107 protein-coding genes, 2 tRNA genes and 3 pseudogenes are annotated in these 115,343 nt (G+C 64.4%); 77 read left to right on the forward strand and 35 right to left on the reverse strand.

Annotated elements, in window-relative coordinates:
* The 3 genes from BMW72_RS07935 to BMW72_RS07945 form a co-directional block, all read left to right on the forward strand.
* Positions 1-619: HNH endonuclease signature motif containing protein (locus BMW72_RS07935; protein WP_139175907.1), on the forward strand; the 619-nt coding region annotated here is incomplete at its 5' end.
* Between the two features lie 126 nt (positions 620-745).
* Positions 746-1,000, forward strand: coding sequence for an AbrB/MazE/SpoVT family DNA-binding domain-containing protein (locus BMW72_RS07940; protein WP_092109173.1), 255 nt, complete (start codon positions 746-748; stop codon positions 998-1,000).
* Positions 997-1,392 carry a PIN domain-containing protein gene (locus BMW72_RS07945; protein ID WP_092109176.1) on the forward strand — a complete coding sequence of 132 codons (396 nt, stop codon included), beginning with the start codon at positions 997-999 and terminating at the stop codon, positions 1,390-1,392. The genes BMW72_RS07940 and BMW72_RS07945 overlap by 4 nt, the downstream gene beginning before the upstream one ends.
* A 20-nt stretch (positions 1,393-1,412) precedes the next feature.
* On the opposite strand, the gene BMW72_RS07950 is transcribed toward BMW72_RS07945, so the two are convergent.
* The 3 genes from BMW72_RS07950 to BMW72_RS07960 are packed head-to-tail and all read right to left on the reverse strand — an operon-like array spanning position 1,413 to position 4,482.
* Positions 1,413-1,715, reverse strand: coding sequence for an AtuA-related protein (locus BMW72_RS07950; RefSeq protein WP_092109179.1), 303 nt, complete (start codon positions 1,713-1,715; stop codon positions 1,413-1,415).
* Entirely contained in the window at positions 1,712-3,067 is a 1,356-nt protein-coding gene (locus tag BMW72_RS07955; protein ID WP_198416316.1) for an acyclic terpene utilization AtuA family protein, read from the reverse strand. Before BMW72_RS07955 ends, BMW72_RS07950 begins: the two co-directional genes overlap by 4 nt.
* On the reverse strand, positions 3,064-4,482 hold the full coding sequence (locus BMW72_RS07960) for a CitMHS family transporter (RefSeq protein ID WP_241983809.1): 1,419 nt from the start codon (positions 4,480-4,482) through the stop codon (positions 3,064-3,066). The genes BMW72_RS07955 and BMW72_RS07960 overlap by 4 nt, the downstream gene beginning before the upstream one ends.
* Positions 4,483-4,561: 79 nt before the next feature.
* Here BMW72_RS07960 and BMW72_RS07965 point away from each other — a divergent pair, with 79 nt between their 5' ends.
* The 9 genes from BMW72_RS07965 to BMW72_RS07995 all read left to right on the forward strand — a co-directional run bounded on the left by BMW72_RS07965 (position 4,562) and on the right by BMW72_RS07995 (position 14,340).
* Entirely contained in the window at positions 4,562-5,452 is an 891-nt protein-coding gene (locus tag BMW72_RS07965; protein WP_166787672.1) for a LysR family transcriptional regulator, read from the forward strand.
* A 46-nt stretch (positions 5,453-5,498) separates the two neighbouring features.
* Complete coding sequence (locus tag BMW72_RS07970) at positions 5,499-6,071, forward strand: DUF6998 domain-containing protein (RefSeq protein WP_092109191.1); 573 nt, start codon at positions 5,499-5,501, stop codon at positions 6,069-6,071.
* Between the two features lie 112 nt (positions 6,072-6,183).
* On the forward strand, positions 6,184-6,900 hold the full coding sequence (locus BMW72_RS18385; RefSeq protein ID WP_134450318.1) for a hypothetical protein: 717 nt from the start codon (positions 6,184-6,186) through the stop codon (positions 6,898-6,900).
* Positions 6,901-6,951: 51 nt separating this feature from the next.
* Positions 6,952-8,979: a DUF2075 domain-containing protein gene (locus BMW72_RS07975; protein ID WP_198416317.1), complete on the forward strand. Its 2,028-nt coding sequence runs from the start codon at positions 6,952-6,954 to the stop codon at positions 8,977-8,979.
* Positions 8,980-9,185: 206 nt separating this feature from the next.
* On the forward strand, positions 9,186-9,524 hold the full coding sequence (locus tag BMW72_RS07980) for a hypothetical protein (protein ID WP_134450319.1): 339 nt from the start codon (positions 9,186-9,188) through the stop codon (positions 9,522-9,524).
* The gene (locus BMW72_RS07985; protein WP_092109200.1) at positions 9,521-12,304 is read left to right on the forward strand and encodes a UvrD-helicase domain-containing protein; all 2,784 of its coding nucleotides are present in this window, start codon (positions 9,521-9,523) and stop codon (positions 12,302-12,304) included. The genes BMW72_RS07980 and BMW72_RS07985 overlap by 4 nt, the downstream gene beginning before the upstream one ends.
* A 282-nt stretch (positions 12,305-12,586) precedes the next feature.
* Positions 12,587-12,922, forward strand: coding sequence for a hypothetical protein (locus BMW72_RS07990; RefSeq protein WP_092109203.1), 336 nt, complete (start codon positions 12,587-12,589; stop codon positions 12,920-12,922).
* Positions 12,915-13,085, forward strand: a complete 171-nt coding sequence (locus tag BMW72_RS18390; RefSeq protein WP_198416319.1) for a hypothetical protein — start codon at positions 12,915-12,917, stop codon at positions 13,083-13,085. Before BMW72_RS07990 ends, BMW72_RS18390 begins: the two co-directional genes overlap by 8 nt.
* A 190-nt stretch (positions 13,086-13,275) precedes the next feature.
* Positions 13,276-14,340 carry a ThuA domain-containing protein gene (locus BMW72_RS07995; protein ID WP_166787673.1) on the forward strand — a complete coding sequence of 355 codons (1,065 nt, stop codon included), beginning with the start codon at positions 13,276-13,278 and terminating at the stop codon, positions 14,338-14,340.
* Between the two features lie 100 nt (positions 14,341-14,440).
* Here BMW72_RS07995 and BMW72_RS08000 read toward each other — a convergent pair whose 3' ends face one another.
* Positions 14,441-14,815 (reverse strand): YccF domain-containing protein, encoded by a 375-nt coding sequence (locus tag BMW72_RS08000; RefSeq protein WP_092109209.1) that lies wholly within the window; start codon positions 14,813-14,815, stop codon positions 14,441-14,443.
* A 71-nt stretch (positions 14,816-14,886) separates the two neighbouring features.
* Here BMW72_RS08000 and BMW72_RS08005 point away from each other — a divergent pair, with 71 nt between their 5' ends.
* Positions 14,887-15,297, forward strand: a complete 411-nt coding sequence (locus BMW72_RS08005; RefSeq protein ID WP_092109212.1) for a DUF2256 and DUF3253 domain-containing protein — start codon at positions 14,887-14,889, stop codon at positions 15,295-15,297.
* 68 nt (positions 15,298-15,365) lie between these two features.
* On the opposite strand, the gene BMW72_RS08010 is transcribed toward BMW72_RS08005, so the two are convergent.
* Positions 15,366-15,722, reverse strand: a complete 357-nt coding sequence (locus BMW72_RS08010; RefSeq protein ID WP_092109215.1) for a hypothetical protein — start codon at positions 15,720-15,722, stop codon at positions 15,366-15,368.
* A 665-nt stretch (positions 15,723-16,387) separates the two neighbouring features.
* Here BMW72_RS08010 and BMW72_RS08020 point away from each other — a divergent pair.
* The 5 genes from BMW72_RS08020 (at position 16,388) to BMW72_RS19235 (ending at position 19,723) form a co-directional block, all read left to right on the forward strand.
* Entirely contained in the window at positions 16,388-17,827 is a 1,440-nt protein-coding gene (locus tag BMW72_RS08020) for a plasmid pRiA4b ORF-3 family protein (protein ID WP_166787674.1), read from the forward strand.
* A gap of 117 nt (positions 17,828-17,944) precedes the next feature.
* The gene (locus tag BMW72_RS08025; protein ID WP_092109616.1) at positions 17,945-18,211 is read left to right on the forward strand and encodes a type II toxin-antitoxin system Phd/YefM family antitoxin; all 267 of its coding nucleotides are present in this window, start codon (positions 17,945-17,947) and stop codon (positions 18,209-18,211) included.
* A complete protein-coding gene (locus tag BMW72_RS08030) occupies positions 18,198-18,581 on the forward strand; it encodes a type II toxin-antitoxin system VapC family toxin (RefSeq protein WP_166787675.1) in 384 nt (127 codons plus the stop codon). The genes BMW72_RS08025 and BMW72_RS08030 overlap by 14 nt, the downstream gene beginning before the upstream one ends.
* A 37-nt stretch (positions 18,582-18,618) precedes the next feature.
* Positions 18,619-19,206, forward strand: coding sequence for a dihydrofolate reductase family protein (locus tag BMW72_RS08035; protein ID WP_092109227.1), 588 nt, complete (start codon positions 18,619-18,621; stop codon positions 19,204-19,206).
* A gap of 76 nt (positions 19,207-19,282) precedes the next feature.
* Complete coding sequence (locus BMW72_RS19235; RefSeq protein WP_241983810.1) at positions 19,283-19,723, forward strand: hypothetical protein; 441 nt, start codon at positions 19,283-19,285, stop codon at positions 19,721-19,723.
* Positions 19,724-19,789: 66 nt separating this feature from the next.
* On the opposite strand, the gene BMW72_RS08045 is transcribed toward BMW72_RS19235, so the two are convergent.
* Positions 19,790-20,116: a cupin domain-containing protein gene (locus tag BMW72_RS08045; RefSeq protein ID WP_092109230.1), complete on the reverse strand. Its 327-nt coding sequence runs from the start codon at positions 20,114-20,116 to the stop codon at positions 19,790-19,792.
* 170 nt (positions 20,117-20,286) lie between these two features.
* On the opposite strand from BMW72_RS08045, the pseudogene BMW72_RS08050 reads away from it, so the two are divergent.
* The 3 genes and pseudogenes from BMW72_RS08050 (at position 20,287) to BMW72_RS08060 (ending at position 23,188) form a co-directional block, all read left to right on the forward strand.
* Positions 20,287-20,829, forward strand: a pseudogene (locus BMW72_RS08050) (PadR family transcriptional regulator).
* Positions 20,830-20,884: 55 nt separating this feature from the next.
* The gene (locus tag BMW72_RS08055; protein ID WP_092109232.1) at positions 20,885-22,534 is read left to right on the forward strand and encodes an ABC1 kinase family protein; all 1,650 of its coding nucleotides are present in this window, start codon (positions 20,885-20,887) and stop codon (positions 22,532-22,534) included.
* A gap of 252 nt (positions 22,535-22,786) precedes the next feature.
* On the forward strand, positions 22,787-23,188 hold the full coding sequence (locus BMW72_RS08060) for a DUF7715 family protein (protein ID WP_092109234.1): 402 nt from the start codon (positions 22,787-22,789) through the stop codon (positions 23,186-23,188).
* A 121-nt stretch (positions 23,189-23,309) separates the two neighbouring features.
* Here BMW72_RS08060 and BMW72_RS08065 read toward each other — a convergent pair whose 3' ends face one another.
* Positions 23,310-23,606, reverse strand: a complete 297-nt coding sequence (locus BMW72_RS08065; RefSeq protein WP_092109237.1) for a DUF1905 domain-containing protein — start codon at positions 23,604-23,606, stop codon at positions 23,310-23,312.
* A 25-nt stretch (positions 23,607-23,631) separates the two neighbouring features.
* On the opposite strand from BMW72_RS08065, the gene BMW72_RS08070 reads away from it, so the two are divergent.
* From BMW72_RS08070 to BMW72_RS08090, 5 genes are all read left to right on the forward strand, one after another.
* On the forward strand, positions 23,632-23,970 hold the full coding sequence (locus tag BMW72_RS08070) for an HNH endonuclease signature motif containing protein (protein ID WP_092109240.1): 339 nt from the start codon (positions 23,632-23,634) through the stop codon (positions 23,968-23,970).
* Positions 23,971-23,988: 18 nt separating this feature from the next.
* Entirely contained in the window at positions 23,989-24,285 is a 297-nt protein-coding gene (locus BMW72_RS08075) for a Wadjet anti-phage system protein JetD domain-containing protein (protein WP_092109243.1), read from the forward strand.
* 297 nt (positions 24,286-24,582) lie between these two features.
* Positions 24,583-25,482 carry an aggregation-promoting factor C-terminal-like domain-containing protein gene (locus tag BMW72_RS08080; RefSeq protein WP_241983812.1) on the forward strand — a complete coding sequence of 300 codons (900 nt, stop codon included), beginning with the start codon at positions 24,583-24,585 and terminating at the stop codon, positions 25,480-25,482.
* Between the two features lie 220 nt (positions 25,483-25,702).
* Positions 25,703-30,544 (forward strand): NAD-glutamate dehydrogenase, encoded by a 4,842-nt coding sequence (locus BMW72_RS08085; protein WP_092109247.1) that lies wholly within the window; start codon positions 25,703-25,705, stop codon positions 30,542-30,544.
* Between the two features lie 137 nt (positions 30,545-30,681).
* Positions 30,682-31,425, forward strand: a complete 744-nt coding sequence (locus BMW72_RS08090; RefSeq protein ID WP_198410964.1) for a peroxiredoxin — start codon at positions 30,682-30,684, stop codon at positions 31,423-31,425.
* Here BMW72_RS08090 and BMW72_RS08095 read toward each other — a convergent pair.
* The 3 genes from BMW72_RS08095 to BMW72_RS08105 all read right to left on the reverse strand — a co-directional run bounded on the left by BMW72_RS08095 (position 31,422) and on the right by BMW72_RS08105 (position 32,426).
* Positions 31,422-31,745, reverse strand: coding sequence for a hypothetical protein (locus BMW72_RS08095; RefSeq protein WP_092109250.1), 324 nt, complete (start codon positions 31,743-31,745; stop codon positions 31,422-31,424). The two genes, BMW72_RS08090 and BMW72_RS08095, sit on opposite strands and share 4 nt — an antisense overlap.
* Before the next feature lie 62 nt (positions 31,746-31,807).
* Complete coding sequence (locus BMW72_RS08100; RefSeq protein ID WP_092109253.1) at positions 31,808-32,080, reverse strand: glutaredoxin family protein; 273 nt, start codon at positions 32,078-32,080, stop codon at positions 31,808-31,810.
* Between the two features lie 49 nt (positions 32,081-32,129).
* Positions 32,130-32,426, reverse strand: a complete 297-nt coding sequence (locus tag BMW72_RS08105; protein WP_092109256.1) for a hypothetical protein — start codon at positions 32,424-32,426, stop codon at positions 32,130-32,132.
* A 62-nt stretch (positions 32,427-32,488) separates the two neighbouring features.
* On the opposite strand from BMW72_RS08105, the gene BMW72_RS08110 reads away from it, so the two are divergent.
* The gene (locus tag BMW72_RS08110; RefSeq protein WP_092109259.1) at positions 32,489-32,779 is read left to right on the forward strand and encodes a hypothetical protein; all 291 of its coding nucleotides are present in this window, start codon (positions 32,489-32,491) and stop codon (positions 32,777-32,779) included.
* Positions 32,780-32,840: 61 nt separating this feature from the next.
* Here BMW72_RS08110 and BMW72_RS08115 read toward each other — a convergent pair whose 3' ends face one another.
* Positions 32,841-33,617: an ice-binding family protein gene (locus BMW72_RS08115; RefSeq protein WP_092109262.1), complete on the reverse strand. Its 777-nt coding sequence runs from the start codon at positions 33,615-33,617 to the stop codon at positions 32,841-32,843.
* 256 nt (positions 33,618-33,873) lie between these two features.
* The gene (locus BMW72_RS08120; protein ID WP_092109265.1) at positions 33,874-34,473 is read right to left on the reverse strand and encodes a histidine phosphatase family protein; all 600 of its coding nucleotides are present in this window, start codon (positions 34,471-34,473) and stop codon (positions 33,874-33,876) included.
* A gap of 183 nt (positions 34,474-34,656) precedes the next feature.
* Here BMW72_RS08120 and BMW72_RS08125 point away from each other — a divergent pair, with 183 nt between their 5' ends.
* Positions 34,657-35,412 carry an endonuclease/exonuclease/phosphatase family protein gene (locus BMW72_RS08125; RefSeq protein WP_092109267.1) on the forward strand — a complete coding sequence of 252 codons (756 nt, stop codon included), beginning with the start codon at positions 34,657-34,659 and terminating at the stop codon, positions 35,410-35,412.
* A gap of 225 nt (positions 35,413-35,637) precedes the next feature.
* Positions 35,638-36,492 (forward strand): DarT ssDNA thymidine ADP-ribosyltransferase family protein, encoded by an 855-nt coding sequence (locus BMW72_RS08130; protein ID WP_166787676.1) that lies wholly within the window; start codon positions 35,638-35,640, stop codon positions 36,490-36,492.
* Positions 36,493-36,583: 91 nt separating this feature from the next.
* Here BMW72_RS08130 and BMW72_RS08135 read toward each other — a convergent pair whose 3' ends face one another.
* Positions 36,584-37,141 (reverse strand): MOSC domain-containing protein, encoded by a 558-nt coding sequence (locus BMW72_RS08135; protein ID WP_092109273.1) that lies wholly within the window; start codon positions 37,139-37,141, stop codon positions 36,584-36,586.
* 138 nt (positions 37,142-37,279) lie between these two features.
* Here BMW72_RS08135 and BMW72_RS08140 point away from each other — a divergent pair, with 138 nt between their 5' ends.
* The 6 genes from BMW72_RS08140 to mgrA all read left to right on the forward strand — a co-directional run bounded on the left by BMW72_RS08140 (position 37,280) and on the right by mgrA (position 42,483).
* On the forward strand, positions 37,280-37,573 hold the full coding sequence (locus BMW72_RS08140; protein WP_092109276.1) for a hypothetical protein: 294 nt from the start codon (positions 37,280-37,282) through the stop codon (positions 37,571-37,573).
* Between the two features lie 145 nt (positions 37,574-37,718).
* A complete protein-coding gene (locus BMW72_RS08145) occupies positions 37,719-38,198 on the forward strand; it encodes a Dps family protein (protein WP_092109279.1) in 480 nt (159 codons plus the stop codon).
* A gap of 25 nt (positions 38,199-38,223) precedes the next feature.
* Positions 38,224-39,252, forward strand: coding sequence for an acyl-CoA dehydrogenase family protein (locus BMW72_RS08150; RefSeq protein ID WP_134450321.1), 1,029 nt, complete (start codon positions 38,224-38,226; stop codon positions 39,250-39,252).
* Positions 39,246-40,691, forward strand: a complete 1,446-nt coding sequence (locus tag BMW72_RS08155; RefSeq protein ID WP_092109284.1) for a bifunctional PIG-L family deacetylase/class I SAM-dependent methyltransferase — start codon at positions 39,246-39,248, stop codon at positions 40,689-40,691. Before BMW72_RS08150 ends, BMW72_RS08155 begins: the two co-directional genes overlap by 7 nt.
* Positions 40,692-40,699: 8 nt before the next feature.
* Positions 40,700-41,461: a glycosyltransferase family 2 protein gene (locus BMW72_RS08160; RefSeq protein WP_241983813.1), complete on the forward strand. Its 762-nt coding sequence runs from the start codon at positions 40,700-40,702 to the stop codon at positions 41,459-41,461.
* Positions 41,458-42,483 carry an L-glyceraldehyde 3-phosphate reductase gene (mgrA, locus tag BMW72_RS08165; RefSeq protein ID WP_092109287.1) on the forward strand — a complete coding sequence of 342 codons (1,026 nt, stop codon included), beginning with the start codon at positions 41,458-41,460 and terminating at the stop codon, positions 42,481-42,483. Before BMW72_RS08160 ends, mgrA begins: the two co-directional genes overlap by 4 nt.
* A gap of 9 nt (positions 42,484-42,492) precedes the next feature.
* Here mgrA and BMW72_RS08170 read toward each other — a convergent pair whose 3' ends face one another.
* The 7 genes from BMW72_RS08170 to BMW72_RS08200 are packed head-to-tail and all read right to left on the reverse strand — an operon-like array spanning position 42,493 to position 52,888.
* Positions 42,493-45,183: a DEAD/DEAH box helicase gene (locus BMW72_RS08170; RefSeq protein ID WP_092109290.1), complete on the reverse strand. Its 2,691-nt coding sequence runs from the start codon at positions 45,181-45,183 to the stop codon at positions 42,493-42,495.
* Between the two features lie 5 nt (positions 45,184-45,188).
* A complete protein-coding gene (locus tag BMW72_RS08175) occupies positions 45,189-47,330 on the reverse strand; it encodes a S9 family peptidase (protein ID WP_092109293.1) in 2,142 nt (713 codons plus the stop codon).
* A gap of 25 nt (positions 47,331-47,355) precedes the next feature.
* A complete protein-coding gene (locus BMW72_RS08180; RefSeq protein WP_166787677.1) occupies positions 47,356-47,910 on the reverse strand; it encodes a HutD/Ves family protein in 555 nt (184 codons plus the stop codon).
* Positions 47,900-49,060: an imidazolonepropionase gene (gene hutI, locus BMW72_RS08185; protein ID WP_092109299.1), complete on the reverse strand. Its 1,161-nt coding sequence runs from the start codon at positions 49,058-49,060 to the stop codon at positions 47,900-47,902. Before hutI ends, BMW72_RS08180 begins: the two co-directional genes overlap by 11 nt.
* Positions 49,057-50,382: a formimidoylglutamate deiminase gene (locus BMW72_RS08190; RefSeq protein ID WP_244151240.1), complete on the reverse strand. Its 1,326-nt coding sequence runs from the start codon at positions 50,380-50,382 to the stop codon at positions 49,057-49,059. The genes hutI and BMW72_RS08190 overlap by 4 nt, the downstream gene beginning before the upstream one ends.
* Before the next feature lies 1 nt (position 50,383).
* Positions 50,384-52,066 (reverse strand): urocanate hydratase, encoded by a 1,683-nt coding sequence (hutU, locus tag BMW72_RS08195; protein WP_174843159.1) that lies wholly within the window; start codon positions 52,064-52,066, stop codon positions 50,384-50,386.
* Between the two features lie 15 nt (positions 52,067-52,081).
* Entirely contained in the window at positions 52,082-52,888 is an 807-nt protein-coding gene (locus BMW72_RS08200) for a putative protein N(5)-glutamine methyltransferase (protein WP_092109305.1), read from the reverse strand.
* 81 nt (positions 52,889-52,969) lie between these two features.
* On the opposite strand from BMW72_RS08200, the gene BMW72_RS08205 reads away from it, so the two are divergent.
* Positions 52,970-53,242 (forward strand): DUF2277 domain-containing protein, encoded by a 273-nt coding sequence (locus BMW72_RS08205; RefSeq protein WP_092109308.1) that lies wholly within the window; start codon positions 52,970-52,972, stop codon positions 53,240-53,242.
* Here BMW72_RS08205 and BMW72_RS08210 read toward each other — a convergent pair.
* Positions 53,239-53,676, reverse strand: a complete 438-nt coding sequence (locus tag BMW72_RS08210; RefSeq protein ID WP_092109311.1) for a hypothetical protein — start codon at positions 53,674-53,676, stop codon at positions 53,239-53,241. The two genes, BMW72_RS08205 and BMW72_RS08210, sit on opposite strands and share 4 nt — an antisense overlap.
* A 205-nt stretch (positions 53,677-53,881) precedes the next feature.
* The gene (locus BMW72_RS08215; RefSeq protein WP_134360755.1) at positions 53,882-54,169 is read right to left on the reverse strand and encodes a hypothetical protein; all 288 of its coding nucleotides are present in this window, start codon (positions 54,167-54,169) and stop codon (positions 53,882-53,884) included.
* Between the two features lie 217 nt (positions 54,170-54,386).
* On the opposite strand from BMW72_RS08215, the gene BMW72_RS08220 reads away from it, so the two are divergent.
* The 6 genes from BMW72_RS08220 (at position 54,387) to BMW72_RS08245 (ending at position 61,423) form a co-directional block, all read left to right on the forward strand.
* Complete coding sequence (locus tag BMW72_RS08220) at positions 54,387-56,129, forward strand: Ig-like domain-containing domain (RefSeq protein WP_092109317.1); 1,743 nt, start codon at positions 54,387-54,389, stop codon at positions 56,127-56,129.
* A 9-nt stretch (positions 56,130-56,138) separates the two neighbouring features.
* A complete protein-coding gene (locus BMW72_RS08225) occupies positions 56,139-57,311 on the forward strand; it encodes a threonine synthase (RefSeq protein ID WP_092109320.1) in 1,173 nt (390 codons plus the stop codon).
* Positions 57,308-57,490 carry a zf-TFIIB domain-containing protein gene (locus BMW72_RS08230; protein ID WP_092109323.1) on the forward strand — a complete coding sequence of 61 codons (183 nt, stop codon included), beginning with the start codon at positions 57,308-57,310 and terminating at the stop codon, positions 57,488-57,490. The genes BMW72_RS08225 and BMW72_RS08230 overlap by 4 nt, the downstream gene beginning before the upstream one ends.
* A gap of 50 nt (positions 57,491-57,540) precedes the next feature.
* Positions 57,541-58,170 carry an acetate uptake transporter gene (locus BMW72_RS08235; protein WP_092109325.1) on the forward strand — a complete coding sequence of 210 codons (630 nt, stop codon included), beginning with the start codon at positions 57,541-57,543 and terminating at the stop codon, positions 58,168-58,170.
* Positions 58,171-58,389: 219 nt separating this feature from the next.
* Positions 58,390-60,006, forward strand: coding sequence for an isocitrate lyase (locus tag BMW72_RS08240; protein ID WP_092109327.1), 1,617 nt, complete (start codon positions 58,390-58,392; stop codon positions 60,004-60,006).
* Between the two features lie 91 nt (positions 60,007-60,097).
* A complete protein-coding gene (locus BMW72_RS08245) occupies positions 60,098-61,423 on the forward strand; it encodes a flavin monoamine oxidase family protein (RefSeq protein ID WP_092109330.1) in 1,326 nt (441 codons plus the stop codon).
* 281 nt (positions 61,424-61,704) lie between these two features.
* On the opposite strand, the gene BMW72_RS08250 is transcribed toward BMW72_RS08245, so the two are convergent.
* A complete protein-coding gene (locus BMW72_RS08250) occupies positions 61,705-63,225 on the reverse strand; it encodes a SulP family inorganic anion transporter (RefSeq protein ID WP_092109333.1) in 1,521 nt (506 codons plus the stop codon).
* Between the two features lie 246 nt (positions 63,226-63,471).
* Between BMW72_RS08250 and BMW72_RS08255 the strand changes: the two genes are divergently transcribed.
* From BMW72_RS08255 to BMW72_RS08265, 3 genes are all read left to right on the forward strand, one after another.
* A complete protein-coding gene (locus tag BMW72_RS08255) occupies positions 63,472-63,840 on the forward strand; it encodes a MerR family transcriptional regulator (protein WP_092109336.1) in 369 nt (122 codons plus the stop codon).
* Between the two features lie 98 nt (positions 63,841-63,938).
* On the forward strand, positions 63,939-64,397 hold the full coding sequence (locus tag BMW72_RS08260; protein WP_092109339.1) for a prevent-host-death protein: 459 nt from the start codon (positions 63,939-63,941) through the stop codon (positions 64,395-64,397).
* 2 nt (positions 64,398-64,399) lie between these two features.
* The gene (locus BMW72_RS08265) at positions 64,400-64,741 is read left to right on the forward strand and encodes a hypothetical protein (RefSeq protein WP_092109342.1); all 342 of its coding nucleotides are present in this window, start codon (positions 64,400-64,402) and stop codon (positions 64,739-64,741) included.
* 117 nt (positions 64,742-64,858) lie between these two features.
* On the opposite strand, the gene BMW72_RS18705 is transcribed toward BMW72_RS08265, so the two are convergent.
* The 4 genes and pseudogenes from BMW72_RS18705 to BMW72_RS19500 all read right to left on the reverse strand — a co-directional run bounded on the left by BMW72_RS18705 (position 64,859) and on the right by BMW72_RS19500 (position 69,912).
* Positions 64,859-64,927: transfer RNA gene (locus BMW72_RS18705), tRNA-Arg, on the reverse strand.
* 479 nt (positions 64,928-65,406) lie between these two features.
* Positions 65,407-65,670, reverse strand: a pseudogene (locus tag BMW72_RS08270) (integrase core domain-containing protein); the annotation flags it as partial.
* A 3-nt stretch (positions 65,671-65,673) separates the two neighbouring features.
* Positions 65,674-66,547, reverse strand: a pseudogene (locus BMW72_RS08275) (IS3 family transposase); the annotation flags it as partial.
* Positions 66,548-66,846: 299 nt separating this feature from the next.
* Positions 66,847-69,912 carry an RHS repeat-associated core domain-containing protein gene (locus BMW72_RS19500; protein WP_166787678.1) on the reverse strand — a complete coding sequence of 1,022 codons (3,066 nt, stop codon included), beginning with the start codon at positions 69,910-69,912 and terminating at the stop codon, positions 66,847-66,849.
* Positions 69,913-71,236: 1,324 nt separating this feature from the next.
* On the opposite strand from BMW72_RS19500, the gene BMW72_RS08285 reads away from it, so the two are divergent.
* Positions 71,237-72,379 carry a tyrosine-type recombinase/integrase gene (locus BMW72_RS08285; RefSeq protein WP_092109347.1) on the forward strand — a complete coding sequence of 381 codons (1,143 nt, stop codon included), beginning with the start codon at positions 71,237-71,239 and terminating at the stop codon, positions 72,377-72,379.
* 30 nt (positions 72,380-72,409) lie between these two features.
* Here the strand turns inward: BMW72_RS08285 and BMW72_RS08290 are convergent.
* Positions 72,410-72,481, reverse strand: a tRNA-Arg gene (locus BMW72_RS08290).
* An 86-nt stretch (positions 72,482-72,567) separates the two neighbouring features.
* Entirely contained in the window at positions 72,568-73,215 is a 648-nt protein-coding gene (locus tag BMW72_RS08295) for a hypothetical protein (protein ID WP_092109350.1), read from the reverse strand.
* Between the two features lie 42 nt (positions 73,216-73,257).
* Between BMW72_RS08295 and argS the strand changes: the two genes are divergently transcribed.
* The 8 genes from argS (at position 73,258) to prfA (ending at position 84,561) form a co-directional block, all read left to right on the forward strand.
* Entirely contained in the window at positions 73,258-74,934 is a 1,677-nt protein-coding gene (gene argS / locus BMW72_RS08300) for an arginine--tRNA ligase (RefSeq protein ID WP_092109353.1), read from the forward strand.
* A 17-nt stretch (positions 74,935-74,951) separates the two neighbouring features.
* Positions 74,952-75,713 (forward strand): LmeA family phospholipid-binding protein, encoded by a 762-nt coding sequence (locus BMW72_RS08305; protein WP_166787679.1) that lies wholly within the window; start codon positions 74,952-74,954, stop codon positions 75,711-75,713.
* Positions 75,714-75,846: 133 nt separating this feature from the next.
* On the forward strand, positions 75,847-77,256 hold the full coding sequence (gene lysA / locus BMW72_RS08310) for a diaminopimelate decarboxylase (protein WP_092109358.1): 1,410 nt from the start codon (positions 75,847-75,849) through the stop codon (positions 77,254-77,256).
* Positions 77,253-78,590 carry a homoserine dehydrogenase gene (locus BMW72_RS08315; protein ID WP_092109361.1) on the forward strand — a complete coding sequence of 446 codons (1,338 nt, stop codon included), beginning with the start codon at positions 77,253-77,255 and terminating at the stop codon, positions 78,588-78,590. Before lysA ends, BMW72_RS08315 begins: the two co-directional genes overlap by 4 nt.
* The gene (thrC, locus tag BMW72_RS08320; protein WP_092109364.1) at positions 78,590-79,717 is read left to right on the forward strand and encodes a threonine synthase; all 1,128 of its coding nucleotides are present in this window, start codon (positions 78,590-78,592) and stop codon (positions 79,715-79,717) included. The genes BMW72_RS08315 and thrC overlap by 1 nt, the downstream gene beginning before the upstream one ends.
* Positions 79,714-80,673: a homoserine kinase gene (gene thrB, locus BMW72_RS08325; RefSeq protein WP_092109367.1), complete on the forward strand. Its 960-nt coding sequence runs from the start codon at positions 79,714-79,716 to the stop codon at positions 80,671-80,673. Before thrC ends, thrB begins: the two co-directional genes overlap by 4 nt.
* A gap of 340 nt (positions 80,674-81,013) precedes the next feature.
* A complete protein-coding gene (gene rho, locus BMW72_RS08330; protein ID WP_422386297.1) occupies positions 81,014-83,482 on the forward strand; it encodes a transcription termination factor Rho in 2,469 nt (822 codons plus the stop codon).
* The gene (gene prfA, locus BMW72_RS08335; protein WP_092109373.1) at positions 83,482-84,561 is read left to right on the forward strand and encodes a peptide chain release factor 1; all 1,080 of its coding nucleotides are present in this window, start codon (positions 83,482-83,484) and stop codon (positions 84,559-84,561) included. The genes rho and prfA overlap by 1 nt, the downstream gene beginning before the upstream one ends.
* A 91-nt stretch (positions 84,562-84,652) precedes the next feature.
* On the opposite strand, the gene epsC is transcribed toward prfA, so the two are convergent.
* Positions 84,653-85,240: a serine O-acetyltransferase EpsC gene (epsC, locus tag BMW72_RS08340; RefSeq protein WP_092109376.1), complete on the reverse strand. Its 588-nt coding sequence runs from the start codon at positions 85,238-85,240 to the stop codon at positions 84,653-84,655.
* Between the two features lie 35 nt (positions 85,241-85,275).
* Positions 85,276-86,211, reverse strand: coding sequence for a cysteine synthase A (cysK, locus tag BMW72_RS08345; protein WP_174721713.1), 936 nt, complete (start codon positions 86,209-86,211; stop codon positions 85,276-85,278).
* Positions 86,212-86,325: 114 nt separating this feature from the next.
* On the opposite strand from cysK, the gene prmC reads away from it, so the two are divergent.
* The 14 genes from prmC (at position 86,326) to BMW72_RS08415 (ending at position 98,941) form a co-directional block, all read left to right on the forward strand.
* The gene (prmC, locus tag BMW72_RS08350; protein WP_092109381.1) at positions 86,326-87,210 is read left to right on the forward strand and encodes a peptide chain release factor N(5)-glutamine methyltransferase; all 885 of its coding nucleotides are present in this window, start codon (positions 86,326-86,328) and stop codon (positions 87,208-87,210) included.
* 68 nt (positions 87,211-87,278) lie between these two features.
* A complete protein-coding gene (locus BMW72_RS08355) occupies positions 87,279-88,115 on the forward strand; it encodes an L-threonylcarbamoyladenylate synthase (RefSeq protein WP_092109383.1) in 837 nt (278 codons plus the stop codon).
* A gap of 3 nt (positions 88,116-88,118) precedes the next feature.
* Positions 88,119-89,387, forward strand: coding sequence for an MraY family glycosyltransferase (locus BMW72_RS08360; protein ID WP_092109385.1), 1,269 nt, complete (start codon positions 88,119-88,121; stop codon positions 89,385-89,387).
* Entirely contained in the window at positions 89,384-89,857 is a 474-nt protein-coding gene (locus BMW72_RS08365; protein ID WP_092109388.1) for a Cg1360 family ATP-synthase-associated protein, read from the forward strand. The genes BMW72_RS08360 and BMW72_RS08365 overlap by 4 nt, the downstream gene beginning before the upstream one ends.
* A 195-nt stretch (positions 89,858-90,052) precedes the next feature.
* Positions 90,053-90,841 (forward strand): F0F1 ATP synthase subunit A, encoded by a 789-nt coding sequence (atpB, locus tag BMW72_RS08370; RefSeq protein ID WP_241983820.1) that lies wholly within the window; start codon positions 90,053-90,055, stop codon positions 90,839-90,841.
* Positions 90,842-90,894: 53 nt separating this feature from the next.
* On the forward strand, positions 90,895-91,134 hold the full coding sequence (atpE, locus tag BMW72_RS08375; protein ID WP_092109394.1) for an ATP synthase F0 subunit C: 240 nt from the start codon (positions 90,895-90,897) through the stop codon (positions 91,132-91,134).
* 29 nt (positions 91,135-91,163) lie between these two features.
* Positions 91,164-91,724, forward strand: a complete 561-nt coding sequence (locus BMW72_RS08380) for a F0F1 ATP synthase subunit B (protein WP_092109628.1) — start codon at positions 91,164-91,166, stop codon at positions 91,722-91,724.
* A gap of 3 nt (positions 91,725-91,727) precedes the next feature.
* Positions 91,728-92,525: a F0F1 ATP synthase subunit delta gene (locus BMW72_RS08385; RefSeq protein ID WP_092109397.1), complete on the forward strand. Its 798-nt coding sequence runs from the start codon at positions 91,728-91,730 to the stop codon at positions 92,523-92,525.
* A gap of 117 nt (positions 92,526-92,642) precedes the next feature.
* Positions 92,643-94,280 (forward strand): F0F1 ATP synthase subunit alpha, encoded by a 1,638-nt coding sequence (gene atpA / locus BMW72_RS08390; RefSeq protein WP_092109631.1) that lies wholly within the window; start codon positions 92,643-92,645, stop codon positions 94,278-94,280.
* A gap of 66 nt (positions 94,281-94,346) precedes the next feature.
* Positions 94,347-95,249 carry a F0F1 ATP synthase subunit gamma gene (locus tag BMW72_RS08395; RefSeq protein WP_092109399.1) on the forward strand — a complete coding sequence of 301 codons (903 nt, stop codon included), beginning with the start codon at positions 94,347-94,349 and terminating at the stop codon, positions 95,247-95,249.
* A 19-nt stretch (positions 95,250-95,268) separates the two neighbouring features.
* Positions 95,269-96,732 (forward strand): F0F1 ATP synthase subunit beta, encoded by a 1,464-nt coding sequence (atpD, locus tag BMW72_RS08400; RefSeq protein ID WP_092109402.1) that lies wholly within the window; start codon positions 95,269-95,271, stop codon positions 96,730-96,732.
* 2 nt (positions 96,733-96,734) lie between these two features.
* A complete protein-coding gene (locus BMW72_RS08405) occupies positions 96,735-97,004 on the forward strand; it encodes a F0F1 ATP synthase subunit epsilon (RefSeq protein ID WP_092109405.1) in 270 nt (89 codons plus the stop codon).
* A 20-nt stretch (positions 97,005-97,024) separates the two neighbouring features.
* Positions 97,025-97,855: a YaaA family protein gene (locus BMW72_RS08410; protein ID WP_092109408.1), complete on the forward strand. Its 831-nt coding sequence runs from the start codon at positions 97,025-97,027 to the stop codon at positions 97,853-97,855.
* An 87-nt stretch (positions 97,856-97,942) separates the two neighbouring features.
* Positions 97,943-98,941, forward strand: coding sequence for a malate dehydrogenase (locus BMW72_RS08415; RefSeq protein WP_092109634.1), 999 nt, complete (start codon positions 97,943-97,945; stop codon positions 98,939-98,941).
* A gap of 23 nt (positions 98,942-98,964) precedes the next feature.
* Here BMW72_RS08415 and BMW72_RS08420 read toward each other — a convergent pair whose 3' ends face one another.
* Positions 98,965-99,489 (reverse strand): methylated-DNA--[protein]-cysteine S-methyltransferase, encoded by a 525-nt coding sequence (locus tag BMW72_RS08420; RefSeq protein ID WP_092109411.1) that lies wholly within the window; start codon positions 99,487-99,489, stop codon positions 98,965-98,967.
* A 113-nt stretch (positions 99,490-99,602) separates the two neighbouring features.
* On the opposite strand from BMW72_RS08420, the gene BMW72_RS08425 reads away from it, so the two are divergent.
* From BMW72_RS08425 to BMW72_RS08440, 4 genes are all read left to right on the forward strand, one after another.
* Positions 99,603-100,565: an aldo/keto reductase gene (locus BMW72_RS08425; RefSeq protein ID WP_092109414.1), complete on the forward strand. Its 963-nt coding sequence runs from the start codon at positions 99,603-99,605 to the stop codon at positions 100,563-100,565.
* Between the two features lie 21 nt (positions 100,566-100,586).
* The gene (locus BMW72_RS08430; RefSeq protein WP_092109416.1) at positions 100,587-102,320 is read left to right on the forward strand and encodes an ABC transporter ATP-binding protein; all 1,734 of its coding nucleotides are present in this window, start codon (positions 100,587-100,589) and stop codon (positions 102,318-102,320) included.
* A complete protein-coding gene (locus BMW72_RS08435; RefSeq protein ID WP_092109419.1) occupies positions 102,317-104,281 on the forward strand; it encodes an ABC transporter ATP-binding protein in 1,965 nt (654 codons plus the stop codon). The genes BMW72_RS08430 and BMW72_RS08435 overlap by 4 nt, the downstream gene beginning before the upstream one ends.
* A 93-nt stretch (positions 104,282-104,374) precedes the next feature.
* Positions 104,375-105,643, forward strand: a complete 1,269-nt coding sequence (locus tag BMW72_RS08440) for a DUF4192 domain-containing protein (RefSeq protein ID WP_092109422.1) — start codon at positions 104,375-104,377, stop codon at positions 105,641-105,643.
* Here the strand turns inward: BMW72_RS08440 and BMW72_RS08445 are convergent, their stop codons facing one another.
* Both BMW72_RS08445 and BMW72_RS08450 read right to left on the reverse strand, forming a co-directional pair.
* A complete protein-coding gene (locus BMW72_RS08445; RefSeq protein ID WP_092109425.1) occupies positions 105,644-107,074 on the reverse strand; it encodes an aspartate aminotransferase family protein in 1,431 nt (476 codons plus the stop codon).
* 5 nt (positions 107,075-107,079) lie between these two features.
* Positions 107,080-107,562, reverse strand: coding sequence for an Lrp/AsnC family transcriptional regulator (locus tag BMW72_RS08450; RefSeq protein WP_092109428.1), 483 nt, complete (start codon positions 107,560-107,562; stop codon positions 107,080-107,082).
* A gap of 123 nt (positions 107,563-107,685) precedes the next feature.
* Between BMW72_RS08450 and BMW72_RS08455 the strand changes: the two genes are divergently transcribed.
* The 5 genes from BMW72_RS08455 to BMW72_RS08475 all read left to right on the forward strand — a co-directional run bounded on the left by BMW72_RS08455 (position 107,686) and on the right by BMW72_RS08475 (position 114,129).
* Positions 107,686-109,122 (forward strand): gamma-aminobutyraldehyde dehydrogenase, encoded by a 1,437-nt coding sequence (locus BMW72_RS08455; RefSeq protein WP_092109432.1) that lies wholly within the window; start codon positions 107,686-107,688, stop codon positions 109,120-109,122.
* A gap of 105 nt (positions 109,123-109,227) precedes the next feature.
* On the forward strand, positions 109,228-110,031 hold the full coding sequence (locus tag BMW72_RS08460; protein WP_338419438.1) for a PP2C family protein-serine/threonine phosphatase: 804 nt from the start codon (positions 109,228-109,230) through the stop codon (positions 110,029-110,031).
* 34 nt (positions 110,032-110,065) lie between these two features.
* Positions 110,066-110,410, forward strand: coding sequence for a zinc ribbon domain-containing protein YjdM (locus BMW72_RS08465; protein WP_092109435.1), 345 nt, complete (start codon positions 110,066-110,068; stop codon positions 110,408-110,410).
* 12 nt (positions 110,411-110,422) lie between these two features.
* Complete coding sequence (locus BMW72_RS08470) at positions 110,423-111,016, forward strand: FHA domain-containing protein (protein WP_134360777.1); 594 nt, start codon at positions 110,423-110,425, stop codon at positions 111,014-111,016.
* Positions 111,017-111,129: 113 nt separating this feature from the next.
* Positions 111,130-114,129 (forward strand): FtsK/SpoIIIE domain-containing protein, encoded by a 3,000-nt coding sequence (locus BMW72_RS08475; protein WP_092109441.1) that lies wholly within the window; start codon positions 111,130-111,132, stop codon positions 114,127-114,129.
* Positions 114,130-114,131: 2 nt separating this feature from the next.
* On the opposite strand, the gene ald is transcribed toward BMW72_RS08475, so the two are convergent.
* Complete coding sequence (gene ald / locus BMW72_RS08480; protein WP_092109444.1) at positions 114,132-115,247, reverse strand: alanine dehydrogenase; 1,116 nt, start codon at positions 115,245-115,247, stop codon at positions 114,132-114,134.
* Positions 115,248-115,343: the final 96 nt, after the last annotated feature.

Here is a 115,343-nt window from a genome sequence, read left to right on the forward strand (position 1 = left end):
CAGCGGCCTCGGCGCCGGGCTCACCGCGAACGTCAACATCACCGTGCCGGTGCTCACCCTGATGGGTAAGAGTGAAGAGCCCGGCGAACTCGAAGGCTACGGGCCGATCGACCCCGAAACCGCCCGCAAGCTGGCCGGCACCGCAACAAGCTTCCTGCGCGTCCTCACCCACCCGCACACCGGCATCGTCCTCGACGTCAGCGCCGAACCCTTCCGAGTACCCGCCGCACTAAAGAAATACCTCCGCCTGCGCGACGGAAGCTGCCGCTTCCCCGGCTGCAACCGCTCCGCCGGGCACAGCGACCTCGACCACACCATCGACAAACAATTCGGCGGCCCCACCACCGCCACCAACCTGCACTTTCTCTCGCCGGCCCACCACAACCTGAAGCACTTCAGTGAATGGAAGGTTGTCGCCGACCCTGACGGTACCCTGAATTGGACCAGCCCTGCCGGCAAGCACTACGCCACCGACCCCGCCACCCGAATCAGCCCCCTCCTACAACAAACCGCGCCAGCACCACCTCCGCCGACCGCACCGGCACCACCCCCGCCCAACTTGTGGACATCCGTCTGGAACACCGACAATTCCGGAGACCCTGACCCCCAACCGTTCTAGGTCCTTCGCGGCCGCTCGCAAAGGTCGGGCTCGGCGACTGGGCGAGGCAGACTCACGTTGTAAATTTACATCGCAAGCTAATGGCTTACTCTGGCGGCAAACCTTACATCGCGTAAAATGTAAGCCATGAAAGCCATCGTCACCCTGAGCAGCAAAGGGCAGCTCACCCTTCCCGCAGCGGTGCGCAAAGCCCTGCGGCTTGAGCAAGGTGATCGGCTCGAAATCTCGATTGACGAGGCTGACAACACCATAACCATCGCGCCGATCGCGAACATCGAAACGCTCAGCGCGCGCATCTCCAGTTACGTGACCGTCATCGAGCCCGTAATCGACGTTGATGACTATTACCAAGAACATCGAAATGACGAGCGCGCAGATTGAGCGCTTCTCTGGACGCAAACGTCGTTCTGCGATTGCTGCTCAACGATGTGCCCAAACAGCATGACGCCGCTGTGGCCCTGCTTCAGGCGGGCGGCACCTTTGTCGTCTCGGATATCGCACTCGTCGAGACGGTGTTCGTATTGGGCAGAGCCTACGGACTCACTCGCGAGCAGCAGCGAGAAGCCATTCATGGTCTCGTGATTCTGCCTCAAATCGTCGCAAATGCTTCGCTCTTCGATCGAGCACTGGCGCTGTACGTCAAGCATCCCAAATTGTCATTCGAAGATTGCTACCTCGTGACGTCGGCAGACATGACGGCAAATCAACCGCTCTACACCTTCGACCGCAAACTGGCCAGCCAAACGGATGCTCACCTGCTGGTGACCGCCTAGCAACGCGCCGGTCAGACGTGCTATAGGTCCAAACTCAGCAGATGGTAGCTCAGTGTCTTCCCATGTCCGTCAAGGGTCGGCGACCCCGTCACACCACCGCCGAGCACGCCAGGCAGTTCGAACACAAAACCGGGCAACTGGGGCAGGGCGGTTCGACGCACATCGCCGGTCACCAGATCACCGAAGTGGGCTGAGACCACCGCCCCGGTGAGGCGGGGCAACAAATAGCGAAACGCCTCGTCGTCGCGTGGGAACACCGCCAGAATCAGCGTCGACCCCTTATCGCCGGTGCGAACATCCGCCAACAGATCGAGCGTGGTCATACCGTCACCTCCAGCAGGTGCACGTCGGTGGGCACCAGGTGCCGCGGAATCAGGCATGACCGAATCGACAGCACCTCGGTGACCGAGCGACGGGCCCCGCCCCCCGCCGCCGGTCCGTTGGTGTAGAGGGCCTCGACTTCCCAGCCCACGGCATCCGCTGCGTCAAAACTGGCGGCCTGGGCGGTGACGCGTAGGCGCACCTCGTGGGGGTCGCTGCTGGAGTCCAACCCGCGGAATGCGGCGCCGGCGCCGATGAACTCGACGAAGATGTTCTCGGTGGCCAACCCGTGCACCTCGTGCAACCGCTGCCGCACGATGTCACCGGCGAGCTCGGCGCGCTGAAGCGCCCGCGGGCCGGCGTAGCTGATCTGCCCCTCGCCCACCCAGCCGCCACGAAACCCGAGGGTCACTTTCAGTTCGTCGGGGCGGATGCCGCCGGTCGCGCCCTCGACGGCAACCCGGTCTGGCCCCACCTGGGTGAATGACACCCCGGCGAAGTCGGCCGTCACGTCGGGCGTGAGATACGCGGCCGGATCGCCCACTTCGTAGAGCAGCTGTTCCGCGCAGGTGCGAGTGGTTAGCGTTCCGCCCGAGCCGTCGAGTTTACCGAAGACCGCTGAGCCGTCGGCTCGCACATCGGCGAACGGAAACCCCAGGTGGGCCAGGTTCGGCACCGGCTTGGTCACCGGATCCGCGTAGTAGCCGCCCGTCAACTGCCCGGCACATTCGAGCAGATGTCCCACCGCCGTGCCCGCCCCGAGCGTTGCGTAGTCAGAAGCCTGCCAGCCGAACTCGAATGCGAGGGGCGCAAGGTAGAGAGACGGGTCAGCGAGACGCCCGGTGATCACCACGGTGGCACCGAGTTCGAGCGCGGGAATCACCGCGTCGGCACCGATATAGGCGTTTGCCGAGACGAGTTCCTCGGTGTGCTCCGACAGCGGCCGACCGGTTTCCCAGACCACGGGATTGTGGCGACGCACCTGCTCGAGCACGTCGTCGCCGGTGACGGCGGCGACACGCACCGGGCCACCCGCGACCTCGGCGGCGGTGCGAGCCACGAGTTCTGCGGCGGCGAGGGGGTTCGCGGCGCCGGCGTTGGTGACCACGGTCGTGCCGGTGGCCGTCGTGTGTGGCAGTACCGCACGCATCCGCTTGTCGAGGAGCGGGTCGTAGCCGGCGTTCGGGTCGATCAGGCGACGGGCCTGGCCGGTGGCGACTGTGCGCTCGCCGAGGCACTCGAAGATGAGGTAGTCGAGGTCGCCGTGCTCGGCCAGGTCGCGGGCCGGGTCGATGCGGTCACCGGAGAATCCCGCGCCGGCGCCGAGCCGGAGCGTGGTGCGCGCGGTGCTCACGCTGCCCACAGGGGGATAACGCCGGTGGCGATGGCGACCGCGAGCATGCCAAGGCTCACCAGCCAGGCCCAGCCGATCATGTGGCGAATATGTCGGCCGATGTCGACCTGGCCGAGACCCACGAGCAAGTAGAACGCTCCGGTGAGCGGGCTGATGGGGAATCCCATGGTTTCTTCTCCAATGACTGAGGCCTGCGCGAGGTGAAGTGCGCTGATGCCGAACTGGTCTCCGACGCCAACGAGCACCGGCAGAAAACCGAAGTAGTAGGCGTCGGGCCCGAAGACGAGGCTGAGCGGAACACCGATGATGCCCACGATCAGCGGAAGTGCCGGCATGATCGCGTCGGGAATGAGCAACGCCGTACTCGTGGCCATCGCGTCGATCATGCCGCTGCCCTCGAGCACGCCAAGCAGCACGCCGGCGGCGAGTAGGGTGCTCGCCATCAGCATCGCGCCCTTCGCGTGCGCGTCGAAACGCTCGCTCTGAATCTGGAGTCCGGGGTAGTTGATCACCAGGGCGAGGCTTGCGGCGACCATGAAGACCATCGCGGGGGAGGCGACGGCCGTGATGAGCGTGGCCAGCGTGGCCACGAGCAGAATGGTGTTCACCCACATCAGCTTCGGGCGCAGCAGGGTCGACTGCAGTGCTGCCTGGTCGGTCGCCACGCCGCCCGAGGTGGGTTCAGAAGACAGCTCGGTCGCCATTGGCCGAGAGCGGATGCCTGCAGCGTCCCCGCCGCGTGCGCCAGACCACCCGAACCAACGCGGTGCGGGGGAGAAATCGCCGAGTGCGGCACGTTCCAGGCGGTGTGCTTCTCGACGACCAAGCAGGTAAGCCACACCGAGGGACATCAGGATGCCCGCGATCTGCGCCGGGATGAGCGGCACCCAAATCTCGTTGGCGTCCACGTTTATGGTGGCCGCGGCGCGGGCGGTCGGTCCGGCCCAGGGCATCAGGTTCATCACGCCGGCACCGAGCCCTACGCAGGTGGTGAGCACGAGGCGGCTCATGCCGAGGCGTTCATAGAGGGGCAGCATCGCCGGGATTGCGATCAGAAACGTGGTCGCGCCGGCGCCATCGAGATGGGCCACGATGGCCAGGGCGGTGGTGGCCACGGTCACGGTGGCGGGCGCGCTGCCCGCGAGTTTCACAATGCGGTTGATCACCGGGTCGAACAGCCCGGCGTCGCGCATCACGCCGAAGAACAGAATGGCGAATACGAACATGGCGGTGACGCCCACCACTCCGGAGAGCCCGTCCTGAATGAAACCGGCGATTTCGAGCGGCGAGTTGCCGGCCACGAGAGCGGCGAGAATCGGCACCACCGCGAGCGCGATGACAGCGGCCACATATTGCTTGAGCAGCAGCGCCAGAATGATGGCTATGGTGGCATAGCCCAGAATGGAAAGCATCATTGATCCCCTTAGGTTCCCTCTGAGTCTGCGTCACGAATACCTATGCGAGCCAACATCAGTTGGGCATAAACTCATGCGGATGAGCATAAATCTGACGGTCTCGCATCTGCGTGGCGTCGTCGCGCTCGCCGACTGCGGCAGCTTCACGGCCGCGGCACGATCGCTTGGCCTTGCGCAATCTGCCCTCAGTCGCACGATAGCCGATGCGGAACAGCGCCTGAACGTGAGCCTGTTCGTGCGCACGACACGCAGCGTGCACCCCACCGCCGATGGGCGGGAGGTCACCGAACACGCCCGTCGTATTCTGCTCGGATTCGACGCGGGAATGCGCGACATCGAGAGTTTTCTCACTGGCGACCGCGGTTCGGTGTCGATCGCGTGCCTGCCCTCCATCGCCGCGACCTTTCTCCCGCCGCACGTTCTGGCATTTCGGCAGGCGAACCCGGGCGTGCGGGTCTCGATCAAAGACGGTCTGCTCGCGAGCACGCTCGCCGAGGTGCGCGCCGGCACGGTCGACCTAGCGGTGATCGCCACAACCGGTCCGTTGGCCGGTCTGCAGCAGGAACCCATCGGCACGGACTTCTTCTATTGCTCGGTACCGCGCACCCACCGGTTCGCGTTGCGGGCCTCTGTCGGTTGGGAGGAGCTGGCTGGTGAAGACTTCATTGCCTTCGGCCCCGACAGCAGCATTGAGCGCATCGCTCGGCGGGCCCTCGCCGAGGCTGGCGCGCAACTTGGTTCAATAATTCCCGCCGAGAATGTGGGTGCTGTGGCCGGGCTCGTGGCCGCCGGCCTCGGCATCACCGCTGTTCCCGGCATGGTGCTTCCGATGATGCAATTCGCCGACCTCGCTCACATTCCACTCACTCCTACGGTGACCCGCAATATTTCCATCGCTTACCTGCCCGAGCAGCGCCAGACGGCCTGCACCCGGGCGTTCATCGAGGTTCTTCGGGCTGCTCGGGCCTGAGCGTGTGTCTTCAGTCGCAGCCGAGAATGTCTGACAAGATCTCACAATGACCAACTCTGAGCTGCACACCATGAGTGTCGGGGAACTCATCGACACCTATTCCGGCATCCTCGACGAGCTCCGCCAGCGTGGACTTATTCGCACGAAGAACGCTCCGGTCGGTGACCTTGCGGAGTACGCGGCCTCGATCGCCTACGACGGCATCCTGGAGAAAAACTCCGCCAAGTCGTACGATCTGCTCGCCGGTGACGGCCGTCGCGTCCAAGTGAAAGTGCGGAACGTCGTCGCGGATACCAGCCCATCGCAGATCTTCTCCGCGATCAGGTCTGATGGATATGACGTGTGTCTATTCGTGCTCGTCATAGATAACTGGGTGACCCTGGCAAAGGAATGGTCGCTGGCTGATGTCAAAGTGCATGGTCGTTTCCAGGCGCACACGAACTCCGTCACCGTGCGGATTGGGAAGGTGATGGTGATCGGCACCGATGTCACACTGACACTACAGTCGGCGTGGACAGACATGCGGGCAGTCATGGCCACAGCCGACGATGCCTTGTTGGGATGCTTGTGCCAGTCGGCGGCACTTCCCGGCATTGGGGAGGTCGATGGCTCTATCTGAACGTCTCAACATACGACCAGGCTTGCTCGTCCGAAGCATCCGGCCCCGAACTGGGTGCAGAAGCGTGTCGCATTCGCTGTGGGACGAATTTCCACCCTTATAGGGTAAAAATATGCCCGATCAAGAAACTGCCCAAGTGCCTGATGAACTGTTGAAATCAACGGACGGCGATCACGAGAATGTCGAATCTCTGGCTGACCAGCCCGAACTTGAGATGTCCGAAGAACACGTCGATAGCGAGTCCGCCCTTACACGCGTCTGTTCCGCCTGCAGCGTTCAGTCTCAGACCCAGGGGGAATACTGTCCTAATTGTGGCAAGGGCTTTCTCAAAGCCAATGCGTGGAAAAACCGTAGAGTGCGCGTGGCTGCAATCGTCATTGCGGCCGTGGTGTTGCTCGGTGGGGCCGGCGCGGCGATTGCAACGACTGTCGCGCACAACAATGAAGTCGTAGCCGCAGAAGCGTCTGCGAAAGCAGCACGAATTGAGAAAGATAAGGTGGCAGCACGATTGGCCGCAACGGCAAAAGCCCAAGAAGAGGCCGACGACGCCGAGCGTGCAATCCGTCTATCGATGGTGGGTGAAGTCGAAGGTTCGATCACCACTGATGCGCAGAAAAGAGTCAGTGAAGAGACTCTCGAAGGACCGATTTTGCGGTCGTCCTGTACGCCGCTTGGCGGTGGCTCCACGGACGATCTCACGGCGCTCACCACAACATTTTCCTGCATAGCGATTAGCAAGGAAAATGCTGATGGAACAGCTAGCGGTTACAGATTTTCAGCGACAGTGAACTGGAATGACGGGTCATATACGTGGCACCTTGGTGACTAAATAGGGTGTGCAAAGCTAATCACTGTTTGTTGTTGATAAATGGGGGACCGCTTGAGCCGAACAATTGCACGCGCCTACTACTCATCGCCTGTCCATGAGTTTCTTCGCAAGGACTCGAGCGCTATTGTCGGGCGATTGATTGCGAACGCAAGAAATGTTGAGCAAGCGCAGCTTGTGGCCTGGCAGCAGCAGATCGAAATCCTCAAACGAGAGCTCGCTGTGGATCCGCTGGGCGACGTGTATTTTGAGTTCTCAATTCCGCGAGTTGGCCGGCGAGCCGACGTCGTTGTTGTGAAAGACTCGGCAATCTTCGTACTTGAATTCAAAGTCGGGGCGGAGAGCTTTGACGCCGCTGACATACGACAGGCGGAGGGTTATGCCATTGATCTAAAGAATTTCCACAGCACCAGCGAAAATGTGCCTATTATTCCTGTGCTGATTTGCACGCGTGCGCAGGTATGGGAAGTGGAGCTCGTCTTTAATGAAGATAAAGTAGCGGCACCAATTCGCACAAACGGCCACAATCTCGGGTGGATTCTTTCAAGTGTCGTGGGAGAAGCCGACTTTGCGCCCATTGACGCCACGAAATGGGCGGGTGGCACATATAATCCCACGCCGACGATTATTGAAGCGGCACAGTATTTGTATGCGAACCACAGTGTTGAGGAAATAAGCCGGAGTGGAGCGACAGCTGAAAACCTGTCGCTAACAACTGAAACAATTCAAGAAGTAGTGCGAAGCTCTCGCAAATGGGGCAGGAAGAGTATCTGCTTTGTCACTGGGGTGCCGGGATCGGGCAAAACCCTCGCTGGCCTGAATATCGCAACTGTTCTTGACGATGAGGACCAGCTATTTGAACAGGACTTGGCGGTGTTCCTGTCAGGCAACGGGCCCTTAGTGACGGTACTTCGGGAGGCACTGGCCCGCGATACTAAGTTGCGTAACCCTGAGGCATCCATTACCAGTGCGCGGCGAGAAACCGAACGATTCATTCAAAATGTTCACCACTTTCGGGATGAAACGATGCGCGACCCAAAGGCGCCGCGTGAGCGCGTAGTAGTTTTCGATGAAGCGCAAAGGGCCTGGGACAAAGCGCAGACCGTGAAATTCATGTCGCAGAAGAAGGGGATTGTAGACTTCGATATGTCAGAGCCGGAATTCCTGATAGGAGTGATGGATCGGCACGTCGATTGGTGTGTTGTCGTTGCTTTGATTGGGGGTGGACAAGAAATCAACACTGGCGAGGTCGGTCTGCCGGGCTGGTTCGACGCCCTTAAGTTGAAATATCCCGAATGGGATGTGTACTTCTCTTCCCAACTGTCAGACGATGCCTACGATGGTGGGGACCTTGACTTTGCTGAGCTTGCGTCGAACGTAAGAGTCGCAGAATCAAGGCCGGGGCTTCATCTTTCGACGTCGATGCGGTCTTTTCGGGCCGAATACCTTTCACGCATGGTTCACTATTTGATTAACAATGAGCCAGACTTGGCTCAATTTGAATATCGGAAATTCCAGGCGGACTATCCGATATATATTACTCGAGACATTGGCGATGCTCGCGCATGGCTGATTCGCCAGAATCGCGGAACAGAATCGCGCGGCGTTCTCGCCTCCTCGGGCGGAATGCGGTTGCGACCTTATGGAATTCACGCGTCGAATCGCCTGGAACCGGCGCAGTGGTTCCTCAACGAACCATTGGATGTCCGTTCGAGCGATGCTATGGAGCTCGTTGCAACAGAGTTCGACATCCAGGGTTTGGAGCTCGACTGGTCCCTCATCGGTTGGGACGCGGACCTGCGTCATACCGGGGGAGAGTTTGAACACTGGCAGTTCAAGGGAACGGCATGGCAGGCCCGCCGTAGTGCCAGCAGTCAACGATTCTTAGAGAACGCCTATCGCGTACTCCTTACTAGAGCTCGCCAAGGAATGGTCATTTTTGTGCCAAGGGGAGATGCGAGCGACCCTACGCGTGCATTCGAGTTCTACGACGACACCTACAAGTACCTGCGTAAGTGCGGGCTGAAGGGCTTGACTACCCGCGACACGATTCCGGCACTTCCTGTCTGCGACGGCGAATGAGTAAATCCGTATGCGAGTAGGGATGGCGTCGTCCCCGAGATGGGCGCGTCCAATGCATGAGGTCCCCATCCGTGGGCCGCGCCTGAGACCGAAGTGTAGTTATTGTTCGAAGCATGTGTCAAAGCCCGAGGCGGCTAGTTCCGCTTGTTTCAAGAATATGGCCTGACGGAGAAAGCGGACGTGAATATGGTTTTAGGGAGTCGATCATGATTTCATCAATGATTGTGTCGCAAGTTGCTGGTATCGCTGCCGTAATGCTGTGGGCGGGTATCTTGCCATTCGCTGCCTCGTGGATGCTTGACGGCGTCGTGCAGATTTTTCGGGGCAACGGACTCAAGCTATTCTTTATGGGTCTGGGCTTTGCCGTGCTTGTTGCCGGCACGGGCTATTTCGCGCGCCAGTATGGTTTGGATGCCTCCGACGCTCCCGCCAGCTCGATTGAAGGCTTGAATTCCCTCGCCCAGACGATCCTCACATTCACAGTCCCGCTTGCCCTCATCGCGTTCGCTGCGCGCACGATCAAGCTTCTACTCAAGTCTCGATGACCAAACACGCCCTCGAAATATGGCAGCCCTCTGCCTGGGGCAAGGCACTCACCGGTTCGGGTGGCTGGCAACTTTCCCTCCACGACGACATCGTCGCGGTCACCATCGGCGGTGCTGCCGTTGCGACTGCCATCGAGGATATCGACACCGTTGTCGTCAGCCGCGGCATGTTCTGGAGCCAGATCGAGCTGCAGGTGGGGGAGCGGGTGAACCGGCTCCGCGGCATCCGCTCGAAAGATGCCGCTGCGTTTGAGCACGCCTTCACGTCGGCGCGGCAGTCGTTACAGCTTCGGCAGCTCACCGCCGAGTTCGACGCGGCAGCCCGCCAGGCGACACTCTGGCTAAACAGCTTCACTGCTTCGCTCACTGAACACCTGCGCACTATGGGCTGGATCACCAGGGAATTCAGCACCGAATGGGCCGCGCGCAAGTCTGCCGTCGGCTTCAGCCACCTGCTCGACGAGAAGTCCTTGCGACCGCATATAGCAGCCCAGCCGGCCGACATCGCCGACACGATTGCTCACTGGTCAGAAGACATGTTTGCCGTCATCGCGCGTGAAAATCAGAACCATCTCGAGCGGGAAGCGGATGAGTGTCGGGAATTCTTCGACAACGTTGAATCGTCGCCTCTGACCCCAGAGCAGACCCGGGCCGTTGTCTGCTTCGACAACCGGATGCTCGTTGTCGCCTCTGCTGGTTCGGGCAAGACCTCCACGATGGTCGCCAAAGCCGGCTACGCGCTGCACCGCAATCTCATTCCGGCCGACAAGATACTCATGCTCGCCTTCAACTCGGCGGCAGCCAAACAGCTGCAGCAGCGCACCCGGTACCGCCTCACCCCGCTGGGGCTTGACGCCGACAAAGTTGTTGCTCGCACGTTTCACGCCTTCGGCCTCGACATCATCGGTCAGGCAACCGGCAAGAAGCCGTCGTTGGCGCCGTGGCTCGAAGGTGGCAAGGGCATCGAGCAGCTGGGTCGGATCGTTGACCGACTGAGGGCCACCGATGTCATGTTCCGCTCGGAGTGGGACTTCTTTCGCGCCGTGCTGGCCCGCGACTACCCTGACGACAACGGCGAGAAGGTCGACGCAAGTGAGGGTTTTCAGACCTTGCAAGGCGTGCCGGTCCGGAGCCCTGCTGAGCGAATAATCGCGGACTGGCTCTTCTTCAACGGGGTCGACTACATCTACGAGAAGCGGTACGAGATCGAGACCGCCGACGCCGAGCACGGGCAGTATCGGCCAGACTTCTACTTTCCAGATATCAAGACATACCACGAGCATTGGGCGATCGATGCAGATGGATCGTCGCCCTTCGAAGGCTACCTAGACGACGTCGCGTGGAAGCGCAAGGTTCATCGCACCAACGGAACTACGCTTCTCGAGACAACGCGAGGTGAGCTGTACGGCGGCACCGCACTTATCGCGCTCGCGAAACAACTAACCGAACTCGGGATCACACTTCAGCCCGACCCCGATCGGCTCGCCGCCGGCCAGAAGCCGGTCGAGAACGCACTCCTGCTTGGCACATTTCGCACTTTTCTAATCCATGCCAAGAGCAATTGCCTCACCGACGAGCAGCTCAGGGAGAACCTCGCCGTGCTCGCTCACGGCCCCGTGCGGTACCGCGACGCGTCGTTCTTGAGACTGTTCACCGCCATCCGTCGGGAATGGAACGCGCAGCTGGCTGCCGACGACTGCATCGACTTCGAAGACATGCTCACGCTATCGGCGCAACACCTCGAGGCCGGCGACTGGGATAGCCCCTACGATCTCGTGATGGTCGACGAATTTCAGGACGCAAGCTTTGCCCGCGCCCGCCTGGCTCGAGCGCTCGTGGACGCACCCGGACGCTATCTGTTCGCGGTCGGCGACGACTGGCAAAGCATCAACCGCTTCGCCGGCGCCGATGTCTCGGTCATGACTGAGTTCGAGAGCTGGTTCGGCCCGAGTGAGACCATGCGCCTCGAGCGCACCTTTCGATTTCCGCAATCAATAGCGGATGTCTCCAGCGCCTTCGTCATGCAGAACCCCACACAGATCGCGAAGAGCGTCGTTTCGTCAACTGCCGAGTATGCGCCGACGGTAGAGATCATGTCGGTCGAAGCAGAGAGCGCTGTCGCCCTGGCCATCCGTCACCGTTTGACGACACTGCATGGCCGCGTGGCGAGCGGCGCAATCCCCGGCGTACCGGGGCGCAAGGTCTCGGTGCTCGTGCTCGGCCGGTATCGCCACCAGAGCAGTTATTTGGAGGGGTGCAAGCCCCTCACGGATCTGCTCGACATCTCGTTCATGACCATCCACGCCTCGAAGGGTGGAGAGGCCGACTACATCGTGATGCCCGGCCTGGTCTCAGGTAAATGGGGATTCCCGAGCACTATTCCCAACGACCCGGTCTTGCGCCTCGCTATGCCGGCCGCTGAAGAATTTCCGAAGGCGGAGGAGCGGCGCCTCCTCTATGTTGCGCTGACCCGCGCGCGGCGTAGCGTGTTGCTGGTGACAATCGACAAGCGCGAATCTCGCTTCGTCATGGAACTCATCCGCGATCAGGCTGTGCTGCGCACGAATGCGATCGGCGAGGTGCTGCACTCGATTGTCTGCCCGCGCTGCGGCCGCGGATTCATGGTCGAACGCACGAGCAAGAGGGGCCCCTTTCTCGGCTGCCGCCGCTACCCGCGCTGCAAGGCGACACTCTCCATCGACGGCAGCCCGTCGGTGCCGATCGTGAAGCCGGCTACCGGGTACCGCAAACCCTTCACGCCGTACCGCCGCAACCGCTGACGACCCTTCGTCCTTGAACGTTGTGTGAGCGCCAGCCCCGTCCCGCCGTGAGCGGTCTGCGGGCCTCTCGGCGGGGGAGCAAGGCCCTGCGCTCTGAGTCGCCAGAACGTCTCTAAATCGGCCCTGTCCGAGGGCCGCGGGCCGGCTACGTGTTAGCTAAAGTGCGAAGTGCGGGGTGAAGCCCGCCTCGCGCATTCAGGACGCTTGTTGGAATGCACGGCCATTCAGCCGCGCGCCCTGCAACTGGATCGAACGCGTCGAGCTAGCGAGAGGACAGCCAGCATGCCGTCAACTTGGCAGCCATCCGCATGGGGCAAGGTCCTGACCCGCTCCGGTAACTGGAAACTCGCCCTCCACGGCGACAGCGTCACGGTTACCCTGAGTGGCGTCGCTATCGTAACCGCGGTTGAGAACTTCGATGCTGTCGTCGTCACTCGCGGCGTGTTCTGGAGTCAAATCCGGCTCGAGGTGGGGGAGTGGGTGAGTCGGCTTTACGGCATCCGCTCCAAGGATGCTGCCGCGTTTGAACGAGCCTTCGCCGCGACGCTTGAGGCGCTGCAACTTCGGCAGCGCACTGCAGAGATCGATGCGGCAGCCCAACGAGCGAGCCTTGGGTAACCTCGTCGACGTTGCCAACCTGCTCGACACTAAGGTCACGCTGCTCGTGGCCGCCGACCCGGACTCCCTCTCGGGCAAGGCGCGCAAGGCCCGCGACTACGGAATCCCGATCGTGGGGGAGACTGCCATGGCGCGGCTGGCCGGGGCCTTCCCGCCGCGCTGATTCCAGGTAGCGCCGGACGGTGCCGCTGTCGTGGAGATGCTGTGGCGTTGACTTTATCGCCGAATTCCTCATAGGCTATCGACGAAGGCATATGTCGTTGCACGCAACATATTACGCGACGGCGGCGGAAAGCAACCACCTCAGGTTGCACTCAATGAGGAGTACACCGATGCAGATGCATGTGAAACGAATGGCAACCGGGATTGCGGCGGTGGGGCTGATGCTCAGCCTCGGCGCCGTCGCTGCACCGGCAACTGCCGACGATGACGAGTACAAGGTGCTGGTGGTCGGGGAAACCCTCGGGTTTCGACACTCGCACATCGATGACACAACGCTCGCGGTGGCCAAGCTGGGCCAGCAAAACGGTTTCACCGTGGACGTGTGGGATTCGCGTCAGCCAGCACTGACCCTAACGTCCACTCCATTCACCACGGCCAAGGACCTGTCGCAATACGCAACCATCATCTTCGCGTCACCGGTGGACGCTACGAACAACCTCGACCCACTCCGTCCGCGGCTGCTCGACGACGCGGAGTTGTCGGCGTTCCAGGGCTACATCCGAGGCGGCGGCGGCTTTGTCGGTCTGCACGCCGCGACGGATTCAATGCACACCGTGCCCTGGTACAGCGACCTCACCGGGGGCGGCGCCCGCTTCCTCGGCCACCCGGCACAACAGACGGCCACACTGCATGTCGAGAGCCCGAATCATCCGTCGACGTCGATGCTGCCGGCAGCATGGGAGCTCTTCGATGAGTGGTACAACTTCACGTCCAACCCCCGCGACAGCGTGCACGTGTTGATCACCCTCGACGAATCAACGTACAACCCGGGTAGCGGCGCGATGGGCGCCGACCACCCCCTCTCCTGGTGCCAGAACTTCGAGGGCGGACGCTCCTGGTACGAAGGCGCTGGACACGTCGACGCGAACTACTCCGACCCGATGTTCCTCGCCCACATTCTCGGCGGCATCGAATGGACGGCCGGCGTCGTCAGCGGCGGCGGCGACTGCGTCACGTTCGGTGAGGTCGACAAGGTTCTGGCAGGGTTGGATGACGGCTCCCAGAAGTACACGAAGCTCTCCGCTCAGCTGGCGAATTACCTCGACAACGCCGAGATCGCAGCGGATGCTGGCGACCACGCCGGTGCAGCGGCGACGCTCCGCAAGGCCCAGGCCAAGGCGCACGGGCTTCAGGACGACGTGCTGGTCTCTAAGCTCGGTAACCTCGTGACGTGGCAGCGGGGTTTGGGTTCCTAAACCCACGACGCGGCGGTCGTGGTGGTGGATCTCCCCGCGTGTCTTGGAAATACCGGTTTTAGCCGTCCGTCGGCCAGCTTGCTGGGCTCCGATGCAACGACTACGAAATGTCGACGATCTGCTTGCCGAGCGGCATGAGCGCCACGGGGATGAGCTTGAAGTTGGCGATGCCGAACGGGATGCCGATGATCGTCACGCAGAGGGCGATGCCGGAGAGCAGATGTTCGAGGGCGATCCACCAGCCGGCCAGAATCACCCAGATGACATTTCCGAGGAGGGACGCGGCGCCCGCACCCGGCGCCTCAACCACGGTCTTGCCAAACGGCCAGAGCGCGTAGACGCCGATGCGTGCGGCTGCGATTCCCCACGGGATGGTCACGATGAGAATACACATGATGACGGCCGCCAGCATGTAGCCGAGGAACAGCCAGAACCCCGACAGTACGAGCCAGATGATATTGAGAAGAGTCTTCATGGTGGCTTCATTCTCTCAGGTCGGTGCTGCCCAGTACGGCACGATCCCCGGTCTCCGGGCAAGATAGGGCCATGGCCCACCGTCAATCAAAGCCGTCCGATGCCGACCCCGCGACTGACCGGGCGGATAGGACCTGCGCGTCGTGCGGCCGTCGCATCGAGTGGCGCGCGAAGTGGGCCAAGAACTGGGATTCGGTGAAGTACTGCTCGGCCGCGTGCCGGTCACACGGTGTCGATGCCACCGACCTGCAGCTCGAAACGACCATCGTGACGCTGCTCCAGGCGCGGGCGCACGATTCCACGATCTGCCCGTCTGACGCAGCGCGAGCCATCGGTGGCGAGGAATGGCGCGACCTGATGGAGCCGGCCCGCCGAGCCGCCCGCCGCATGGTCGCCCGCGGCGAACTGCAGATCACGCAGCGCGGAGTCGTGGTCGACCCGTCGACGGCGAAGGGCGCCATTCGGTTGCGCACGCCGCGCTAGGTGGTCAGGATCCGGGGCCGGCGGCATCCGCTAAGTAAGGCGTGTCGACGACCTGCTTGGCATCGCGCCTATCGTGGCTTGACATCAGGCGCGGCCTTGCCGGCGGCCGAAAGTACTGCCTGTCGCGCGAAGGCGGAAATCGTCTGGCCGTTCTGGGCCGCTGCGCGGGAGATATAGTCCAGGTCGTCTTCAGCGAGACGAAACTGCACAACCGGGGAGTGCTTGCCGTCGCGGCCCGGAGATTTGCGACCAGGAACGAGATTTCGCCGGCGGGCCTTGGCTAGTGCGTCGGCGGCAATTTCGGCAGCGACTTTGTCGGTTAGCCTGCGACCATCATCAAGGATGAATTCCTCGCGGTCAAGATCGATGTCGGACACGACGGCGTCCTTGCTCACCACAAACTTCGCCGGGTCAAGATTGGTCATGGCATCTTCCTGTATCCAGTCGGCATAGCGTGAATCACCGCGATACCTGAACGTCTATTGTCGGGAACGGCAACGATTCCCAATTCCACGCCCCGATCGTCTAAGCCCACGTAGATCAGGGCATCGCCCTCCTCCGTCGGCAGGCCAGCGTCAGAGAGGGCGGCAAGAATGTGCGCGTTTCCTATTCTGTGTTTGCGTGCGGCTCTCGTGATTCTAACCTGCATTAGCTCTAGTGTGTACGACACATAAGAAAATTGCACGAGGATTTACTTGATCAACAATGTGCGTGGCCATAGAGGCCGTGCGGGGTATTTTGGCAAGACCCTGCGTCACCAGGATGTCGTAGCCGGCTTCAATAATCATGGCTAGACCATAGGTCCGGCCGACGTGACGAACGGTGGCCTGAAGGACTTCTGTGGGTAACTGGCCCCGTGGACAATTGCCGACGGTGGTTTGGCGCACGCCGTGGCAGCGTGCCGATCACATGGTGTCAACGCTAGGGCGGTGAAGAAGTACGTGCAATCCGCGCGCGGTCGACCTTGGGCAAATATCCTGTTGGTATGACGAAGCCGCCAAACCAAGACTCCAAGTCTGACAACGTTTCCGACTTCGCCGAATTCAAGGCACGGCTCGACGCCGCGACACCGGGCTCTGGAGCGCCCTCTGTGAGCGCTGCCATGCGGGACCTCCCAACTTGGGCGTTCCCCGAGCCGCCGCTGAAGCCGCTTACGCTAAAGAAGCCGCCGGCCACTCCGGTACAGTTTCGTCTGCGCGTTGACCTCACCGGTTCGCAGCCGCCAATCTGGCGGCGGCTGACTCTCCCGTCAAATATGACTCTTGACGTTCTGCACGCTGTGCTGCAGACATCTTTCGGCTGGACCGACAGCCATCTGCACCGCTTCGCGCTGACCGGCGACCGCTACGCCCGTCAGACTCAGGGCATCCTGACCCCCTACGACATTGCGGAGGGTGAGGAGGGAGTGTTGGAGAGCGAGCTGCGGCTCGACCAGCTCGTGGCGAAGAAGGGTGATTCTCTGCTCTACACCTACGACTTCGGCGACGACTGGGACCACACGCTAAAAATTGAAGAGGTGCTGCCGGGGACAGATGCCGCGGTGCGCTGCATCGACGGTCGTCGCCAAGGCCCCGCTGAAGACGTGGGTGGAATCCATGGCTGGGAGCGCCTTCTGGCGGTGGCCGCAGGCACCATGGCTCCTGACTACCCGGAGGAACGGGAGATCGCCTTCGAGATGGGCCTGCACGCGTTCGTTGACGAGATCGGCCTCGCTGAGATTAACCGGGGCTTGGAGCGGCTGGCAGGGGCGCAAGCCGCGCTCATTTCGTTGCGTCAACAGTCAAATGCCGGCGACGAGCCATCCCCACTCGTCGTTCTCCTCGCGGGCCTGAGCGAACAGGCGCAGCGGCATCTCGCCGGCTATCTTGCGGCGGCGAAAGTGGAGGAGCCGGTCGAGGTTGGGGAGCCCGAGGCGGCGGCAGCCACCGCAGTGATTCGTGCCTTCCTCGAACATGTGGGCGACGGCATCCGCTTGACCAGCGCCGGGTATCTTCCGCCCGCCCACGTCAAGGTGCTGATGCGAGAGCTCGACATAGACAAGCGCTGGCAGGGCGAGGCGAACCGGGAGGCGCAAACCTACCCGCTACTCATTCTGCGCGAAACGCTGACGCAATTTGGCCTGATACGCAAGTATCGGGGCGAGCTGCGTCTGACAAAGCGTGGTGCGCAACTGCGCAATGCACCCGTGGAACTTTGGCACCACGTTACGGCACGCCTTCCCGTGGAATCCACAGATTACGGCCACGATTGCGCGCTCCTCCTGCTGCTTCTGGTTGCCGCCGGTGAAGCCGGGGAATGGGAGCGCACGCGGCAGTCACTCGACTTGCTCACCTCCATGGTGGGGTGGAGTTTCGGCGGGCGTGGTCGCTACGGAAACGAGTCGGCTCTGAGCGACGCCTCGGATACCCGAAGAGTGCTCGGCTGGGCGGGAACGGGAGGCCTGCTGCCGCCGCTGGGTATGGCGTCGCACGGGCTCGAAGCGGATGCCGCCCGTAGGCTCGCGCGCGCCGCGCTGATCATCTGGGCGTGAGCCCTGCAAGTGAAGTGATGCCGGGTTCTGGATATCTATATCGCCCGACCTGCATGCGCTGGCGGCGATATCCCATCAGATCTAGACTTAGTCAAGTGGACTAAGTACGCTGGCTGCATGACCGAGATCGTGAACATCCACGACGCAAAGACCCAACTATCGCGGCTGCTTCAGCGCGTCGAGGGTGGGGAGCGGGTTGTCATCGCCCGGGCTGGTAAACCCATCGCCGACTTAGTTCCTCATCAAGGCGGCAACGGGCTGCAATTCGGGGCGCTCCAGGGCCAAATTTGGGTGGCCACAGACGCCTTCTCGTGGCCAAACGACGAGATCGATGCCATGTTCTACGGAGCTCCCACACCTCTGCACACTGATGATCCTTCTTGACACCAACGCGCTGCTGTGGGTGCTCGGCGATCCGAAACAGTTCGGGGCGAATTCCCTCCGTCTGTTGGCCGAGGCCGACGAGGTCTACTCGTCTCCAGTTTCGCTCTTCGAGATCTCGATCAAGACAATGCTGGGCAAACTGATCGTTCCGCCGGACTTCGCCGCTGTGGCTCGCGCCAATGGGATCCAAGAATTACCGTTGAACCACCGCCACGCTGAGGCTGTGGGAGTCTTCCCTGAACTCGCCCGACATGACCCGTCCGACCGGCTGATTCTCGCGCAGGCATACGTTCAGGGCATGACCCTCCTCACGTCCGATCGGGCCTTGATCTCGTTGGGGCGACAATTCGTGCGCGACGCCCGGACGTGATCAATCAGAGTGACCACCGAGACGAGGAACGATCGACATGACAGTGACCTGCGACATGATGGTCTCGGAAGACGGCTACGCGGCCGGCGTGAATCAGAGCCTTCAGCATCCGCTCGGAGAAGGCGGCGAACGACTGGCGCGCTGGCGATTCGAGCGGCCCGACGAGAACACCGCTGAGATCGCCGCCATCGCCACCGCGGGCGCCTACATCATGGGGCGCAACATGTTCGGGCCCGGCCGCGGCGAGTGGGACGACGAATGGAGGGGCTGGTGGGGCGATGACCCGCCCTACCACGCACCGGTGTTCGTGCTGACACACTACCCGCGAGCCCCGCTCGTGCTGGCAGGCGGCACGACCTTCACGTTCGTCACCGCCGGCATCGAAGCGGCGCTCGAGCAGGCTCGCGCAGCTGCGGGGGAGCGCGAGGTGGCGATCGCGGGCGGGGCCGCCACTGCGCGGCAATACCTCTCAGCCGGGCTGATCGACGAACTGCGGCTGCACGTGGCGTCGGCGGTGCTGCGCGCCGGCGAGCCGTTGTTGGTGGGTCTCGATGACCTCAAGCTTGAGAAGATCAGCTCGGTGCCGCGGCAACTGGTCACCCACGTCACCTACCGGGTGGTGTAAGACACTGCTAGGGACGCGATGCATCCGCCGGTCGTACTGCTCCAACGCGGTCCCGCCATTCGTGGGAGCATGACGCATGACCAACTTCGTGAGCGAGATCGTCAACCAGACTCCCCAGCAGAGCGACTGGTGGCTCAACGGCGGCGGCTGGTTTGTACTCGCTCTCGTCAATGCGGGCCTCGCCGAACAGAAGAACCGGTCGCGCTGGAACTGGTTCGTGGTCTCGCTGTTTCTGGGGCCCATCGCCACCTTCCTCATCGTGGTGTGGGAGCCAGTGACCCAGCCGTCACTCGAACTTCGAAATCCGATAACCAGTGCCGACGGACGCTATCTCACCCTCGCCCTTCTGACTCTGGTGGTCACGGCTGGCGCGGTGCTCTTCGCCGTGCTCGGGCAGACCTGGTACATGTGGGTGGCCAGCGGTGTTGGTGCTGCGGCTCTCGTGGTCTTTCTCGTGCTGTTTCGGCGTGCACGCGCCAAGCGGATGCTGGCCCGGGCGCACGCTAACCGCGCCTGACAGCGTAGGTAGGGCGGCACCAGGAAGTTTCTGATCCCCGTGTCGAGCATGACGGGCGGGGCGCGACTAACCGATCAGTGTCAGCATCAGGCGTGACTCCTCGAGCGCTTCGACCTCGTGCTCGAGGCCGGCATCGAGCCGCAGTAGGGCGCCAGGCACCAGGTCGGTGACCTGCCCGCCGGCGGTGACGCGCAGGCTGCCATCGAGGGCTTGCATGAGCAGAATCTTGGGTGCCGAGTGCTTCTTGAGCGTGAACCCGGCTTCGAACGTGAGCACGACCACGCGCACGCCGGGGGAGGCGAGAACCGTGCTGTGCCCGAGCCGGCCGGGTTCGACCGCGGCGTCAGCCCGAACGTTCGGGATGTGGGTGAGGGGCAGCGTTGTGTGTTCCATGATTCCACGCTAGACCCGTAGCCGCCGATCTCTCGATCGATGGTAGTGGCTAAAATCGACCTGGCTGGGAGCCAGCCCTGAGCATCCGTTTAAGTGTGTCGTTCGCAAGCATCGCTGGGTATCGTTGAGCTATCGCTGTATATCGTTCGCAGTTCCTAGAGGAGGCAATCATGGGCAATACATTCCCAACAGGCGGGTTCAACGCTGGCAACATCGACGGCATCTGGCAGGCCATGGAACAGTTCCGCTCGCGGTTCGAAAAGCAGACCGGCACCCGCGCCGGCCGTGGTGAAGTGCGCACGGCAGTGCTGGCGCTGCTCGCCGAGCAGTCGATGCACGGCTAGCAGATCATTCACGAAATCGAGGAGCGCAGCAGCGGCAGCTGGAAGCCCAGCGCCGGATCGGTCTACCCCACCCTGCAGCTGCTGGCCGATGAAGGCCTGATCAGCGCCGAAGAGAGCAACGGCCGCAAGATCTACTCGTTGACCGACGAGGGTCGTGCGGCTGTCGCTGACGCCGACACGAGCGCGCCGTGGGAAGCCACGGGCGCGCCGTCGGGTCACGGCCACGCCGCACTGCCGAAGGCCGGCATTGAGCTCGCCCAGGCAGCAGCGCAGGTTGGCCGCACCGGCTCGCCCGAGCAGGTCAAGCAAGCCGTTTCTGTGCTCGACGACGCCCGCCGCAAGCTCTACTCGATCCTCGCCCAGGACTGACGGGGTGCCATCGGCTCGACGAGGTAGCTACGATTCGAATTCGGGCGCGGGAAACATGCGCGCCCGCTACCGCCGCATTCTGCGTTTTGCCAGCTGGTATCTCGCCATAACGTGGTGGTTCGAGTTGTTCCTACCTCGCATCGGGCTGGTGAAAATCGCCGAGCGCACCCGCTCCAAGCGGATGCAGCGCTTCGCCAAGGGTTTTCACGTGCTCGCGGCCGACCTCGGCGGTCTCATGATTAAGGTGGGGCAGTTCATGTCCTCGCGCCTCGACGTGCTGCCGCCCGAGATCACCAAAGAACTCGAGGGGTTGCAGGACGAGGTGGCCCCGGTAGCGTTCGCCGCTATTCGCGCGGCTGTCGAGACGGAGTTCGGCATGCCGCTCGAGCGGGCCTTCACGTTCGTCGATGAGAATCCCGTGGCAGCAGCCTCGCTCGGGCAGGCGCATCGAGCGCGCTTGACCGCCCTGGATGCCGCTGACACCGGACTCGACGAGGTCATCATCAAGGTACAGCGACCGGGAATCGACGAGATCATCGACGTCGACCTCGCCGCCCTGCGCAAGGTGGGCGGCTGGCTCAGCCATGTTCGGCTGGTCTACAACCGGGTCGACATGCCCGCGCTGGTCGAGGAATTCGCGCAGACCAGTCTCGAAGAGATCGACTACCTGCACGAGGCGGCCAGTTCTGAGCGCTTCGCGGCGGCCTTCCCCGACGACGATCGGGTGAGTGTGCCCGGCGTCGTCTGGGAGCGCACCACCCGCCGCGTGCTCACCCTCGAGGACGTGACGGCGATCAAGATCACCGACGTCTTGGCCCTGCGGGCTGCCGGCATCGACCCGGCTGAAGTTGCCCCGGTCTTCGCGGAAGTCATGTTCGACCAGATGTTCACGATGGGCTTCTTTCACGCCGACCCGCACCCCGGCAATATCTTCGTCACCCCGGACGCCGACAGCGAGCGCGGCTGGAAGCTGACGTTCATCGACTTCGGCATGATGGGGGAGGTTCCCACCAGCACCCGCACCGGGCTGCGCAAAATGCTCATCGCTGCCGCCTCGCGTGACGGACGCGGGCTGGTCAACGCCATGAACGATGTCGGCGTGTTGTTGCCCTCGGCTGAGACGACGGAGCTTGAACGCGCGATGACGACCCTGTTCGCCCGGTTCGGCGGCATGGGCTTCGCCGAGCTGCGCGAGGTCGACCCGCGCGAGTTCCGCGACTTCGCGGTGCAGTTCGGCGACGTCGTTCGTTCGCTGCCGTTTCAGCTGCCCGAGAACTTTCTGCTCATCATTCGGGCGATGTCGCTCACCTCCGGCGTGGCCAGCGCTCTGAATCCTTCGTTCAATTTGTGGGATTCCGTCGAGCCGTACGCTGCGCAGCTGCTGCGTGACGAGAGCGGCAACCTGGTACAGGACATCGCCAAACAGGCGATGGAGACTGTCGGTCTCGCCGTTCGCCTGCCGAAGCGACTGGATGAGTTCATCACCCGCGTCGAAGACGGCTCGGTGGGTGTCGCCACCCCGGGCCTGGAAAAACGGGTCGCCCGCCTTGAACGCTCAATGCGCCAGGCGGTTTCGGCTGTGGTGTTCGGCGCCCTGCTCATCGCTGGTGTTCTTCTACGAGCGGATGACACGGTGCTGGGCACCGTAATAATGGTCGCGTCGATCGCCCCCCTGCTGCACGCGCTGTTCGCCGTTCGCCGTTAGGTCGGGCCGGGCCGGCGGTGCGGGCTGTCGGTGCGGCCTGCGTTGCGGAGGCGACGCGGCGCGCATAACTCCTGCAATTCGCCAGCCACGCAATGTGGATGCCCGTAAATCCGGCACGTGTTTCTCCCGTGGCCTGCGAATTGCAGGTGTTAGCGGTTGATGTTCGCGATGCCATCGAGCCATGTCGGAGGCTGCCTCTAACGTCGTCAGTAACTACTCACAAACACTCGTGCCGAGAATGTGGAGAAGACAATGCAGGTGCTGGTGGCTACAAAAGCAACGCAGGGCGCTCGCCGAAGCGATTTCGCGCACTGTATCAATGGCGAACTGGTCTGGGTGCTCGATGCGTGTGCTGCGAGTCGGCGCAACCCCGATGGCAGGTGTCCGTGTGGCCGTTCGTTTCGGGGCTTGAGCTCCGATGAAGAAACGACAACGGCACTGGTCAAAAACTTCGCCGAGCTCACGAGAAACGAATACGCGAAGGCACTGCACGTCAGCCATGATGATTCCTGTGCGGTCTGTCGTGTGCGGCCGTTCAGCCAGGTTGTCGACGAGCTCATTCGTCTCGCTGGTCTCTGGCCGGTCGGTACCGTGGTCGAGCGGCGTGGGTACACGCTCCACGAGCGCTTCCAGCTCTGGCCTGCGGCTGGATGAGTTCATCGCACGCATCGAGGACGGTTTGGCGGGCATCGCCCGGGCGGGCTTGCCCGCTTCGCAGGCACCACGCGGCAGGGGGTCGCATTCGCTTGGAGACGGCGGCGACGTCGGACGGCGGTCAGGGTTCGAGGGAGAGCACGATCGCTGCCGTGTCGCCGACCGCGAGCTCCTGCTGAGTGCGCACGGCCTTTTTGACCGGGAGTACATAGCTATTGCGCTTGCCGTCGGGAAAGATGGACGTGGTCCACGACGTGTCGCCAATAGAAACGGCCACGGGGATCGACCCGAACCCGCGTCGCGGCCGGGTCGATCGCTCACGAATCTCGTCGGTCACGTCCGTCGGCAGGCTGAGGAAGACCCAGGAGCTGGTGGACGTCGCTTCCCAGAGCGTAGCCTGAAACTCAAATGTCACCATCCCCGAATGGTCGCGCTGAGCCTCGGTGACCGCGCGCGTGGGTGAACAACGCGCCGCCATCGCCGCCCGCGACGGCGGCTGCATCATCCCCGGCTGCACCATCCCCGCCCGCTGGACCGAAGTGCACCACATCATCCCCGCCGGCAAGGGCGGACCAACCAACGTCGACAACGGAACAAATTTGTGCTGGTTTCATCACCACACCATCGACACCAACGGCTGGCAGATCCGCATGATCAACGGCCGACCCCAGGTACGCGGCCCACTGCTCTGGGACCCCACCCAAACCTGGCGGCCAGCCCGTGAAGGCTTTCTGCTGATTCCCGCAGAGCTGAATCATCCTTCTGTGGGATCGAACCCATAGGTACCCTTTCGCTCTCAACTGCGCGTCATCTATTGGGGCGACCTGGATTCGGACGGATTCGCGATCCTGCACGCGTTGCCTAGCACCTGTGACGACGTGACGAGTGTTCTCATGGATGAAACCGTGCTGCTGCAGTTTCGCGATCTCTGGGTGTCCGAGCCAAGAGCGGCCGGCGGAACCTATCCAACACTGACCGGGAGTGAACAAGTTGCTCTGATGCGCATTCGTTCGGAGGGTAATGTGCGCCTCGAACAGGAGCGGATCGAGTGGAACTACGCGCTCGGGCGGCTGCTCGAGGTCGCAACGCAGATTTAGTTTCAGCTTTTTTCGGCCCGCTCTGCAGCGTGCAAGCCGGGTGCTTTTACTGAATAATGTGATGTTGATCAGCCTAATCACCAAAACTTGAGCGCTGACGACGCGGTCGAAAGTCGCAAAGTATGCCACGGCAGCACGACCGTGACCGAAAATCAGGGGATTCGGAGAATATCGTGAGGATTCGTCCAAAGACACCGGGCATGCTGGCGACCTTGCCCGCGCCACCCCGAAGTGCCCGGGCCACAACCTTAGCGAACGGGCGTACCTAGCGTCCATCATTCGCGCCAGATGAAGGACATGCGCCCAAAACACACTGAAACGCCCCGTGCCCACCTCGCCCCCCGAAACCTCGGAAAAACACGAAAGCCTCGCAAACCCCGCACCCGCCGGCACGAGATCGCCGCTGCCACCACTGCCGCACTCGTCATCGCCGGCCTGGTTGCCGGCAGCGGATTCGCCGCCCAGTCCGCCGATGCCAGGCAGGACAGCATCGCCGCCACGTCGGTACTGGCCGAAAGCTCGGGCCGGCAGAGCGACCAGCTCGATTTCTATGCTGCGCGCGGTGAGTCGATCACCCGCGACAACGCATCCGCTGCCCTGAGCGCCGCCAACCTGGTCATCGCCGCGAGCGTCAGCAAGGTGGATGCCACGGCCCTCACCTCGGTCGCCAGCTCGCTCGCCAGTTACGATATTCTGCCGATCGATGAGCTCGAAGACCTCACGGCCGAGGCGAAAGCCCAGACCGCGTCGGTTGCTGCCGCTACAGCAGAAGTCGACCGCGCTGCCGCCGAGGCCGCGGCGGAGGCTGCGGCGGCTGCCGCCGCAGCCTCGGCCGCAGAAGCTGCAGCTGAGGCCGCTCGCCTGGAATCTCTCGCCGGGGGCAATGGCATCGATGGCGCACGCGCCACGGCACGCTCAATGGCGGCTTCCCAGTACGGCTGGGGTGAGGACCAGTTCAGCTGCCTCGACCGGCTCTGGCAGAAGGAATCCGGCTGGAATTACGCAGCCAGGAATTCGAGCAGCGGTGCGACCGGAATTCCCCAGGCGCTGCCCGGCAGCAAAATGGCCTCAGCCGGTACCGACTGGGCCACCAACGCGACCACGCAGATCAGTTGGGGCCTCGGCTATATCAAAGCCTCCTCCTATGGAACGCCATGCGCCGCCTGGTCGCATTCCCAGTCCGTCGGCTGGTACTGACCTCGACCTTGACGGCGGTTTATGCCCCGGTCACGACCGAATCGACGAGCGGCGGGCTGTTTCGTCCTGGCTGGCCGCAGGTTCTGCGGCGGCCAGCCGGGGCGGCGGGTGCGGCGGTACGATGGGCGAGCACGGGCTCTGCATGAGTGAGTGAGGCGAGGCACACCGACGTGCCCGTCGCAGGAGCCCTCGCACCTATCCTTAATGGAGGCGTTTTTCGATGTCGTCTGGTTTCATCCGAACGGGTCTGTCCCCGTCAGATCCCACGCTCGAAACGTTCATAGTTGATTACTATGAACATCTAACAGACGAAGATGCGGTGAACTACACCCCGGAGCTGCTCGAAGCCCGGGCGCGCACACACTGGCAGGTCGCGCAGCCGCGGGTTCCGAAGATGGCCACGATCGAGATCCACAATGAATCCGGTCGCAGCGTCGTTTACATCGTCACCGACGACATGCCGTTTCTGGTGGACTCGGTCACAGCCGAAATCGTGCGCCAGCACTCGGCCATCCACCTGGTCGTGCACCCCCTGCTCATCGTGGCCCGTAGCAAGTCCACGAACGAACTGGTCGGCATCAACCGCATTCCGGCCAGCGCCGGCGTCTCCAGTGGAGACACCTCGGCCATGCCCAACATCGCTCACCTCATCGCGACCGGTGATGACGCCTCGCACCTGGAATCCTGGATCGCCATCGAGATCGACACGGCGAGTGAGGAAGTACAGGCCAGCCTCGTCGCCGGGTTGACCGCCGTTCTCGGCGACGTGCGTGCCGCCGTCGCCGACTGGCCCCTCATGCGCACCAAGGCCATGCAGATCGCCGACGCCCTCGATACGATCAACGGTGCCGATCAGATCAAGGACCTCCGCCAGACCCAACAGCTGTTGCACTGGCTCGACGAGGGCAACTTCACCTTTCTCGGTTACCGCGAATACAACCTCGAGACACTCGACGGCGAAGACGTTCTCAGCCTCGTTGAGGGCAGTGGCCTCGGTCTGCTGCGGTCCGCCGACGATCGGCACCAGATCCAGCATCTGACGGATGCCGGCCGGCAGAAGGCGCGCGAGCGCACGGCCCTGGTGATCACCAAAGCCAACTCTCGGTCGACCGTGCACCGCCCCGCCTACTTTGACTACATCGGCATCAAGAGCTTCGATGCTGCCGGTCAGGTCAACGGCGAGCAGCGCTTCATCGGGCTGTTCGCCGCGAGTGCCTACACCAGCTCGGTCACCGCCGTGCCGGTACTGCGCGAAAAAGTCAACGCCGTCATGACCGAGGTCGGTTTTCCGCCCGAGTCGCACAGCGGCAAGGACCTGCTCGGTATCATGGAAACCTACCCCCGTGACGAACTGTTCCAAATCGAGGTGCCCGCCCTCGTCGCCGTATCGCTCGCCATCCAGCGCCTGCAGGAACGTCGCCGAACCCGCCTGTTCCTGCGTCCCGACATCTACGGCCGGTTTATGTCGGCGCTGGTCTACCTGCCGCGTGATCGTTACAACACCGCCGTGCGGCTGCGCATCGAGAAAGAACTTCAGGAGACGTTCAACTCGGAATCGCTCGACTTCGAAGCACGCATGACCGAATCCGCGCTCGCGCGACTGTTCTATCGCATCCGCTTGCCCAAAGAGGTGTCGCCCGACGCCGTCGATGCGGCCGATCTGGAACACCGCCTGGCCATGGCCGTGCGGTCCTGGCCGGAGGGAATCAGCGACGAACTGCGCGAAACCCACTCTGTCGAAGAGGCCGAGCGGTTGTCCGAGGTGTGGGCTGAGGCTTTTCCCGACAGCTACCGGATCGATTACGAAATCACCGACGCCCTCGAAGACATCGGCCGGTTCGAGGCGTGCGCAGCGCAGGTGGGGGCATCCGCGCAACCGCACACCCGCCCGGGGCTGCACGTCTACCTGCCCAAGACCGCCGGCGACCCCGATGAAGACGCTCGCATCAAGCTGTACATGACCGAACCGAAGAGCCTCAGCCAGATTCTGCCCTTTCTGCAGAACCTTGGCATCGAGGTGCTCGACGAGGTGCCCTTCGAAATTCAGACCGCCGACGGGCGCAGTTTCTACCTCTACGACTTCGGACTGCACTATCCGGCCGGAGTGGACCCGGTCGCGACCGGCGCGCTGCTGGCCGACTCCTTTGGTGCGGCCATCAGCGGAGCGATCGAATCCGACAGCCTCGACCGCCTGGTTCTGCAAGACGGCCTGCCCTGGCACCGCGTGGTCATTCTGCGCAGCTACGCCAAGTACCTGCGTCAGATCGGCAATACCAACTCCTACGGTTTCGTCGCCAATGCCCTGCTGGCCAATCCGGCCGTCACGCGCGGCCTCGTGGCCTTGTTCGAGGCCCGGTTCGACCCGGACCTCGCCGACGACGAGCGGATGCTACGCGTCGCCGACGTGCGCGAGCAGCTGCGGGTCGCAATGGAGCAGGTTGCCACCCTCGACGCCGACCGTGTGCTGCGCACGCTGATCACCCTGATCGAAGCGTCGCTGCGCACCAACTTTTTTCAGTACAAGCCGTACCTGAGTATCAAGCTCGACCCGTCTCAGATCGGGCAGATGCCGTCGCCCAAGCCCAAGTATGAGATCTGGGTGTATTCACCGCGGGTGGAGGGCGTGCACCTGCGCTTCGGCAAGGTGGCCCGTGGCGGGCTGCGCTGGTCGGACCGCCGCGAAGATTTTCGCACCGAAGTACTCGGCCTGGTCAAGGCGCAAACGGTCAAGAACGCCGTCATCGTACCCACCGGCGCGAAGGGCGGATTCTTCGCCAAGAAGCTTCCCGACCCCGGCGTCGACCGTGCGGCCTGGATGGCAGAGGGCATCGACAGCTACAAAACCTTCATCCGGGGACTGCTCGACCTCACCGACAACCTGGTCGCCGAAGGCGCCGAAGAGCACGTCGTGGCACCGCACCGCGTGGTGCGCCACGATGATGACGACAGCTACCTGGTCGTAGCCGCCGACAAGGGCACCGCGTCGTTCTCGGACATCGCCAACGGGCTGGCCGCCGAATACGGATTCTGGCTCGGAGACGCTTTCGCCTCCGGTGGCTCGGTCGGCTACGACCACAAGGAGATGGGCATCACCGCGCGGGGTGCGTGGGAGTCGGTCAAACGCCACTTCAGCGAACTCGGCGTAGATACCCAGACCGAAGATTTCACCGTTGTCGGTGTCGGCGATATGTCGGGGGATGTGTTCGGCAACGGCATGCTGCTGTCGGAGCACACCAAGCTCGTCGCAGCCTTCGACCACCGGCACATCTTTCTCGACCCCAACCCCGACCCCGCGCTCTCCTTCGTGGAACGAGGCCGGTTGTTCGAACTGGCGCGTTCCTCGTGGGCCGACTACAGTGCCGACCTGATCAGCACCGGCGGCGGTGTCTTTCCCCGCCAGGCTAAGGTCGTTCCCATCTCGACCGAGGTGCAGGTCGTGCTGGGACTACCGGTGGGCACAACCGAGTTGAGCCCGCCCGAACTGCTGCGCGCCATTCTGCTGGCGCCCGCCGATCTGCTCTACAACGGCGGCATCGGCACCTACGTCAAGGCCAGCAGCGAAACCGCCGCGCAGGTCGGCGACAAGGCCAACGACGGCATCCGGGTTGACGGCAAAGACCTGCGGGTCAAGGTCGTGGGGGAGGGCGGCAACCTTGGCTTCACCCAGCTCGGCCGCATCGAAGCCGCACTTGCCGGCGTTATTCTCAACACCGACGCGATCGACAACTCGGCCGGTGTGGACTGCTCGGACCACGAAGTCAACATCAAGATCTTCGTGGACCGCATGGTCGCCGCCGGCAAGCTCGACCCCGCCGAGCGGGCCGAGTTTCTCGCCGAGATGACCGACGAGGTGGGGCGTCTGGTTCTGGTGGACAACGTCGACCAGAACATCCTGCTGCTCAATGACCGGGTGCTCGTGAACAACTGGAGCCCGAGCTACGAACGCCTCATGAACTGGCTGGAAGAATCGGGAGAACTGCAGCGCGAACTGGAGGCCCTGCCGACCACGGCCACCCTGCGGGAGCGTCTCGATCGAGGCCAGGGTCTGACCAGCCCCGAGTTGAGCGTGCTCGCCGCCTACGCCAAAATCGAGCTGGCCACCGCCCTGCGCGACAGCGATCTGGCCGACGACCCGTGGTTCGGCCGCACCCTGCGCCGGTACTTCCCGACCCTCCTGTCGCAGCGTTTCGATGCCGAGCTCGACACGCATCCGCTGCGCCGGGAGATCATCGCGACCGTCGTCGCGAACGACATGATCAACCTCGGTGGCATCACCTTCGCCTTTCGCACGATGGAAGAGACCTCGGCCAGCCAGGCGACGATCGCACGCGCCTTCGTGGCCCTGCGAGAGATCTTCGACATCGACACTATGGTTGACGAACTCAACGCTCTGCCGTCGTCCTTCCCGACCGAGAAATGGACCGCGATCCACCTCGACATTCGCCGACTGCTCGACCGGGCGGTGCGCTGGCAGGTCAACCACGGCGGCAACATGCCCGTCGGCGCGGTGATTGCCAAGTATCGGCCGCAGATCGCGCTCATGCGCGAGCATCTCGGTGAATACCTGCAGGGCAGTGACCGGGGGCGCCTCGAAACCCAGGAGGCGAAGGCCCGGGAGTGGGGCCTGCCCGACGACCTCGGTCGCCGCTGGTCGGAACTGTTTGAAGCCTACGCGCTGCTCGACGTGGCCAAGGTCGCCGCGCGGGCCAACGTGCCGGTCACCGACGTTGCCGCCATCTACTACGCGGTCTACAACCGCTTCGGTGTCGACAACCTGCTCGAGCGCATTACGAAGCTGCCGCGCAAGGACCGCTGGCAGGCCCTCGCCCGCGCCGCCCTGCGCGACGACCTCTATTCGACGGTCGCCGACATGGCCCGCTCCGTGCTCGACGAAACGGATGCCGGCACCGCCGACGAACGCCTCCTCGCCTGGGAAGCACTCAACGCCGAACAGCTCGGCCGGGCGCGCAGCGTGTTCGAGGAGGTCAACTCCCTCGCGCAGGACGACATGGCATCGCTCTCGGTGGCCGTGCGCCTGCTGCGTTCCATCGTGCGCCGCTAAGGGTAATACCAGGGGCGTCCCGAGTTCGGGGCGCCCTTCTTTTTTCGGCGGACTGAAGGTACCCTGGGGGGTATATTGAGAGCGAGCCCGGATGTGGTGTGTTCAGGCTTTTCCCTAACGAAAAGATAAGAGGAACCATGCCTGAGACCATCGATACCGAGCGCTTCACGATGCCGCGCCTCGGCGATCCGGCGCCGGAATTCACGGCCGTGACCACCCAGGGGGACATCACCTTTCCCGCCGACTACGCCGGCCGGTGGGTCATTCTGTTCAGCCACCCGTCCGACTTCACCCCCGTCTGCACGAGTGAATTCATGACCTTCGCCGTCATGCAGGACGAGTTTGCCCTCTACAACACCGACCTCGTCGGCCTCTCGGTCGACGGCCTGTACAGCCACATCGCGTGGCTCCGCACGATCGAACAGAAGATCACGTACCGCGGTCACAGCAATGTCAAGGTCACCTTTCCGCTCATCGACGACCACACCATGGAGGTGGCGATGAAGTACGGCATGATCATGCCCGGTGAGGGTGGCTCGTCGACCGTTCGGGCCGTGTTCATCATCGACCCGAAGGGCGTCATCCGCACCATCATCTACTACCCACTCAGCACCGGCCGCAACTTTCCTGAACTGCTTCGGGTCATCAAGGCGCTGCAGACCGCCGATGAATTCCAGGTCGCGACTCCCGCCGACTGGATTCCCGGGGAGCCCGTCATCATGCCGCTGCCCGGCTCGTGCGGAACGGCCAAGGAACGCATGGATGGCGCCGCCGAAGAAAAGCTCACCTGCCAGGACTGGTTCTTCTGCACGAAGGAACTCAGTGAAGCCGAGATCGACTCCCGCCTCCAGGTCAAATCAGTGGAAACACTCGTCGGCTAGGGCAGCGAGGCGACCGCGACGGCGATGGCCAGCCAAAGCGGCATCGCAGCGGCCATGAGCGCGAGTCCCACCCACTGCAGTCGAATGTAGGGCTGCTCGGCGCCGCCGCGTTTGCGGGTGCGCACGATGTCAATCACGCACACGATCATTCCCAGGAACATGAGGGGTGACGCGGTCAACAGAGCGCTGAGATAGCGGGCATCGTCGCCCACGGCGAGGCAGACGCTGACGCCCAACACGCTGTACAGCAGAAACAGCGCCACGCTGACCCACAGCGAAATGGGAATGCGCCGCGTCGTCGGCGTGAGTGTTGCGTGCATGATGCGACCCCCGTTGGTATCTGCGATTTCTGACAGTAGCACGGGGGTCGGTTGCGCGATGCTCAGCCGATGCGGCCGAGCTGCGTGAGCTTGGTGCGCACCTCGGCGTCGCTTGGCTCCACCAGGTGGGTGTCGTCGGAAAACACGATGACGGGAATGTTCGTGCGGCCGCTGATGGCGCGGGCGCGATCAGCGCCATCCTCGACCAGCAGCAGGTCGACGTAGTCGTAGTCCACCTCGAGGCGATCGAGCAAGGACTTGGAACGACGGCAATCGCCGCACCACTCCGCCCCATACATCGTGATGCGCGGTGCGGTGGCAGTGGTTTCAGTCATGTCAGCGAGCTTAGGCGGCGCGCCTGTGTGCGGCGGGTGGGCATCCGTTTTAGTCGTGCAGGTGGTCCACCTGCCAGCCGGTGGACTGCTCGAGCAGGTCCAGAATATTCTGAGCGGACGCTCGCGCTGCGGCCTGGCTGCGCGCATCGACCACGTCGATGGTCAGGGGCAGGCTCTCGCCGAACTTCGGAATCTCTACCTCGACCCGGCCGCCGTCCGGCAGGGCGATGAAGGCGTTCGCGCCGGCCTGCTCCTCGACTTTGGTGCTGAGGGCGGTGGCGATAGCCCAGAGGGCATCGGGCTTGGTGCTCTGCACCTGGGCGACGATCGTGGCGGTGAAGGTCATGGTTCTCCGAACGTGAAGGGAAGTGGGCCCGTTCAGTAAAGCAGTACCCGTACCCTGAATCCATGCCCTCTTTTCGCGTCACCATGAGTATCGAATCCCTGCACCCGGGAACCGCGCCGGCCTCGGTCGTGCCGCGCGCCGCCGCCAAGGTCGCCGAATTCACGACCGTTGAGGCCTCCGACCTCACGATTGTCGCCGGCGCGGCCCGCGTCATCGTGCGTTTCACAGCGGATGACGCGGCGTCGGCCCTGGAGATCGGCGGCCACGTCGTAGCCGATCTTCGGGACGTCGCCGAGCTGCGGGCATCGCTGGTGACCGAACGGGTCAAGGGAACCTGGGTTCCGGTGCGCTGACCTCAACGCAACAAGGGCGCGGGTGACCAGAAGTCATCCGCGCCCTCGTGCTGTGCCTGCGTTACTCGACGGGCGCGGTGACCGTGTTGCTCTGCAGGGTGACGGCCGTCTGGGCCAGCAGGCGACCGTTGATGGTCGCTCCGGTCTTCATGGCGATCATCGTGTGGCTGAGAATGGTGCCCTCGAAGTGCGCGGTCGTGCCGATCGCGACGGATCCGGCGACCTGCCAGAACACGTTTTTGGCTTGCACGTCGCCGGCCAGCACGACGTTCTTGGCGGAGGCCTGTTCCAGGTCCTTGGAGATCTGGAAGATGAAGACGTCCTCGGAGGTTCCGGTGAGCGTGACATCGGTGGAGATGTTCACGTCGGTGCCCCACTTGTAGAGGCCCTGGGTGAGGGTCAGGCCACCGATTTCGCCGGCACCGAGGTTGATGTAGTCGGGGGTGGTGCGCCCCGCAGCATCGGTGTACGCGATCTCGAGGTCGCTGACGGCCTCGGTGAGATAGGTTTCGTCGGTGACCTTGCAGGAGGGGCCTTCGGCATCGACGCTGTAGATCGTTCCGTTGCTCACCTCCGGGCAGGTCAGGTGAATTGCGGCGCCGGAGATGGGGCTCGCACCGACGTTGCCGCTGACCGACGACGCGTAGACATCCGTGATGCCTGACTTGGACAGGATGGCGAACGTGCCGGCCTCGCCGAGATCGACGACGGCGCGCGGTGTGGACTCGACGGCGACGGCTCCGCCGACTCCGATGCTGCCGACGCCCATGATGCTCACGGCGAGCAGGGCGCCGAGAAGTCGCTTGCGCGACGGTGAAAGCTGTGTACTCGTGCTCATGTTATTTCTTCCCTCTCCAAGGACCCGCACGATGCGGGTCGGGGCAGGGCCACGCGCGAGCATGGCCACCGATGCTGCACATCGGGTTTCTTCCGTTGACCGGGCTCGCAGGGATGTGACGCCCCCAAGCCCCAGCTGCCGTGTCCTCCGGGTGCCGCCCGCACATGCGTTCGTACGCTCCCACGACAAAAGTTTCCAACGAATAGAATCTGTCTAACCCCAGACTAGGGGTAATGCGGGGGGTTTGGGAGACGGCCTAGACGACCGGGTCCATGGAGCTCAGATGGCAGGCATCGTTCCACATTTGCAGCACGCGGTTCTCGCGCTCCCAGCCGAGGGTCGAGACGGTGGCGGTGCCCAGGCTGAGGCTTTTGCCGGCGACTGCGGGCAACCCCATCCAACGGGCAGTCATGATGCGCAGAAAGTGTCCGTGGGCGAAGACGGCCACGCGGCCCTCGGCCGCGAGGCACGTCTCAATGGCGAGGTCGGCGCGTGCGCCCACCTCCTCGACGGATTCGCCCCCCGGAATCGGGTTTCCCCACACCGTCCATCCGGCAATTTCTGAGCGGATGTCCTCGGTGCGGCGCCCCTCGTAGACCCCGTAATCCCACTCCAGCACGTCGTCGCTCGCCACGCCCTGAGCGCCGTAGCCGGCTCGTTCCATGGTCTCCCAAGCCCGCACGAGCGGGCTCGCATAGACCCGATCGAAGTGTTCGCCGTCGAGCATCTCGCCGAGGGCATCCGCTTGTTGGCGACCGAAGTCGGTCAGTGGAACGTCGGTGCGGCCGGTGTGCTGGCCGGAGATGCTCCACTCCGTCTGGCCGTGGCGGATAAGAACGATGTCGTTCTGGGTCATGCAGCTCCCTCAAATGTGCCGAAGACGGGCTTCGGCGCATCAAGTCTACGTTTCACCCACCCACCAGCTCTTCGGGAGGCTGGATGCCACCTGCGCATGTTCCAACTGGCCCCTGATGTTCAATTTCGCCCTGCGGCAGAGTCGTAGGCTGGAGGCATAGCCATCAAGTCTGAGACGGGTGCCATGAGGGTCATAAGTTACAACCTCCGCAAGAATCGTGCCAGCGGCGAACTCGTCGCCCTGGCCGAGCGTTACACTCCCAACATCCTGTGCCTGCAGGAATGCAACACCGTCGACCTGCCGGCCGAGGTCGGCAACCTGCACCTGGCCGATGCCACCCGGCGAAACCGGCTCGGCCTCGCCATCTACTACAACAAGGACCGCTACACCGCGATCAAGACCCAGACCTTCGCTCTCAAAAAGTCCCTGCACGATCGTCTCGCCGCCCCCGCCCACGAGCGACTGATCGCCACCCGCCTCATCGACAATGTCGCGCAACGGGAGCTCGTCGTCGCTTCCTTTCACGCCGCGCCGCTGACCGCCCTCAACTCCCTGCGCCGAAACCAAATCCGCACCGCCCACGAAGAGCTGAGCCTGCTGGGACCGGGCCTGCCCACCCTCATGGTCGGCGACTACAACTACCCCATCTTTCAGGGCAAGCTCGGCAACAAGGTAAATCAGTCCGGCTACGACCTCACGCTCAGCGACACGCGCACCTACACCCGCTACAAGTTCTTTCGCGGGCACTTCGACCTTGCGACCTCGATGGGGCTAGCCATCACCAACGTCGAAACCCTGCCGCAGGGTACCTCCGACCACATGCCCATTCTCGTGACGGCCACCTACCCCGACGAGCAAATGATGCAAACGGATGCCGCGCACCACCTTTCACATCCCGCCGAGTCGGTGTCGGTCGAGGGCGTTGACTTCAGCATCTGAAGCCCGTCTGAATCGCGCGAGGAACCGAGCTGATGATCGTGGATTGGCCGAAAAGCTAAGGAACGGTCATCGCCACCACCCAAATGAACGTAACGTTGATAGGCGGTATGCACGTTCGGCTTTTCCGGGTGACGCGAGCCGCAAAACGAAAGGTTTTCCCTCTTGGACGACGAATGCATCCACGGACTCGAGGGCCAATTGTGCGCCCTGTGCTATCCCAAAGTTGTGACTGAGCCGGCGACGCCGGTGAAGAAGACCCGCGCCCCGAAGTTGTCCTCCCTGCGCGACCCGTTGCCGACCGCTGCCACGCCGGCCGCCCGCGCAGCTCGCCCGGTTCGCGTCGCCGGCGCCCCCCGCCCCGTACGTGCCGAGAAAGCGTCGACGGACAACGTCGACGAGCAGCGCGTGTATCACCTCACCCACATCAGCAACCTCGCCTCGATTCTTCACGACGGCCACCTGTCGGCCAACGCGGCACTCACCACCCGCCCGGCAGTGGACATCTCGGCGGCAGCGACGCGCGAAACCCGTCGGGGCGCCCGTGTCACCGGCGCTGATCGCAGCGTCGCCGAGTACGTGCCGTTCTTTCTTTCGCCGAATGCGAGCGTGTGGGAAAACATTCGCGCTGAGCAGGCAGACCCGCGCCTCGCCCTCGACAGCCACGGCTCGGAAGCCTTCGACTTCGTCATGCTCGTGAGCACGGTCAAAACGATCAACGACGGGCTCGCCGCCCGCGCCGCGGCGCCCACTGACGCCGACGATGATGATGAGGCCCCCCACATTCCCAGCCTGGTCGCCGTCACCAACGGTGACGCTGCCGCACCGCTCACCCGTTTCGGTGCCACACCCGCGACCGCCGAGCGCATGCTGCAGACCCTGCGCGCCGAGACCGACGGCACCATGCTTCTCGAAGCCGAGCTGCTCGTGCCCGACGCGGTGCCGATGGAACTGATCACGCTCATCGGCGTCTGCAATGACAATGTGCGCGCGACCGTGCGCGGCATCCTGAAGGCCAGCGCGTTCAAGCCCAAGGTTGCGGTCTACCCGCCGTGGTTCCACACCGCCGCTGACCCCCAGTAGCAATACTTTCCGGGCCCGGGCCCGGAAACTGAGCCCATGATCAAGCATGGGCCCAGTTCCCCACGGTGGGCCCAGACGGCGGAGGCGCGTACTAGACGACGTCGAGGGGGAGATGCTCGCCGACGGGCAGCTCCACCCGAATACCGTCGCCCGGATTCACGATTCCGCCGGTCATCACGACGCCCATGATGCCGCCGCGGCGCGCAACGGTACCGCTGGCATCCGTTCTGATGAGCTGTTTCATCAGGCCTTTTTGAAAGCCGTTGATGAGTGAACACGGACTGCGCATGCCGGTGATCGAGACGACGGCCTCAGCGCCGAGGTGCAGGCGGGTGCCGAGCGGCAGCAGCATCAGGTTGATTCCGCGTGTCGTGAGGTTCTCGCCGAGTTCTCCCGGCGCCACGACGTAGCCGGTGGGCACAAGGTCATCGAACAGCTCGGCGGCCATGAAATGCACCTGGCAGAGATTCGGCGCCGCAGGATTGCGCTTCTTCGCGTACCGGTGCTGCACCGTTGCGCCGGCGTGCGAGTCGCCCTCGACGCCGATTCCGGCCAGCAAGCGGATGCTGCTCACCACCGGCTTGCTGAACCGGTGCGCGTCGTCGCGGCTGACGGAAATCACCGTGCCGGCAGGCCTGTCGAGTGTCATGCCAACGATTCTGTCACAGCGCACGCACGTTCGAACGGATGCCCACAACACCCGAAAATGCAGGCGTTACCGTGTTTGCGTCGAGCGGTTGACGCGCTGGCATGCGGGGCATACATTTCATCAGTGGAAAGGTTGCCGATGACCAATGTTGCCCCTGACAGTCCCGCCCAGAACGACGACACCCGGGAGGCACCCGTGCCCTACCCGGGCGACGAACCGGCACCGCACATCAGTCGGCCCTACCGAGCCCTGGAACGGGAGCTGGAACGAGCCGTGCGTGACCGCGCGGAGATCAACCTGCGCGTCACCGCGGCGGTCAACGCGATGCGGGAGGGCGGTTCCTCCTGGGCCGTTATTGCACGCATCCTCGGTACCGCTCCGCAGACCGCGCACAAGAAATACAGCAAGCCGCGCCCTCCGCACGAGGACTGAACGACGGCAGTCACCCCCGGGGCGGCCCGGCTGCCGGGGGCCGCACTTCGGGCCTGCGGCCCTCGGTCGGGGTGATGGCATTGTGGCCCAGATCCAGGTGCGGTGATATGGTCTCGAGGCAAATTCTCCTCAATGAAAGGACCCCATGCACGCCTCCGAAACACTCAGCAACAACCTGCAGGCCGTTCTGGTCGACCTGATCGAGCTGCACGTGCAGGGCAAACAGGCGCACTGGAGCGTCGTCGGCAAGAACTTTCGTGACCTGCACCTGCAACTCGACGAGATCATTCTCGATGCCCGCGAATTCTCCGACGAAGTGGCCGAGCGGATGCGCGCCCTGGACGCCATGCCCGATGGCCGCAGCGAGACGGTCACCAAAACCACCAGCCTGCCGAAATTTCCCGACGGCGAGGTCGACACCGCGGAGACGGTGACCCTCATCACCGAACGGCTCGACGCGACCGTCGACACCATGCGCAAGGTGCACGATGCGGTCGACGAGGAAGACCCCACGAGCGCCGACATCCTGCACGCCTTCATCGAAAAGCTCGAGCAGTATTCCTGGATGGTCAGCGCGGAGAACCGCAAACCGCGCAAGCGCTCAGCGGCCAAGTCCAAGTCCTGACGCACGCTAGCCGCGACGGGGCATCATGAGGGTTGAATCGAACGTGCGGCCAAGCGGGCTTCGCAGCGACCTCGCCGATTCCGCCGGCGCGGTCAACGGTGACGCGCGGCGAGCGCTGGTGCTCGCGAGCGGTCTGGCATCCATCCCCTATGCGGGGGAGGGGTGCACGGCACAGCTCTTCGACACCCTGTCGACGCTTGCTGCGGCCGACCTCACCGCGGCCCGGGTCGCCGAGGCTCACCTGGACGCCCTCGCGATACTGCACCAGGCTGGTCGCCCGGCCCGGCCCGACCAGACCTGGGGTGTGTTCGCGGCTGAAGGCCCGGGAACAGCGCTCACGGCCACCCGAACCGGCGACCGGTGGCGGCTCGATGGCACCAAGCTGTGGTGTTCGCTGGCCGGTTTGCTCAGTCACGCGCTCGTGACGGCACACGTGGTGGGTGCGGCCGGTGACCGGGGACGTCGTCTCTTCGCGGTCGACCTGCGCCACCCCGGGGTGACCGCGCACGACGACGTCTGGGTGGCCCGCGGGCTGTCCGAGGTGACGAGTGGCCCGGTGGACTTTGTCGCCGTCACCGCCGATGCGGTCGGTGACCAAGGATGGTACCTGCGTCGACCCGGGTTCGCCTGGGGCGGCATCGGCGTGGCTGCTGTTTGGTGGGGTGGCGCCGTGGGCGTTGCCCGCACCCTGTACGCCGCTGCCGAGCGCCGCCCTCCCGACCAGATTGGCCTCGCCCACCTCGGCGCGGTTGACCTCGCGGTGACGGGGTCAAGACTCGCGATCGCCGCGGCGGCGGCAGCCATTGACGCCGGTGAGGCAGACGGTTCGGCGGGTTCCCTGCTCGCCGCGCGTGTGCGCGGAATCGTCGCTCGCAGCGTCGACGAGGTCATATTCCATGTCGGGCATGCGCTCGGGCCGGCCCCGCTCGCGCTCGACGCACGGCACGCCCAACGGGTGGCCGACCTGCAACTGTATGTGCGCCAACACCACGCCGAGCGCGACGATGCTGCGCTCGGCGAGATGCTCGTGACGAGGGGGAGTGCACCGTGGTGACATTCAGTCATTCCGACAACGGAACGCCCGAGAAGGTCTGGGAAGCCGCCCACTGGCCCGATCGGTTCAGCTCGCTCGGCCTCGACGCCCTGGAGCGTCTGGTCGTGGTGTCGGCCCATCCCGACGACGAGAGCCTCGGCGTCGGCGGCCTCATCACCCATGTGGCCGGGCTCGGGCTGCCGATCGTCGTCATCGTGCTCAGCAACGGCGAAGCATCGCACCCGCAGTCCACCACCCACGACCCGGCAAGACTTGCACAGATTCGCCGTCTCGAAGTGACGGATGCTCTCGCTCACCTCGCCCCCGACGCGGAGATTCATCTGCTGGAACTTCCCGACGGCAAGCTGGCGGAGCACGTGGACCTGGCCGCGGGAGCGATCGCGGAAGCGATCGGCGATGCGGGTGATACGACCTGGGTTGTGGCACCGTGGCGAGCCGATCGGCATCCGGATCATGCTGCGGCCAGTGCGGCCGCCGAGCGGGCGGCCCGGGAACGCCGGGCGCGCCTGTTCGAGTATCCCATCTGGGCCTGGCACTGGTCGACCCCGGAAGACGTGGTCTGGTCCGGCGAATCTGTGCGCTTGTTCGACCTGCTTCCGGCCGAACGCAAGGCCAAGGCTCGAGCTTTGGCCCTGCATCGCAGCCAGGTGGGGTCGCTGTCGGATTCCCCCGGCGATGAAGCCATCGTGCCGGCCGAATTTCGGGCGCACTTCGCGCGGGACTACGAGACCTTGCTCGACATGACGGTGCGGGCGGCGCCGGATCCCGTTCCGCCTGCACCTCGCGCTCGGCGATCCTCGACGAGCGAAGCTTCGGTGCGGGCCGACCCGAATGAGACCCTCACCGCCGGGTACTTCGATGCGGTCTACGCATCGGGGCCCGACCCGTGGGGGTTTGAATCCCGCTGGTACGAGAAACGCAAACGCGCCGCGTTGATTGCAGCCCTGCCCCGGCAGCGGTTCTCGGCCGCACTCGAACTGGGCTGCTCAACCGGGGTACTGACCGCCGAACTGGCCGACCGCTGTGACACCCTGCTGTGTATCGACCTGGTCGAACGGCCGCTCGTCCTGGCCCGCGAACGGTTGGCCGGCCGATCGGGGGTCACCTTCGAGCGGCGCACCGTGCCGGGGGAATGGCCGGACGGATCCTTTGACCTGATCGTGCTGTCGGAAGTGGGATATTACTGCTCGGTGGCTGATCTGCGCCGCCTGCTCGAACGGTGCCGAGCCAGCCTCGCTCCGAATGGAGCGCTCGTAGCCTGTCACTGGCGGCATCCGGTCGCCGAGTATCCGATCACCGGTGATGCCGTGCACACCCAGCTCACCCACGTGGTGGGACTGCAACGCACCGTGCACCACCTGGAGCGGGACTTCGTGCTCGAGGTGTACGAGCCGCGGCCCGCCCAGTCCGTGGCGCAGCGCGACGGGCTGGTTCCGTGATCGGCGACGTGCCTGATGTTTCCGTGCCGATTGAATACGTGGCCGTCGTTGTTCCCGTGCGCGATGAGGAGGTGCTGCTGCCCCGCTGCCTGACCGCGCTCACCGCGGCGATTGGCACGCTGCGCGCCGTTCCCGAACCGGACCGCCCGCGAGTGATCGTGCTCCTGGTGTTTGATCGATGCACTGACCGGTCAGCGCGGGTGGCCGCAGACTGGACTGACTTCAGGCACCACGAGATCGACGCTGGAGCGGCGGGCGTGGCTCGCCGCGACGGCATTCGACACACCCTGGAACCCCTGCTGCCGGAGCGCACCGCCGCCGCGGCATCCGCTGCCCGCATCTGGATCGCGACGACCGATGCGGACTCGGCGGTGCCGCCGAACTGGCTCGTGACCCAGCTGGCGTTGGCCCGCAACGGCGCCGAGCTCGTGCTCGGAACGGTGCGACCCGACGACGACCTGGCCGCCCACGAACTACTGCGCTGGGAGGCGCTGCACACGATCGGTGAGGGGCATCCGCACATTCACGGCGCCAATCTGGGGGTGCGAGCCGACCGCTACCTCGCGGCGGGCGAGTTCGCGCCGGTGGACCGCGATGAGGACGTGCTGCTGGTGGCTGCCCTGCGCCGCCTCGGGGTCACCGAGGCGCGCACGGCGCTGATCCCGGTGCTGACCTCCGGCCGCCGGGTGGGGCGCGCCCCGGCCGGATTCGCCGGCTACCTGCGCGACCATGTCGACATCGAAGCGAAGAATGGCATCATGATCAGATGACATATCTCCCGAACGAATCCCGCTACGAGCGGATGCCGTACCGTCGCGCCGGGCGCAGCGGCCTCAAACTCCCGGCCATCTCGCTCGGCCTGTGGCAGAACTTCGGCGACGACAAGCCGCTCGCAACGCAGCGAGCCATTCTGCGCCGCGCTTTCGACCTCGGCATCACGCACTTCGACCTGGCCAACAACTACGGGCCTCCCTACGGCTCCGCCGAGACGAACTTCGGCCAGCTGTTCCGCGAAGATTTTCGGGCCCACCGCGACGAACTTGTGCTCTCGACCAAGGCCGGCTACGACATGTGGCCGGGCCCGTACGGCAATTTCGGCAGCCGCAAGTACCTGCTGTCGAGCCTCGACCAATCCCTCAGCCGCATGGGAGTCGACTACGTTGACATCTTCTACTCCCACCGCGCCGACCCCGACACGCCACTCGAAGAAACCATGGGTGCACTGCACACCGCCGTCGCGAGCGGCCGAGCCCTCTACGCCGGCATCTCCTCGTACTCGCCCGAACGCACCCGTGCAGCTGCGGCGATCCTGGCCGACCTCGGTACGCCGCTGCTCATTCACCAGCCCTCGTACTCGATGTTCAACCGTTGGGTCGAAGACGATCTGCTCGACACTCTCGAAGACATCGGTGCCGGTTGCATCGCGTTCTCGCCGCTGGCCCAGGGATTGCTGACCGACCGTTACCTCGGCGGGATCCCGGCCGATTCCCGGGTGGCCCGCGACGGTTCGGCGAACAAGTCCATGGTGAGCGCGGAGGTGCTGAGCGATATTCGGGCGTTGACCGAGATCGCCTCAGAACGCGGTCAGTCTCTCGCCCAACTCGCCCTGGCCTGGGTTCTGCGCAATGCCGAGGTGACCAGCGCCCTGATCGGGGCGTCGTCGGTGCAGCAGCTCGAAACGAACGTCGGCGCGTTGCAGAACCTCGAGTTCACCGCCGAGGAGCTGACCGCCATCGATGAGCACGCCGTCGACGGCGGCATCAACCTGTGGGCGGCGTCGAGCGCCGTCTAGCTCGCTGCATCACGGCTCGAGCAGGCCGCGAATGTCGTCGGCGGTGAGCGCGGTGGAGAACATGGCGTCATCGTCGAGCACCGCGTCGAACAGCTGCGACTTCTGTTTCTGCAGCGCCACAACCTTTTCCTCGATGGTGCCGGTGGCGACCAGCCGGTAGACCATCACGTTGCGGGTCTGCCCGATGCGGTGCGTGCGGTCGATGGCCTGCGCCTCGGTCTGCGGGTTCCACCACGGGTCCAGCAGAAAAACGTAGTCCGCTTCGGTCAGGTTGAGGCCGAAACCGCCGGCCTTCAGGCTGATCAGAAAGACCGGGGCTGCTCCGCTCTTGAAACGGTCGATCACCTCGCTGCGCCGTAGGGTCGACCCGTCAAGGTAGCAATACGGAACGCCCTGAGCCTCGAGCCGAGCGGCAGCGAGCTTCAGAAACGAGGTGAACTGACTGAAAATCAGCGCTTTATGGCCTTCGGCGATGACATCGTCGAGCTGCTCGAACAGGGCGTCGAGCTTGCTGGAGCGCACGCCGGCATACTTCGGGTCGACGAGGGAGGCGTCGAGGCTCAGCAACCGCAGCAGGGTGAGCGAGCGAAAAATGATGAACCGGTTCTTGTCGAGCTCCTCGATCAGTCCGTAGAGCTTCTGCCGTTCCCGCTGCAGGAACGTATCGTAGAGCTTCTGGTGCGCCGGGTTCAGCGCGATCTGCAGCTCCTGCTCCTGTTTCGGTGGCAGGTCCCGAGCGACGACCTCTTTGGTGCGGCGCAAAATCAGCGGGCGGATGCGCCGGCGCAGCTTCGCCAGGCGCTCCGGACCGGATCCGATCGTCACTGGCCCACGCGTCATCGGCCGCACGTAGTCCTCGGTGAACGTGCGGGCAGACGCGAACAGCCCCGGTGCCACGATGCTGAACAGCGACCACAGGTCCATCAGGTTGTTCTCCAGCGGGGTGCCCGTGATCGCCAGTTTGAACGGCGTGTCGAGCTCTTTGGCACAGGCGTAGGCCCGGCTGGTGCGATTCTTCACGAACTGTGCTTCGTCGAGAATGAGGCCGGCCCAGGTCACCGACGAGTAGGCGTCGAAGTCGAGACGGAACAGTGCGTAGGAGGTGACCAGCACGTCGACGCCGGTGGCGGAATCCGCTATGCGGGTGCGGCTTTTCGCTTCGGTCGCCGTGAGCGTACGCACCCGCAGCCCGGGCGTGAAGCGGGTCGCCTCGTTCAACCAGTTCGTCACGACGGAGGTCGGCGCCACGACCAGAAACGGCCTTGTGGAGCGCGCGTGCACCAGCAGCGCCAGGGTCTGCAGCGTTTTGCCGAGGCCCATGTCGTCGGCGAGCACCCCGCCGAGCTGGTGCTGCCAGAGGAAGGCGAGCCAGGCGAAGCCCTCCTGCTGGTACGGGCGGAGGGTTGCCTGCACCGTGGTGGGCAGTGGGGTCGGGTCGATTTCGGCGAGATCTTTCAGGCCGGCGGCGGCTGCCCGCCAGGACACGGCCGGCACGGACTCGTCGGCGAGGTCCTCGAAGTCGCTCCACAGGCTGGCCTGGTAACGGCTGATGCGCAGGCCGGTCTCCCATTCCGGCAGCGCACGGGCCTCAGCGATGAGGTCGTGCAGCTTCTCGAACTCGGGGCTCTGCAGCGACAGATAGCTGTTGTCGATCAACTTCAGCCGGGTCTGGCCCTTGGCGAGGGCCTTGAACAGCGGGCCGAACGGCACGGTGATCGCGCCCACGGTCACGATCACGCCGAGGTCGAACCAGTCCCGCTGGTCGGTTTCCACGGTCGTGATCACCAGGTGGGGAGTTTCGGTGCGTTCGAAGTCGTCGGGGAGCACCTCGGGAAACCGCACCGATGAATTCGTGCTGGTGACCAGGACGCGGCGCTGCAGGGCCGGGTAGACCGTGCCGAAAAAATCCGCCGTGTCCTGGGCCGGAACCGTTGCGGCCTCGATCTGTGCGAGCAGATGGCGCTGGTCGCGGTTCAGCGGGCCGGCACTCGGCGCGAGGGTGAACACGGTCGGGGCGCCGAAGCGCACGCTGTAGACGCCGTGGCCGGCGATCATCCCGGCGGCGTCGAGCGGATGCGGGGCGCCGTCGATGTGCAGGCGGGCCTGCAGCCGGAGCGGGCCGGCATCCGTTTGAGAAGCGTCGAGGCTGATTTCGGCGAGCGAGGCGACCCGCACAGCGACGTCCTTCCTGCTGCCGACCAGGCCGATGCCGAGCTGTTCGGCCTCCCGCAACAGCGGCCAGAGCAACGGACTGGTGTAGTTGTCGAGGTAGATCCAGTCGGTTTCCTGGCTCGTGTAGACCTCGCGCACGGCCTTGTGCAGGGCCGCGAACTGGGAGATCCAGCGGTGATGTTCGGGGTCGAGGTTGAACCGGTTCAGCTGAAAGGTGAGGTGGCTCCAGGTGACGTTGCTGCGCACCCAGTTGCCGTTGGCGTTCTGGATGACCGGTCGCACGCCGAGCCGGTAGTCGCCGTGCCCGGCCGTGAGCGCCTTCACCGCCTTGGCGGTCGGCCCCCGCCATCGGTCGTTGGTGCGCGGAGTCTGCTCACGCAGCTCGAACTGCAGCCCCATTGGCACCTTCGGCCCGGTGGGCAGGAGGCGTGGCTGTCCGAAATTACCCATCCGCAGGCCAGCGGATGCCGGCTGCTCCGGCGAAAGCACCAGCCGCTTCCAGGCGGCTGAGCCCGGCGAATCCGACACGGCGGTTAGCTGTCTTCAGGGGTGAAACCGGCCGGGTTCAGGCCGGCCGCGTCAAGAACCCAGGCGTAGTTGAACGCACGCTCATGCCAGGCACTGTATCGACCGGAGACACCGCCGTGGCCAGCCGACATTTCGGTCTTGAGCAGGGCATCCGCTCCCACTTCGCGCAGCTTGGCCACCCATTTGGCCGGCTCGACGTACAGCACGCGGGTATCGTTCAGGCTGGTCACGGCCAGAATCGACGGATAGTCGACGGCGCGCACGTTCTCGACGGGGGAGTACGACTTCATGTAGGCGTAGACCTCGGCGTCGTGCAGCGGGTCGCCCCATTCGTCCCACTCGATCACGGTCAGCGGCAGGGACGGGTCGAGAATGGAGGTGAGCGCGTCGACGAACGGAACCTCGGCGAGGATGCCGGAAAACAGTTCGGGCGCGAGGTTGGCGACGGCGCCCATGAGCAGTCCGCCGGCGCTGCCGCCCTCGGCAACGAGCTGGGACGGGGTGGTGAAGCCCGCGTCGATGAGGTGCCGGGCGCAGCTGACGAAGTCGGTGAAGGTGTTGCGCTTGGTGGTGGTCTTGCCGTTTTCATACCACGTGCGGCCGAGTTCGCCGCCGCCGCGCACGTGCGCGATGGCGAAGATCATGCCGCGGTCGAGCAGGCTGAGCCTGGCGATGCCGAACCCGGGGTCGATGCTGTGCTCGTAGGAGCCGTAGCCGTAGAGCAGGGTCGGTGCCGGCGTGCCTGGTGTGACGAGGTCGCGGCGGTAGACCAGGGAGATGGGCACGCGGGTGCCGTCGTCGGCGGTGGCCCATTCGCGGCGCTGTTCATAGAGCGCGGGGTCGTAGCCGCCGAGTACGGGCTGCTGCTTGAGCAGGCGTCGTTCGCCGGTTGCCACGACGAGGTCGTAGACGGTCGACGGGGTGACGAAGCTCGTGAAGCCGAAGCGCAGGGTCGGTTGCGTCCATTCCGGGTTGCCGGCCGATCCGACGGCGAACAGCGGCTCGTCGAAGTCGAGCTCGGTCAGTCCGCTCGCGTCGTGCCGGTCGATGGCCAGGCGGGTCAGGCCCTCCCGCCGGTATTCCACGACGAGAAAGTCGGCGAAAGCGTCGACGCTCTCGAGGCGGATCTTCGGGTCGTGCGGCAGCAGCATCCGCTTCTCGCCCTGCGGGTCGTGTGCGGCGACGCTGACCAGCTCGAAGTTGACCGCGCTGCCGCCGTTGTGCACGATCAGCAGGCGGTCGTCTTCGGCGATGACGGCGTGCTCGACGTCGTATTCCACGTTGTCCTGGCGCGGCCAGACCACGGAGAAGTCACCGGTGGGATCACTCGCGTCGAGCACCCAGGATTCGGTGGTGACGCTCGAGCCGGCTTCGATCATGAGGAATTTGCGGCTGCGGGTGATGCCGACGCCGACCCAGAACCGCTCGTCGGGCTCGTGAAATAGGCTGACGTCGGCCGCTCTGGCCGAACCGATCTCGTGCCGCCACACGGTGTCGGGGCGCCAGGCGTCGTCGACGGTGGTGTAGAAGAGGTAGCGTCCGCTCGGGTCGAACAGGGCGCCGGCGCTCGTGTTCGGGATGGCGTCGGGCAGGTTCTCCCCGGTCGCAATGGTGCGCACTCGGATCGTGTAGCGTTCGTCGCCTTCAACGTCGACGGCGTAGAGCAGCTGGGTGCCGTCGTCGCTGAGGTCGAAGCTGCCGAGCGAGAAGAAGTCGTGGCCTTCGGCTTCAGCGTTATCGTCGAGCAGAATCTGTTCGCCCGACACGCTCTGTTCCGTGCCGAGCAGGGGGGCGGTCCAGTCGTCGGGGCCGGCAATGGGTGCCCGACAGTGGATGCCGTATTCCTGGCCCTCGACGGTGCGGGTGTAATACCAGAACGCACCGCGACGCACCGGAACGCTCAGGTCGGTTTCCTGGGTGCGGTTCTTGATCTCGGTGAAGATCTGCGTGCGCAGGTTCTCCTGGTTCGCGGTGCGGGCCTGGGTGTAGCTGTTCTCGGCCTCGAGATGGGCGATGACCTCGGGGTTGTCCTTGTCGCGTAGCCACTCATAGTCGTCGATGTAGACGTCGTTGTGATGCTCGCGACGGTGCGGCTTCTTCGCGGCCAGGGGCGCGGCGAGCGAACGTGTGATCGGGCCAGAGGTCATCCCCCCAGCGTAGTTTGTGCGCGGCTCAGACCGCTGCCCGGATGTGGGCGACCGCGACCCGGCCTGCACCGGTCAGCGTCGCGGCGAGGTTCGCCTCGAGCCGAACCGCATCGAATTGGTCTAACTCCTCAGCGTCCAGAGAAAAATGGCCTGCCACGATCAGCACGATGATGATCTCCCCGGCCTCGGCCGCGATCGACCAGCTGCCCGTCACCCCGTGCGTTTTCAGGCTGCCGATGCATCGACCGCGCCGGGTCATCAGGTTCAGGTTGCGCGTCGGTCGCGTGACGTTGGCCGAGGCCACCGCGTTCTCGCCGGCAAAGCTGTGGGATTCGAATTCGCCGAGGGGCACGAGTCGCCCCTGATCGACCAGGTCGAGCCCCTGTTCCGACAGCGCCAGGAGGCAGCGGTCCACACCGGAAAAGGTCGAGAATGGTGCCGCGGAATCGACGGTCGCGATGCTCAGCCGCCAGTCGAACTCGCCCCCCGCCGCGGACACCAGAATCTCGCTGGTCACCCCCGCGCCGTTGCGCCAGGGCACGTCGACCCGATCGGCCGCCCGCAATATTTCACCGCTCAACGCGCACACCCGTGCGCCAGACGGCTCCGGTCAGGGGCACTCCGGGGCGGTAGGCGAGGTGCGAAATGGACGGAGCGTTCAGAACCTGCAGGTCGGCCCGGCCGCCGACCTGCAACGAGCCGATGGCATCCGCTCCCTGGTCGCGGCCAAGCGACCTGGCCGCACCGCGCGTCGCCGCCCAAACCGCCTCACTCACGGTCAGGCCCATCTGAAGCACGGCGGTCGCCACGCAAAACGGCATCGACGTCGTGTATGAGGTTCCCGGGTTGCAGTTGGTCGCCAGAGCGATGGTCACCCCGGCGTCGAGCAACTGTCGGGCCGGAGCAAACGGCTGCCGGGTCGACAGGTCGCAGGCCGGCAGCAGCGTAGCCACCGTCGTTCCGGCGGCCAGCGCGTCGATGTCGGCCGGCTCCAGGTAGTTGCAATGGTCGACGCTCGCAGCGCCCAACTCGGCGGCGAGTTGCACGCCGCCGCTGAAGCCCAGCTGGTTTCCGTGCACGCGCACTCCCAAGCCGGCGGCGCGACCGGCCAACAGCACCTCCCGGGTTTCTTCCACGTCGAACGCGCCCCGTTCGCAGAACGCGTCGATGAACTGCACGTAGGGCCGCACGGCGGCCAGCATCGGCCCGGTGACGAGGTCGAGGTAGTCGCGACGATCGAGGCCGACTGGCACGATATGGGCGCCGAGAAAGGTCACCACGTCGGCCACCCGGGCAGCAGCGCGCGCCGACCGTGTTTCGCTGGCGACGTCGAGCCCGTAGCCTGTCTTGGTTTCGAGAAAGGTGGTGCCCTGTTCTTCGGCCTCGTGCCGCAGACGCCGTGCCGTAGCCACGAGCTGGTCCTCCGTCGCGGCCCGCGTGGCGTCGACGGTCGTAGTGATGCCGCCCGCGGCATAGGCCTGCCCATTCATGCGCGCTTCGAACTCCGCCGAACGATCCCCGCCGAACACGAGATGGGTGTGCGGGTCCACCCAGCCGGGCAGAACGGCGCGACCGTCGACATCCGTTCGTTTATCGGCTGCGGGTGCCTTCGCGGCGCGGCCGATCCAGAGGATGCGGCCTGCTCCGATCACGAGGGCGGCGTCGTGGCGGCGCTCACCGGAGTCATCGTGCGTGGTCAATTCGCCGATACCCGTGATCAATTCGGTCATCTGCCGAGCCTAGCGAGCGCCTCGGTCAGCAGCGTCGCCGGTCGTTCGCCGCCGACCAGCCGGCCGCACTCGGCGACCAGTCGCCCGCCCACGAAAACGCGCAGCACATCGGAGGCCGTCGCGGTCAGCGGCAGCTGCCCGACGGCCGACCCGACCGTGCGCACGCCGGTCGTGCCGATCTCGACCAGGTCGCACGGGTCGCCCGGTTGCAGTCGGTGGCGTCCCAGCCCGAGGGAGGAATAGCCGGCGGTTGACGCGGCGGCCAGGAGCGCGGCGGGGGCGAAGCGTCCGCGTTGCCGGGAAACGAGCCGTTCGCCCATTTCGAGGCCGCGCATCTCCAGGAACGGGTCGATGACGGCGTTCTGGTCGGAGCCGAGCGCAATCGGGCAGCCTGTTTCGGCCAGGGCGAACGCCGGCCCGATGCCGTCGCCGAGGTCGGCTTCGGTGGTGGGGCACATCACGACGGTTGCCCTGGAAACGCCGAGCAGCGCGCGGTCCGCGTCGCTGAGATGCGTCGCGTGCACGACGCTCAGTCGTGGCGCGAGGGCACCGAGCGAATCGAGCAGCCCGGTGGGGGTGAGGCCGTAGGCCGCAAGGCAGTCGACGTTCTCCTGTGGTTGCTCGGAGAGGTGAATGTGCAGGGCAGCCTGCGGCGGCAGCCCGCCGAGCACCTCTCGCATCGCGTCGGGTGTGACGGCGCGCACCGAGTGCAGGGCAGCCCCGAGCGTCACCAGGTCGTCGCCGTCGAGCTCGGCGCGCAGCGACCGCCACCTCGCCAGCCAGGCCGCGGCACTTTCGTCGCCGAACGCGCGCTGCTCCGCCGCCAGCTCCCGCCCGATTCCGCCCTGCAAATAGACCGTGTCGAGCAGCACCAAACGAATGCCGACGGCCCGCGCTGCCGCAGCAAGCGCCTGTTCCATGGCGTGCGGGGGGTCGTAGGGCGTGCCGTCAGGGCGGTGATGCACATAGTGGAATTCGCCGACGGCCGTATATCCGCTGGCGAGCATCTCGGCGAACACCGCCGTAGCCAGCGCCTGATACTTCAGGGGGTCGAGCTGGGCGGCGACCCGGTACATCCGCTCGCGCCACCGCCAGAAATCACCGCCCTCCCCGTGGGTCTGGCCGCGTAACGCCCGATGAAAAGCGTGCGAGTGGGCATTGCCGAACCCTGGCATGACCGTTCCCAAACGGATGTCCGCAGCCTCCGCAGCCACCCCCGGCTGAACCCGCGCGAGCCGACCAGTCGGGTCGACCTCGAGCCGCACCCCCGCGACGGCGATCCCGTCGATCAACAGGGATTCGCACCAAAAACCCGTCGACACCTCAGTCTTCCCACATGGGTACGCGCAGCCCGCGCTCGCGGGCCACCTCCTCGGCCCGCTCGTAGCCGGCATCCACATGGCGCATAACGCCGGTACCGGGGTCGTTGGTCAGTACACGCTCGATCTTCTCGGCGGCTAGTGGGGTGCCGTCGGCGACGATGACCTGCCCGGCGTGGATGCTGCGGCCGATTCCCACGCCGCCGCCGTGGTGTATCGACACCCAGGTGGCGCCGGAGGCGGTGTTCAGCAGGGCGTTCAACAGCGGCCAGTCGGCGATCGCATCTGAGCCGTCCAACATATCCTCGGTCTCGCGGTACGGCGAGGCGACCGAGCCGGAGTCGAGGTGGTCGCGGCCGATCACGATGGGTGCGCGCAGTTCGCCGGAGGCGACCATCTCGTTGAACTTCAGGCCGGCGAGGTGCCGTTCCTTGTAGCCGAGCCAGCAGATGCGGGCCGGCAGGCCTTCGAACTGCACCTTCTCTTCGGCCTTGGTGATCCAGCGGTGCAGGCCGGCGTCGTTCGGGAACAGCTCGAGGATGGCCTTGTCGGTGGCCAGGATGTCGGCCGGGTCGCCGGAGAGCGCGACCCAGCGGAACGGGCCCTTGCCCTCGGCGAACAGCGGTCGAATGTAGGCCGGCACAAAACCGGGAAACTCGAATGCTCGATCGTAGCCGCCGAGCTTTGCCTCGGCGCGAATGGAGTTGCCGTAGTCGAAGACTTCGGCGCCGGCATCCTGAAATTCCACCATGGCCTTGACCTGCCTGGCCATCGCGGCGCGGGCGCGTACGGTGAACTCTTCCGGGTTCTCGGCCGCGTAGGCATGCCACTCCTCAACGGTGACTCCCTCCGGCAGATAGGAGAGCGGGTCGTGGGCACTGGTCTGGTCGGTGACGATGTCGATTGGAACCTTGCGCGCCAGTAACTCCGCGAATACCGTAGCGGCGTTGCCGACCAGCCCCACCGACAGGGCCCGACGTTCGTCCTTGGCCGCGAGCACCCGGGCGATGGCGTCGTCGATGTCGTCGGTCATTTCGTCGAGGTAGCCGTGGTCGACCCGGCGTTGCAGCCGGGCCGGGTCGACGTCGACGATGAGCACGACGCCGTCGTTCATGGTGACGGCGAGCGGCTGCGCGCCGCCCATGCCGCCGGCCCCGCCGGTCAACGTCAGGGTGCCGGCCAGGGTGCCATTGAATCTTCTCGTCGCGACGGCGCCGAAGGTTTCGTAGGTGCCCTGCAGAATGCCCTGGGTGCCGATGTAAATCCACGAGCCGGCGGTCATCTGCCCGTACATGGTGAGCCCCAGGTGCTCGAGGCGGCGAAACTCGGGCCAGGTGGCCCAGTCGCCGACGAGGTTAGAGTTGGCGATGAGTACCCGGGGGGCCCATTCGTGGGTGCGGAAGACGCCGACCGGTTTACCGGACTGCACGAGCAGGGTTTCGTCTTTCTCGAGGGTTTCGAGGGTGCGCACGATCGCGTCGTAGCATTCCCAGTTTCGGGCGGCCTTGCCGGTGCCGCCGTAGACGACGAGGTCGTCGGGGCGCTCGGCGACGTCCGGGTCGAGGTTGTTCATGAGCATGCGCAGGGGGCCCTCGGTCTGCCAGCTCTTCGCGGTGAGTTCGGTGCCGCGGGCGGCACGAACGGGGCGTGCGGTGTGAATGGCACTCTTCGATGTGCTGGTCGTCATGCGTATCTCCCTCGATTACCGACTTACCCGATCACTGAGGGTATCCGCTCGAGGCTGCCGCAGACCGAGGACCACGGTCGAATCCAGCTCCTCGCTGCGGCCGATGCGGGCCAGCAGCCCGTTCAGGCCGAAGATCGCGGCCGTCTGCGGGGCTTGGCGCTGCCCGGTTTCAACGAGCAGGCATCCGCTGGTCGAAAGCCACTGTGGCGCTCCAGACGCAATGCGGCGCTGAACGTCGAGGCCGTCATCGCCGCCATCTGCGGAGGCGCGCGGTTCGTAGAGGCGGGCCTCGATCGGCATGAGGGCGACCTCGTCGGTCGGAACATAGGGTGCATTAGCGACGATGATGTCGACCCGACCCAACAGCGATGTCGGGAGCGGTTTGAACAGGTCACCCTCGAACACCTGCCCGCGGTCGGCCAGATTACGGCGCGCACAGGCCACCGCCAGCGGATCAATGTCGACCGCGAAAAACGAGGAATCCGGCAGCGCTGCCGCCAGCGTGGCGGCAACCGCGCCCGAACCGCAGCAGAGATCGACGATGACGGCGTCGCTCGCGCAGAGCGCCAGGGCCTGCTCCACCAGGAACTCGGTGCGCCGGCGCGGTACGAACACGCGCGGGTCCACCAGAATCCGCCGGCCGCAGAACTCGGCCCAGCCGAGAATCTGCTCGAGCGGCAGCCCGGCTACGCGGCGGTCGATCATGCCCTTCAGCTCAGCCGGCGACTGTTTGACCGACAGCAGCAGGCTCGCCTCCTCTTCGGCGAAGACACAGCCGGCAGCGCGCAGCCTCGAGGCGATACCCACCAAGTCTGCGATCATGACCGCCTCCTGTCGAAGCCGAGCACGGGCATCCTACGCCCGGGTCTTGATGGCCGCCGGGTGCGTGATTACCCTGAAAGCATGTGCCGAAACATTCAAGTCCTGCATAACTTCGAGCCCGCCGCTACCGACGACGAAGTGCATGCGGCCGCGCTGCAATACGTGCGCAAGATCAGCGGCTCGACGCATCCGTCGAAGGCCAACGCGGAGGCGTTCGAGCGTGCGGTGCACGAGATCGCCCATATCTCGAGGCATCTGCTCGAAGACCTCGTGAGTACTGCGCCGCCCAAGAATCGGGAGATCGAAGCCGACAAAGCCCGGGCACGCTCGCAGAAGCGGTTCGCTGCGGCTTAGCGGCTTCGCCAGTCAGCCCAGAGCACCATGACGGCCGCCGCGATGCTGGAGGCCAGGCCGAAGACCAGCCCGAAGGCCATGGTGATGCCGGCATACGCGGCATCGTCCAGCAGCGTCAGTGCGATGGACACCCCGACAGACAGCAGCAGCACACCGACGACCGCGCCCAACGCCGCGATGAAGGTGCGCAGGCGCCGCGATCTCGCGAGGTGACGGTCGAGAATGGCCACGGCAGCGAGCCCGCCCAGCATCGCGCACAACGCTATGATCGCGCCGATCACGCCGTAGTTCGCCATGGACAGCGCCAGAAACCAAAACCGATAGTCGGTTTCACCGCTTCCGGCATTGGTCATGACTACGGCCACGGCGGCCGCGATCAGAAACCCAACGAACGGCGCGAACACGGCGATGCGCCAGTAGCGCCGAATGATCATGAGCCCACCCTACGTCTAGAACTCCACCCAGGGGCTGGGTAGCGGATGCTGCCCCGCCTCCGGCTGGACTCGCTCGCTTCGCCGGTCCGCTCGGTACACCAGGATCGCGGCCACCATGCCCGACGCGCTGGCAAGGGCCACACTGATAATGATGTCGAGCGCTGAACCAACATGGCTCCCACCCTATGGGGCGGTCGGCATCCATTCAGTCGGTAGTGGGGTCGATGACCCGATCGGTGAGGTGCGCTCCGAAGTAGTCGGACTGCTGCGACATAACCTCCCGCATCGACTCGTCCCGGCTCACGCCGTAGACGGTGCTCATGAAGTTCAGTCCGCGTTGGATGGCCCAGATCTCAGCGTGACGATCCGGCGACAGAATCTGCGCCGGGTCGCCCACAGCCACCCAGCCGATCGGCACGACCGCCCCGTCGTGCAGGCGACTCTTGATCTGCACCACAGCGTTGATGCGCACCTCGGCGCGTTTGCCGATCACCGCACCGGGAAACAACGCCGCACCGGTAGGCGGACTCGTGGACGGTCGGCCGGTTTCCGCGATGTTCGATCAGCATGCACAGACACTATCGACGCTGCCCGCCGCGCGGTCATGAATTGCCAATGTTGTGCGCTCTGGCTTCACCGGCCCTTGTCGGGCCGCATGAACCGCATTACTGTAGCGATCACGTCGTGGCCAGCATCGGAAGGACACGGGAATGAATTTTGTTCGCGCTCCGAAGCCGTCCCGCATCATCCGTCGCAGCCTCGCTGTGCTCGCCGTTGGCGCGATTGTCGCCGCTTCGGTGGCGCTGTTGCCCACGAATGACGCCTCTGCATTGCTGCCATCGTCGTTGCCGCCATCCGCGCAGGCCGTCGTGCAGACCGCACCCGACCTGGCCAAAATCTGCGCGCGACTCAAGCGCACGGTCGCGAAAACCACCCTGTGCAGCCACGGGCCCGACCCCGTCGGGGCTTTCGGTGGTGCAACCAAGCTGAAGCAGACATCCGCTGGCGAGGAACAGGGCGTGGCCGTCGCGCCGGCCTCGGAACTGACCGCGCTGTGCAGCGCCACTGGGGTAAGCGGCAAGCGTATCGAGGTGATCTACGGTGTGCCGCAGGATCGCACCAACCGGTTCAGTACGATGCTGGCGCCGGTACGGGACATGATGCGGCAGGTCAACAACAATCTCGAGGCAGCGGATGCCGCCACCAGCCAAAATTACCGCTTTCTGTGCACAAATGGTGTGGACGTGACGGTGCGAAACGTGACGCTGTCCCCGGTCGGCAGCGACGGAATTTTCACCTTCGATGACTATGTGCTCAGCCTGCAGAACCAGGTCGAGTTCGGTCTGGGACCGGTGAACTACCTCCAAAACGACCGCCTGTACATCGCGTATATCGATCAGATTCAGGATGTCTACCCGTTCGGCGGTCAGGGCGAACTGTCCATCGACGATCAGCCGAATCCGGCCGCGAACGCCAACAATGACTCACGCCCGCGCTACTCCATGTCGGCCTACCTGGACATGCCCGTGATCGCGCACGAGATCGGCCACAACATTGGGGCCGTGCAGGATTCGGCGCCGCACTCGAGCAAGGGCGGCCACTGCTACGACGAGGCCGACCTGATGTGTTACGACGACGGGGGACCGTATTTCGCCCTCGGCGGCACACTCACCTTCACCTGCGCCGGGGCGGACTCCGCCATCGACTGCCACGACGAGGACTACTACTACCCGGGCACGCCGCCCGCCTCGAACTATCTCGCCACCCACTGGAACACCGCCAACAGCGGGTTTCTGACGCCGATCGTGTTGGCGGTGCCGCCAATCGTCACAGTGAAATCGCCACTGACCCTCGCTACCCGGGTTGCGCAAACGGCCAATGTGACAGCCACGTTCAGCACGGCCGTGCAGGGTGTCTCGACGACCACGATGCGGCTGAAGAACCCGGCCGGTGCGGTTCTGGCGGCCGCCGTGAGTTACAACGCGAGTACCCGGGTCGCGACGCTCAATCCCACTGCGACGCTCAGCGCCGACACCAAGTACAGCCTGAGCCTCACCGGGGGCGTGACCGGTATCCGCGATGCGGCGGGAATCCCGCTCCGGTCCACGGGGTGGAGCTTCACGACCGGGCCGGCGCCCACGATCAGCACCCGCACCCCGGCGAGTGGGGCCACCGGTGCCAGCCGCAGCGCGAGTGTCTCGGCGACGTTCAACGAGGGAATGGCCGGGGTGTCGGCATCCACTTTCACGCTGAAGAATGCGACGACCGGCGCTTCGATCCCCGCCGTGGTCTCGCGCAGCGGCACGACCAACCAGTGGATCCTGAACCCCAACTCCACCCTCGCCGCACGGACCGGTTTCACCGTCACGGTCACCGGCGGCACATCGGGCGCACGCGACCTGGCCGGCAATCCGGTCTCGACGAGCACGTGGAAATTCACGACCGGCAGTTAGTCTGAAGCGATGCCAGCTTTGCCTGACCTCGTCTGCTCCGAATGCGCTGCCGTCTACCCGGTCGAGAGCCTGGCCTGGCAGTGTGCGTGCGGTGCAACTCTCGACGTCGTCGACTTCGCCGGCACAGTGGATGCCGCGGCGCTGGCCGGCCGCGAAACCTCACTCTGGCGCTACGCCGAAGCCCTGCCGATCGCGGTTGATCCAGCGATCTCGCTGGGCGAGGGCCTGTCGCCGCTCGTGCCCTCCCTGGCGCTCGCCCACGTGCAGCTCAAGCTTGACTTTCTGCTGCCGACGCTCTCGTTCAAAGACCGCGGCGCGGTGGTGCTTGCGACGCTTGCCAAACGGCTGGGAGTCACGCAGGCCATGGTCGACAGCAGCGGGAACGCCGGCACCGCGATGGCCGCCTATTTCGGTCGGGCGGGCATCGGCTGCACCGTGTACGTCCCGGAATCCACCTCGCCCGGCAAACTCGCCCAGATGCGCGCGCACGGCGCGACGGTCGAATTGGTGCCCGGTTCCCGTGCGGACACCTCCGCGGCGGCACTGCGGGCCGCGGGACAGCCCGGGGTCATGTACGCGAGCCACGTCTACCACCCGTACTTTCTGCACGGCGTCAAGACCTACGGCTACGAGATCTGGGAGCAGCGCGGGCGCTCGCTGCCCGAGACGGTGGTGGTTCCGGTCGGCAACGGCACGCTGCTGCTCGGCTGCTACCTCGCCTTCCGTGAGCTGGTAGCCGCGGGACTTGCCGAGCGGATGCCGCGGCTCTGCGCGGTGCAGGCATCCGCTTGTTCGCCGCTCGAGCAGGCCATGGCGCAGGGACTCGACGCACCCGTGGCTGTTCAGAGCGGCGCCACCATCGCGGAGGGTATCGCCATTGCGGCACCGCCGCGGGGAAAACAGATTCTGGCGGCCGTGCGAGCCACCGGCGGCACGATCATCTCCGTCACCGACCGGCAAACCGCGGCAGCGCGGCAGGAGCTCGCCGACGAGGGGCTTTTTGTTGAGCCGACCTCCGCGGTCAGTTTCGCCGCGGTACGCGCGGCCGCCGACCAGACGTTCGACTTCGACAGCCCCACCTGGACCACGGCTGCGACCCTGCTCACGGCCTGTTCGGTGGTCGTTCCCCTGTGCGGTGCCGGCCTGAAATCGCCCGGCGACACCACCAGGGCCCAGGCATGAGCGCGGAGCAGTCAGACACCGCGGAAAACCCGATCTGTCCGGCCTGCGGCACCGAGATGATCACGGACGGCGTCGACACCGCCGACGGCCTGGAGGAGTGTCATCGGTGCCCGCGGTGCCGCCTCGTCATCGTCGTGCCGGGCCTGTGGTCGCAAATTCACCTCCGCGACGACCGCTAACCTGTGGGCATCGCCAGTTCTATCCACGGCGTGTGAGAGTCAGGGTGTCAATGAGTATTGTTTCCGAGTCACGACCACAGCTGTTAAATGCACCCATCGTCGAGCTTCAAACGGTTCACCGGCCGAGCATTTCGGATCCGGGTTCGCTGGGGCTGGGAGCGTTCGCCCTGACCACGTTCATGCTGAGCCTGGCCAACACCGGGCTGGTGCCAGCGGCCGGTGCCGCGGTTTTGGGCGTCGCCCTGTTCTACGGCGGAATCGCCCAGCTTGCAGCCGGCATGTGGGAATTCGCCACGGGAAACACCTTCGCCGCGACAGCATTCACCTCGTATGGCGCATTTTGGCTGTCGTTTTGGTGGTTGGAGACGAACCCCGACGTCGCAGAACACGCCGGAGCGAGCGGAGTGGGTGTCTACCTGCTGGTCTGGGCCATCTTCACCGCGTACATGACGATTGCCGCTGTGAAAACGAATCGGGTCATCCTGACCGTCTTCATTCTCTTGACGGTGACGTTCATTGCCCTCGCCATGGGTAAGTTCACCGGATTCAGCGCTCTGAGTCAGACCGGCGGCTGGCTGGGGCTGGCGACAGCGTTGACCGCCTGGTATGGGTCGGCGGCTGTCGTCGTCAATGCCACCTGGGGACGCACGGTCTTCCCCATCGGCGCCGCAAAACGCTGATCCGCGGGCGCCGCCCGATGCGTGCGGCGCCCCCTGGTTTGGGGTCTTCGGCCCGACGCTGGGTGAGAATCTTTCTGTAACCAGAATAATCGCGTTTCTTCTGGTCAACTTTCTTGAGAAGAGCAGTTGTTCTTGCGCCAATCTTGATTTAACAGCCGATAGCGGCCCGTTGAGTCAGTAGTCCCGGCTCAGCCCAACTCAGACGTCGAAGGAAAGAATATGACTGCGTACCAGAAAGACATCGAGGACATCGAAGCCCTCAAACAGCAGGTTGGAAGCAGCTGGGACGCCATCAACCCCGAGTCCGTCGCCCGCATGCGCGCCCAGAACCGGTTCAAGACCGGCCTGGAGATCGCGCAGTACACCGCCGACATCATGCGCAAGGACATGGGGGAGTACGACGCTGACTCCTCCGTCTACACCCAGTCGCTGGGCGTCTGGCACGGTTTCATCGGCCAGCAGAAGATGATCTCGATCAAGAAGCACCTCAAGACCACCAACAAGCGTTACCTCTACCTGTCCGGCTGGATGGTTGCCGCTCTGCGCAGCGAGTTCGGTCCGCTCCCCGACCAGTCCATGCACGAGAAGACGACTGTTCCCGCTCTCGTCGAGGAGATCTACACCTTCCTCCGCCAGGCCGACGCCCGCGAGCTCGACTTGCTCTTCACCGGTCTCGACAACGCCCGCATCGTTGGCGACGACGCCAAGGCCGCGGCGATCCAGACCCAGATCGACAACTTCGAAACCCACGTCGTGCCGATCATCGCGGACATCGACGCCGGTTTTGGTAACCCCGAAGCCACCTACCTCCTGGCCAAGAAGATGATCGAGGCCGGCGCCTGCGCCATCCAGATCGAGAACCAGGTATCGGACGAGAAGCAGTGTGGCCACCAGGACGGTAAAGTCACCGTTCCTCACGAAGACTTCATCGCCAAGTTGAACGCCGTTCGTTACGCGTTCCTCGAACTCGGCATCGAAAACGGCATCATCGTCTCGCGCACCGACTCCCTCGGTGCCGGTCTCACGCAGAAGCTCGCCGTAACGTACACGCCCGGTGACCTCGGCGACCAGTACAACTCCTTCCTCGACGTAGACGAAATCACCGAAGCCGACCTCGGCAACGGCGACGTCGTCATCAAGCGTGACGGCAAGCTGCTTCGCCCGAAGCGCCTGGCCAGCAACCTGTTCCAGTTCCGCGCCGGAACCGGTGAGGCGCGCTGCGTGCTCGACAGCATCACGTCGCTGCAGAACGGTGCTGACCTGCTCTGGATCGAAACCGAGAAGCCGCACATCGGGCAGATCGCCGCGATGATGAACGAGGTCCGTAAAGAGATTCCGAACGCCAAGCTGGTCTACAACAACAGCCCGTCGTTCAACTGGACCTTGAACTTCCGTCAGCAGGCCTACGACGCACTCCTCGCCGAGGGCAAGGATGTCTCCGCTTACGATCGCGCCAAGCTCATGAGCGTCGACTACGACGAGACCGAACTGGCTCTGAACGCCGACGAGAAGATTCGCACCTTCCAGCGCGACAGCTCGAAAGAGGCTGGAATCTTCCACCACCTCATCACCCTGCCGACCTACCACACGGCTGCACTGTCAACGGATGACCTGGCCAAGGGCTACTTTGCCGATCAGGGCATGCTCGCCTACGTCAAGGGTGTGCAGCGTCGCGAAATTCGCGAGGGAATCGCCACGGTCAAGCACCAGAACATGTCTGGATCTGACCTCGGTGACAACCACAAGGAGTACTTCGCCGGTGCAGCAGCCCTCAAGGCTGGCGGCGTGAACAACACGAGCAACCAGTTCGACGAACCGGCTCTGAGCAGCCACTGACTCCAACTGCACTAACGACGAGGCCCCAGTCGAAAGACTGGGGCCTCGTCGTTGTTGTGTCGGACCAAACTGAACCGGCATACCATCAGGCATGGAACATTTCGACTCGATTGTGATCGGCGCCGGAATAGCCGGGCTGACCGCCGCTCGACTCCTGGCTCAAGCTGGTCGCCGCGTCGTGGTGCTCGAGGCCCGCGACCGCGTGGGTGGCCGGGTGTGTACGGATCGAACCGACGGACTGATCACCGATCTCGGCGCATCCTGGATCCACGGTGTGACCGGCAACCCCGTCGCAGCGGCGGCAGCGGCATTCGGCCTGCCGACCGTGGAGTTCACGGTCGGCGGCTACCAGCCCGACAGCCGACCCATCGCCTATTACGGTCCTGACGGTGAGCGGCTCTCGGCTGAGAAGGCGCGGGCCTTCGCCGACGACGTGCGAGCGGTCGACGCCGCGCTCATGACCGCGGTCGCAGCCTCGAAAGCGGATGCCTCCTACCGCGACGTGACCGAGACGGCGCTGGCCCGCCAGCGATGGAGCGCCGAGCGTGCGGAACGGGTGCGTGAGTTTCTCCAGCACCGGAGCGAGGAACAGTACGGGGCGTGGATCGAGGACCTTGCCGCGCACGGCCTTGATGACGATGTCATCGACGGCGATGAAGTGGTCTTTCCAAACGGCTACGACCAGCTGGCCGTGCGGCTGGCGGCCGGGCTGGACATCCGCTTTGACCAGGTCGTCACGCAGGTGCGCTGGTCGACCGAGGGTGTTTCGGTCGCGACGTGTGAGAGAACTCTGGCCGCGAGCAGTGCCGTCGTGACGGTGCCCGTCGGGGTGCTGCAGTCGGCAGATTTCACGATTGAGCCGGCGCTCCCCGAGCCGAACGCCGGGGCCCTGGGGCGACTCACGATGAACGCCTTCGAGAAGGTCGTCCTGCGGTTCCCGACCAAGTTCTGGGACGACGGGGTCTATGCGATTCGGCAGCAGGGCGCCGAGGGTCGCCGGTGGCACTCCTGGTACGACCTCACGGCCCTGCACGGCACCCCGACCCTGCTGACCTTTGCCGCCGGCCCGGTGGCCAGGGAAATTCGCGAGTGGACCCAAGAGCAGGTCGTCGACTCGGTCCTCGCGCAACTGCGGCGACTTTATGGCGCCCGGGTGGAGCAGCCGAACCGGGTTGACCTCACCGCCTGGCACGCTGACCCGCTCGCTCGCGGTTCGTACGCTTATATGACGCTCGGCTCTACGACGGCAGACCACGACGACATCGCGACCCCCGTCGGCGGGGTCCTCCACCTCGCCGGCGAGGCGACCTGGACCGATGACCCGGCGACCGTCACCGCGGCGCTTTGTTCTGGCCACCGCGCGGCCTCGAACGTTCTGCATCGGGAGATCCCGATCGCCGACCTCTGGGCTGATTGAGCGTGCCCCCAGGCAGATTCGAACTGCCGCCCCTGCCTCCGGAGGGCGAACCAGGCCGAAGACATGCCCAGTCACACGACACGAAAAGCCTGATTCGAGGGCATTTGTCGATCGCGCCGCTATTCACTAATACTCATACATTGCCGGCCAGTTGCGGGCAGGCTGTGGGCGGCAGCCAGATCGTTAGAACAGACGAAGTTTCTGCCGTAACTTCGACGGCTGGCCGAACTCGCGGCGGCCCGCACTGAGATCACACCGGCGCGCTGGTTACTTCGCCCCGGTCAGTGTCCGCCGCCGAGGTTGCCGGCCAGGCGGGTGTGTAGCTCGTGGCTGGCCTCGTTGAGCCCCTCGATCACGACGTATTTGTCGTGGCGCTCGTACTTGTAGGTGATGGTGTCGAGGGTGGCGACGGTGGAGGCGTCCCAGATGTGTGAGGCCGACATGTCGATGACGATGCGGTCGGGGTCGTTGGCGTACTCGAATTGGGTCATCAGGTCGTTGCTCGAGGCGAAGAACAGCGCCCCGGTGACTGTGTAATACGCGGTCGGGACCGGCTCGTCGAGTTCGACGGTGCGGTCCACTCGGGCCAGGTGAGCGACGCGACGGGCGAAGGCAACCATCGCCACGATCACGCCGACGACGACGCCAATGGCGAGGTTGTGGGTGAGTACGATGACGATGACCGTGGCGACCATGACCGTGGTCTCGCTCTTCGGCATCCGCTTGAGGGTCGAGAAACGGATGCTGTGCCAATCGAAGGTGAGAAAAGCCACGATGATCATGACCGCGACCAGGGCGGCCATGGGCACGACGGCGAGGACGTCGCCGAGGCCGAGCACGAGTACGAGGAGAAAGATGCCGGCGAGGAAGGTGGAGATGCGGGTGCGAGCGCCGGAGGCTCTGACGTTGATCATGGTCTGGCCGATCATGGCGCAGCCGCCCATGCCGCCGAACAGGCCGCTCATGACGTTGGCGACACCTTGCCCCCAGGTCTCCCGGGTTTTGTTGGAATGGGTATCGGTGATCTCATCGACGAATTTCGCGGTCATGAGTGACTCGAGGATTCCAACGAAGGCCATTCCGAGGGCGTAGGGGGCGATGATCGTGAAGGTGTCCCAGTTGAGCGGAACGCTCGGGAGGAAGAGCTCGGGCAGGCTCTTGGGCAGTTCGCCCTGGTCGCCGATGGTGGGCACGTTGAGGCCGATGACGACGGTCACCACGGTGAGTACGACGATTACGACGAGCGGTGCCGGAATCACCTTGGTGATGCGGGGCATGACGATCGTGATGATCAGGCCGGCGGCGACGAGCGGGTAGACCGTGAAGGGCACGCCGAGCAGCTGGGGGAGTTGTGCGGTGAAGATGAGAATGGCGAGGGCGTTGACGAAGCCGACCATGACGCTGCGGGGAATGAAGCGCATGAGTTTGGCGACGCCGACCAGGCTGAGCACGATCTGGAATATCCCGGCGAGAATGACGGTGGCGATGAAATACTCCATGCCGTAGTCACGGGCGACCGGGGCGATGACCAGGGCGACGGCGCCGGTCGCGGCGGTGATCATGGCAGGGCGTCCGCCGACGACGGCGATGGTGACGGCCATGACGAACGATGAGAACAATCCGACCCGAGGGTCGACGCCGGCGATGATCGAGAACGCGATCGCCTCGGGGATGAGGGCCATCGCCACGACGAGCCCGGCGAGCACCTCGCGGGTGAGCAGGCGGGGTGTGCGCAGCGCGGTGAGTACGGAGGGTTCCGCCTTGTAGCGATTTGTTGACGCGAATTTTTGAACGATGGCCATGAGGCCTCCAGAAGCTGGGCCGGGGATGCGGCCGAAATGGTTTGAGAAGAATCGCCGCAGTGCGCACCTCCACCAGCCAGCGAGGCCGTTCCTTCGAAGGCGTGCCTTCACGGACAATGGTGGGAGAGTGGGCTAATAGTTGAATGTCAGCCGACTTCTGTAACACTACCCTAACGTAAGGGTTGATTGCGATTTCTAGAAAGAGGTATTCCGGTGAAACCAGACGCAACGGGCCCTGCGGTCACGATGCACATCGGCGAGCTTGCCGAAAAGACCGGGCTATCCCTGCGCACGATCCGCCACTATGACGAGGTTGGCCTGCTCAAGGCATCCGCCCGCACTGAGGGCGGTTTTCGGCTGTATTCACCCGACGACTTCGCGCGACTGATGCTCATTCGTCGCATGAAGCCGCTCGGCTTCACCCTCGATGAGATGACGGCCCTGCTTGCGGTCATCGACACGCGACAAAACGGTGGACTGGATGCCGACGCTCCCGAAACGAGGCAGCAGCTGGATTCCTTCATCGCCGAGACCGTTGCGCGCCGCCAGAAGCTTCACGATCAACTCGGCATGGCCGACGAGTTCCTCGAGCTGCTCCGCGCACAGATGTCCTGATAGATAACACGGGCAGCCCCCGAATGCTCAATGGGGTAATGCCGGCCACGCAATGTCAGTGTCTGGACTTCCGAATGCATTCCGAATACGATGAGCACATGACCCTGATCTACGACCCTCGCACCACGACTCGGCGATCATCAGACCTGAGCAAGCACTCGGCCGACGTGTTCGCCGAGGCTGAGGATCACACTGTGCAGATCACTCGCCGCGACGGTGAGCCGCTGGTGCTGATGTCGCAGCGCGAGGCCGACGCCCGGGATGCACTTCTGCAATTTGCCGCAGACCTCATCACTGTCACACTCGATGACGAGGGCACGCTCGCATCGAGAATGGCCGACCGATTCCAGTGGATGCTGGCGTTATCGCTGGGGGATCAGGCACAGTGTGCGCAGGATCTCGTCAACGCTGCTCGAGCGTCGTTCGCTACAGGACAGTCGCACCTCGCCATCGCCGAGCTCACCTCGTGGCGAGAGACGGCAACCGCGATCGCGGCCGGACTGGTGGTGCACCCGGTCGAGTGGCTCGAAGGCCCTGAACGTGTTGAGCGTCCCTGACCGTGGCAAAAGACGACCTGGCCCCCAGGCCCACAAAGAAGACCGAGTACACGATTCGATTCGCCTCAGCCGGCGCGCGCAAGGGATGGCGCGACCTGGCTGCGACGCTGCGAAACCCGATGGCAGACGCGTGGGACTTCCTTACGAAGACGCCCACCGAGCGGACCCCTACGAATTACCCGCTCCGCGGTGAATTGGGGCTCGTCCAGCGCGAAGGCAAAAGCCATGAGCGCTGGCAGCACAAACCCACGGTCCACGGTGACGCTCGAATTTGGTTCTACGTGGACGGGGAGGATGTGTCCCTCGAGCAAGTCCACACCCATCATCCGAACGCGACGAAGTGAATGGACGAATCAATTGTGGGGCACGCGTGGGCCCATGACGCACGCGACGTCGAAATTCCCTGCCCAAAATTGTGCTGTAAATTCTTCTGATCAGGAATTACTGCGGCGTGAGTGGTGTGCCCCCAGGCAGATTCGAACTGCCGCCCCTGCCTCCGGAGGGCGACACATGCTGCCACGGTACCGGGCGATACCCCCGCGACCCCAGTGTTTTACTGGCATCGTGATCACGGCGATACGCCTAATCCACATTGAAATCTCGTCAAATGTAGTCAAAATATAGTCACGCTACTGCAGGTCGCCACTCAGGGCATTTGTGATGTATCAGGACATCCCTGACAATTCTGCATCAGGACATCTCTGACAGTCATGGGACTGTGCGCGGTCAGCGCGGTCCGCGCGGTCCGCGGGGTCCGCGGGGGCGTCCGCTGCCCACGTATTTGGTTCCCGGGAGGGGGCCAGCGGTGTTCGATGAGTAGGGTGCCTTGGGAGTCGAAGACGAGGAGGCGATCGTCTTCTTCGACGAGGTAGGACAGGGTGCCGGCCGGGGTTCGGCTGACTTGGAATTTGGTGCCGCGGGCGAAGACGGTGCCGTTGTCGCGGATGCGCGTCATCCGCTTGTCATCGTTGACTCCGACGGGTGCGGCGGCGTGTGGGACGGGGCGTGGCGGTTCGACCATCGGGGTCGCTTCCCACGACTGCTGCGGGGTGATTCGTCCCGGCAGCGCCTGGTGCGGGCGCTGCGTGTTGTAGATCACATCGAACGCGTCGACCTGGGCCTGCAGCTGCTCGAGGGTGTCCGCGAGGGGCTGCTTGTCGAGGTATCGGAACAGGGTTTGGTGGAAGCGTTCGTTCTTGCCCTGCGTGGTCGGTTTATACGGTTTCCCCGTGATTGGCTCGACGCCGAGCGAGGTGACATAGACAACGAGTTGGCCGTGAGGCTCGATCAGGGTCGTCGCAGCGGCGTTGCGGAGGGCGTCGGCGACGAGCTCGGTACGCATGTGATCGGCGATGGACCAGCCGACAACTTTCTTGGAATAGCAGTCGATGACGGTGGCCAGATAGATGAATCCTTGCCAGGTGTGGATGTAGGTAATATCGCCGACGAACTTTACTCCGGGGCGGTCGGCAGTGAAGTCGCGTTTGACGAGGTCGGGCATGTTCGCGGCCGCCTCGGCATCGGCTTCGGTCGTGATCCGGAAAGGGCCGTGGTTAGCAGGCTACGAGGCTGATCTGGCGCATGAGTTGCCGCACCAGCTCGGGCGAGCATTCGGTCTGTTCGGCGGCAAGGTCGGCGTGGATTCGCCGGTATCCATAGGTGCCGTCGGACTCCTCGAAGAAATGTTGGATGCGGGCGATCAGGGCCTCTCCGCGAGCCGCCGTCGCTGACTGCGGCCGGATTGCCCAGTGGTAGAAACCGGACGTGGAGACGGCCAGCCAGAGACACATTTTCACCACCGAATTCCGTTGGTGGGCTCAGATTTTTGAGAGTTGATGTACTCGTACTCGTACTTGCTCACTACCGCTGCTCCCGCGCGAAGTAAGCGCTGGCTTTTTTAGAAATGCGGTCTCCGCCCGCAGCTCTTGAACTTCCCGCTCGAGTTCCTTCAGACGAGCTCGTTCCGACACGGTCAAGTCCGCTTCGGTGCCGGCGTTGGCCTCGCGATATTTGTTCAGCCAGTTCCGGAGAGTCTCGGGCCCGACGCCATATGCGGTGGCGACGTCCTTGATCGGTTTGGAGGTTGTGATCACCTCGCGGCACAGCTCGTCTTTGAAGTCTTGGGTGAAACGCCTACGCGCTGCGGTCATGCTGATCTCTACTTTCAGTGAACCCTCATTTTAAGAGGGCCCACTGTCCGAGATATCCGCGGCAGCTCATACCTACCCTGTGTTTTGGGAAACGATGAGGGCAATGCCAGTGACGCCCGTGATGAGAGCAACTCCATACAGCGTCATTGTGACGATAGTTAAGGCACGCCACTTCGCACGTGACTTCGCACGCAAGCGTTCTCCGGAGAACACCAGAGCGAGCAGCGGAACAGTATTGAGAAGACAAAGAACCACTGTAACGCCAATGAGAATCGAAGAAATCGGCATCATATGGCCCCTTACAGATCCGGGCGAAGTGTGCAGACTGAAAGGATGATTAGCCCAATACCCGCGGTTTCCACTCCGAGTGCAGCCGCAACTAGTCCGACCACTGCAGCAGCTGGTGCGCCGACGCCGGTAATCGCTAGAACTGCAGCGGTCAACCCGACTTGCGCCGTTAGAAAACCTAGGGCGGCGACAGCCAGGGGAGCAAATGTGCAAAAGGCTCCCAGGCCGGACGGGTCTTTCGCGTTGATGGGGTTGCAGCTTGCGTAGGCGTAGGGGTGTGCTTCTTGCCCGGACGGGTCGTATTGGGTGAAGCGTCCGATGGTGGGGTCGTAGTTGCGGGCGCCGAGTTTGTAGAGGTTGGTGGCGTCGTCGTAGTAGCCGCTGATGTAGCGGAGGTGGTTGTAGGCGATGGCGGTGTTGGTGCCGGTGGCGCGTGCTTCGCCGTAGGGGCTGTAGGAGTACCCGCCCATGTAGGCGCCGGTTTTGTCGAACAGTCCGATCACGGAGCCGAGGGAGTCTTGTGCGTAGTAGTACTTGGTGCTGGTGCCGTGCACGCCCAAGGCCTGGCCGGTGGGGGTGCGGGTGAATCCTCGGTTGGCGGTGCCGAGTTTCTCGCTGGCGAGGCCGAGAGGGCCATTGAGGTAGGTGGTGGTGGAGGCGCTTCGGGAGAGCTGGTTGGTGTTGCCCTGGCCGAGGGCGGTGTAGGTGGTCGCGTCGATCGCGGTGACGGCGCCGCGGGCGTTGTAGGTGGCGGTTTGCCCGGTGAGGCCGTTTTGGGTCTGGTTCCCGGCCGCGTCGTAGGTCCAGGTGGTGGTGTCTCCGGTGGCAGCGGTTATCTTGTTCGCGGCGTTGTAGCTGTATGCGGTTGTCCCCGCGGTCGCACCGGTCGCGCCGGCCCTCACCTGTTGGGTGCGGTTCCCGGCCGGATCGTAGGTGTAGGCCCAGGAGGCGGTCGCGGCGGCACCGAGTTTCTCGGTGGCTGTGGTCAGGCGGCTGAGGGAGTCGTAACCGTAGGTACTGATCGCACCGGCGCTGATGCCCTGTTCGAGATAGCTGGTGCGGGTCTGGATGTTGGTCCGGTCCGCGGTTCCACCGGGAACGGTGTAGGAATAGCCGATGTCGGCTTTGATCACGCCGGCACCATCCTTCGCGGTGATCCTGGTCGCCCGGCTGGCCGCGTCGTTCACGGTGGCGACGGTCGCGTTCCCGGGCAGGGTGCGCAGCGTTTCGGCACCGTTCGCGTCGTAGGCGAACTTGATGCAGCCGGAGTCGGTGGGCGAGCCGGCCGCGACCGGGCAAGTGCCGAGAGGTTCGGTGAGTTGGGTGAGTTGGTTGGCGTCGTCGTAGATGTAATTCACCTCGCCGGTCATGGCGTCCCGGAACCGGGTGATGTTCCCCGCGGCGTCGTAGTCGAATTCCTGGTTCACGGTGCTGGTGACGATGGTCTGGTAGTTGATGATCCGGCCGAGGGCGTCGTAGGTGTACTGGGTGAACGGGCCGGTGCTGTCGGTGTCGCGGTTCTTGATGCCGTTGCTGTAGAACGTCGTGGTGAGGGTCTGCCCGCCCTGGAAGGTGGACAGCGCAATGTCGTCCCGGAGGTTGTACGCGTAGGTCGTGGTGTCGCTATTGCCGTCGGTGACGGTCAGCACCCGCCCGAGGGAGTCGTAGGTGTAGCTGGTCGCCCCTTGCGGTGCGGGCGGGGTCACCGAGCTGAGGTTCCCGTTCCCGTCATACGTGTAAGCGGTGGTGTTCCCCTTACCGTCCTTAGTAGTGCAGACCTGCCCGTCGAAACCGCCGCAGACCGCGCCACCATTCTCGTAAGTGAACCGTTGTGGGACCGCCCCGGTGCCACCGGCGGTGCTGTCGGTGACTTTCGTCGGGTTGCCCTTCGCGTCGTACTCGAACGCTTTCCCGTTCCCGGCCGCGTCGGTGGAGCACTTAGCCTGGAACACGGTTCCACCGGTGCCGGCGCAGCCAACTCCGGTCCCATACGCGGCCGAGGCCGCCGCTCCGGTTGGCAGGGTCGCGCTGACCGCGTTGTTCAACGCGTCATATGAGTACGTGGTGCTGTTCCCACCGATGCCGCCGGTGGCGAACGCGTCCGTGACGGTCACCACGTCACTGTTCGCGGCGTAGGACTGCGACCGGGTACGGTTCAACGGGTCCGTGACAGAGGTCATCCGCCCGGAGGCGTCGATCGCGTAGGAGAACATTTTCCCGCGCCCATTGGTCAGGACCGTCTGCCCGGCCGTGTAGACGTAGGAGGCGGTCGTAAGGAACGTTGAGGAGGACGCCAGCCCGCGTTTGATCGACGTCAGCCGGTGTTGGGTGTCGTAGCCGAACAGGGTGCGGGACGTCGCCGCCGCGTTGGTGCCGCGGGCCCGGAGTTCGGAGATCCTCCCGGTCGCGTCGTAGTCATATTCTTCCCAAAGCCCACCCGGGGAATCCACCCGGCTCAGCTGCCCGGCCCCGTTCGCGGTGTAGGTCGTCGTCCGGCCGGCAGAGTCCACGATCTGGCTGATCCGCGACCCACCCGCCCACGTCACCGAGTACGAGCGGCCGGCCGCTTCCGTCACCGTGGACACGGTCCCCGTCGACGGGTCGTAGCTGTACGTCGTGCCCTCGCCGTTCCGGTTCAGGTTCTTCGTGATCCAGCCTGAGCTGTTGAAAACGAACTGCTCACCGGTCCGATTGAACGTCACCGTTTTCGTGTAGGGCTGCTCGATCAGCGTGGCGTTGAAACCGGACGGAGTTACCCAGGCCTCACCGGACTTCGTGAACACCGCCTTGAACCCGTTCGCCCCGGTGTAGGTGGCGGTGCTCGAGGTCACCGCGAGACCCACATCGAACGCCGACAGGGGTGACGACCAGCCGCCACCGAGTGAACCCTCCGACGATGACAGGCCGTTGTAGAACCGGTCGTTGCGCACCGCGAGTGCCGGACCGTTCAAGACGCCGTCGTTCGAGGTGAGCAACAGGTTCCCGTTCGCGAGATTCACCCGCGCCACAGTCGCGTTCGAGACGTTCGCCTCATCGAAAGCGAAGTGGGGCAGAGCGCCCAGGCCTGGTGCGCCCACAACAGTTCCCGCCGGTGCCCGGTTCGCGGTCCCACCCGAACCGTTCGACAGCGATCTCGTTGCCAGTGGCGTGGCCCATGTGTTCGGAGGGGCATTCGACTCGCCGGCTGCACCCTTCGCAGCGTCCTTCGACGGTGACCACACCTCGTCAAACTCTGTCGGCGGCAGGTACTCAACCCCCGGGGGGAGAGACCGACTCGCCAATGGTGAAACCGGGGCGGCGACAGCCGGAAGCGAGGTAAACAACATCGCAACGACCGAAACGACAGCGACAAGAACAAAGACCCGACCACGCGACATGTGCGTACCGTTCCCATACGATCCGGGGCAAATATCGCCGCCATGGCGCTCGGCAAATATACGATGTATGTCGGGAATGTCCACACCCCCCTTTCGAGCACAACATGTGTCGCAGGGAGAGCCCCGGCGGCACGTGCGCGAGTCGTCGCTTTTCGAGGTCGTCTGCGAGGTTGACCGTGGATCCTGACGCTTGGGCGGGCAGGCAGGCGGGCAGGCGGGCAGGCGCGAGACGCGGTGACGAGCAGCCTCCCGGCGAGCCAGGTTAACCTCCTCGACACACGGAATTGAATATCGATGGCGCACCAGCACGATGCGTTCCGGCTACCGTGTGAGCACGTGGATCTCCGCCGAGACAGCGTTCCTTACGATCTAGTGCCGACCTAGGTAACGGCCATTGCGACCGCAATTACTGTCGTCGTCGCCATCGTGTATACCTATCAGTAGATTCGGTTTACATCTCGTCAAATGCGTGAAGCTGCGCTCCGCGAGGCGCAAGACAGCGAGACCGGAGCCGACCGTACGTCGGCATGGATATTGTTCCCGGGTTGGCTGGTCCGCCGACACTCGACATTGTGATCGAAAATTTGGTGAGACCACCGCTCAAGACGTGCGTCTTAACCTGGTCGGCGATTCCCTCGGCGCACAATCCGAGGGAGATGAGAGGCGCCGCCGCCAAATAGCGATCACAGAATGCCGCCATGGAGCGCCAAAAGTCACAGCCAGAGCCCGACAACAACGCGGCGAAACTCCCACCCAAACGCCAAAGCCCTCGCGTCTCACGAGCGACGATCTACCGCCACCTCAACCCTTAGCGCCAACCACCGTTCCGTTACTGGCCAGACCCCCAGATGGCCGCAGTACCAACATCGTGGAACGGCAGTACCAACATCGTGGAACGGCAGTACCAACAACGTGGACTAACCGTACCGAGTCGGACTACTCGCCAAATAATCTAGAACTATGTAGTTTCGTCTTCGTTGGCGTCAATCTGATGCCCGCCTGATAGCCCTCCCAGGAGGCATCCATGGGCACACTAACACCGTACGACACCGCAAATGGCCGTCGCTATCGCGTGCGCTACCGCAAGCCAGACAAATCACAGACGGACAAGCGAGGTTTTCGAACCCGACGCGACGCTGATCTGTTTCTTGCATCCGTTGAGATCGCCAAACACACTGGCCGATACATCGATCCCAGCCGCGCCCGAGTCACGGTGGCCGACTGGACAGCCACTTGGCTGGCCAGCCGCTCGGACCTGCGCCCATCCACTCTTGATCGCGTAAACGGCGCGATTCGCAATCACATTGTTCCCGAGCTGGGGCGCATCGCCTTGGGAGACCTCGAGCGGCTTCAAATCCAGCAGTGGGCGAGCGGGCTCAGCGTTATACAAGGGCCGGCATCGGTCCGAAAGATCGTCAACGTGCTTTCTGGTGCCTTGCAGCTCGCCGTCGATGATGGTCGCCTCGCAGCCAATCCTGCTCAGCGCCTTAAACTGCCCAAAATCTCCAAGTCGCAGAAGCGGTTTCTGTCGCACGCTCAAGTTGCAGCCTTGGCCAAGTCGGTCGAGGCGCATAGCGCGGGCAACGGTTACGGGCTGCTCGTGCTGGTTTTGGCGTACGGTGGGCTTCGGTGGGGCGAGCTAGCCGGTTTGCAGGTTCGTGACTTCGATGCCGCGACTAGTCGGCTTCACATCCGCACCATGATGGTGGAAGTGAACGGCTATTTCAAGGAATCGTCCCCGAAAGACTATGAAGACCGCTTTATTCCGATGCCAGCCTCGATCGCCAAACAACTCGCCCTTCATGTCGCCGGCAAGAAGCCCACGGATCTCATGTTTGTCGGGGCTCGCGGCGGTGGTGTGCTGCGCAATCGGGTATTTCGACGAGGGTGGTTTGATGCAGCCGCCATCGAAATTGGAGTTGCGGGACTGACTCCCCACGAACTTCGCCACACGTGCGCCAGCCTGGCTGTATCGGCGGGAGCCAACGTGAAAGTACTTCAACGAATGCTCGGCCACGCCTCAGCGAAGGAGACGCTCGACACCTACAGTGACCTCTTCGACGCGGACTTGGACAGCGTTGCAGCAGCGCTGAATCAGGTCATTATTAAAATGAATGTGGGCAAGCGACGAATTGCCGACATCTGCAACAACAGCGGAAATGGCTAGATCCGCGTGATTACGCGGATCTAGCGAGTGTGCCCCCAGGCAGATTCGAACTGCCGCCCCTGCCTCCGGAGGGCAGTGCTCTATCCCCTGAGCTATGGGGGCCAAGGTGGTTCAAGGTTAGCATCATGGCCCGGCTGTCAAGACCCATCATGACCGCCACCGCCAGAACCTGTTCGTAGAGGTGCCGGCTAGCCCAAATGCCCGAGCACCGCCGACATGAGACCTTCGGCAGCGCCGGGCTCGTTGTAGAACGCGGGCGAGCTCATGGTGACCCAGTAGCTTCCGGTGAAGACCTGGGCCTGACCGCTGCCACCGGCAAAGGTGAAGAAACCATCGACGGTCGGCGGGGTGCCGTAGGTCGGCACGGCCTGGCTGTCGGCATCCGCTTGCTGCTTGAGCGTGGTCATCAAAACATCGTTGGGGGCCACGACCGACACCTCGATGAGTTCACCACTGGACTGGTTCGACCAGCCGCAGGTCAGTCCGTTGTACGTCGCGGCGGTCTCGGCCAGGCCGTTCGCGCTCGGCGAGTAGTCGGGCGCGGTGCCGTAGTTCGGGTTGAAATCGTAGACGTCCTGCAGGGTGAGCAGATCGCCACAGGTCTGCGCGATCGGTGAGCCGGTCGCTTCCGGGGTCGGTGTGGGCGACGACGTCGGCTGCTCTGTCGGGTCAGCGGATGCCCCGCTCGTCGCGGCCGCGGAATTCGTGGGTGTCGGCTCGTCGCCGGCGCTGCAGCCGGTGAGAACGAGGGCGAACAGTGCTCCGCCGGCGAGCAGAACGCCCGACCGGCCACGAGCGGAACGAACGAGAGTGGGGTAGACGCGGGTATCAGTCACGCGTTGACCTTACCAACAGGAGGGGGCCGGTACGATTGAGCAGTGACTCCTGCCGAACTCTCCCAGTCCCTTTTCGACCTCATCCAGGACGTCAGCGAACGCCGACGTGAGGCTGACGCGAGTGGGGTAGACCTCGGACTCACCCTCGCCGACGTCGCTGTCGAACGCCCGCGCAACCGCGACCACGGCGACTGGGCTTCGAGTATTGCGCTGAAAATCGCCAAGCCGCTCGGCGCCAACCCGCGGGAAATCGCGGCAGAACTGGCAGCCGGTCTCGAACAGCTCGCCGATGTCGCCTCCGTTGAAATTGCCGGCCCCGGTTTCATCAACATTCGCCTCGAAGCGGCGGCAGCTGGCGCCCTCGCCAAGACCATCGTCGACCAGGGCGCCGTCTACGGCACCGGCCACCTCTACGACGGCCTCAAAATCAACCTCGAATTCGTCTCGGCCAACCCCACCGGTCCGATCCACATGGGCGGCGTGCGCTGGGCCGCTGTGGGCGACAGCCTGGCCCGGGTGCTGCAGGCCGAGGGAGCCGACGTCACCCGCGAGTATTACTTCAACGACCACGGCTCGCAGATCGACCGCTTCGCCCGCAGCGTGCTCGCCAGCTACCTCGGTGAAGCCACCCCCGAAGACGGCTACGGCGGAGCGTACATCGGCGATATCGCCGCGAATGTGCTCGCCAACTATGACGGTGACGTCGCCGCCCTCCCTCGGGACGAACAGCAGGAAGTGTTCCGCTCGATTGGCGTTGATCTCATGTTCACCGAGATCAAAGACAAACTGCACGGCTTCGGCGTTGACTTCGATGTGTACTTTCACGAAGATTCGCTGCATGAATCGGGAGCCGTCAACCGCGCCATCGAACGACTGCGTGAACAGGGCCACATCTTCGAAGCGGATGGCGCCATCTGGCTGCGCACCACCACCTTCGGTGACGATCGTGACCGGGTGATCATCCGCTCGAACGGGGAGCCCGCCTACATCTCGGGCGACCTCGGTTACTACCTCGACAAGCGCGAACGCGGTTTCGACCAGTGCCTGATCATGCTCGGCGCCGACCACCACGGCTACGTCGGCCGCATGATGGCGATGGTCTCCGCGTTCGGTGATGAGCCCGGCGTGAACCTGCAGATTCTGATCGGCCAGATGGTCAACCTGCTTAAAGACGGCGAACCGGTGCGCATGAGCAAGCGGGCCGGCACCATCGTCACCCTCGACGATCTGGTCGACGCGGTCGGCGTCGACGCCGGTCGTTACGCGCTGGTGCGCTCCAACAGCGACTCGCAGCTCGACATCGACCTCGACCTGCTCGGCAAGCGCACCAACGACAACCCCGTCTTCTACGTGCAGTACGCCCACGCCCGCACCTGCTCGGTCGCCCGCAACGCCGCCGCCAGCGGCGTCGAACGCACCGTCTTCGCCCCGGAGCTGCTCGTGCACGACAGCGAATCCGCGCTGCTCGGAGTGCTGCAGGAATTCCCCCGCGTCGTCGCCCAGGCCGCCGAACTGCGCGAGCCCCACCGCGTGGCCCGCTACATCGAAGAGGTCGCCGGCTACTACCACCGCTGGTACGACAACTGCCGGGTCATTCCGCTCGGCGAAGAACCGGTCACCGACCTGCACCGCACCCGCCTCTGGCTCAACGACGCCACCGGTCAGGTGATTCGTAACGGCCTCGGCCTGCTCGGCGTCACCGCGCCGGAGCGCATGTAGTCGCCATGAATGAATCAGTGGCCAGAACCAAACGGCGCGGTCTCGTTCCGCTCATCATCGTGGGCGTGCTCGCCATTCTGCTCGTCGTCGCCTATTTTCTTATCGACAGCGGGGCGCGCGCCTTTGCCCAGGATCGGGCCGAAGCCGAAATCAGCAACCGGATGCCCGCTTCCGTGACCGGTGACATCGACGTCACGATCGGCGGCACCTCCGTCATCGCACAGTTCATCGCCGGTAGTTTCGACCAGATCGAGTTGACCGCGCCGAACCTGACGGTCGACGGCGTGCCGGCATCCGTTCACGTCATCGCCCGCGACGTATCGACTAACACCGCCAAGGCCATCGGCTCGCTCACCGCCACCCTCGACCTCGACCAGGCCGCGCTCAACCAGCTCGTGCTGGCTTCCGGGACCGCGCCCGCCGACGCCGTGATGGCCCTCGGCGACGGCGTCGTCGCCTACACCGGCACGGTCAAACTGTTTGAGTTCACCGTGGGCTACAGCGCGACGGCCACCGCCAGCGCCGCCGGGGACACGCTGAACTTCACCCCCACCGAAGCCACAGTGACGAGCGGCGTCGGCGACATCGACGCCACACCCCTGGTCAACCTCATTCTGCAGCAGGCGCCGATCGGAGTCTGCGTGGCCGGCTACCTGCCCGGCGGCGTCGAACTGAGTGGCGTCGACATTTCGCCCGAGCGGGCACGCGTTACGCTGGAGTCGAGCAGTCTTCGGCTCACTGCGCAGTCGCTGACCACTCTCGGCAGCTGCACCGACTGATTCGAACCTCGCCACCCGCGACGATAGAATACGGTCAGGCACGCCCACCCACTCGGGCGTCCCATTTTCCGGCTTCAGGGACCAATCCGGGTTCGCTCGCTGAGATTCCCCTTCGACTCTCGTGAGGTACTTCGTGGCAACCGAACCCAATCCGCTCGCGCCCGACTGGCTGCGCCTGCCCGCCGACGCCAATGAGCTCGCGCCCGGTCTCTGGCCCACCTCGGCCGCCCGCAGCAGCACCGGCGAACTCGTCATCGGCGGAGTCACCGCTGACGACCTCGCCGCCGAATTCGGCACTCCCCTCTACGTCATCGACGAAGCGGATGCCCGCACCAGCGCCGCGGAGCTGCTCGCCGTGTTCCAGGCCGAGTTCGCCCGCATCGGCACGAGCGCCAAGGTCTACTACGCCGGCAAGGCTTTTCTCTCCACCGAGGTTGTGCGCTGGATGATCGCCGCCGGGCTCAACATCGACGTGTGCAGCGGCGGCGAACTCGCCGTCGCCCTGGCCGGCGGCGCCGATCCGGCCCGGCTGGGTTTTCACGGCAACAATAAGTCCCTGGCCGAGCTCGACGAAGCCACCCGGGTCGGTATCGGCACGATCGTGATCGACAGCGAGGTTGAAATCGGCCGCATCGCCGAAGCATCCGCTCGCCACAATCGGGTGCAGAACGTACGCCTCCGCGTGAATAGCGGCGTACACGCGCACACCCACGATTTTCTGGCTACCTCACACGAAGACCAAAAATTTGGGATCGTACTCGGCGATGCGCCGAGGCTGGTCGAACTCATTCGCGCCGAGAGCGCGCTCAACTTCGTCGGCCTGCACTGCCACATCGGTTCGCAGATCTTCGGCGCCGACGGCTTCGCCGAGTCGGCCGCCCGGCTGCTCGAGCTGCACGCCACCCTGCTGGGAGGCGGTCCGGTACCCGAACTCAACCTCGGCGGCGGCTTCGGCATTGCCTACACGAGCGCCGACGAACCCACCCCGATTCGTGACCTCGCCGCGGCCCTGGCCGACATCGTCGCCACCGAGTGCGCGCGACTGAACATCGCGCTGCCGATCGTCGCGTTCGAACCCGGCCGGGTTATCGTCGGTCGCGCCGGCGTGAGCCTGTACCGCGTCGGCACGACCAAAGCGGTCGACGTCTCCGGCACCCCGCGGCTGTACGTCAGTGTTGATGGCGGAATGAGTGACAATGTGCGCCCGGCTCTCTACGGCGCCGACTATGCCGTGCGACTCGCCGATCGCGTGTCGACCGCAGCGCCGGTGCTCGTGCGCATCGCCGGCAAACACTGCGAGAGCGGCGACATCGTCGTCGACTCCGACTACCTGCCCGGCGACGTGACCCCCGGCGACCTGCTCGCCGTGCCCGCCACGGGTGCCTACTGCTGGGCGCTCTCCAACAACTACAACTACCAGGGCCGCGCCCCCGTGGTGGCCGTGATGAACGGCACAGCACGCGTACTCGTACGCGGCGAAACGATTGCCGACCTGCTCGCGCGGGACACCGGGGCGCTTTCGCCCACCGAAGGAGAATCTTGAAGCTCGAATACCGCAACCTGCGTGTCGCCCTCCTCGGTGGAGGATCCGTCGGCGCCCAGGTGGCCCGGCTGCTGCTCGAACAGGGCCCGGAGCTCGCCAACCGGGTCGGGGCCACCCTCGAACTGGTTGGAATCGCGGTGCGCGATGTGAACGCCGAACGCACCGTCGACCTGCCGCATGAACTGTTCACGACCAACGCCGAAGAGCTCATTCTCGGCGCCGACATCGTCATCGAACTGATGGGCGGCATCGAGCCGGCCCGCAGCCACATTCTGCTCGCGATCAGCAGTGGGGCGGATGTCGTCACCGCCAACAAGGCGCTGCTCGCCCAGGCCGGACCCGAACTCTTCGCCGCCGCGAACCAGGTCGGCGCCCAGATCAACTACGAGGCCGCGGTCGCCGGGGCGATCCCGATCGTGCGTCCGCTGCGGGAGAGCCTCGCCGGCGACCAGATCAAGCGCATCCTCGGCATCGTCAACGGCACCACGAACTTCATCCTGGACCGAATGGATACCGAAGGGTCCAGCCTCGAGGACGCGCTGGCCGAGGCGACCGCGCTTGGCTACGCGGAGGCAGATCCGACCGCCGACATCGGGGGCTACGACGCCGCGCAGAAGGCGGCCATTCTGGCGAGTCTGGCGTTTCACACGACGGTGCCGCTGGCATCCGTTTACCGCGAGGGCATCGAGTCGGTCACGCCGGCGCAGATCGAATCGGCCCGCAAGGCCGGCTACGTCGTGAAACTGCTGGCCATTTGTGAACGCGTCACCGACGAGAACGGCGTCGACGGGGTGTCGGCGCGGGTCTACCCGGCCATGGTGCCGCGCAGCCATCCGCTCGCCGCGGTACACGGCGCCAACAACGCCGTCTTCGTCGAAGCCGAATCCGCCGGCAGCCTTATGTTCTACGGGGCCGGAGCCGGGGGAGTGGAAACAGCCTCGGCCGTGCTCGGCGACGTCGTCTCCATCGCCAGGCGGCACGTCGCCGGCGGGCCGGGAGTGGCCGCATCAAGCTACGCCGGACTGCCGGTCTTCGATATCGGCCGGGTCACCACCCGCTACGCGGTGACCCTCGAAGTCACCGACGAACCCGGCGTGCTCGCAACCATCGCGAGCGTGTTCAGCAAGCGCAAGGTGTCCCTGGCCCTCGTGGAACAGTCCATGACCCCGGCCGTGATGGCCACGAAGAGTCGCGCAGCCCGCTCGGCCACGGCTACCCTAGTGATCGGGACCCATGACGCAACGGAGGCCGCACTCGCCGCCACCGTGCAGGACCTGGCCACCAACAGTGTCGTCAGCGAAGTCGCATCCGTTTTGAGAGTTGAAGGAGTCTGATGTTTAGCCCAAGCGAGACCAGTACCAACCTGACCACACCCGGCGCCATCGTCAGCCGTCAGTGGCGGGGAGTGCTGAACGAATACTCCGACCGTCTGAACATCTCGGCCGCGACCCCGATCATCACCCTGGGGGAGGGCGGAACACCGCTGATTCCGGCCGCCGCACTCTCCGCGCGCACGGGCGCGAAGGTCTGGATCAAATTTGAGGGCATGAACCCCACCGGCTCGTTCAAGGACCGCGGCATGACCATGGCCATTTCCAAGGCCATGGAAGACGGCGCGAAAGCGGTCATCTGCGCCTCGACCGGCAATACGAGCGCATCCGCAGCCGCCTACGCCACCCACGCCGGCATCACCGCTGCCGTCCTCGTACCCGAGGGCAAGATCGCCATGGGCAAGCTCAGCCAGGCCGTCGCGCACAACGCGCAGCTGCTGCAGGTGCAGGGCAACTTCGATGACTGCCTCGACATCGCTCGCGACCTCGCTACCAACTACCCGGTGCACCTGGTCAATTCGGTCAACCCCGACCGCATCGAGGGTCAGAAAACGGCCGCGTTCGAGGTCGTTGAAGTGCTCGGCGACGCCCCCGACTTTCAGTTCGTTCCGGTTGGCAACGCCGGCAACTACACCGCGTACTTTCGCGGCTACAGCGAAGAGGTCGCCCGCGGCGCCACGACCAAGCTGCCGCGCATGTTCGGTTTCCAGGCCGCCGGCAGTGCCCCGATCGTGCTCGGCCACCGCGTCGACCACCCCGACACCCTCGCGAGCGCCATCCGCATCGGCAACCCGGCGTCGTGGGACCTCGCGCTGAACGCCCGTGAGCAGAGTGACGGCTACTTCGGTGCCATCACCGATGCAAAGATTCTTGAAGCCCACCGCATCCTCTCGGCCGAGGTCGGAATTTTCGTGGAACCGGCATCCGCTATCGGTGTCGCCGGTCTGCTTGAGCGAGCCGAAGCCGGGTTCATCCCGAAGGGCTCGACCGTGGTCATCACGGTCACCGGTCACGGGTTGAAGGACCCGCAGTGGGCGCTCCGCACCGCTGACGGTTCCGATGTCGTGCCCACCATCGTTCCGGTCGACACCGCAGAAATCGCGAGCGTGCTCGGCTTGGCCAAGGCATGACCAATTCCGTATCCCTGATCGGCCGCGCTGTCTCGGTGCAGGTGCCGGCGACGACGGCCAACCTGGGGCCCGGCTTCGACACCCTCGGCCTGGCGCTGGCGAAATATGACCAGCTCGAGGTCACCGTGCGGAGTGCTCCCGGCGTGTTCGTCGAGGTGCACGGCGTCGGTGCCGGCTTGGTGCCGACCGACGAGAGCAACCTCGTCGTGCGTGCCATCATCCACACCTTCGAGGCCGTCGGCCTGCCCATGCCCGGGCTCAACATTGTCGCGCACAACGTCATACCGCACGGCCGCGGCCTGGGCTCCTCGGGTGCCGCAATCGTGTCGGGCATCATGGCGGCGAAGGGGCTGCTCGAGGGCGTCGTCGAGATCGACGCCGAGATGCTGCTCGTGCTCGCCACCGAAATGGAAGGCCACCCCGACAATGTTGCCCCGGCACTGTTCGGCGGGCTGACCATCGCCTGGACCACACCGGAAGGTCCGCGCCACAAGAAGCTCATGGTGCACCGCGGTGTCAAGCCGCTCGTCTTCGTACCCGAGCAGGAGATGTCCACCGCGCTCGCGCGCAGCCTGCAGCCGACCTCGGTGCCGCACGAAGACGCCGTCTTCAACGTGTCGCGGTCTGCTTTGTTGATCGCCGCGCTCATCCAGAGCCCCGAGCTGCTGCTCGCCGCGACCGAAGACAAGCTGCACCAGAGCTACCGTGCCGCGGCCATGCCGGAGACGAACAAGCTCATCACCCTGCTGCGCGCCGCTGGCTTCGCCGCCGTCGTGTCCGGTGCCGGGCCATCCATTCTGGTGTTGGCGAGCGATCCTGGCCAGCGCCTGGTCGCTGCCGAACTCGTTGCGAGCCAGTCTGACACCCCGTGGCGCGCGCTCATGCTCGCCGTGGACATGCAGGGTGCCACCGTGCATCCGCTCACGGCGCACAGCACGGCAGAGACCGCCGCGTAACCGGCGGGCTGATCGGGCCGACGCGCCCCGCGCGCGTCGGCCCGGCTGGCGGCCGTACTGGTGGCGGGGTGCTATGGTTGGTGTGCACCCGATAGAAACCGCCACTGGCGACATCCGGTGTATTCCCTGTACCTCACTGCTATTGCGATTTCGTGCGTGGCTGTGTGTGTTTACACCAATCCCCTCCATTTGTCGGATTGGATCACCCGCAGCGCATTCGTCGCTGCATACATCTCTCCTGGCCTGAATTTTTGTTCGGCAGGGGAAAGGACCCCCCTTCGTGACTGATGTCAACCTCCGCGCCACTGGCTCGGAACTTCCCCGCCTGAGTACCCTTCGCGTGTCAGAGCTTCAGGCTCTGGCCCTCGAACTGAAAATCCCCGGCGCTTCCAAACTTCGTAAAGGAGAACTCGTGGACGCAATCGAAACGGCACAGGCCGACACCAGCATCGCTGCTCCCGTCGAAGCTGCTCCGGTCGCTGAGGCCGCTCCGATAGCCGAGGCGTCGCCCGTGGCTGTGGCCGCACCGATCGAGAGCCTCGCCGAGGCAATCGAAACAGCCCCGCGCAAGCGTGCACCGCGTCGTGCCAGCACCAGCACCGCCGCACCAGCCAAGTCCCACGTCAATGCCGACGCCAGCACCGGATTCGGCATCATCCTGCCCGACGCCCCGGCCGCCGGGTCCCGCATCGCGCGCAACGCTCGCGGCGCTGTAACCTCCACCGGCGCTGTGACCTCCACCGGCGCTGTCGATGACGCTGCCCCCACCACAGCGGATGCTGACAGGCCCGTTCACCAGGCACGCAAGCGCGTGCAGGTGGCGCCGGTTCAGGTCGTCGACGCGGCTGCCGTGGTCGCCGAAACCGCCGACTTGCCCGTTGATGCTGATGTATCCATCGAGCCCTTGGTCGATGCCGCGCCGGCCACCCGACGTCCGTCCCGCCGTGCCTCCTCACAACGCAACGCCGTCGCGCCCGTCGAATCCGCGCCGGTCGAGTCCGCGGCCGCTGACGACGTAGTCGTCGAGGTCGCAGTCACCGATGCCGTCGAGGCACCGGCCGAAGCAACCGATGCCGCAACCGACACCGCAACCGACACCGCAACCGACACCGCAACCGACACCGCAACCGACACCGCAACCGACGACGGGACCGACTCCGGCGCCCCCCGTCAGGGCCGCAGCCGCAGCCGCAGCCGCGGTGGTGACCGCGCGCAGGGTGCCGACCGCAACCAGGGCGAGAACGTTCCGGCCGCTGATCGACAGAACGACCGGGGCCAGAACGGCACCAACGATGAGGGCATGACGCGGGCGCAGAGCCAGCGTCAGGCGCGCAACGAACGCAACCAGGAACGCAATCAGGAGCGTGCTCAGGCGCAGGCCGATCGCAACCAGGGTCAGAATGATCGTGGCCAGGACCGCAACCAGGGTCAGAATGATCGTGGCCAGGACCGCAACCAGGGCCAGAACGACCGTGGCCAGGACCGCAACCAGGGCCAGAACGACCGTGGCCCTGACCGTAACCAGGACCGTAACCAGGGTCCCGACCGGCTCGACGATGATCTGAACGGCCGCGGCAACCGCAACCGGTACCGTGACCGCAAGCGTCGCGGCCCGAACCAGGGCGATGACTTCGAACCCGAGGTCAACGACGACGACGTTCTCATTCCGGTCGCCGGCATCCTCGACGTGCTCGACAACTACGCCTTCGTGCGCACCTCCGGCTACCTGCCCGGTGCGAGCGACGTCTACGTCTCGCTCGGCCAGGTCAAGAAGTACAACCTGCGCAAGGGTGACGCCGTCGTCGGCTCCATCCGTCAGCCGCACGAGGGCGACCAGTCCGGGCGTCAGAAGTACAACGCCATCGTCAAGGTCGACTCGATCAACGGCCAGACCGTCGAAGAAGCCGCCACCCGCGTCGACTTCCACAAACTGACCCCGCTGTACCCGACGGAACGCCTGCGCCTCGAAACCGAGCCTGGCAAGCTCACCCAGCGCATCATCGACCTCGTCGCTCCGATCGGCAAGGGCCAGCGCGGCCTGATCGTGGCGCCGCCCAAGGCTGGCAAGACCATCGTGATGCAGCAGATCGCCAACGCCATCGCCACCAACAACCCCGAGGTCCACCTCATGGTCGTTCTGGTCGACGAGCGCCCCGAAGAGGTCACCGACATGCAGCGCACGGTGAAGGGTGAGGTCATCGCCTCCACCTTCGACCGGCCGGCCGAGGACCACACCGTTGTCGCCGAGCTCGCCATCGAGCGCGCCAAGCGTCTGGTTGAGCTGGGCCACGACGTTGTCGTGCTGCTCGACTCGATCACCCGCCTCGGCCGGGCCTACAACCTCGTGGCCCCGGCCTCGGGTCGTATCCTCTCCGGCGGCGTCGACGCATCCGCTCTGTATCCGCCGAAGCGTTTCTTCGGTGCGGCGCGCAACATCGAGAACGGTGGCTCGCTCACCATTCTCGCCTCCGCGCTCGTGGAGACCGGTTCCAAAATGGACGAGGTCATCTTCGAGGAGTTCAAGGGCACCGGCAACATGGAATTACGTCTGTCGCGCCAACTCGCCGACAAGCGCATCTTCCCCGCCGTCGACGTGAACGCATCGGGCACCCGACGCGAAGAAATGCTGATGAGCGCCGATGAAGTGAAAGTGACTTGGAAGCTGCGCCGCGCCCTCGCCGGGCTCGAGCAGCAGCAGGCGCTCGAACTCATCCTCGGCCGTCTCAAGGAGACCTCGTCGAACGTTGAATTCCTCATGCAGGTTCAGAAGTCGATGCCGACCCTGAACGGGTCAGACAAGGACAAGTAATGTTCGAATCCGTCCTCACGCTGCTGGCCGAGCACGACGACCTGCAGTCGCAGTTGGCGGATCCGGAGCTGCACGCGAATCCGGCCCGCTCGAAGAAGGTCAACCGGCGTTATGCCGAGTTGAGCCGCATCATCGCGGCGTACCACGAGTGGAAAGAGGTCGACGATAACCTCGAGGCCGCTCGTGAGCTCGCCGACGAAGATGCTGCCTTTGCCGAGGAGATCCCGGATCTCGTGGAACAACTCGACGTCACGGCTGAAAAGCTGCGACGTCTGCTGATCCCGCGCGACGAACTCGACGCCCGCGACGTGATCATGGAGATCAAGATGGGGGAGGGCGGTGCCGAGTCGGCGTTGTTCGCCGCTGATCTGCTGCGCATGTACCTGCACTATGCCGAGTCCAACCGCTGGAAGACCGAGATCATCGAGCAGACCTCGAGCGACCTCGGTGGCATTAAAGACATCCAGCTCGCGATCAAGGGCAATTCGAGCGACCCGGCCGAGGGCGTATGGGCGCACCTGAAATATGAGGGAGGCGTGCACCGCGTTCAGCGGGTGCCAGCGACTGAATCTCAGGGACGCATCCACACCTCGGCGGCCGGCGTGCTCGTCTTCCCCGAGGTCGACGAGCCTGAAGAGGTCGAACTGCACCCGAACGACCTCAAGATCGACGTGTACCGCTCGAGCGGGCCCGGTGGCCAGTCCGTGAACACGACCGACTCCGCCGTGCGCATCACCCACCTTCCCACCGGAATCGTGGTCGCGATGCAGAATGAGAAATCACAGCTGCAGAACAAGGAAGCCGGAATGCGCGTGCTGCGTGCCCGGGTGCTGGCCCGCCAGCAGGAAGAAATCGACGCGGCGGCGTCGCTCGTGCGCAAGGGGCAGATTCGTACGATGGATCGCTCGGAGCGCATCCGCACGTACAACTTTCCCGAGAACCGCATCGCCGATCACCGCACCGGCTACAAGGCGTACAACCTCGACGCCGTCATGAACGGCGCCCTCGGCCCCGTCATCGACTCCTGCATCCATGCCGACGAGGAAACCCGCCTGGCCGAGCTCGGCGACCCCGAGTAGCACCCGCCTCAACCTAACCGGGCCCGGGCCCGGAAAGCGGGCCCACGATAGAACATGGGCCGGCTTTCCGGGCCCGGGCCCGGTCGTTTTCTTAGAGGTAGTACTCGGGCTCGAGGGTGCCGCCGCGTGCGGACTCTACCGTTTCGGGAGATTGCGGGCGAATGGTGGCCGGCACCCCCACCAGCAGCGACCGCGGCGGGGCCGACTTGGTCACGACGGCATTCGAGCCGATCGTGCTCCACGCCCCGATGGTGATCGGGCCGAGCACCTTGGCGCCAGCCCCGACCGTCACACCGTCATCCAGAAACGGATGCCGCCGCACGCCCCGCGCATGCCCGTGACGGCTCTTGCCGCCCAACGTCACCGCGTGATATAGCATCACATCGTCGCCGAGCACGGCCGTCTCACCGATTACGACACCCATGCCGTGGTCGATGAACAGTCGGCGCCCGATTGTCGCTCCCGGATGAATCTCAATCCCGGTCAGAAACCGGGTCACCTGCGACAGCAGGCGTGCGGGCAAGCGCAGCCCGGCACGCCACAGGCGATTGGCGACCCGATACGACCAGACCGCGTGCAGGCCGCTGTAAGCCAGAAAAACCTCGGCATTGCTGCGTGCGGCGGGGTCGTGGGTGCGCGCAGCCGCGATATCTTCGCGGAGGCGCGAGAACACAGTCAAGACAGGGGATTCATGTGCGGGCAGGCAGTGATCTCTTAGTCCAGCAGGTCTTCGTACAGCACCGTTGAAATGTACCGTTCACCGAAGCCGGGAACGATGACGACGATGGTCTTGCCGGCGTTCTCGGGCAATTTCGCCTGCTCGAGCGCGGCCCAGACCGCGGCGCCGCCGGAGATGCCGCCGAGGATGCCCTCGTCGGTGCCGAGTGCGCGGGCCGTGGCGAGCGAGTCGGCCAGGGTCACATCAGTGATCGAGTCGTAGACCTGACGGTCGAGCGTCTCCGGTACGAAGTTCGCGCCGAGGCCCTGGATCTTGTGCGGGCCGGGCTTGCCGCCGGTGAGAATGGGGGAGTCGATCGGCTCGACGCCGACGACCGTGAGGCCCGGCTTCTGCTCCTTCAGGTACCCGCCGGCGCCAGAGATGGTGCCGCCGGTGCCGATGCCGGCAACGAGGATGTCGACGGCACCGTCGGTGTCGTTCCAGATCTCCACGCCGGTGGTGGCACGGTGGATCGCCGGGTTGGCCGGGTTGGTGAACTGGCTGGCCAACACCGCACCGGGCGTGTTCGCGACGATCTCGGCGGCCTTCTCAACGGCCCCGCGCATGCCATCGGCACCAGCGGTCAGCACGATTTCGGCGCCGTAGGCGCGCATCATGACGCGACGTTCCTTGCTCATCGTCTCGGGCATAGCGAGAATGACGGTGTAGCCGCGGGCAGCACCGACCATGGCGAGGGCGATGCCCGTGTTGCCGCTGGTGGCTTCAACGATGGTTCCGCCCGGCTTCAGGGAGCCGTCCTTCTCGGCGGCATTGATGATGGCAACGCCGATGCGGTCCTTGACGCTGCTGGACGGATTATAGAACTCGAGCTTCGCGAGCACGGTCGCGCCGAGGCCGTTGGTCAAACGGTTCAGTTTGACGAGGGGGGTCCCACCGACGGCTTCGGTGATATCGGAATAGATCTTAGGCACGAGGGCAACTTTCATTCGGTGAAATTCGGCTGAATTCGACTGGCTTGGGCGGGTGGGCCAGCTCCAGCCTAGGTTGCCCGGCCGAAAACGGGTTGGTGCGTTACATTTCACTACGTGCCTTCTTCAGATTCTGCCCTGCCCTCCACCGTGACCGACCTGCGCAACCGAGCCATCCGAGCGCTCACTTCGGCCGGGGTGACTGACCCCGAGGTCGACTCCGACCTACTGATCGGCCACGTGCTCGGCCAGAGTCGCGGCGAAGTGCAAGCTGGCAGCATCCTGAATCGACCGGTCAGCCAAGCGGATGCCGCAGCGATCGACACCCTGCTCGCTCGCCGCAGCACACGCGAACCTCTTCAGCACATCACCGGACGTGCCCCGTTCCGCTCCCTGTCCCTGAACGTGGGCCCTGGCGTCTTCGTGCCGCGGCCCGAAACCGAGCAGGTCGCCCAGTTCGCCATCGACGCGTTGCGGTCCATGCCCGATCCGGAGCCGATCGGTGTCGATCTCGGCACCGGGAGCGGCGCGATCGCCCTGGCCCTCGCCACCGAGGTGCCGCACGCGCGCATCTTCGCGATTGAAAATTCGGCCGAAGCCTTCCCCTGGACCGTGCGCAACTTCGAGGAGATCGCTGCCGGCAACGCGACTCTCGCCTTCGGCGACCTCGCCAATGCCTTCGTGGAACTCGACGGCACGGTCGCCGTCGTCATCTCGAACCCGCCATACATTCCAGCGGATGCGATCCCGCGCGACCCGGAGGTGCGCCTGTTCGACCCCGCCCACGCCCTCTTCGGAGGCCCGGACGGCCTCGACGTCGTGCGCAGCGTCTCGGCCACGGGCCTCCGCCTGCTGCGTCCCGGCGGTGTGCTCGTGATCGAACACGGTGAACTGCAGGGAGTAGACATTCGCGCGCTGCTGACCGCCGATGGCTGGCGGGCTTCGGCCACGCACCGCGACTACACCAGCCGCGATCGGGCCACCACCGCACTGCACCCCTGAGCGGACTTTCGCGGGTGCGTGCGCTCGCATCCGTTCTTCACAACCGCGCTGGGTTAGAATTGCCGGAAATGACACGTATCTACGATTGCACGAGCGAGTCGAACACGAGCCACTCGGAATACCAGGCGCACATCGCTCTGGCGCGCACGGCCATCGGCCGCGGAGCGCTCGTCGTCATCCCCACCGACACGGTCTACGGCGTTGCGGCCGACGCTTTCAACGCCGAGGCCGTGCAGCTTCTCCTCAACGCCAAAGGCCGCAGTCGGCAGTCGCCGCCACCCGTTCTCATTCCCGGAATCCCAACCCTCGACGCTCTCGCCGTCGACGTGCCGCAGCCGGTGCGCGACCTCGCCGCGGCGTTCTGGCCGGGCGGACTGACGGTCATCGTCAACGCCCAGCCGTCACTGGTTTGGGATCTCGGCGAGACGCGCGGCACCGTGGCGCTGCGCATGCCGAGCAATCAGATCGCGCTCGATCTGCTCGCCGCAACGGGGCCACTGGCCGTGTCGAGCGCCAACCTCAGCGGAATGCCCGCCACCCGTGATGCCCAGGCGGCCGAAGCGGCGCTCGGCGAGAGCGTCGAGGTCTACCTTGACGGCGGAACCGCCGGCAGTACCTATGAGAGCGTGTTCGGCCAGCCCGGCGACGGCTCATCGACGATCGTCGACGCCTCCGGCTTCGAAACCAACGGCAATTTTCTGCACATCGTGCGCAGCGGCGTCATCTCCCGAGAATCGATCGCGGCGGTCGTCGGCGACGTTCTCGCGGCCGCACCGGCCATCCCCGGAGTACCGGCAGAACCGAGTGAAGCGGATGCGACCCCCACGATCGCCGCCCCGTCCCAGGACGAAGCCTCGACGAAAGCGCCGGCTGAGACCGCAGGCGAAACGGATGCCGGTCGGTAGCCCATGACCCTTTTCTTTTTGCTCGCGCTCGTCACGGCGATCGTCACGTTCGTGCTGTCGATCGTGGTCTACAAACTCAGCCACAAGTACCGCCTGTACCCGAAAATTCGCGAACGCGACGTGCACACCCGCCCTACGCCGCGTCTCGGCGGCATCGCCATGTTCCTCGGCATCCTGGTGGCCTTCGGGGTCGCCTACCTCATCGCGGGGGCGTTCGCGCCGCTTCGGCTGGTGTTCGCCGATCCGCAGCAGATTCTCGCGATCCTCGGCGCAGCCCTGCTCATCGTGCTGGTCGGTGTCGCCGACGACATCTGGGACCTGGACTGGATGACCAAACTCGCCGGCCAGTTCATCGCCGCCGGGCTGGTCGCCTGGCAGGGCGTGCAGATCTACTCCCTTCCGATCGGCGGGCTCACGGTCGGCAGCGGCTGGATGTCGATCGTGTTCACGGTCGTCGCCATCGTGGTGGTCATGAACATGATCAACTTCATCGACGGTCTCGACGGCCTCGTCACGGGCGTTGCCCTGATCGCCAACGGGGTGTTCTTTCTCTACAGCTACCTGCTCGTGCGGGACACGTCGCCGACCAACTACTTCAACCTCGCCTCGCTCATCGCCGCCATTCTGGTCGGCGCGTGCGTGGGGTTCCTGCCGTTGAACTGGCACCCGGCCAAAATGTTCATGGGCGACGCCGGTGCACTGCTGGTCGGTCTGCTCATGGCCACAAGCGCGATCGCCATCACCGGCCAGATCGACCCGACCGCGATCAATCGCTCGCAGCTCTTTCCGGCGTTCATACCCATCCTGCTGCCGGTGGCCATCATGATCATTCCCCTGCTCGACTTCGGGCTGGCCGTATTCCGGCGGGTACGGGCCGGTAAATCGCCCTTCAGCGCCGACCGAAAACACCTGCATCACCGACTGCTCGATATGGGACACTCCCACCTGCATGCCGTGCTGATCTTCTACGGGTGGACGGCCGCAGCGTCCGTTGGGTGTCTGCTGTATTACATCCTGCCGGTCTATTTCGGGCTGCCGACCTGGTACGCCACCATCTTCCTGGTGACCTCGCTGCTCATGTGTACGATCGTCACTCTCGCGCCGCTCGGCCGCCGCAAAACCGGTGAATGGGTCAGTCAGTCATCGCCGGCACAGATCGCTGTGCTCGACCGGTTCGACCCGCTCGACGAAGCCGCTACTCCCGCCACCCCCACCCCAACACCGACACGAGCGACCGCCCCTGCGGCGGCCCCTGCCGAGGAGAACGTATGACCAGCGCCACCCCACCACCTGCCCAGGCCACGTCCATCCCGGTGCTGCGTCGCATCCTGATCTACGGCGGCTGGGTCGCACTCGGAATAGCCGTCGTCGGTTCCGTCATCGGCTATTTCGTGGACGGTGGCACCGGGGTGCTCAGTGCCCTGATCGGAACGATCATGTCCGTCGCTTTCATGGGTATCACGGCCGGCAGTATCCTGCTGGCCAATCGGGTTGCCGGCAACGAATCGGCGATCGGCGGCTTCTTCGGCATCATCATGGGCGGCTGGCTGCTCAAATTCGTCGTGTTCCTGGTACTGCTTTTCGTGTTGCAGGACCGTGCGTGGATCGAGCCCATGGTGCTGTTCTTATGCATCATCGCCGGCGTCGTGGGATCCCTCGTGGTCGATGCCGTCGTCGTGATGAAGAGCCGGATGCCCTACGCCAGCGACGTCGTATTGCCCCCCGCCCCGGTAGACGAGTAACCCTTCGGCCCATCCACCCACGGATCCCGCTCTCGATTCGGTGCAGCGCCTGATCTTTGCTAGAGTAAACACCGATCCCACCCCGGTTTGCACATGCTTTACAGCGTCGTAAACCTGCCCATAATCGTCGTTGCGCGAGCAGAGCTCACCGCCCCGAAACAGGAGAAAGCGCTGCTAGAAATCGCCGTAAACCTGATGGTCCCGTCTGCCACCGGCGACGGTGAATTTCACGGTCCCTCCATCAATGAGTTCTTCCCCAATGTAATCTTCTTCGCGGGCACCAGCTTCGAAATCAACCGCATCATCCTGATTCGCTTTCTCGCGGTCGCGGTGCTGATGTTGGTCTTCTGGCTTGGTACTCGCCGCATGAAGATCATTCCGACCCGCGGCCAGAGCCTGGCCGAAATGGGACTCGACTTCGTTCGCGTCAACATCGCCGAAGACCTGCTCGGTAAGAAAGACGGCAAACGTTTTCTGCCGCTTTTGACGACCATCTTCTTCATGGTGTTGTTCATGAACATCACGGGTATTATTCCGTTCCTCAACATCGCCGGCACCTCGGTGATCGGGGTACCACTGCTGCTCGGCGTGATCTCCTACGGAACGTTCATCTACGCCGGCGTCAAGAAGAGCCCGGCTAAGTTCTTCCGCAACTCACTCTTTCCGCCCGGAGTTCCTCCGTTCCTGTACCTCATCGTGACGCCGATCGAATTCATCTCGACGTTTCTGGTGCGACCGGTCACTCTCACGCTCCGACTGATGATGAACATGATCGTCGGACACCTCCTGCTCGTGCTGTTCTTCAGCGCTACCCAGTTCTTCTTCTTCACTGCGGATGGCGGGTTCAAGCTCTTCGGCGCTGGCACCCTCGTCTTCGGCTTCGCCTTCACGCTCTTCGAAGTGCTGATCGCCGTCCTCCAGGCTTACATTTTTGCCCTACTCACCGCCGTCTACATCCAGCTCGCGCTGGCTGAGGAACACTAGACACTTTAGGAATCCGGCACTCGCCGAATTCACCATCACGGAAGGAAACATACGTGGACGCAACAACCGTTCTCGCGGAAATCAACGGAAACATCGCGACCGTCGGTTATGGCCTCGCAGCCATCGGCCCGGCAATCGGTGTAGGTATCGTCGTTGGCAAGACCATCGAGGGTGTCGCTCGTCAGCCTGAGCTGGCCGGGCGCCTGCAGGTGCTGATGTACATCGGTATCGCCTTCACCGAGGCGCTCGCCTTCATCGGTATCGCTACCTACTTCATTTTCACCGGCATCTAAACCTCTTCACTACTTAATTAGGAGGCATGATGCTTCACGCAGTAATTGCAGCCGCGACGGAAGAAGCGGCGCCAAACCCGCTCATCCCGGAGATCTACGACATCATCTGGTCGGCGGTCTGCTTTGTCGTGATTTTGTTCTTCTTCTGGAAGCTTGTGCTGCCCAGAATGCAGAAGCTTCTTGACGACCGTGCAGAAGCCATCGAGGGCAACATTGCCAAGGCCGACGACGCTCAGCGCAAGGCCGAAGCTGCACTCGTGCAGTACACCGCCCAGCTTGCTGATGCTCGTGCCGAAGCCGGTGCCATTCGTGAACAGGCCCGCACCGATGGCCAGCGCATCGTCGCTGAGCACAAGGAGCAGGCCGCGGCCGAAGCCGGTCGCATCGCGGCCAGTGCCAAGACGCAGATCGAAGCCGAACGCCAGGCTGCCGTCGTGTCGCTTCGCAGCGAGGTCGGCACCCTTGCCATTGACCTCGCCTCGGGCGTCATCGGTGAGAGCCTGTCCGACGACGCGAAAGCCAGCGCCATTGTCGATCGTTTCCTGGCCGAACTTGAAGCCAGCGAAGCACCAAAAGCCGGAAAGATCTAGCAAATGGGAAGCGCCACCAGAGAAGCACTCGCCACATCGAGGGCGGCACTGTCCGTCCCCGGCGGCACGACTGATCTGGCGACGGGCGAAAGCCTGTTCGGCGCCGGTCGAGTTATCGGGTCGTCGTCCCAGCTGTTGTCAGCACTCGGCGACGCGTCAGCGGATGCTGCGGCCAAGGTCACCCTCGTGCGTGCCGTCTTCGGTACCAGCGTGACACCTCGGGCGCTCGACCTGCTCGCGGCCTCCGTGTCCGAACGCTGGTCCAGCCACGACGACCTGCTCGCCGGGATCGAAGAACTGGGCCTGCGGGCATCCGCCCTGTCAGCACCGGCCGGCACATCCATCGAGGACGAATTGTTCGCCTTCGGTACAACGGTGTCGTCAGATGCTGGTCTGGAACTCGCACTGGCCAGCAAGCTTGGCAAGCCGACCGCCAAGGCCGCGCTCGTCGAGCAGCTTCTGGCCGGCAAGGTATCCGGACAGACGCTCGCCATTGTTCGGCACCTGGTGCAGCAGCCTCGCGGCCGCCGTATCGGCGAATTGCTGCGACACGCAGCAGCCATCGTCGCAGACCAGTCCGGAACCTCGATCGCGACCATCACGTCGGCGAGCGTTCTCACGCCCGCCCAGCTCGACCGCTTGCAGAAGAATCTCCAGGAACGCCACGGACGTGCACTCACCATCAACCAAGTCGTCGACCCGGCGCTGGTCGGCGGAGTGCGCGTACAAATCGGCGATCTGGTCATCGATGGCAGCATCGCAACCCGCCTGGCTGATTTGAGACTCCAGCTCGCTCGCTGATTCTGGCGCAGTGTGACAGAAGCAGCAGCACCACAAACCCAGCAGTACCAGATGACTCAGGGCGGCAGCGTCCTCGAACAGACAGAACCTGTACAGCCGTACAGAAAAGGGAAGATGATGGCAGAACTAACGATCAGCCCCGATGAGATCCGTGGCGCTCTCCAGGACTTCGTGAAGTCCTACGAGCCGAACAAAACGTCAACGACCGAGGTTGGCTACGTCACCACGGCCGGCGACGGGATCGCCCACGTTGAGGGCCTGCCCGGCGTGATGGCCAACGAGCTCATCAAATTCGCCGACGGCACCCTGGGCCTGGCCCAGAACCTCGATGAAGACGAGATCGGCGTTGTCGTACTCGGCGAGTTCGGCGGCATTGTGGAGGGCATGGAGGTGCACCGCACCGGCGAGGTTCTCTCCGTTCCCGTCGGCGACGGCTACCTCGGCCGTGTCGTCGACCCGCTCGGCGCTCCCATCGACGGGCTGGGCGACATTGCCACCGAAGGCCGCCGCGCCCTCGAGCTGCAGGCCCCCGGTGTCATGAGCCGCAAGTCGGTGCACGAGCCGATGCAGACCGGTATCAAGGCCATCGACGCCATGATCCCGATCGGCCGCGGCCAGCGCCAGCTGATCATCGGTGACCGCCAGACCGGCAAGACCGCGATCGCGATCGACACCATCATCAACCAGAAGGCCAACTGGGAGTCGGGCGACAGCAACAAGCAGGTTCGTTGCATCTACGTCGCCATCGGCCAGAAGGGCTCCACTATCGCTTCGGTGAAGGGTGCCCTCGAGGACGCCGGGGCAATGGAATACACCACCATCGTCGCCGCTCCCGCCTCCGACCCGGCCGGATTCAAGTACCTCGCCCCGTACACCGGTTCGGCTATCGGCCAGCACTGGATGTACGCCGGCAAGCACGTTCTCATCGTTTTCGATGACCTCTCCAAGCAGGCCGAGGCCTACCGTGCGGTCTCCCTGCTGCTGCGTCGCCCGCCGGGACGCGAAGCGTACCCCGGAGACGTGTTCTACCTGCACTCCCGTCTGCTGGAACGTTGCGCCAAGCTCTCCGACGAGCTCGGTGCCGGATCGATGACCGGGCTTCCGATCATTGAGACCAAGGCCAACGACGTTGCCGCTTACATTCCGACCAACGTGATCTCGATCACCGACGGCCAGATCTTTCTGCAGTCAGACCTGTTCAACGCCAACCAGCGCCCCGCTGTTGACGTCGGCATCTCGGTCTCCCGCGTCGGTGGCGACGCGCAGGTCAAGTCGATCAAGAAGGTTTCGGGCACGCTCAAGCTCGAGCTGGCCCAGTATCGTTCGCTCGAAGCCTTCGCCATGTTCGCCTCGGACCTCGACGCGGCCAGCCGTCGTCAGCTCGCCCGTGGTGCCCGCCTGACGGAACTCCTGCGTCAGCCGCAGTACTCGCCGTACCCCGTCGAAGATCAGGTCGTCTCGATCTGGGCCGGCATCAACGGCAAGCTCGACGAGGTTCCGGTTCCCGACGTGCTGCGTTTCGAGCGCGAACTGCTCGACTTCCTCGGTCGCAACACCGAAATCCTGAAGACCCTGCGCGAGACCAACGTTCTCTCTGATGAGACCGTTGCAGCCCTCACCGCCGGTGTCGATAAGTTCAAGCTCGAATTCCAGACCGGTGAAGGCAAGCCGCTCGCCTCGGTCGGCAAGGAAAAGTTTGAGGCGATTGCCGTCGAGGACGTCAACCAGGAAAAGATCGTCAAGCACCGCCGCTAGTCCTCGCCGATTCGCGCGATGCAGAACCACTGACGAAACCACACTGAAAGACAAGGAAGCAGACACATGGGAGCGCAACTTCGGGTCTACCGGCAGAAGATCAAGTCTGCCCAGACGACCAAGAAGATCACTCGGGCCATGGAGCTGATCTCGGCCTCGCGCATCCAGAAAGCGCAGGCGCGGGTCGCTGCGTCAACCCCGTACTCGCGCGCCGTGACGCGCGCCGTCTCGGCAGTGGCTACGTACTCGAACGTCGAGCACGTGCTCACTACGGAGCCCGAAAAGATCGAGCGCGCAGCGGTCGTCATCTTCGCCTCCGACCGAGGCCTGGCCGGTGCGTTCAGCTCGCAGGTTTTGCGCGAAGCTGAGTCGCTCAGTGAGTTGCTCCGCGGCCAGGGCAAGGACATCGTCTACTTCCTGGTGGGACGCAAGGCCATCGCCTACTTCAGCTTTCGCAACCGCACGTCGGAGCGAGTCTGGACCGGCGGCACCGATCAGCCGCAGTTCGAAACGGCCAAGGAAATCGGCGAAGCACTGCTGGAGTCATTCCTTACGGACTACTCCGATGGCGGCGTCGACGAGATTCACATCGTCTACAACCGTTTCGTCAGCATGGTCACCCAGGTGCCCGAAGTTGTTCGACTGCTTCCCCTCGAGGTCGTCGAGGGGGTGGAAGAACCCGGTGACAACAAGGTCCTTCCGCTCTACGAGTTCGAACCCGACGTTGAGACGGTTCTGGACAGCCTCCTCCCGGTGTACATCGAGAGTCGACTGTTCAACGCCATGCTGCAGTCGGCCGCATCTGAGCATGCGAGCCGCCAGAAGGCAATGAAATCGGCCAGCGACAACGCCGACAAGCTGATCACGGACTACACCCGCCTGTCCAACAACGCGCGTCAGTCCGAGATCACCCAGCAGATTTCCGAGATCGTGGGTGGAGCCGACGCGCTCTCATCCGCTAAGAAGTAAGACCAGAGAAGAGAGAGCTATGACTGACACCGCAACCGCGCCAGTCCGGGCGGAGGACACGGCCGGCTCTGTTGGCCGCATCGCGCGCGTCACGGGCCCCGTCGTCGACATCGAGTTTCCGCATGACTCGATCCCCGGCATCTACAACGCCCTGAAGACCACGATCACCATCGGTGACGACTCGAACGAGATCACGCTCGAGGTTGCACTTCACCTCGGTGACGACCTCGTTCGTGCCATCGCGCTGAACCCGACCGACGGACTCGTCCGCGGCCAGGAAGTGCGCGACACCGGCAGCCCCATCACGGTTCCGGTCGGAAACGTCACCAAGGGCAAGGTCTTCAACGTCATCGGCGATGTGCTCAACGCCAAGCCCGGCGAGAAGATCGAGATCACCGAGCGCTGGCCCATCCACCGCAAGCCGCCGGCGTTCGACCAGCTCGAGTCCAAGACTCAGCTCTTCGAAACCGGAATCAAGGTCATCGACCTTCTCACGCCGTATGTTCTCGGTGGAAAGATCGGCCTGTTCGGTGGTGCCGGAGTCGGCAAGACCGTCCTCATCCAGGAAATGATCCAGCGCGTAGCGCAGGACCACGGTGGAGTATCGGTGTTCGCCGGAGTCGGTGAGCGTACCCGTGAGGGCAACGACCTCATCGCCGAGATGGAAGAAGCCGGCGTCTTCGACAAGACCGCGCTGGTGTTCGGCCAGATGGACGAGCCGCCGGGAACGCGTCTGCGCGTCGCGCTCTCCGCCCTGACCATGGCCGAGTACTTCCGCGACGTGGAGAAGCAAGACGTCTTGCTCTTCATCGACAACATCTTCCGCTTCACCCAGGCCGGTTCTGAGGTGTCGACCCTGCTGGGCCGCATGCCGTCCGCCGTGGGCTACCAGCCGAACCTGGCCGACGAGATGGGTATCCTCCAGGAGCGCATCACGTCGACCCGTGGCCACTCGATCACCTCCCTCCAGGCGATCTACGTCCCCGCCGACGACTACACCGACCCGGCACCGGCGACCACCTTCGCCCACCTCGACGCCACGACCGAGTTGTCGCGTGAAATCGCGTCGAAGGGCCTCTACCCGGCCGTCGACCCGCTCACCTCGACCAGCCGTATCCTCGACCCCCGCTACCTGGGTGCCGATCACTACAACACGGCTGTGCGCGTCAAGGCGATCCTGCAGAAGAACAAGGAACTCCAGGAGATCATCGCGATCCTCGGTGTTGACGAGCTCTCTGAAGAAGACAAGGTCACGGTTTCCCGTGCCCGCCGCATTCAGCAGTTCCTCTCCCAGAACACCTACATGGCGAAGAAGTTCACCGGTGTCGAGGGTTCCACGGTTCCGCTCAAGGACACCATCGAGTCGTTCACGGCAATCGCCAACGGTGACTTCGACCACGTCGCTGAGCAGGCCTTCTTCAACGTCGGTGGCATCAACGACGTCGAAGAGAAGTGGGCTCAGATTCAGAAGGAGAACGACTAAGCATGGCGAAGTCGCTGTCCGTCAGCGTTGTGTCGGCCGACCACCAGGTGTGGACCGGCGAAGTGACCATGGTTGTAGCCAAGACCGTCGAGGGCGAGATCGGCATCCTGGCCGGTCACGAACCGATGTTGGCGATTCTGGCGCTGGGCGACGTTCGTCTTACCCTGGCCGATGGCTCCAAGGTCATCGCCAAGGCTGAGGACGGGTTCCTGTCGGTCGACAACGACATGGTCACCATCGTGGCACGCAAGGCTGAACTCGTCGGTTCCTAACCCGCGCGTCTGCAACACCAGTGCTGATACTGCTTCCGCCGTCGGAGACGAAACGCTCCGGCGGCGAAGCTGTACCCCTGGACCTCACAGTCCTCGCCCATCCTCGCCTGAACGTGAAACGCCGGGCCCTGGCCCGCGCGGTTGTGGCGCTGGCCAGGCATCCGGATGAAGCCCGTACTGCCCTGAAACTGGGTCGTACGCAGCTGTTCGAGATTGACCGCAACCGCGAACTGCTGTCGTCTCCAACCCTGCCGGTCATTGACCGGTACACCGGGGTACTCTTCGACGGGTTGGATGCCGCCACCCTGACGGTCTCGCAGCGCGAGTTCGCGCGCGCTCACCTGGCCGTCCACTCCGCACTGCTCGGGCCGGTCGGTGCGCTCGACCCGATACCGGCGTACCGACTGTCGCATGATTCGCGCGTGCCGAACCTCACACCGACCAGTCTCACGCTCAAGCAGCTGTGGAGCACCGAAGTTGCGAAGGTGCTCGGCCAGACTCAGGGGCTGTTGCTCGACCTCCGCTCGGAGGCCTATGTAGCTCTCGGTGCCCGACCCCAGCGCCCAGACTCGCTGTATCTGCGAGTCGTCGCCCTCGCGGGCGACGGTCAGAAGCGCGCTCTGAATCACTTCAATAAGAAGTCCAAGGGTGAATTCACCCGGGCCCTGCTCGAGCAGGAGTTCGATTTTCGCACGACCTCAGAGTTGATCGACTGGGCGCAATCCGTCGGAATCCGCCTTGGACCGGGCGCAGCGGGCGAGCTTGAACTCATTGTCGAGCAGCACCTCGCCTCGGCGGGCCGCGCGGCGTCATCGACGATCTACACCGGAGCTGATCTAGCCCGGGTCTAGGACGCAGCGGGATAGGCTGGGCGCGTGAGTACAGACGCCAGCACTTTCCCCGCATCGGCAACCGCAGCAGCATCCGTCAACGTTCCCATTCATCGGCAACCGGTCAACGTGACCGTCACCGGAGCGGGCGGACAGATCGGCTACGCACTGCTGTTCCGCATAGCGGCTGGCGCGTTGCTCGGGCCGACCACGCCGGTTCGGCTGACCCTTTTGGAAATACCTCAGGGGCTGAAAGCCGCCGAGGGTACCGCGCTGGAACTTGAAGACTGCGCCTTCGATCTGCTGCGCGGGGTCACGGTCACCGATGACCCCGCTATCGCCTTCGCCGGCGTCAATATTGCGCTGCTGGTCGGATCTCGGCCGCGTGGGCCTGGCATGGAGCGTGCCGACCTGCTCGAAGCCAACGGTCGCATTTTCGGACCGCAGGGCGCCGCGATCAACGCCGGGGCCGCAGACGATGTGCGCGTGCTCGTGGTGGGCAACCCCGCCAACACCAACGCTCTCATCGCTGCCGCGCATGCACCCGACGTGCCGGCGGAGCGATTCACCGCGATGACCCGGCTCGACCACAACCGGGCTGTGGGAGAACTCGCCAACCACCTCGACGTCGCCGTCGGAACGATCCACGGCCTGACCGTGTGGGGCAACCACTCTGCCAGCCAGTATCCGGATGTCTTCCACGCCACCGCCCAAGGCCGAGCGGTTCGAGACCTCGTCGACGAGCAGTGGCTGGCGCAGACTTTCATTCCGCGAGTGGCCCAGCGCGGATCGGAGATCATCGCCGTGCGCGGAGGATCATCGGTCGCCTCCGCAGCCAACGCGGCCATTGACCACGTCGCTGACTGGGTGACCGGGCGCGGTTCGGACTGGACCAGTGCCGGGGTGGTTTCCGACGGCTCCTACGATGTTCCGGCCGGGTTGGTGTGCTCGTTCCCGGTGCGTTCGGTCGATGGTCAGTGGCGCATCGTGACCGGGCTGGAACGCAACGAGTTCTCGCGAAGCAAAATCGCGGCATCCGTTGCCGAGTTGGTTGAGGAACGCGAAGCGGTGCGGGCGCTGGGCCTGCTGCCGCTCGGTCGTCGCTAGGGCGTACCGGCACGGCCACGCCGCTACCGGTGCCGGATTCCTTCGTGATCGAGCAGCCACGCCTTGGTCGGGATTCCCCGGCCGGCACTATAACCGGTGATCTGGCCGCTCGAAGCGAGCACCCGGTGGCAGCCGATGATGATCGGCACCGGGTTGGCGCCGACCGCCCCGCCGATGGCACGGCCGGAACCGACGCGGCCGATGGCACTGCCGAGTGCCCCGTAGGAGATGACATCGCCGAACGTGAGGGTCGCCAGCCTGGCCCAGACGCTGCGCTGAAACTCGGTGCCGCGGATCAGATGCACGGGGAGGTCGAAGGACTGCCTCGTTCCGGCAAAGTATTCATCGAGTTGATCGCCGGCCCGCCGTAGCATGGGGGAGGGAATCTCTGCACGGGCATCGAGCGGCAGCTGACCGTCGGTTTCGATGGAGAGGGAGAGAATTCCCTCGTCGTCGGCGGTCAGTTCGAGCCGGCCGATCGGGCTGGGAAGGCGAAGGAGCGCGTTCGCTGACGTTGATCGCGAGGGTTGCTTCGGGGTGCTGTCCATGATTCGACTGTAGCCGCCGCCCGCAACGCCACCTCGCGGGTTTCGGACATTGGTGGCCAACGCGTGGAGACCTGCGCCTGTGCAGGAGACGGCTGCCGTCCTAGTCTGTAAGGATGGCTCAGATTGAATATCGCAGACTTGGCTCCTCCGGACTGACCGTCTCGACGATTGGCCTTGGGTGTAATAATTTCGGGCGAACCGGCACAGCGTCGGAGAGTCAGGACGGAACGACCGCTGTCATCGACGCGGCCATCGAAGCGGGCGTGACACTCTTCGACACCGCCGATATCTACGGTGCCGAACGCGGCTTGAGCGAAACGCTCATGGGGCACTCCCTACGCGGCAAGCGTGATCAGATTGTGCTCGCCTCCAAGTTCGGCATGGACATGGGCGGGTTGAACGGTCCGGACTGGGGGGCTCGCGGCTCACGCCGATACATCCGCCTGGCCGTCGAGGCGTCTCTCCGACGGTTGCAGACCGACTGGATCGACCTGTACCAGCTGCATGTTCCCGACCCGTCCACGCCGATCGAGGAGACCCTGGCGACCCTGGACGACCTCATCACGGAGGGCAAGATTCGTTACATCGGTCACTCGAACCTGGCCGGTTGGCAGATCGCCGAGGCCGAGTTCACGGCCCGCATGAACGGACACCCCGCGTTCATCTCCAGCCAGAACGAATACAGCCTGCTGGTGCGCGACGCCGAAGACGAGGTGCTGCCGGCCGTCAACGCGTACGGCCTGGGCTTTCTGCCGTTCTTTCCGCTTTACAATGGGCTCTTCACCGGCAAGTTCTCCCGTGAGGGCGGGCCGGCCGACAGCCGGATCATGATGATCCGGCGGCATCTCTCCGACGACGCCCCCTGGGACAAAATCGAGCAATACCAGCAGTGGTGCGACGCGCGCGGCACCACCATGCTGGCGGCGACGTTCGCCTGGCTGCTGGCCCAGCGAGGGCTGACCAGCGTCATCGCGGGTGCCACCAAGCCGGAACAGATCGTGCAGAACGCGGCCGCGGCAACGTCCTGGCAGCCCTCCGCCGACGAGGTCGCCTTCATTTCGAACCTGTTCGCCTGATCCTCACCCTAGGAGATTTACGTGCTGTGGTCCCTGCTCATGCGGTACCTGCGTCCATACTGGCAGCTGCTGCTGGGCGTGATCGTCTTTCAACTGGCACAATCGATCGCCTCCCTCTTTCTCCCCACCCTGAACGCCGACATCATCGACGAGGGCGTAGCCACCGGTGACACTGGCTACATCCTGCGCGTCGGCGGACTCATGCTGCTCATCACCCTCGCCCAGATCATCTGCGCGATCGTGGCCGTCTACTTCGGTGCCAAGGTCGCCATGAAGGTGGGCCGTGACCTGCGCGGCGCCGTGTTCAGCCGCGTCGGCGAATTCTCCGAGCAGGAGGTCACCCGGTTCGGAGCTCCTTCCCTCATCACCCGCTCCACCAATGATGTGCAGCAGGTTCAGATGCTCGTGCTGACCACTTGCACCCTTCTGGTCTCGGCACCCATCCTCAGCATCGGCGGTGTGATCATGGCGATCCGCCAGGACGTTCAGTTGTCCTGGCTCATCGCGGTCAGCGTGCCGATCCTCCTCATCGCCGTGGGACTCATCGTGGTGCGGATGGTTCCGCTGTTTCGAACGATGCAGACCCGCATCGACACGGTCAACCGGGTGCTGCGGGAACAACTCACCGGTATTCGGGTGGTGCGCGCGTTCGTGCGGGAGACGCAGGAGGTCGCCCGGTTTGCCAAGGCCAACCAGGACGTCACCGACGTCGCCCTGAGTTCTGGGCGCCTGATGGCACTCATGTTCCCCATCGTCATGCTCGTACTCAACGTCTCGAGCGTGGCCGTGATCTGGTTTGGCGCATTCCGCATTGAAGACGGGTCGATGCAGGTGGGCACGCTCATCGCCTTCCTCAGCTATCTCATGCAGATACTCATGGCCGTCATGATGGCCACGTTCATGGCCGTCATGATTCCGCGTGCGGCCGTCTCGGCCGATCGTATCGGCGAGGTACTCGCCACCGAATCAAGCGTCACACCCCCGGCCAACCCGGTCCAAGTGACGGTCGGCCGGGGCGAGCTTGAACTGCTCGATGTCGGATTCGCTTATCCCGGCGCCGAACAGCCGGTGCTGCGCAACGTGAGCTTCATCGCCCGCCACGGCGAGACCACCGCCATCATCGGTAGTACCGGCAGCGGCAAGACCACCCTGGTCAACCTGCTGCCGCGCCTGTTCGACGCCACGAGCGGTTCCGTGCTCGTTGACGGCGTCAACGTGCGCGAGCTCAATCCGGACCTGCTCTGGGGGCACATCGGCCTCGTGCCGCAAAAGCCCTACCTGTTCTCCGGAACGGTGCGCAGCAACCTGCTGTACGGCAAACCCGATGCCACAGAGGAGGACCTCTGGCAAGCTCTCACGATCGCCCAGGCCAGGGAATTCGTCACGGATATGGCCGGCGGCCTCGACGCACCGATTTCGCAGGGCGGCACCAACATATCTGGTGGACAGCGTCAGCGCCTCGCGATCGCCCGCGCCCTGGTGAAACGGCCGGAGCTGTACATTTTCGACGACTCATTCTCGGCCCTCGACCTCGCCACGGATGCTCGACTCCGGCTCGCCCTCAAACAGAGCACCGACGATGCCACCATGATCATCGTCGCCCAGCGGGTCTCGAGCATCATCGATGCCGACCAAATCCTGGTGCTTGAAGACGGCCGCATCGTCGGCCGGGGAACGCACGAGCAACTCCTCGACTCGAACACCACCTATCAGGAAATCGTGTCGTCCCAGCTCACCGCGGAGGAAACAGCATGAGCGAGACCCACGCTGACGACCAGCCGGCCCCGCGCCCTCAGCGCGGTGGCGGCCCCTTCGGCGGAATGAGCCTGCCGGCCGAGAAATCGATGAACTTCACTGCGTCAGGCAAACGACTGCTCGGCAAGCTGCGTCCTGAGCGACTCTGGCTTGCGCTCGTGCTGGCCCTGGCCGTCATCAGCGTCACGTTCTCGGTGCTCGGCCCGCGTCTGCTTGGAGAAGGCACCAACCTGATCTTCTCCGGCGTCGTGTCGAAGTCGCTGCCGAGCGGCAGCAGCCAGGCCGACGTGATCGCGGGCCTGCGGGCATCCGGCGACAGCAGGCAGGCGGACATGCTCAGCGGCATGACCCTGACCCCTGGCCTCGGCATCGACTTCGCGATGCTGTCGACCGTGCTGTTCTGGGCGCTCGCGCTCTACGTGCTCTCAAGCGTGTTCAGCTGGATGCAGGCTTACGTCCTCAACGGGGTGGTGCAGCGCACGGTGTACCGGCTGCGCGAGGAGATCGAAGCAAAGATCAACCGCCTGCCGTTGAGCTACTTCGACAAGAAGCCGCGCGGTGAGCTGCTCAGCCGGGTGACCAACGACGTCGATAACATTTCGCAGAGCCTGCAACAGTCGCTGAGTCAGGTGGTGACCAGCCTGCTCACGGTCATCGGCGTGATCGTGATGATGGTCATTCTCTCGCCGCTGCTCGCTCTGATCGCGCTCGTCACGGTGCCGCTCACCCTGGTGATCACCGCGTTCATCGCCAAACGGTCCCAGAAATTGTTCGTGGCCCAATGGGCGAACACGGGCGAGCTCAACGGCCAGATCGAAGAGACATTCACCGGCCATGCACTGGTCAAGGTGTTCGGCCGGCAGAAAGAGGTCGACGCCCGCTTCACGCAGAAGAATGACGACCTGTACGCGGCAAGTTTTGGTGCCCAGTTCATCAGCGGCATGATCATGCCCGCGATGACCTTCATCGGCAACCTCGTCTACGTCGCCATCGCCGTTGTCGGCGGACTGCAGGTCGCCTCCGGAGCAATGCAGCTCGGTGACGTGCAGGCGTTCATCCAGTACTCCCGCCAGTTCACCCAGCCGCTGGCGCAGCTCGGATCGATGGCCAACCTGCTGCAGTCTGGCGTCGCATCCGCTGAACGGATGTTCGACCTGCTCGATGCCGATGAGCAGTCCGAGGATCCGGAACCGGCAAAGACGCCGACGGAGACGCACGGTCGCCTGGTCTTCGAGAACGTGTCGTTCCGGTACACCGAAGACAAGCCGTTGATCGAAGAGCTCAGCCTCGTCGCGGAACCCGGGCAGACCATCGCAATCGTCGGACCCACCGGGGCCGGCAAAACCACCCTGGTCAACCTCATGATGCGGTTCTACGAGATCGACTCCGGGCGCATCCTGCTCGATGGCGTCGATATCGCGACCATGACCCGGCACGACCTGCGCAGCCGCATGGGCATGGTGCTCCAGGACACCTGGCTGTTCGGCGGTACGATCCGCGACAATATCGCCTACGGCCGACCGGATGCGACGGAGGAGGACATTCTCTCTGCCGCCACTGCGACCTACGTCGACCGGTTCGTGCACTCGCTGCCGGACGGCTACGACACGGTGCTCGACGACCAGGGCAGCAACGTCAGCGCCGGCGAAATGCAGTTGCTCACCATCGCCCGCGCGTTCCTGGCGCAGCCGAGCGTGCTCATTCTCGATGAGGCGACCAGTTCGGTGGACACCCGCACCGAAGTTCTCGTGCAGAAGGCGATGAGCGCCCTGCGGGCCGAACGCACGAGCTTCGTCATTGCCCACCGCCTGTCGACGATTCGTGACGCCGACCTGATTCTCGTGATGGAATCGGGGCGCATCGTGGAGCAGGGCAACCACGTTCAACTCCTCGCCGCGCACGGTGCGTACCAGGCGTTGTACGCTGCACAGTTCGCTGCGCCCGTCGCCGACGAGGTCTGACTGCGCCTCCTCCCCAACCGGTCGCCGGCCCGGATCAACCCCAGTTTCGGTCCGGCGCGGTTCGACGCGCGACAGCGCTGGCACAGTGGCGGCATGCATCCCACCATTGTCAAAGCCCAGAAGGCCCAGGACTTTCTGGCACTCGTTCCCCAGCTGCTCGGGTTCGTTCCCGAGACCAGTGTCGTGCTCGTCGCGTTTCGCGGCAACCGCACCTGCGGTGCGCTGCGTTTCAACCTGCCGGACGACGGCGCACCGCACAAGGTGTACAAACGAATCGCGACGACGCTCGCCGGAATGCTGTGCAAGATTCCCGGAGTCGACGCCGCCGTTCCGGTGATCTACACCGCGGATGCGTTCGGCGGCACACCCGGGATCCCGCGCGAACGGTTTGCCGAGATCCTGAACCGGCGACTGGAACTGAGCGGATTCCTGCTGCGCGATTCCCTGTGCGTGGCAGCGGATGCCTGGGGCAGCTACCTCGACCCCGGGTGCCCAGCTGGTGGGCGTCCACTGAGCGATATTGCGGAATCGCCGATTTTCGAGGCGGTGGACCAGGAATCAGCGGCCCAAACGCCGCGTCCGCTCGGCACGCTCCAGAATGGGGCCGACCCGATCGAGGTCAGTCTGGCGGCCCGGGAACGCCTGGCCCGGATCTACCGGCGGTACCGCCACCTCCTCGCCCGGGCCGAAAACGCTCCGGAACTGTTCCCGACCTTGGGTTTCGTGCTCGACCCGGTCGCGACCGCCGAGGCGGCGCTCACCTGGCCGAATCCCCCCACCGAAGAAGACGCCGCGGCGCTGCTCGTCCTCGTGCAGGGCCCACCCAATCGTGACCAGATTATGGTGCAGTTCGCGTTCGGGCGTGCCGAAGGCGTACGGGCCCACGAGATGAACCATCGATACGCTCGGCTTCAAGACGAAACCGGCCGGAGTCTCGACGACCTGGTCACCGAAGAATTCAGTACCGGCGAGCCGACCGCCAAACACACCAGCGACATCATGTTGGGCCTGCAGCGTGAACGACCCGACGTCGACCGCATCCGGGTGGCGATCACCCTGCTACGCACCGTCGTCGCTATGGCACCGCGATCGGCCAAACCGGCGCCGCTGTGCATGCTGGCCTGGTTGTCGTGGGCCCTCGGCAGCGGTTCCGTCGCCGGACAGTACGTCGACCAGGCCCTTGCCATCGACTCGCACTACAGCATGGCCACCCTGCTGGACCTGCTGCTCAGGTCGGGGCACCTGCCGGAGTGGGCGTTCGCGGTGCCACGCGACGACGGGGAGGAGGGCGACGAGCATGACGAATACGAACCCGACGACGACTGGGGTGATGACTTCGACGAGTTCGCAACCGACAGCTAGCTACATATACTTCGGAGCCTCCGACAGTACCCCGTGCAGAATCTCGCCGATCTCGGCGAATTCTTTCGGGCCGATGGTCAGCGGGGGAGCGAGCTGGATGACCGGGTCGCCACGGTCATCGGCGCGGCAGTACAGGCCGGCCTCGTAGAGAGCCTTCGACAGGTAGCCGCGCAGCAGTCGCTCCGACTCCTCGTCGTTGAACGTTTCCTTGGTGCCCTTATCCTTGACCAGCTCGATGCCGAAGAAGTACCCGGCACCGCGCACGTCGCCGACGATCGGCAGATCGAGGAGTTTCTCCAGCTCCTTGCGGAACAGCGGTGAATTCTCGCGCACGTTCTCGTTGAGCCTTTCCTCTTCGAAGATATCGAGGTTGGCCAGCGCCACCGCGGAGGAAACCGGGTGTCCACCGAAGGTATAGCCGTGGTAGAACGTTGTGTCGCCGTGCTTGAAGGGTTCGTAGATACGGTCACTGACGATGGTCGCGCCGATCGGTGAGTATCCGCTCGTCATGCCCTTGGCGCAGGTGATCATGTCGGGCTGGATGTCGTAGGTCGTTGACGCGAACATGTTGCCGATACGTCCGAACGCCGTGATCACCTCGTCGGCGACCAGGAGCACGTCGTACTTGTCGCAGATTTCCCGCACACGCTTGAAATAGCCGGGGGGCGGCGGGAAGCAGCCACCAGAGTTCTGCACCGGCTCCAGAAACACTGCCGCGACGGTTTCGGGGCCCTCGAACTGGATCATCTCTTCGATGCGGTTCGCGGCCCACTGGCCGAACACCTCAAGGTTGTCGCCGAGGCCGAGGCCAGGGCTCATCTCGTCGGCACGATAAAAGTTCGTGTTGGGAACGCGGAAGCCACCGGGGGTGACCGGTTCGAACATCTCCTTCATGGCGGGGATGCCGGTGATGGCCAGGGCCCCCTGTGGGGTGCCATGGTAAGCGACATTGCGGGAGATGACCTTGTGCTTGGTGGGGCGCCCCATCAGCTTCCAGTAATACTTGGCGAGCTTGAAGGCGGTCTCGACGGCCTCACCGCCCCCGGTGGAGTAGAACACCCGGTTGAGGTCTCCGGGAGCATACGACGCAAGGCGGTCGGCGAGTTCGATCGCGTTCGGGTGGGCGTAGGACCAGATCGGGAAGAAGGCGAGTTCCTCGGCCTGCTTCGCGGCTACTTCGGCCAGGCGCTTGCGCCCGTGGCCGGCATTGACCGTGAACAGTCCGCTCAGGCCGTCGATGTACTGCTTGCCGTTGGAATCCCAGATGTGGTGGCCCTGGCCCTTGACGATGATGGGAACTCCCGCGCCGGATTCCATCACCGACTGACGGGAGAAGTGCATCCAAAGGTGGTCCTTGGCTTTCTGCTGCAGCTCGGCGTTGTGGGCATCGCTGTAGGCGACAGGCGTTTCGGCGGGTGTGGTCAGAGTCATTTTTTTTACCGTGTTCCCCAGTTATAGAACTGTTTGTGGAGTTTGAGATAAACGAACGTCTCGGTGGAGAGGACTCCATCGAGATTGCGGATCTTGGAGTTGAGCAGTTCGAGCAGTTCGTCGTCGTCTTCGCAGACGACCTCGGCGAGAATGTCAAAGGTGCCAGCCGTGAGCACGACGTAATCCACGGCGTCGATGGCGGCCAGTTGATCGGCCAGCACGCGGGTGTCGGCCGAAGCGCGAATACCGATCATGGCCTGGCGAAAGAAGCCCAGCTGCATCGGATCCGTCACGGCGACGACCTGCATGACGCCGGAGTCGGTGAGCTTCTGCACCCGCTGTCGCACGGCCGCCTCGCTGAGACCGACGGCTTTGCCGATCTCCGCGTACGACCGACGTCCGTCGGCTTGCAGCTGTTCGATGATCTTTTTCGACACATCGTCGAGCGGGGCCGGCTTGGGCGGGTGACCGCGCCTTTGTCCATTCATGCATCGATTCTGTCAGTCCAAAAGCACTTCGGCAAGCGAATCCGTCGCTCATAATGCAATTCACCGTGCATTTCATTTGTGAATCTGCGTGCATATCAAATTGAAATAGGTACACTGGGCCGCATGAGCGCTCCCGAATTACGCAACTTCATCAACGGCCAATACGTGGAGTCAACATCTTTGGAACGGTTCGATCTCGTCGACCCCGCGACCGAAACGGTCTATGGCAGGAGCCCGGTATCGAATGCGACCGACGTGGATGTCGCCTATCAGGCTGCGGCATCCGCTTTCGAAATCTGGGGTGAGACAACCCCGGCGGTGCGCCAACTCGCACTGTTTCGAATAGCGGACGCGATCGAGGCGCGGGCCGACGAATTCGCTGACGCCGAGTCGCTCGACACCGGCAAGCCGCGTTCTACCCTCGTCGACGACGAAATTCTGCTGTCGGTCGACCAGATTCGGTTTTTCGCCGGAGCCGCCCGCAACCTCGAAGGCCGAGCGGCTGGCGAATACATGACCGACCACACCTCGTTCGTTCGGCGTGAACCGATCGGTGTCGTCGGCCAGGTCACACCCTGGAACTATCCGCTGAACATGGCGGTATGGAAGTTCGCCCCCGCGCTCGCCGCCGGCAATACCACGGTGCTCAAACCGTCTGACACCACCCCGAGTGCGACCCTGCTGCTGGCCGAGGTCGCCGCGGAATTCCTGCCGCACGGTGTGCTCAACGTGATCACCGGTGACCGCACGACCGGTGCGGCCATGATTGACCACAAGACCCCGCAGCTCGTCTCGATCACCGGTTCGGTGCGGGCCGGAATGGCCGTCGCCGAGGCCGCATCCCACGACCTGAAACGGGTACACCTCGAACTCGGCGGCAAAGCCCCGGTGATCGTGTTCGACGACGCTGACGTCGGGCTTGCCGTCGCCGGGATTGTCACCGCCGGCTTCTTCAACGCCGGCCAGGACTGCACGGCGGCCACTCGACTGCTCGTGCAGGCCGGTATTCACGACGAATTCGTCGCCGCGCTCGCCGCCTACGCCAGGGCCAACGCCCGCACCGGAGCGCCCAGCGAGCAAGGAATCCTGTTCGGACCGGTCAACAACGTCAACCAGCTCGCCCAGGTGTCTGGCTTCGTCGATCGGCTGCCCGACCACGCCGTGCTCGAACTCGGCGGCCACCGGGTCGGCGACACCGGATACTTTCACGAAGCGACCATCGTCAGCGGTCTGAAGCAGACCGACGAGGCGGTGCAGCAGGAGATCTTCGGCCCCATGATGACCGTGCAGCGCTTCACCGACGAGGACGAGGCACTGCGCTGGGCGAATGACGTGCAATATGGCCTGGCGTCGTCGGTGTGGACCCGCGACCACGGTCGCGCGATGCGCTTCGCCAAGCACCTCGATTTCGGTTGTGTGTGGATCAACACCCACATTCCCATCGTTGCCGAGATGCCCCACGGTGGCTTCAAACACTCCGGCTACGGCAAGGACCTCTCGATGTACGGGTTCGAGGATTACACCCGCATCAAGCACGTGATGAGTTACATCGGACACTAGGCGGTGCGGTGGCTGCGAGTGGTGACGTTATTATGGTCCAAGTCCTTCGGTGAACGTTGGAACGGCGGGGACGAATTCGTGCCCCACACTCGGAAGGCACCACCCGTGACCCAGATTGGTCAAGGTTCGACCGGATTTCGTGTTGAACTGCCCAGCGCCGCAACGACGTTGACGCTGGCGTGGGCAGCCCTGACCGATGTCGGCCATCGCCGCGAGGTGAACGAAGACAGCCTGCTCGCTGCGCCGCCTCTGTTTGCTGTCGCCGACGGTATGGGCGGCCACTCGGCCGGCGATGTCGCCAGTGCCGCCGTGGTCGCGCGGCTGGCCGAGCTCTCGGGAACACTCGTGGCGGAGGCTGGATCGATCGATCGGGCGCTCGCCCTCGCGGTGGAAGACATGGCGCAGGGGGTTGGGGTTACCGATCAGGGCACCGGAACGACCGTGACCGGCGTGGCGCTGGCGCTCGTCTCGGATGCCGCCAGCTGGATCGTGTACAACATCGGCGATTCCCGGGTGTACCAGCTGACCGGCGGGGTTCTCGAACAGGTTACCAACGACCACTCGGTCGTGCAGGAGCTCGTCGACGCCGGGCGCATCACCCGCGAAGAGGCGGACGTGCACCCGCACGGCAATATCATCACGCGCGCTGTCGGTTTTCACGAGCCACCGATTCCGGACTACCGCATCCTGCCGATCCAAGCCGGAATGCGAATCCTGGTCTGCTCCGACGGACTCACCAAGGAACTCACCTCCTACGGCATCCGGCACTTTCTGCTCGAGAAGAAGCTCGCAGCGGATGCCGTCACGGCGATGGTCGAAGCGGCCCTGGAAAACGGCGGTCGCGACAACGTCACGGCGATCGTGGTCGACGTGCTGGCGGTCGAACCCTACGAGGCACCCGAATCCTGATCGCACCGCTCGTCGGTCGCGTATTATGAAACGAGTGAATGATACCTTGCCTCCGTGCCCTGAATGCTCCAGCGACCTGACCTACGAGATGGGTTCGCTGCTGGTGTGCCCGCTCTGTGCCCACGAATGGTCGAGCGAGCCGGTTGAAGACGAGCAGGAAGCCCAGGTCAAAGACGCCTTCGGAACCGTGCTGTCCGATGGAGACACCGTTTCGATCATCAAGGACCTCAAGGTCAAGGGCCAGTCGTTGTCGATCAAGGTCGGCACGAAGGTGCGCAACATCCGCCTCGTCGATCCGGTCGATGGCCACGACATCGACTGCAAGGTTGATGGGTTCGGATTCATGCAGCTCAAGTCCAGCGTGGTCAAGAAGGTCTAGGTTCAACCGATCGTGACGTGTCAGATTTGCGGGGCCTGGTTGCCGGTCGGCGCCATGTTCTGCGGCGAATGCGGTAGCTCCCGCACCGCAACCGTGGAGTCGCGCAAGCGCCCGGATCCCCGGCCGAACGACACCACCATCATTGCCCGCCTTCCGCGTCAGACCGTTGTCATTTCCGTGCCGATCCCCACGGCAGTCTCGGCACCTGTGCGCGCCGTCGCCGTCGTGACCGCTGCGCCGACTGCACGGACTGTATTGCCGGCCGCGACGCTGCCGACCCGGGCGACCTTCGTCCTGACGTTCAGCACCGGCCAACGGGTGTCCGTGCGCGGCTCCGGACTGATCGGCCGTAAACCGCTACCCCAGCCCGATGAAATGTTCGACGAACTCATTCGGGTAGCGGATGCCGACCGTTCCGTCTCGAAAACCCACCTCGAGTTCGGCCAGCACGACGGCGAGTTCTGGGTCAGTGATCGGGTCTCCGGCAACGGCACGGTCATCCGCCGTCCCGGTGAAACGGCCGAGCAGCTTGAACCGGGGCGACGCTATGTTCTGCCACGCGGCACCCGGGTCGAAATCGCCGACCACTCCTTCAGCGTCGCCTGACCGGGAGGCGGCGGCTCCGCCGCCGACTCCTCCACTGGCGACGAAAACGCCGATCGTGCACCATCGGCCCGATCAGGGCCGCTTCTCGATGCGCGATCTGGTCTGCTGGATGGGTGTCGACCGTCGATGAAGCTCTCTCCCTGCCGCCTGCGCCTGCCCCGCTGCCGCCCGCAGGGTTTCCCTTGCTCGCCACAGTGGCACCGCTGGCCGCGGCCGGGCTGATCTGGATGATCACCGGCTCGGCTTTCGCGCTCATCTTCGCGGTTCTCAGCCCGATCATCGCGGTGGCCAGCATGTTCGATTCAAAACGCTCCGGCCGAAAACGGCGCCGGGTCGAGACGGCCTCTCACACCGAAGCGGTGGCGTTGCTGCGCACGGTCATCGCCGAGCGTCAATCCCGCTGGCGCGATGAGGCCTGGCAACACACCCCATCAGCCCGAAGCATCGTGCGCGGCAGTGCTGCGGCGGCTCGCTGGCGGCAGACGGATGGTGCCCTCGTCGCGCTCGGAACGGGCCCGGCACCGAGTGGAATCCGACTCGGCGGAGCGAGCGCACCGAACGAGCACCGCGAACTGCGGGACTGGGCCGCGACCGTGACCGATGCCCCGATCATCGTCGACGTGACGCACGGACTCGGGATCGTCGGCCCGATTCCGCTCGCGGACGCCCTCGCCCGCGCCGTGCTCGTGCAACTCTGCTTCGCCATGCCGCCGACCGACCTGGGCCTCTCCAGCGAAACCGGCCAGTACCCGAGTGACTGGAACTGGGTGGCCCAACTGCCGCATGCCGCACCGACGCCGGGCCGGCTCACGATCAGGCTGCGAACGGCCATCGCAACACAGCACGCCGCGGCCCCCCACCCGCGCACCGAGTTCGATCGTGGGCGACTTCTGCTGGTCGTCGCGTCGAGGCTCGACGACCTTCCCCCCGGTTGTGGAACGGTCGTGCGGGTGAACGGGCCTGCTCGAGCACAGATCATCCGATCGCCGAACCGGGCACCGCCCGTCGATTTCTGCCCGGAATTGCTGGCTCGGACCGAAGCGTCCGACTTCGCCGTGACGCTCGCCGAGCAGGCCCGGGCTGCCGGGTTGGTCACCATGGCCGAGGCGCTCCCGGCCTCAGTCGGCCTGACCGAACTGCTCGAACGCGGTGCCGGTGCATCGGCGACCGGTGCATCGGCGACCGGCTCGGCCATGGACCGGGTGTCCGCTCCGCCGTCCCTGGACTGCCTGATCGGTGTCGGCCGAGACGGGCCGGTGCGAATCGACCTCGTGCGCTCCGGACCGCACGCTGTGGTCGGGGGAACCACCGGCAGCGGCAAGAGCGAACTTCTCACCACCTGGATCGCAGCGTTGGCGGGTACCTACTCGCCCAGCCAGTTGAATTTTCTGCTCGTCGATTTCAAGGGCGGCGCTGCCTTTCAACCGCTCGGGCGACTCCCACACTGCGTCGGCCTCATCACCGACCTCGATTCGAACACGGCCGCACGGGCCCTCGCCAGCCTGGGGGCGGAACTCCGCTATCGCGAGCGCATGCTGAGCGCTGCCGGGGCGCGAGACCTGACCGACGCTCGCATGGAGCATCCGTTGCCCCGCCTGGTCATCGTCGTCGATGAATTCGCAACGATGCTCGGGGTGTTTCCCGAACTGCACGCCCTGTTCGTCGACATCGCTGCCAGGGGCCGATCGCTCGGGGTGCACCTGATTCTGTGCACCCAACGACCCGCGGGAGTCGTGCGCGACGCGCTTCTGGCCAACTGCAGCCTGCGTCTGTCGTTGCGGGTGAACAATCGCGCCGACAGCCAGGCCGTGATCGGAACGGATGCCGCGGCCGCGCTGGCGCCGAGTCAGCCCGGCCGATGCTTCGTCGCCACTGAAGCGGGCGAACCGGTGCTCTGCCAGGTTGCGACGACCGAAGATCGCGACATTTCGAGCATCGTGACGGCATTGCTGTCGGTGCCGTTCCCGGTGTCGCAGCGACGTCCGTGGCTCGATCCGCTCCCGCCGGTGGTCACCGTGAGCGATGTGGAGGCCGCCGACGACAAGGCACCCGGCTACGCCCTGGGATTGCTCGACGACCCCGAGCGTCAGCGTTACCGCGTGTTCGCCTATTCTCCGGAAATCGACGGGCATTTGCTCGTCGTCGGTGGGGCCCGTGCGGGCAAATCCACCCTGCTGCACACACTCGCCCGCGCGGCCGACGGGCAGCGCCTCACCCAACTGGTCGCCGCCGACGTCGAAGCAACCTGGGACGTCCTCGCGAGCATCAGCGTCCTGGTCGAAACCGGTCAGCAGACACCGGCAGCACCCCGGTTGCTCCTGTTCGACGACTTCGACTCCGTATGCGCTCGCTGGCAGCCTGACCATCGGCTGGCTGCGGTTGACCTGCTCACCGGGCTGCTGCGGGACGGACCGGCCGCCGGCGTGCACCTTGTCATCGCCGTGCAGCGGCACACAAGCGTGGTTCCCGGGTTGGCCGCTCTCTGCCACAGCACGTTGCTGCTGAAACTGCCCACCGTGCAGGACCACCTCGCGGCCGGAGGACAGTCGGCCAGCTACATCGCGTCGCTGCCGGCGGGCGGGGGAGTCTGGCAAACCCTGCGAGTGCAGCTTCTGGCGCCCACCGGGTCTCACCTGCCGGTGCCCACCGGAGTGTCCATTCCTGCTCTCCCCGGCTCCGGCCCGCTGCTGATCGTGTCCTCGTCTCCCGGCAGCACAGCAAACCGGTTGCGCGGTGCCCTTGCCACGTCGGTGATCGAGCTGGCGGGAACGAGCGGGCCGGCAGCATCCGCCCTGCACGTTGGCGCGGAAGGCGGCCAACCGGATGCCCCTGACCGGGTCATCGTCGTGGGTGACGCCGAGACCTGGCAGACGCACTGGACCCTGCTGGCGAAGCTGCGCGGTCAGCCTGCGAGCAGCCAGCCCTCGAGTGATCCGGCGGTAAGCGACCAGGCGGTCAGCCTGGTTTTCGATCGGTGCAGCCTGTCGGACTTTCGGCTGCTCAGTCACCGCCGGGAGCTGCCGCCCCCACTGGCACCCGGGCGCGGGCGCGTCTGGGTGTTGCACTCGGACGGCGAGGTCACTCGGGCTGTGTTGCCAGGAAATGACCGGTGATGCTAAAGCAAAACGTCGGCCACAGGCCGGTGCGGCAAACTGTGGGCGAGCGCCACCGGCGCACTGGTCAGTCGCCCGTCGAAGGCATTCAGCCCCTGAGCGAGTGCGGCGTCCGCGCGCAGTGCATTGACCCATCCGAGGGTGGCGAGGGCCCGCACGTAGGGCAGCGTCGCATTCGTCAGGGCATAGGTCGACGTGTGCGGCACAGCACCGGGCATATTCGCGACACAGTAGAACAACGACCGGTGCACGGTGAACGTGGGGTCGGCGTGCGTGGTGGCGTGGCTGTCGGCGAAGCACCCGCCCTGGTCGACGGCGATGTCCTCCAGCACACTGCCCGGTTTCATGCGCGACACGAGTTCGTTGCTGACCAGTTTGGGAGCCTTAGCGCCCGGAATGAGTACCGAGCCGATGACCAGGTCGGCCTCAGAAACTGCTTTGTCGATCTCGAAACCGTTCGAGGCGATGGTCTTGACCCGGCCGAAGTGCAGCGCGTCGATCTCCCGCAGCCGAAACAGGTTGGTATCGAGCACGGTCACCTCGGCACCGAGGCCAACGGACACCTGCATTGCGGCGGTGCCAGCGACACCACCGCCGAGAACCACGATCTTCGCCGGGTGAGTGCCCGGAACGCCGGGTACCAGGAGCCCGGGGCCGCCATTCGGCCTGAGCATGGCATTGGCTCCGACGATCGGAGCGAGGCGGCCGGCTACCTCGCTCATCGGTGCCAGCAGGGGCAGGGCCCGGGAGGGCAACTGCACGGTTTCGTAGGCGATCGCGGTGACGCCGCCATCGAGCAGGGCCCGAGTCAGTTCGGGTTCGGCGGCCAGGTGCAGATAGGTGAACAGCACCAGATCAGCGCGAAAATAGCCGTATTCACTCGCCACCGGTTCCTTGACCTTGAGCAGCAGATCGGCGCCCGCCCAGATGCTCGCCGCGTCGGGCAGAATGGTCGCACCGGCCGAGGCATACTGCTGATCACTGATCGAGGAACCGACGCCGGCGCCGGCCTGCACGAGAACATCGTGACCGTGCAGCACGAGGTCATGCACCCCCGCCGGGGTGATCGCGACCCGAAACTCATTGTTCTTGATCTCGGTGGGAATGGCGATTCGCATGGTGCTCCTGTTCTGAAGCGTGCTCCACAGTCGAAGCGGTGAGCGCCACTTCTGGCCTCCACCCTAGTCGGGACGAACCGACGATTTCGAGGGCGA

The sequence above is a fragment of the Cryobacterium luteum genome, assembly GCF_900110125.1.
In the GTDB taxonomy this organism is placed as follows: Bacteria; Actinomycetota; Actinomycetes; order Actinomycetales; family Microbacteriaceae; genus Cryobacterium; species Cryobacterium luteum.

Bases quoted from the DNA above. Each gene is read 5' to 3' on its own strand.
- BMW72_RS07940 (WP_092109173.1), top strand. From the start codon at position 746: ATGAAAGCCATCGTCACCCTGAGCAGCAAAGGGCAGCTCACCCTTCCC.
- BMW72_RS07950 (WP_092109179.1), bottom strand. From the start codon at position 1,715: ATGACCACGCTCGATCTGTTGGCGGATGTTCGCACCGGCGATAAGGGG.
- BMW72_RS07960 (WP_241983809.1), bottom strand. From the start codon at position 4,482: ATGATGCTTTCCATTCTGGGCTATGCCACCATAGCCATCATTCTGGCG.
- BMW72_RS07965 (WP_166787672.1), top strand. From the start codon at position 4,562: ATGAGCATAAATCTGACGGTCTCGCATCTGCGTGGCGTCGTCGCGCTC.
- BMW72_RS07970 (WP_092109191.1), top strand. From the start codon at position 5,499: ATGACCAACTCTGAGCTGCACACCATGAGTGTCGGGGAACTCATCGAC.
- BMW72_RS18385 (WP_134450318.1), top strand. From the start codon at position 6,184: ATGCCCGATCAAGAAACTGCCCAAGTGCCTGATGAACTGTTGAAATCA.
- BMW72_RS07980 (WP_134450319.1), top strand. From the start codon at position 9,186: ATGATTTCATCAATGATTGTGTCGCAAGTTGCTGGTATCGCTGCCGTA.
- BMW72_RS07985 (WP_092109200.1), top strand. From the start codon at position 9,521: ATGACCAAACACGCCCTCGAAATATGGCAGCCCTCTGCCTGGGGCAAG.
- BMW72_RS07990 (WP_092109203.1), top strand. From the start codon at position 12,587: ATGCCGTCAACTTGGCAGCCATCCGCATGGGGCAAGGTCCTGACCCGC.
- BMW72_RS07995 (WP_166787673.1), top strand. From the start codon at position 13,276: ATGGCAACCGGGATTGCGGCGGTGGGGCTGATGCTCAGCCTCGGCGCC.
- BMW72_RS08000 (WP_092109209.1), bottom strand. From the start codon at position 14,815: ATGAAGACTCTTCTCAATATCATCTGGCTCGTACTGTCGGGGTTCTGG.
- BMW72_RS08005 (WP_092109212.1), top strand. From the start codon at position 14,887: ATGGCCCACCGTCAATCAAAGCCGTCCGATGCCGACCCCGCGACTGAC.
- BMW72_RS08010 (WP_092109215.1), bottom strand. From the start codon at position 15,722: ATGACCAATCTTGACCCGGCGAAGTTTGTGGTGAGCAAGGACGCCGTC.
- BMW72_RS08025 (WP_092109616.1), top strand. From the start codon at position 17,945: ATGACCGAGATCGTGAACATCCACGACGCAAAGACCCAACTATCGCGG.
- BMW72_RS08030 (WP_166787675.1), top strand. From the start codon at position 18,198: ATGATCCTTCTTGACACCAACGCGCTGCTGTGGGTGCTCGGCGATCCG.
- BMW72_RS08035 (WP_092109227.1), top strand. From the start codon at position 18,619: ATGACAGTGACCTGCGACATGATGGTCTCGGAAGACGGCTACGCGGCC.
- BMW72_RS19235 (WP_241983810.1), top strand. From the start codon at position 19,283: ATGACCAACTTCGTGAGCGAGATCGTCAACCAGACTCCCCAGCAGAGC.
- BMW72_RS08045 (WP_092109230.1), bottom strand. From the start codon at position 20,116: ATGGAACACACAACGCTGCCCCTCACCCACATCCCGAACGTTCGGGCT.
- BMW72_RS08055 (WP_092109232.1), top strand. From the start codon at position 20,885: ATGCGCGCCCGCTACCGCCGCATTCTGCGTTTTGCCAGCTGGTATCTC.
- BMW72_RS08060 (WP_092109234.1), top strand. From the start codon at position 22,787: ATGCAGGTGCTGGTGGCTACAAAAGCAACGCAGGGCGCTCGCCGAAGC.
- BMW72_RS08065 (WP_092109237.1), bottom strand. From the start codon at position 23,606: ATGGTGACATTTGAGTTTCAGGCTACGCTCTGGGAAGCGACGTCCACC.
- BMW72_RS08080 (WP_241983812.1), top strand. From the start codon at position 24,583: ATGCGCCCAAAACACACTGAAACGCCCCGTGCCCACCTCGCCCCCCGA.
- BMW72_RS08085 (WP_092109247.1), top strand. From the start codon at position 25,703: ATGTCGTCTGGTTTCATCCGAACGGGTCTGTCCCCGTCAGATCCCACG.
- BMW72_RS08090 (WP_198410964.1), top strand. From the start codon at position 30,682: ATGCCTGAGACCATCGATACCGAGCGCTTCACGATGCCGCGCCTCGGC.
- BMW72_RS08095 (WP_092109250.1), bottom strand. From the start codon at position 31,745: ATGCACGCAACACTCACGCCGACGACGCGGCGCATTCCCATTTCGCTG.
- BMW72_RS08100 (WP_092109253.1), bottom strand. From the start codon at position 32,080: ATGACTGAAACCACTGCCACCGCACCGCGCATCACGATGTATGGGGCG.
- BMW72_RS08105 (WP_092109256.1), bottom strand. From the start codon at position 32,426: ATGACCTTCACCGCCACGATCGTCGCCCAGGTGCAGAGCACCAAGCCC.
- BMW72_RS08110 (WP_092109259.1), top strand. From the start codon at position 32,489: ATGCCCTCTTTTCGCGTCACCATGAGTATCGAATCCCTGCACCCGGGA.
- BMW72_RS08115 (WP_092109262.1), bottom strand. From the start codon at position 33,617: ATGAGCACGAGTACACAGCTTTCACCGTCGCGCAAGCGACTTCTCGGC.
- BMW72_RS08120 (WP_092109265.1), bottom strand. From the start codon at position 34,473: ATGACCCAGAACGACATCGTTCTTATCCGCCACGGCCAGACGGAGTGG.
- BMW72_RS08125 (WP_092109267.1), top strand. From the start codon at position 34,657: ATGAGGGTCATAAGTTACAACCTCCGCAAGAATCGTGCCAGCGGCGAA.
- BMW72_RS08135 (WP_092109273.1), bottom strand. From the start codon at position 37,141: ATGACACTCGACAGGCCTGCCGGCACGGTGATTTCCGTCAGCCGCGAC.
- BMW72_RS08140 (WP_092109276.1), top strand. From the start codon at position 37,280: ATGACCAATGTTGCCCCTGACAGTCCCGCCCAGAACGACGACACCCGG.
- BMW72_RS08145 (WP_092109279.1), top strand. From the start codon at position 37,719: ATGCACGCCTCCGAAACACTCAGCAACAACCTGCAGGCCGTTCTGGTC.
- BMW72_RS08150 (WP_134450321.1), top strand. From the start codon at position 38,224: ATGAGGGTTGAATCGAACGTGCGGCCAAGCGGGCTTCGCAGCGACCTC.
- mgrA (WP_092109287.1), top strand. From the start codon at position 41,458: ATGACATATCTCCCGAACGAATCCCGCTACGAGCGGATGCCGTACCGT.
- BMW72_RS08175 (WP_092109293.1), bottom strand. From the start codon at position 47,330: ATGACCTCTGGCCCGATCACACGTTCGCTCGCCGCGCCCCTGGCCGCG.
- hutI (WP_092109299.1), bottom strand. From the start codon at position 49,060: ATGACCGAATTGATCACGGGTATCGGCGAATTGACCACGCACGATGAC.
- hutU (WP_174843159.1), bottom strand. From the start codon at position 52,066: ATGACGACCAGCACATCGAAGAGTGCCATTCACACCGCACGCCCCGTT.
- BMW72_RS08200 (WP_092109305.1), bottom strand. From the start codon at position 52,888: ATGATCGCAGACTTGGTGGGTATCGCCTCGAGGCTGCGCGCTGCCGGC.
- BMW72_RS08205 (WP_092109308.1), top strand. From the start codon at position 52,970: ATGTGCCGAAACATTCAAGTCCTGCATAACTTCGAGCCCGCCGCTACC.
- BMW72_RS08210 (WP_092109311.1), bottom strand. From the start codon at position 53,676: ATGATCATTCGGCGCTACTGGCGCATCGCCGTGTTCGCGCCGTTCGTT.
- BMW72_RS08220 (WP_092109317.1), top strand. From the start codon at position 54,387: ATGAATTTTGTTCGCGCTCCGAAGCCGTCCCGCATCATCCGTCGCAGC.
- BMW72_RS08225 (WP_092109320.1), top strand. From the start codon at position 56,139: ATGCCAGCTTTGCCTGACCTCGTCTGCTCCGAATGCGCTGCCGTCTAC.
- BMW72_RS08230 (WP_092109323.1), top strand. From the start codon at position 57,308: ATGAGCGCGGAGCAGTCAGACACCGCGGAAAACCCGATCTGTCCGGCC.
- BMW72_RS08235 (WP_092109325.1), top strand. From the start codon at position 57,541: ATGAGTATTGTTTCCGAGTCACGACCACAGCTGTTAAATGCACCCATC.
- BMW72_RS08240 (WP_092109327.1), top strand. From the start codon at position 58,390: ATGACTGCGTACCAGAAAGACATCGAGGACATCGAAGCCCTCAAACAG.
- BMW72_RS08245 (WP_092109330.1), top strand. From the start codon at position 60,098: ATGGAACATTTCGACTCGATTGTGATCGGCGCCGGAATAGCCGGGCTG.
- BMW72_RS08250 (WP_092109333.1), bottom strand. From the start codon at position 63,225: ATGGCCATCGTTCAAAAATTCGCGTCAACAAATCGCTACAAGGCGGAA.
- BMW72_RS08255 (WP_092109336.1), top strand. From the start codon at position 63,472: ATGCACATCGGCGAGCTTGCCGAAAAGACCGGGCTATCCCTGCGCACG.
- BMW72_RS08260 (WP_092109339.1), top strand. From the start codon at position 63,939: ATGACCCTGATCTACGACCCTCGCACCACGACTCGGCGATCATCAGAC.
- BMW72_RS08285 (WP_092109347.1), top strand. From the start codon at position 71,237: ATGGGCACACTAACACCGTACGACACCGCAAATGGCCGTCGCTATCGC.
- thrC (WP_092109364.1), top strand. From the start codon at position 78,590: ATGTTTAGCCCAAGCGAGACCAGTACCAACCTGACCACACCCGGCGCC.
- thrB (WP_092109367.1), top strand. From the start codon at position 79,714: ATGACCAATTCCGTATCCCTGATCGGCCGCGCTGTCTCGGTGCAGGTG.
- prfA (WP_092109373.1), top strand. From the start codon at position 83,482: ATGTTCGAATCCGTCCTCACGCTGCTGGCCGAGCACGACGACCTGCAG.
- BMW72_RS08355 (WP_092109383.1), top strand. From the start codon at position 87,279: ATGACACGTATCTACGATTGCACGAGCGAGTCGAACACGAGCCACTCG.
- BMW72_RS08360 (WP_092109385.1), top strand. From the start codon at position 88,119: ATGACCCTTTTCTTTTTGCTCGCGCTCGTCACGGCGATCGTCACGTTC.
- BMW72_RS08365 (WP_092109388.1), top strand. From the start codon at position 89,384: ATGACCAGCGCCACCCCACCACCTGCCCAGGCCACGTCCATCCCGGTG.
- atpB (WP_241983820.1), top strand. From the start codon at position 90,053: ATGGTCCCGTCTGCCACCGGCGACGGTGAATTTCACGGTCCCTCCATC.
- BMW72_RS08380 (WP_092109628.1), top strand. From the start codon at position 91,164: ATGCTTCACGCAGTAATTGCAGCCGCGACGGAAGAAGCGGCGCCAAAC.
- BMW72_RS08385 (WP_092109397.1), top strand. From the start codon at position 91,728: ATGGGAAGCGCCACCAGAGAAGCACTCGCCACATCGAGGGCGGCACTG.
- atpA (WP_092109631.1), top strand. From the start codon at position 92,643: ATGGCAGAACTAACGATCAGCCCCGATGAGATCCGTGGCGCTCTCCAG.
- BMW72_RS08395 (WP_092109399.1), top strand. From the start codon at position 94,347: ATGGGAGCGCAACTTCGGGTCTACCGGCAGAAGATCAAGTCTGCCCAG.
- atpD (WP_092109402.1), top strand. From the start codon at position 95,269: ATGACTGACACCGCAACCGCGCCAGTCCGGGCGGAGGACACGGCCGGC.
- BMW72_RS08405 (WP_092109405.1), top strand. From the start codon at position 96,735: ATGGCGAAGTCGCTGTCCGTCAGCGTTGTGTCGGCCGACCACCAGGTG.
- BMW72_RS08420 (WP_092109411.1), bottom strand. From the start codon at position 99,489: ATGGACAGCACCCCGAAGCAACCCTCGCGATCAACGTCAGCGAACGCG.
- BMW72_RS08425 (WP_092109414.1), top strand. From the start codon at position 99,603: ATGGCTCAGATTGAATATCGCAGACTTGGCTCCTCCGGACTGACCGTC.
- BMW72_RS08435 (WP_092109419.1), top strand. From the start codon at position 102,317: ATGAGCGAGACCCACGCTGACGACCAGCCGGCCCCGCGCCCTCAGCGC.
- BMW72_RS08440 (WP_092109422.1), top strand. From the start codon at position 104,375: ATGCATCCCACCATTGTCAAAGCCCAGAAGGCCCAGGACTTTCTGGCA.
- BMW72_RS08445 (WP_092109425.1), bottom strand. From the start codon at position 107,074: ATGACTCTGACCACACCCGCCGAAACGCCTGTCGCCTACAGCGATGCC.
- BMW72_RS08450 (WP_092109428.1), bottom strand. From the start codon at position 107,562: ATGAATGGACAAAGGCGCGGTCACCCGCCCAAGCCGGCCCCGCTCGAC.
- BMW72_RS08455 (WP_092109432.1), top strand. From the start codon at position 107,686: ATGAGCGCTCCCGAATTACGCAACTTCATCAACGGCCAATACGTGGAG.
- ald (WP_092109444.1), bottom strand. From the start codon at position 115,247: ATGCGAATCGCCATTCCCACCGAGATCAAGAACAATGAGTTTCGGGTC.